This is a genomic window from Streptomyces sp. MNU76 (assembly GCF_020982545.1).
Lineage (GTDB): Bacteria > Actinomycetota > Actinomycetes > Streptomycetales > Streptomycetaceae > Streptomyces.
Genome location: NZ_JAJKLK010000008.1, coordinates 288,358 through 403,700, shown reverse-complemented (window position 1 = coordinate 403,700; position 115,343 = coordinate 288,358). Strand labels below are relative to the sequence as shown.

Sequence of the window (115,343 nt, the reverse complement as noted above, 5' to 3'; positions counted from 1 at the left end):
AGGGCACGGTCGGTCGCGTGGCCGTCGGGATCGGCGTGGACGGCGTAACTGCTGCTGATCCCGGCGCCGTTGATCTCGGCCCCCTGCTCGTAGAGGCGACGGACCGAGTCGCCCATCCCCTTCGGGCAGACGGCGATGACACCGTGGCCGGGCGGGAAGTCGCCGCCGGTCGCCCGGAGGTGGCCGAGGAGGAAGCCGTGGGAGAGGCCGATGGTGGCGCCGGGCTTCAGGGCGGCGAAGATCTCCCGGTGGTGGGCGGCGAGCGCCGCGTCGGCGATCAGCAGGATGACGAGGTCGCTCTCGGCGGTGACGGCGAGCCAGTCGCCCAGGGCCTGTCTGACAATCTCCGTCGTCGCCCGAAGGGCGGCCCCGCGGCGTCGTGGGGGTACCTCCCGGTCGAGCGCAGCCGAGACTGGGGGAGCGTGCTCTCGGCGTGCCGGGCGTGGAGCCTCGTACTGGATGTACTTGGCTCTGCGCCCGGTGCGGCGAGAGCGCGTGCATGGCGTCGCGGGGCAGACGGGAATTGTCAGACAGGCCCCAGGGTGCCGTCCGCCTCGGTGAACCCGTGGGCGTGGGCGTCGGCCGCGGAGGCGGAGCCGGGGCGCAGGCCGACGGAGACGGTGATGCCCGTGCCGGAGAGGGAGTCGCGCAGGTTGCGGGCCTGGGCCCGGCCCTGCGGTCCCCAGCCGACGACCCCGATGCGCCGGACCCCGGCGAAGGCCCGCGGCAACAGGGGGAAGAGGTGGCGGCCGCCACGCAGGACGGTCTCGGCACCGCCGGGCACGTCCATGGTTTCGGGGGCGAAGACGGTGGAGGTGGTCATGGTGGAGTTGTAGGGTCCCGGCGAGTGTTGCGACAAGCGCAACCTTCGCAGCGGGGCGTTGCGGAAAACGAAAGGCGCAGGTGGCGGTGTGCGGGACGACCATCGCGAGCTTCGGCTCTTCCTCCATCTGGCCGGGACGGTCAACTACGGGCTGGACGGGCTGCTCTCCTTCAACAACCGTCCGCTGCGTGCCGCCCTCCACCTCGGTCTGTGCCTGCTGGTGTGCGCGGGGCTCCACACGGCCTGGATCGTGGGTGACGCACTCGTCAACGGCGTGGAGACGCCGGGCTATGTCACCATCGTCATGGCCGTGACCGCCCTCGCCGGAGTACAGATGATCATGCTCGGGGTGATCGGGGAGTACACCGGCCGGATCTATTACGAGGTGAAGGGACGCCCGCGCTTCCTGGTGCAGGCGACCAACGCGGAACAGACGGAGGGGCTCGCCGCGTGCGGCACGACGAAGGACCTCATTCGCTGATGGGGACGGCGACGCGTACACCGCCGCACCCCGCGGCCCGCCCGGCACCCGAGCGTCGCACATCGGGACAGATCATGGCCTTCGCCCTGGTCGGAGTCGTCAACACCGGGGTCTATTACGGCCTTTATCTGTTGTTCCTCAATGCGCTTCCCTATCTCGCCGCGCATGTTCTCGCATTCACCCTGAGTATGACGAGCTCGTTTTTCCTCAACGCGCGGTTCACTTATCGCACCCGTCCGACCTGGCGTAAATTCCTGTTGTTCCCGCTGACCTACGCAACGAATTTCCTGCTCACGACGGCGGGTGTGTACGTGATCGTGGACGTGCTGCACGCGGGCAACAGGTTCGCGCCCCTGCTGGCGTCCGGGGCGGCGATCCCGGTGACGTTCCTGGTGTCCCGCACGATCATGCTGCGGGGTTCCGGGCCCGGCTGAGCCCCCTCAGGCCAGCGCTCCCAGCGGGTCGTCGAGCACCGGCTGCCACGCCAACTCGGCCGCTCCGACCAGGCTGTTGTGATCCAGGGTGCAGGCCAGGATCGGGGCGACCCCGCTCTGCCGTCCCCACAGACTGCGCTCGGCGACGACCGCCCGCAGCCGGTCGGGGTCGGCGTCGAGCAGGGCGCGGTGCATGCCGCCGAGGATGATGCGGTCGGGGTTGAGGATGTTGACGAGCCCGGCGAGCCCGAGGCCGAGGCGGTCGATGACGGCCTCGGCGGCCGTACGGACACCGGGGTCGCCGTACTGGGTGCGGATCAGTTCGTTCGCCTGTTGCAGCAGCGAACCCTCGGGGCCCGGATCGCGGCCCACGGCGGACAGGAAGGCACGCGGGTCGGCCTCGACGTCGAGGCAGCCTCGGCTGCCGCAGTGGCAGGGGCGGCCCTCGGGGTTGACGGTGAGGTGACCGACCTCCAGGGCCAGGCCCGAACTGCCCGTGTGCAGACGGCCGTCGAGGACCAGCGCGCCGCCGACGCCCCGGTGCCCGGTCGCCACGCACAGCAGATCGCGGGAACCGCGCCCGGCGCCGTGCCGGTGTTCGGCGAGGGCGGCGAGGTTGACGTCGTTCGCCGCGAACGCGGGTCCAGCGATCCCGGCCGCGCGGACCCGCTCGGCGAAGATCTGCCGGACCGGCGCCCCGGCCGGCCACGCAAGGTGCAGCGGGTTCAGGGCCAGCCCCGCCGGTTCGGCGACGGCCGACGGCACGGCCAGGCCCGACCCCACGCACCGGCGCCCGGTCTCCGCCAGCAGCTCGGCGCCCGCGTCGACGACCGAGCCGAGCACCTTCGCCGGGTCGGCGTCCACGATCTCGCAGGCGGGTGTGGTGGCGACGATCCGCCCGCCGAGCCCGACCAGCGCGGCGCGCCAGCCGTCGGAGTGCACCTGGGCGGCGAGCGCGACGGGTCCCTCCTCGGCGACTTCCAGGCGGTGGGAGGGCCGGCCCTGGGAGCCGGCTGCGGCCCCCGGGTGCGCGTCGACCCGGATCAGCCCCAACGCCTCCAGCTCGGCGGCCACGGCACCGGCGGTGGCCCGGGTGACGCCCAGTTCGGCGGTGAGCACGGCCCTCGTCGGGGCCCGCCCGGTGTGCACCAGCTCCAGCGCCGGACCGAGCGCGCCCCTGCCCCGGTCCAGGCGCGTCCGTGCCGTCGTCCCTTCGCCCGCCGCCTTGGGGGCCGCCTTCCCGTCCATGAGGGCGAGTCTCCCATGATCCGCTCGGCGTCGAACCCCGACCGGCGGGCCTCAGCCGTCGTCTAAGCCGCCGACCCGCAGGGTGATGTTCAGCCGCCCGACCAGCCCCAGCCCGGCCGGCGCGGTCCCCGCATACACCCGGGGCACCCCGTGGTGGGCGGACCGGGCCGGCCCGCCGAACACGAAGAGGTCACCGCTGCGCAGCTCCACGTCCGTGTAGGGCCGGGTCCGTGTCCGCGTGTTGCCGAAGCGGAAGAGACAGCTGTCACCGAGGCTCAGCGACACCACCGGCGCGTCCGACTTCTCGTCGGCGTCGCGGTGCATCCCCATGCGCGCGTCGCCGTCGTAGAAGTTGATCAGGGCGATGTCGTACGCGGCGGTCGCCGCCTCCGCTCCGAGGGTGTCCTCGACGGCGTGCCGGCCCAGCTCCCCCAGCCAGTCGGGGAACGGCTTCACGGGCGCGCCGTCGCCGTCGACGACGGTCCTGGCGTAGGCGTACGGGTACCAGTGCCGGCCGAGGCAGACCTGCCGGGCGGTCATCGTGCCGCCGCCCGGGGTGCGTACGGTGCGGAGCCCGGCGGGCGGGCGGGCCCACACGCGGCAGGCGTCCAGGAGGTGGCGCTGCTGTTCGGCGTCCAGCCAGTCGGGCACATGGACCGCGCCGGGCGCGATCTCCGTCCGGCTCCGGGGGAACAGCTCGGCGTCCATGCAACCATCGTCCCGCACGGCGGCCCGGTGCCGGCGGGGCCCTCGCCCCCACGGCTGCTCGGCGGCCGGGAGCGGGGCCGTGCTCGGTTAGCCTGGGCGCACGATGAGCGACCGTATGACCGTGCCCGAGGGCGAGTACGACCTGGCCCGCTTTCCCGAGGACCCCCGTGACCCGCTGCGCGCCTGGGACGCGTCCGACGCGTATCTGCTGCGCCACCTCGCGGAGAACGGGACGCGGCTGGACGGGACGGTCGTGGTCGTCGGGGACCGCTGGGGCGCGCTGACCACCGCGCTCGCCGCGCACCGGCCCACGCAGATCACCGACTCGTTCCTGGGCCGGCAGGCGACGCGGGCCAACCTGGAACGCAACGGCGTCGAGGCGGACGCCCTGCGGCTGCTCACCACCCGGGACACTCCGCCGGACCGCGTCGACGTGCTCCTCGTACGGGTCCCCAAGAGCCTCGCGCTCCTGGAGGACCAGCTGCACCGGCTCGCGCCCGCCGTGCACGAGGGCACGGTCGTGATCGGCACCGGGATGGTCAAGGAGATCCACACCTCGACGCTGAAGCTCTTCGAGCGGATCCTCGGCCCGACCCGCACCTCGCTCGCCCGGCAGAAGGCGCGGCTGATCCACTGCGCTCCGGACGCGGCGACGCTCAAGGCCCGGGGGGACGATCCGTGGCCGTACACCTACCGGCTGCCGGACGGAATCGGGGTGCTGGCCGGACGCACCGTCGTCAACCACGCGGGCGTGTTCTGTGCCGACCGGCTCGACATCGGCACCCGGTTCTTCCTGCGGCAGCTGCCGAAGGCGCCGAGCGGCGGGCGGGTCGTGGATCTGGGGTGCGGCAACGGGGTGGTCGGTACGGCGGTCGCGCTGGCCGATCCGGGCGCCGAGGTGGTGTTCGTCGACGAGTCCTACCAGGCGGTCGCTTCGGCGGAGGCAACGTACCGGGCGAATCTGCCGGGCGCCGACGGGAAGGGCGGCACAGCGGTGCGCGGTACGGCACCCGGTGCGGCCGAGGGAAGGGCCGGCGGGGCGTCCGAGTTCCTGGTCGGTGACGGCTTGGAGGGGTTCGCGCCGGGCAGTGTCGATCTGGTCCTGAACAACCCGCCGTTCCACTCGCACCAGGCGACGAGCGACGCCACGGCGCGGCGGATGTTCACCGGGGCGCGGCGGGCCCTGCGGCCCGGTGGTGAGCTCTGGGTGGTCGGGAACCGTCATCTGGGCTATCACGTGACGCTGCGGCGGATCTTCGGCAACAGCGAACTCGTCGCGAGCGACGCCAAGTTCGTGGTGCTCAGGGCGGTCAGGCGGACTTAGTACTCCAGCAGTACTTCGTGGCTTGACCTGGGGAAACGTCGAGCGGTGGGAGTGTAGCGGGCGGGGAGTCGTCACGGACGGCTTCTGCCCGCACGCCCCTCGAAGGAGTGCCCCCGATGGCAAGGTCGCCCCGGGCCTGGGAAGCCTCGGGTCGTGATCACCGAACAGGCAGCCGAGACCTGGGACCGCGACCTGGACCACCTCTTCACCACCATCGGGCGCCACTTCGGCCGTGTCGAACCACGCCGCCGCATGCGGGACTACGTGCGCGCACTGCTCGCCCCGGTGGCCCGAAAAAACAGCTGGCAACTTGCCGAACACGCCGGCCACGCCACCCCGGACGGACTGCAGCACCTGCTCTCCCGAGCCCGCTGGAACCCCGACGACATCCGCGACGACCTGCAGACCTACGTCGCCGAACACCTCGGCCGCCCCGACGGCGTGCTGATCATCGACGACACCGGGTTCCTGAAGAAGGGCACTACATCCGCCGGAGTCCAAAGGCAGTACTCCGGCACCGCCGGCCGCACCGAGAACTGCCAGATCGGCGTCTTCGCCGCCTACACCAGCACAGCCGGCCGCGCCCTGGTGGACCGGGAGCTCTACCTGCCCAAGTCCTGGACGGACGACCGTGACCGCTGCCGCGCCGCCAAGGTCCCCGACGAGCGGGAGTTCGCCACCAAGAACACCCTCGCGGCGACGATCGTCCGCAGGGCGCTGGCCTCGCCGCTGCCGGTCGCCTGGGTCACGGCGGACGCCGCCTACGGACAGGACAACCGCTTCCGCCGGATGCTGGAAACATCCGGCGTCGGCTACGTCCTCGCCGTCCCCAAGTCCCAGTTCTCCCTGGCCGGCCCACGCATCGACAAGGCCTTCGAGCAGGCCCCCGACCAGGCATGGGAACGCCGTTCCTGCGGGACGGGCGCGAAGGGACAGCGCGAATACGACTGGGCGGCCGTCCAGTTGCGCCCAGTGTCCGAGTACGACCACCAGGACGGCGTGTTGATCCGTCGACGGTGGGCGCTGGCACGGCGCAGCTTGAGTCGGCCGGACGAGATCGCCTACTACCTCGGCTACGCACCGCTGGATGTCGGCGTGGACGAACTGGTGCGCGTCGCCGGCGCCCGGTGGGCGATCGAAGAGTGTTTCCAGGCAGCGAAGAACGAGTGCGGCCTGGACGAGTACGAAGTCCGCCGCTACGTCGGCTGGTACCGGCACGTCACCTTGGCCATGCTCGCCCACACCTTCCTCGTTGCGATGAGCGCGCGAGCAGCCGAAAAAGGGGATCCACCGGTGAGGATGCCGTGGTCATCGAGCTCACCGTGGCAGAAGTGCGGCGACTCCTGGCAGCTCACACACCCCGAGACGTTCACACCCTCACTCACGTGTTGAGCTGGTCGCACTGGCGCCGACGACGCCAAGCGGTGGCCCGCCGCTGCCACTACCGACGTCGGGGGCACTCCTTCGAGGGGCGTGCGGGCAGAAGCCGTCCGTGACGACTTCCCGCCCGCTACACTCCCACCGCTCGACGTTTCCCCAGGTCAAGCCACGAAGTACTGCTGGAGTATTAGGGCCTGTGTGATGTCGTGATCAATCTTGCCGATCCGGATCCGTCTGGAAGGCGGATCCGGTAGGAAGACGATCGTGACGCGCAGGCAACTCACCGATGAACAGTGGCAGTTGATCGAGCCGTTTCTGCCGATAGGCGAGTACGGCCCGTACCCCGAGCGGCTGCGGGACCAGTTCGAGGGGGTGATCTGGAGCAGACGTCGACGACATCGCCGAGACCTGTCGCACCGCCCGCGGTGAACTGCGCACCACCTTGGAGGTGCTGCGCACACACGACGCCCGCGACGCTCGTGGCCCGCTGCCCGACCTGCACGGACTGGAAGGCCTCGCGCAGGCCGCCCGGATCTCCGGGGCCGAGGTGGATCTGAGGCTCACCACCGACGACGTGCCGCCCGCCGTCGGCGCGGCCGCCTACCGGATTGTGCAGGAGGCCCTCACCAACGCCGTACGGCACGGCGGCCGGCGGGACGTCGGCATCAGGATCGGGGTGTGTGCCGTGGAGGGCGCCCTGCGGGTCACCGTCACCGACGACGGGATCGGCACGGGCGGCGGCCCGCCCGGATTCGGGCTCGTCGGCATGCGCGAGCGGGCGCGCAGTGTGGGCGGAACGCTGGACGCCGGGACGCTTCCCGGTAAGGGTTTCGAGGTCAGTGCCGTACTGCCGCTGGGAGGGAACCCGTGACCATCCGCGTACTGCTCGCCGAGGCGCTGTCACGTTGGCTGAGCGGGTGGGATGATCTTCTGGTTGATCGTGTTGGAGGGGGCTGTTCCGTGGGGGCCGTGGCTCCGTCGTACAAGGGGCACCGATACCCGGTCGAGGTCATCTCCCGCTGCGTGTGGCTGTACCACCGCTTCCCCCTCAGCTTCCGCGAGCTCGAGGAGCTGATGCTCGAGCGCGGGATCGTCCTCTCCTACGAGACGGTGCGCCGCTGGTGCGCCAAGTTCGGGCAGCGGTACGCCGATTCGCTGCGCCGCCGCCGGCCCCGACCTGGTGACAAGTGGCACTTGGACGAGGTCTTCATCAAGATCAATGGAGAACAGAAGTATCTGTGGCGGGCGGTCGACCAGGACGGCAACGTCCTGGACATCCTGGTACAGAACCGCCGGGACAAAGCCGCGGCCAGGCACTTCTTGCGCAGGCTGATGAAGAAGACCCGCACGGTGCCGCGGGTGATCGTCACCGACAAGCTCCGCTCCTACGGCGCGGCCCACCGCGAGGTCATGCCCTCCGTCGAGCACCGCTCCCACAAGGGGCTGAACAACCGGGCGGAGAACAGCCACCAGCCAACAAGGCAGCGCGAACGAGCGATGAAAGGCTTCCGCAGCACCGGCGCAGCCCAGCGGTTCCTGGCCGCGTTCAGCGGCATCTCACCCCACTTCCGACCCCGACGCCACCGGCTGTCCGCACACCACTACCGAGCCGAGATGACCGTCCGCTTCACAATCTGGGAACAGATCACCGGCGCCGCCTACCCCTCCACCACGGCCTGAGCACAGCCCGAAACCGGGCTCCACCACGCCACGACGCACCATCAGACACCTACCCACCCAACAACGTGACAGCGCCAGCGAGCGTCATGGCCTTCCGGGATGCCGTGGTCCGGACGTGGGCGACGGCGCCGGCCGAGCACGTGACGCGGGAGCCGGGTCAGCCCGGCGTACGGATCCGCCTGTACACCGATCTCCGGCAGACGCTCCCCGGGCCCTCGGACGCGGAGGAGTCCGGGATGCAGTGAGGCTGGCTCCGTCGCTACGGGGGAAAGCGACGGAGCCAGCCTGGCTCTACGGTGCCACACCTGAGGACGGCGTGCTCGCCCCTGAGAAGCCGTATCTCTATCGATCACGAGGACGGTTCTGATCGAACGCGGTTCCTGGTCGGGTGATCTCGGTTGGGTAGATGCATGAGGACAGGGTTGAACGGTCGCGGTCGCTGTAAGGACACGGCCGGTCAGTGGTGTCGCAGTCAAGATCACCCTATGGCGTCGTCGTTCGTGGAAGCTCTGCAGCTTGCGACGCCGGGATCCTAGGTTGGGCCCGTGATCAACGCCACCGCCTCTTCGACCTCCGGTGTCCGCCTGCCCGGGCCTGCGAGGACGTCACCGTCCGTCCGCCCTGGTGCGCACGGCACGCCGCATCCTGCTGCCGGCTTGGAGTGGTGGTACCTCAATGGGCACCTGAGCGCGGACGATGGGCGCGCGCACCACTGGGCGGTGCTTCTCGTTCGGCACGAGGCGGTGGACAAAGATGTGCCGGAGCCGGGTTACGGTTACGTCGCCACCTGGGGCGGCGACATGGGGACGGGCGCGGGATCGTGGCTGACGCCTGGCGGGCTTCGAGTAGTCCGCGACTCGATCCTCGGTGACCAGGTGGGTGACCCGCGTGTTCGTGCAGCCTTGGCAGAGGTCCTCTCCGAAGGCGTGCCGCTGCCGGACCGGCTCCTAGAGGGTTCTGTCCGAAGTTCGGCCTCCGAATTGGACATCGTCCTGGGCGACCTCGCGGTGCTGCGTGCCGAGGGGGATGGCAGCTACCGTCTCCGCTTCCGCAGCGAAGGCCACCCGTGTCTTGATCTCCGGCTGGTGCCCTGCAAGCCGGCCGTCCCTCAGGTGAACGTTGACGGGCGGGTGCCCGGCCGGTTTTCCGACGGTGGGGACGAGATCACGACGCACGTCATCTCGCGGCTCGATGTGCAGGGAACGGTGACCACGGGGACAGGCGAGTTGGTCGCCATGCAGGGGCGTGCGTGGTTCGAGCACTCGTGGGGCGGTGCGTGGAATCGGGCCGAACGCTCTGTGGGTGTTGGGGACCGTTCATGGGAATGGGCGGGAATCCAGCTGGACAATGGCTGGGATATCAGCGCCATTCAGTTCCGCATCTGCGACCCCGCTACCAGTGCGCGTCACGGTGATGAGACCTCGACGGCCACGGTGACCGCGCCCGACGGGTCGTGGCGCCTGTCTGAGATGGTGTACGAACCCCTGCGGCACTGGACGTCGGCCGCCACGCTCAACACCTTCCCCACTGCTGCCCGTGTGCGCGTTCCCGAACTCGCGCTTGAGCTCGACGTCATCGGGCCCGCTGCCAGGGGGGAGATCCGCAGCATCGGCAGCCTCCTGAGCTGGTGGGAGAGCCCGGCGACGGTGACCGGGACCATGGACGGAGAACCGGTCCGTGGGCAGGCCTTCTTGGAAACCGTCCCGCCCAACACCATTACCGACTTCGAGCAGTACACGCGCCGCGCCTACGCCCTCGCCCGCGAGGAGGTTTCCGCCGTCTACCCCGCAGGCCCGGACGAGGACCTCGCCCCCCTCACCGGCACGGAATACGGGCCGGCCCTCGACACGTTCACTCGGCGGCGGCTGCACGCCACCCTCGTCCAGCCGGTACGTCACCTCCTGGACGTCCCCGGCCGGGCCTGGCGCCCCTACGCGGGCATCGCGGTCATGTGCCTGTTCGGCGTCGACCCCGAGCCCTACCGTCCGCTGGCGGCGGCCCCTGAACTTCTGCACACCGCCTCGATGATCATCGACGACATCCAGGACAACTCGCCGCTGCGCCGAGGCCGTACCGCCGTCCACGAGCTGATCGGAACGCCTGCCGCGATCACCGTCGGCACCACGGCCTACTTCGCCTTCGACCCGATCCTCGACCGCATCCCGCAGCACGACCCGGCCACGATGCTGCGCGTCCACCGCATCTACCTGCGTGGGCTGCGCGCGGGCCATGCCGGCCAGTCTCTCGACCTCGCCGGTCACCGGGAGGTCTTCGAGCAGGCCGTCGTCAGCGGAGACAACCGCCGTCTCCTTGAGCAGATCCGCATGGCGCACCGGCTCAAGACCGGCGTGCCGGTGGGGTGCGTCGCCGAGGCTGCCGCCGTGCTGGCCGGCGCCGACGAGGAGCAGATCCGCGCCGTCAGCCACTACTTCGCAGCGGTCGGGACTGTCTACCAGATCAGCGACGACGTCGCCGATCTCGATGGTGTCAGCACCGCCGAGGACCTCAGTCGGGGCCGCACGGCGAAGGTCCCCGCTGAGGACCTCCTCAACGGCGAAGTCACCTACCCCGTCGCCCATGCCATCGCCCTGCTCGATCTGCCCGACCGGCGCCGGCTGCGAGACGCCCTGTACCTCCGCACACCCGAGGGTGCCGCCCGCGCTGCCGAGTTCCTCGCCCACAGCGGGGCCCTGGAGGCATGCGCAGCCGAAACCAAGGACATGATCGACCAGGCCTGGACAGCCCTTGGGCCTCTGCTGCCACCCAGTCAGCACAAGGCGATGATCCGTGCCCTGGGCTGGTACGCCGCACAACGCGTCCCTGACCGCCCCGGACCCGCCCCCGAGCAACCGGCACACTGAGACGCCTGCGGGTGCATCCGCGCCCTGTCGAGCGGATCCACCCGACAGGGTCGACCGCGGTGCTCCGCCCTCCGATGCGTTCGGCCCGCCCGTGGAGCAGCGTGCTGGTCCCGTGGCGCTTGCACCGGGGCTGCCGGCTGCCCGGGCACTGAGCGCGGCGATCGCCCCGGCGGACACTCTTGCCGGCGACGGCGAGAGAGCCGCCTGCCGCGGGCCGGGTGGCTGCGACATGCTCGGCCGTGCCGAGGGGCCGCGCCGGGCGGGCTCCGCGAGGGCCTGCCGTGTGGTCCGCTCGGTGCGGGAGGCGGGCGCCGTCAGCGCATGAACTTGATCTTTCCCGCGGCGTGCAGAGTGGCCAGTCCCCTGGTCGCGCAGGAGGTGACGTCGCTGGTGGGGGTGGCGGAGCCGACGACTCTCCTGCCGGTGAGGACGCCGTGGGTGACGGTGCCGCCGAGGAGGGCGTCGCCTGGGTTGTAGCCGCTGATGGAGCGGCGGGTTGAGGTGATCGCCGAGGTGCCGGCCCGGTGGCCGGCACCGTCGCGCCAGGTGATGGTGGCCGTGCCGGTGATGTTCGATGCGCCGCTGCAGCTGGCCTGTCCGGAGCCCTTCATGGTCAGGGTCGCGCTGCGCAGACGCTGCTGGGAGCCGTTGGGGGAGGTGCAGGCCGTGAGCTTGAGGGTGCCGGTGATGTTCACGTGCCGTGGGCGCAAGGTGAGCTTCGGGGAGAACGTCACCGGCCGGTCGGCCGGGGTCGCGGCCCGGCAGGCCAGCGCCGCGGCACGTGGGGCTGCCACAGGAGTGCGGGTGGGAGCGGGAGCGGCGCCGGCCGGGGTGGTCAGGACGGCGGTGGCGACCAGCGAGGTCGCCACGCTTGCCGTCCGACGCATGAGGCGCGTGGTGGTCCAGGCGTTGCTGGGTCGAGGTGTCACAGAGAGGGTCCTTTTCGTGTGCCCGAGAGGGGGTTGGTGGCCGGGTCGGCGCCGCTGCGGGGCGCGGGGATGGGAAGGAGAGGGGAGTGCAGGCGGTGAAGGGCGGGCGGCAGCCACCAGTTGCGGTGGTCGAGCAGGCGCATCAGGGCCGGCACGAGGACGAGGCGGACGAGGGTGGCGTCCAGAAGCACGGCCGTGGCCACGAGGAAGCCCAGTTGCTGAAGGTCCTGCTGACGGGTGGTCATCAGCACGGCGAAGACGCAGGCCAGGGTGGCGGCCGCGGTGGTGATGGGGCGGGCGGTCTCGGCGAGGCCGTCCGCCACGGCCCGACGGCAGTCGCCGTGTGCGCGGTAGTGCTCGGTGATGCGGTGGACCAGAAAGATCTCGTAGTCCATGGACACACCGAACACGATGGTCAACGCCACCAGGGGAATGCCGAGATGAACGCTGTCCGCAGTGTGCCGTGTGGTCCAGGCGAGCAGGCCGAACGCCGCTGCCAGGGACAGCGCGTTCATGAACAGGGCCTTGAGGGGGATCAGCACGCTGCGGAAGGCGAGGAACATGAGCGCGAACGACGTGGCCAGCACGAGGGCGGCGACGTGCCACAAGGCGGCGTTCATCGCTGCCCGGAAGTCGGCCACCATGGCGGCCGGGCCCGTTGCGTAAAACTTCTGGCCGACAGGCAGGAATTGACGGGCAGCCGAGCGGATGGAGGCAGTCAGCTCGGCGGCGGCCGGGGCGTCGACGGGGACGCGGTCGGTGAGGGCCAGGACCGTCAGGTCGTGGCCGTTGTCCAGGGCGGCGACCGTGGAGATACGCGGATCGGCGCGCAGGCGGTCGGACAGTGCGCCGGTGTCCACCGGTCCCTGCTCCACAGTGTGAGGGAAGGCGAGGAAGGTGATGTTGGCCAGGCCGTCGGCTTCGATCTGCCGCATGCCTCGTCCGGCTTCGGTGTCCACCAGCGCGGTGCGGTCGATGCGCACGCCCAGCCTCAGGTCGCTCAGCGGGGTCGCGGCGATCAGCAGCACGGCACCGGCCGCGAGCAGGTAGCGCCAGGGGCGGCCCATCAGATGGTGCGCCCAGCGCACCCAGACCTTGGTGTCGTGGTCCGGGCGGTGCCTTCGGGGCAGGCGGCCGAACTCCAGCATCGGCTCGATGCACGGGAGCACGGCGGGGAGCAGGGTCGTGGCGGTGGCCGTGGCGACCAGGGTGGCCACGGCCACCGCCAGCCCCATCGTGCGGAAGACGTCCACCCCGACGACGAGCAGGGCCGCACTGGCCAGGACGACGGCACCCGCACACCAGGCGATCGCGTGGCCGGCTGTCCCTCTGGCCCGGGAGGAGGCTTCATACGGGCCGGCGCCCTGTTCCCGCGCATGGCGGTAGCGCAACAGGAACAGCAACGCGTAGTCCAAACCAAGGCCGAAGCCCACCGACGTGGCCACAGCCAGGGTCAGCGTGTCCACGTCCGACACCAGCGCGAATGCGAGCAGGGCCCCGGTACTCACCAGGACGGCGAGGCCCGCCGCCAAAAGCGGCACCAAGGCGGCGCCGAGCGATCCCAGGCCGGCCACCAGGAGCACCAACGCGAGGGGGACCGCCAGCACCTCGGCACGCTGCAGGGACCGCAGATCGGTGTGGACCAGGGCGTCGTAGACAGGTGCGGGACCCGTCACCGCGACACTGACGTGCCCCCGGGAGGCGGCAGCCGCAGCCGCATGCGCGGCTTCACGCACCGCCGGGATGCTCTCCTGCGCCGATCCGGGACCGCCGGCAAGCCCGACCAGAAGATAGGCGTGATGCGGATCAAGGCCCGGAAAGTCCGGCACCGCCATGATCCGGCCCACCCCTCCACCGAGGCCACAGCCCCGCCACCGCCTCCACGGACCGCTGGTACGGCTCGTCCACGCGAACACGCAGGGACGGCGAGCTGAAGGCCAGGACGAGACTGCCGTTACCCAACCCGGGCATATCGCGTTCGATCAAGGCGGCAGCCCGGGCCGATTCACTGTCCCCCACCTGCGGAACGCCCCCGCGCACATGGCCGACACCAACAGGCGAAACCAGCAAAGCCGCCACAGCCACAACCGCCCAAACCAGCCCGACCCACGCACGCCACGAAACCCGCACACCCACCTCCCGACCAGCCTCTCTCCCGCACGGCACGCCCGGACGGCCGTCGCACCGCTGCCCCAACTGGCTCATTCACCAAATATTTGAGCAAATCCTTATGAACTGCCCTTAACGGTCCGGCCCGTACACGTGAGGGCGACCGCACCCCCCATAGCCGTGCAGGGCCCGGACGTCGAAGGTCAGCGGCTCCCAGAAGGCGGATCAAGGAGTTCGCCGAGCGTGAAGCCGAGCAGCAAGCTGACCTGCCGCTCAAGTCCGGCAACCTGCGTCTCCACCGGTTCGCCTTTGCCCTGAACCGATCACCACTGGCGATGATGCAGGCGGTGCCATCCGCCATGCCCTGGCACGCCAGATCCACGACCGCATCCAGCCCGTCATCGCTCGCGCGGTCGGCGAAATCCGACAGCGCGGCCCGCACAGCGTCGACGCCCCCGCGTTCGAGGATGCTCCAGAACTCGTAGTCCATCGGGTGGTCAAACGATCAACCCAGTGATCGGGCACGGGGATCAGGTACTCAGAAGCCGTGCCTCTATTGATCATGGGGACACTTCTGATCGTAGAGATTCCACGGCCGGTTGATCTCGACCACCGATCATGGAACGCGCGGGTCGAACAGGTTTCTCGCCGCGCTGATCTCCCGGCGGCACGCGTATGAAGGCGGGGCCTCTCGGTAGCTCGGGGATGCGAATCGAACCGAGCAATGCCAGGAGGCCGTGGTGTCGTTGTCGTACGCGTCCAAGTCCGTCCAGTTCAACTCGGTTGTTCCATCGTGTGATTGCCTCGCGCACAGGTTCGGGAACGCGGCCGACCGCCCGGAGAGGGTGACGGTGTATCCGTCGGACATGACGGACGCAGAGTGGGCAGTGGTGCGGGACGCGATGCCGGTGCCGGCCTGGCTGGAGAGCCGGGGCGGGGCGGGCGGCCGGAGGGCTACTGCCACCGCGTGATGCTGGATGCGATCCGGTACGTCACCGACAACGGCCAATGCCGTTGCTTGAGAGGTGCACGTAGTTCCTCTCCCGGGCACGGTGACCGCCGGGGTGCTGGTTCGTTGACACGGACATGCATCCATGGATCGGGTTATCCGATGAAGTCCGGCTCGGGTTGCTAACCGAGTGGATCCTCCCTGAGCTGGTGGACGGGGTGTTGACCGCGTGTGGTCGGCTGGATGCCAAGCCCCGTCCCCTGTCGAGCCGGTTCATGGTCTACTTCGTGCTTGCTCTGGCGCTGTTCCAGCAGGACTCCTACGACGATGTCGCGGAGAACCTGGTCGGGGCCCTGGGCGAGATGGACCAGTCGGTCCCGAACAAGTCGTCGTTCACCAGGGCCCGGCAGCAGCTTGGGGCTGCACCGTTGGAGGGAGTGTTCCGCCGTGTGGCGGGGGCGATCGCTCCGCCCACCCTCGAGGCCGCGTTCTGGCGCGGGATGAGAGTTGCCGCGGTCGACGGGTTCTTGCTGGACGTGCCGGAGAACGATACGACCCGTGCCGCTTTTGGTGGGCAGGTGGACAGTGCCGGTCGGGCCATCGGGTTCCCGCAGGCCAGGGTGGTGACGCTGACCGAGACCGGTACGCACGCGACGATCGACGCGCGGATAGGCAGCTTCAAGGGCGGTGGTGGCGAGCCCGCGCTGGCGACAGAGATGGCCGGCAGTGCCGCCGGCATGCTGGTGATCATGGACCGGGCCTTCCCCGGTGTCGCACTGTGGAAGGCATATACGCAGGCCGGAGCGCACTTACTGATCAGAGCCCGCACCTTCGTCGCCGCGAAGCCCATGGAGGTCTTGCCTGACGGGACCTATCTGACCCGGATGAATCTCGCCGGGCAGCGGCGCTCCCATCCGGGCGGGGTAACAGTCAGGGTGATCGATTACCAGGTCGACGGGGGCGAGACAACCAGGCTGCTGACCGACTTGCTCGATCCCGAGTCCTGGCCTGCCGAGGAACTGGCAGCCCTGTATCACGAGCGCTGGGAGGTCGAATCCGCCTACCGGCAGCTGAAGACCTTTCAGCGGGGAAAGACCGAGGTGCTGCGGTCGGTGTCGCCGGAACTGGTGCGGCAGGAGATCTGGGCCCACCTGACTGTCCATCACTGCCTGAACCGGATCATCATGCGGCTGGCCGACGGCGAGGGCCTGGACCCCGACCGGATCTCGTTCGTCAAGGTCCTCAAGCACACACGACGCAGCATCGTTCTCCAGGCAGGTCAATCAACCCGCCGTCTACGGCAGTTCATGAAGCGGATGGCCACGAAAGTCGTGCGCAAGCTCGACAACGGGCTACGGCGACTACGCGCAGCGGACCGCTATACCCGCCATCCGGTCTCGCAGTACATCGTGCGCAAGAAAGGCCAGGTCAGGCGAGGTACACGAGGGTTCCGGAGAAAGTCATCACCCTTACGCCCGCGATACTTCAGTAGGTCAAGCAACGGCATTGCGACAACGGCATCAAGTGGCGCTCCATGCCCGCCGACCTCCCTGCCTGGGACCGGGTGTACGCCTTCTTCCGCAGGTGGCGGGAGCACGGCCTGGTCAAGGAGTTCCACGACCGGCTGCGCGGCCGGGCCCGCGAGGCCCGAGGGCCGAGATCAGGAGCCGACCGCTGCGGTCATCGACTCCCAGTCGGTCAAGGGCGCCGCCTCGGTGCCCGCCGCCACGCGCGGTTATGACGGCGGCAAGAAGATCAACGGAAGGCGCCGACACGTCATCACGGACTGCCTGGGCCTGCTGCTGGTGGTGCTGGTGTGTGCCGCCGACGTCACCGACCGCCAGGCCGCCCGCGTCATGCTGCCCCGCCTGCGAACCCGGTTCCGCAAGATCACGCTGGTGTGGGCCGACGGCGGCGCTGTCACGTTGTTGGGTGGGTAGGTGTCTGATGGTGCGTCGTGGCGTGGTGGAGCCCGGTTTCGGGCTGTGCTCGGGCCGTGGTGGAGGGGTAGGCGGCGCTGGTGATCTGTTCCCAGATGGCGAAGCGGACGGTCATCTCGGCTCGGTAGTGGTGTGCGGACAGCCGGTGGCGTCGGGGGCGGAAGTGGGGTGAGATGCCGCTGAACGCGGCCAGGAACCGCTGGGCTGCGCCGGTGCTGCGGAAGCCTTTCATCGCTCGTTCGCGCTGCCTTGTTGGCTGGTGGCTGTTCTCCGCCCGGTTGTTCAGCCCCTTGTGGGAGCGGTGCTCGACGGAGGGCATGACCTCGCGGTGGGCCGCGCCGTAGGAGCGGAGCTTGTCGGTGACGATCACCCGCGGCACCGCACCCGTGTTCTTCAGCAGGCGGCGCAAGAAGTGCCTGGCCGCGGCTTTGTCCCGGCGGCTCTGTACCAGGATGTCCAGGACGTTGCCGTCCTGGTCGACCACCCGCCACAGATACTTCTGTTCCCCATTGATCTTGATGAAGACCTCGTCCAAGTGCCACTTGTCACCAGGTCGGGGCCGGCGGCGGCGCAGCGAATCGGCGTACCGCTGCCCGAACTTGGCGCACCAGCGGCGCACCGTCTCGTACGAGACGACGATCCCCCGCTCGAGCATCAGCTCCTCGACCTCGCGGAAGCTGAGGGGGAAGCGGTGGTACAGCCACACGCAGTGGGAGATGACCTCGACCGGGTATCGGTGCCCCTTGTACGACGGAGCCACGGCCCCCACGGAACAGCCCCCTCCAACACGATCAACCAGAAGATCATCCCACCCGCTCAGCCAACGTGACAGCGCCTGGGATTCAACCTCATACCCGTGATCAGCCTGTGGCTGAACGAGGTCCGAGCGGGCCGTGACGTCAAGAAGGTGACAAGTTTCCTTGACATTCACTGGTGTGACAAGGAAACTTGTCACCGTGCGAAACCATGTGCGGGAGTACCGACTCGAGCGACGGATCTCTCAGGCCGAGCTGGCTGAGGCCGTGGGTGTGTCGCGGCAGACCATCAACGCCATCGAGACCGGGCGCTATCTCCCCTCGCTCCCGCTCGCGTTCGCGCTGGCCGGCTTCTTCGGCACGGTCATCGAGCAGCTGTTCACACCGAGCGAAGGTGACGCGTAATGATGGACGTAGATCCCGTGACGGCGTGGCGGGCCGACATGGCCTGGTACCTGGGCATCGCCGTCGCGTCAGGGCTGGCTTTCGGATTAGGCCAGGGGCTGGTGGCCGGGTTGCTGGCCGGTACGAGCATGCTGGTCTTCGCCCTTGCCCTGGCGCTGGGCCGCCGCCGCATTGACGCCATCCGGGCCGTCGGGGGCGCCGGCGACGAGCGCAACCGCGCTCTGTACATGCGCTCGTTGTCGGTAGCCGGTGGCGTTCTCGGCCTGGTCGTCACCGGGTGGTACCTGGTCAGTGTGGCCCGGGGTGAGCCCGACGGGACACTGCTCGCCCTCACCGTGCTGTTCGCGGGCGTGTTCGTCGGCGCTGGCGTGGTCAGCTCGTGGCGGGGGTGACGCCAGCCGAGGTGCCGCGGGCCGGCACGCCCGACCGCCGACGGCGCCGTCGTCTCGCCTGGGCGCTGGTGGCCACGGCGCCGCTGGTGGCCGAGTTCGCCTCGGGCAACTTGCCAGTCATCTACGTATGGCTGCTGGTGATCTACGCGCCCCTGTACGGCGGCGCCGCCGTGTTCATCCGCGACTTGGGCCGTCGCTCCGCGCGGCCCTGGCCGGTCATCTTCACTCTGGGCTTGGCCTACGGCGTGGTCGAGGAGTCGTTCATCAGCTTCTCGCTGTTCAACCCCGACTATGCTGACCTGCGGCTGCTCGACTTCGGGTGGATCCCGGCGCTCGGTATCGGGTCGTGGTGGACGACGTTCGTCGTACTGCTCCACGCCGTGTGGAGCATCTGCGTGCCCATCGCTCTGGTGGAGGCCCTGGGCGGCGACCTCGCCGATCGGCCCTGGCTCACCCCCCGCGGCCTTGCCTGGGCCGTGCTGGCCATCGGCCTGGGCGGAGCGGCGACGGCCGGTATCACCTTGTCCGAGGACGACTTCGTGCCGTCGTCCGCACACCTGGCCGGCGCCGCGGTGGCGGTGACGGCACTTTTCGCGCTCGCCGGGTGGCTGGCTCGCACGCCGCGCCGTCCGTCCCGAGCCGCAGGTGACGGCGCTGCCCCTCCCGCGGCGCCACCCGAGCTCGCTGCCTCCGGTCGGCCCGTGGTTCCCGCCGGGGCGGCGCCCACGCCTCAACGGGCCGCCGCAGCTGCGGTGAGCGCCACGCTCCTCTTCGTCGCTGGCGCCGCCCAGGTCGGGCCCGCGCCGGCGGTGGTGACGGTCTACCTGGTCCTCGTCGCCTGGGGCGTGACAGCGGTCAGACGATGGTCGGCCCGCCCCGGCTGGTCGCCACGCCACCGCCTCGCCCTGGCCGCCGGCGCACTGGTGCCCCACCTGGCTTTCGCCGTGGCGCAGCGGTCGCTGGTCGAGGTCCCACTGTGGCTGGACCTGCTCGGCAACCTGATCTTCATCTCCGGCACAACCACCCTGGTGATGGCCGGCTGGCGGGCCGTCGGTCGCTCCGCCACCCCTTGACACTGGCCCAAGCGGCCCTGCTGGTGTGGTCAAACACCATCATTGGGGCCCACTCATGGTCGATGTTCCTCTCATGAGAACCATCTGACCCTCTGTCACCATCCTCCGCATCTCGGGGGAACCTCAGGTCAAGAACCGTACGTACACATGAAGGAGTGAAGGCGCTGTCACGTTGGCTGAGCGGGTGGGATGATCTTCTGGTTGATCGTGTTGGAGGGGGCTGTTCCGTGGGGGCCGTGGCTCCGTCGTACAAGGGGCACCGATACCCGGTCGAGGTCATCTCCCACTGCGTGTGGCTGTACCACCGCTTCCCCCTCAGCTTCCGCGAGGTCGAGGAGCTGATGCTCGAGCGGGGGATCGTCGTCTCGTACGAGACGGTGCGCCGCTGGTGCGCCAAGTTCGGGCAGCGGTACGCCGATTCGCTGCGCCGCCGCCGGCCCCGACCTGGTGACAAGTGGCACTTGGACGAGGTCTTCATCAAGATCAATGGGGAACAGAAGTATCTGTGGCGGGCGGTCGACCAGGACGGCAACGTCCTGGACATCCTGGTACAGAGCCGCCGGGACAAAGCCGCGGCCAGGCACTTCTTGCGCAGGCTGATGAAGAAGACCCGCACGGTGCCGCGGGTGATCGTCACCGACAAGCTCCGCTCCTACGGCGCGGCCCACCGCGAGGTCATGCCCTCCGTCGAGCACCGCTCCCACAAGGGGCTGAACAACCGGGCGGAGAACAGCCACCAGCCAACAAGGCAGCGCGAACGAGCGATGAAAGGCTTCCGCAGCACCGGCGCAGCCCAGCGGTTCCTGGCCGCGTTCAGCGGCATCTCACCCCACTTCCGCCCCCGACGCCACCGGCTGTCCGCACACCACTACCGAGCCGAGATGACCGTCCGCTTCGCCATCTGGGAACAGATCACCAGCGCCGCCTACCCCTCCACCACGGCCCGAGCACAGCCCGAAACCGGGCTCCACCACGCCACGACGCACCATCAGACACCTACCCACCCAACAACGTGACAGCGCCCGTGCCTGGACTGGCACGGCCCCCGTGTGGAGGCCGCCACGCGAACGCTCGAAGGCACCCGATTCGCTCACGACGACTCGAGGTGAGAGGCGTCGGCGATTTCACTACTGTCTCAAAACTCTATTGCCCTGTGCTGGCTCCTGTCACCAGACTCGCACGGTTGCACGACAGCACTGCAGCTCAGCACGACAGTTCCTGCCGGACCGGGGCACGAGGAGTAGTAGTTGAGCACTGGCGACGCATGGGCGTACGACGGCCGGCGCTACCGGATGTACAGATTCCCTTCCGATGTCCAGCAAGAACTCAACGAACTCAACCGGGCTGACAACTGGCATGTCTTCGTCGCCTGGGCCGAGGACGCGTTCTGGATGGTGCTCTGTGTCCTTTCCTGCGTCTACGGCTCCTACTGGCTGTATCCGCTCGCCGTCCTCGTCATCGGGGCCCGGCAGCGAGGGCTGTCCACCCTGCTGCACGACTGCGCGCACGGTGTGGGCGTCGCCGACAAGCGGCTCCAGATGTTCGCCGGAACACTGCTGACCGCGTATCCGATCTTCCAGCAGCACTACGCCTACAAGGTCTCCCACGTCTTCACCCACCACCCCAAGCTCGGTAGCCCGGACGGCGACCCCGATCTGCGGTTCTTCATCGAGCAGGGCGCGTATCGGCAGTCGGCCACGGCCGACTACGTGCGGCGGGTCGTCATCTTCCCACTGCTGGGCACGCAGACCTGGGCCTATCTGCGCTATCTCGTGCGCAACCGCTACCGCGTCCTCAAGGGCGTCGAGAAGCGAGCCGAGGTCTCCTCGCCCGTGCAGCGGCGCAAGCGGGCGATGGACCGGGCTGGGTTCTGGCTGTTCTGGGCTCTTGTCGTCGGGCTCGCCTGGTACGGCGGGTGGCTGCTGGGGCTTCTTCTGTTCTGGGTGGTTCCGTACCTCACGAGCTTCCAAATCCTCGGCTGGTACATCGAACTCTCCGAGCACACACCGCTGGTGCGCGACTCGAACATCGATCTGTACATGACGCGCAACCGCAAGAGCCGCAGCTGGGAGAAGTTCCTGACCGGCATTCACAACGACAACTACCACCTGGAGCACCACCTGGACCCCCGCACCCCGTTCTGGAACCTGCACAAGACGCGCAAGATTCGGCTTCGGGACCCGAACTACGCCGCCGTCGACCAGGCGCTCGGCGGGCTGTTCCACCGCGGGCCCGAGGGGCAGCCCAGCACCATGTCGGCGATCGTCCGCTCCATGACGCCCAACCAAGAAGCCACGCCCGAGAACCGGATCCAAGAGGGGCGCGATGTCGCAGCCTGACCACAAGGCTCTCGCAGCCAAGGAGTTCACCAGGCCCGAGTCGGCCGTCGTACACGGCGGCTCGCAGGCACGGCTGGGCATCACCCCACCCATGGTGACCCCGATCTTCCAGACCGCCGCGTACGAGCTGCCCAGCACGGCTGTCGCCGCGGGCATCTTCGACCTGATCCAGGACGGGCAGGCTTACACCCGGCTCAACAACCCGACCTGCGACGTGCTCGAAGAGCGCATGGCCGCGGTCGACGGCGCGGCCGCCGCGCTTGCCGTCGCCTCCGGGCAGGCCGCCGTCAGCCTCGCCCTGCTCAACATCTGCCAGGCCGGCGACAACATCGTCAGCTCCAACGAGCTCTACGGCGGTACCTGGAACCTGCTGGCGAACACCTTCGCCCGCTTCGGGATCGAGACGCGGTTCGTCAGCCCCGAGAACCCGGCGAACTTCGCCGCCGCGACCGACGAGCGCACCCGCTGCTACTTCGGCGAGACCCTGCCCAACCCCCGCCTGCGGCTCTTCCCCATCGAGGAGGTCGCCCAGGTCGCCGAGTCCCACGGCCTGCCGCTGGTCCTCGACAACACGATGCTGCCGTATGTCCTGCGCCCCATCGAGCTCGGCGCGCACATCCTGGCGTACTCCGCCACCAAGTACATCGGAGGACACGGCTCCAGCCTCGGCGGGCTGATCGTCGACGGCGGAACCTTCGACTGGGAGCGGCACGCCGACCGCCATCCGCTGATGACCACGCCCGACCCGGCGCACGGCGACGTCGTGTGGACGCGTACCGGCAAGGAGCTCAGCGGCGCGCTCGGCCGCAGCAGCTATCTGCTGAAGGCCCGCGAGACGCTGCTGCGCGACCTCGGGCCCTGCCTGAGCCCATTCAACGCCTTCCTGCTGCTCCAGGGGCTGGAGACGCTTCCGCTGCGGATGCGGGTGCACGGCGAGAACTCCGCCAAGGTGGCCGCCTTCCTGCACGGCCATCCGCTCGTCGACCAGGTCATCCACCCCGCCCTCGTCGGCGGCGAAGAGGGCGAGCGTGTACGCCGCTATCTCCGCGGCAACACCGGCCCGCTGGTGCAGTTCGAGGTCAAGGGCGGCCGGGAAGCCGGCAGCCGGTTCATCGAGGCGCTCCGGCTGATCTCGCACGTCACCAACATCGGAGACGTGCGGTCCATGGCCACCCACCCCGCCTCCACCACCCACGCCCAACTCCCCGAGGCGGAGCAGATCGCCGCCGGCGTCACACAGGGGTCGATCCGGCTCGCAGTCGGCGTGGAACACATCGACGACCTGCTCGCCGACCTCGACCAAGCGCTGAAGGCGATATGAGCGCACCGGACACGAGCACGCCCTTGGTCGCGCTCGCCTGCGTCACCGAGGACATCGACGGCGTCCCGCACGCGGCGGTCCGTCAGGTCTACGTGTCGGCGCTGGAGGACGTCTCCGGCTGCGCGGTCGCCCTGGTGCAGGGGCCCGCCGCCTGGCTGCCGTCGGTGCTCGACCGCTTCGACGGGATCGTTCTGGGCGGCCACGAGTCCAATGTGGCGCCAGAGCGGTACGGCAGCCCGCCCGAGCCTGGCCCGCGCGCACCCGAGCGGGACGAGCTGGCCCTGGCGCTGCTCCCCCTGGCGATCGGCGCCGGCCTGCCCATCCTCGGCGTCTGCCGCGGGCTCCAGGAGCTGAACGTGGCGTACGGCGGGACTCTGCGGGACATCGGCTCGCTGCCGATCGGCGCGGGGCACCGCGAGGATCTGAGCCTGTCCCGAGACGAGCAGTACCTTCCCGCGCACGACATCGCGGTGACCCCCGGCGGTCTGCTGCGCGAGATCGTCGGGCAGGACACCGTACGGGTCAACTCCTTGCACCAGCAGGCGATCGACCGTCTCGCGCCGGGACTCAGGCTCGAGGCGGCGACCGCCGACGGCGTCGTCGAGGCGGTCTCGGTGGCGGACGCCCCCTCCCTCGCCCTCGCCGTGCAGTGGCATCCCGAGTGGTATGCCTCCTCCGACCCGGTCTCCAAGTCGCTGTTCACCGCGTTCGGAGCGGCCGCCACCCAACGTTCCCGGAGGCGCAGATGACGAATGCTTCTCGGCGCCCGGAGCGCCTGGTGCTCTTCGGCGCGGACCGGCCGCTGCGCCTGGAATCCGGCCGGACCCTCACCGATGTGCCCGTGGCCTTCGAACGGTACGGCCCGCCCGACCCCACAGGCACGGACACGGTCTTCGTCTGTCATGCCCTGACCGGCGACGCGCATGTGACCCGCCACCATCCGGACGACGCTCCGGGCTGGTGGGAGTCGATGGTGGGGCCGGGCCGGCCGATCGACACGGACCGGTTCCAGGTGATCTGCGCCAATGTGCTCGGCGGCTGCTCGGGCACCCTGGGACCGGCTCCGCTCGCCGACCGCGCGACGTGGGCGCCGTTCCCGCAGATCACCGTCGCCGACATGGTCGCCGTCCACCGCGAGCTGCTGCGCCGGCTCGGCGTCGGACGGCTGCACGCGGTCGTCGGCGGCTCCCTGGGCGGCATGCAGGCGCTGGAGTGGCTGCTGCGCCATCCGAGGGATGCTCAGCGGTACGGACTGATCGCCACCTCCGCCCTGCTGTCCACCGACAACCTCGCATTCAACGCCATCGGACGCGCCGCGATCCGCAGCGACCCACGGTTCCAAGGCGGCGCCTATCGAGCCGGCGAGGGGCCGGACGCGGGACTGGGCATCGCCCGCATGATCGGCCATCTCACCTACATGTCCGGGGACTCCTTACAGGCGAAGTTCGACCGCGACCTCGCTCCGCCGCCGCACGGAGCCCGCACGGAGGGGATCGCCGCATGGGGGCCGTTCTCAGTGGAACGCTATCTGGAGCGTCAGGCGGACAAACTCGTCGCGCGCTTCGACGCGAACAGCTACCTCTGTCTGACCAGTGCCATGGACCTGTTCGACGCCTTCGCGACGCCGTACGAGGAGGTCGCCGAGGCGGAGCCCGACGTGTACCTCTTCAGCTTCGAGTCGGACCGGCTGTACGGCGTCGAGCACAGCCGCCACATCATGGAGCAGCTGGACAAGGCGGGCGTCAGCTGTGCGCACTTCCACGAGGAGACCTCGCGGGGAGGTCACGACGCCTTCCTGATGGACGTGCCCGGGTACCTGGACGAGGTGGCACGATGGCTCGCCGCGCCCTCGCGCCGCAGAGCCCCCGCGCCCGGCGCACTCAGCGTTCCCTCCAACACCCGCACCCAGCAGCCCAGGAGCTCCCATGACGTCGATGCGTGACAGCCCCGGCGCCGCGGTAGGCGGCACGTCAGGCCGGACATCACGCGGAATCGGCGCGATCATCCAGCGACCGCTGATTCCCGACCGGCCCACGCGCCGGCTGTCGCAGCTGGTCTTCGGGCTCGTCCTGTACGGCGTCAGCGACGCGATGGTGATCCAGTCCGGGCTAGGTGTCGAGCCGTGGGATGCGCTGAGCCAGGGCCTGTCCCGGACCGTCGGTCTGGGCATCGGCATGTGGACCAACATCATCGGTGCCCTGGTGCTGCTGCTGTGGATCCCGCTCCGCAACAAGCCCGGTCTGGGCACCGTGCTCAATGTGCTGCTGGTCGGCACGGTCATGGACCTCTTCATGGCCTGGACGCCCGTGCCCGAGGCGATATGGCTGCGCTGGACCGTCCTGATCGCCGGCGTCGTACTCAACGGCGTCGCCACCGGTGCGTACATCGGCGCCGGCCTCGGGCCGGGGCCCCGCGACGGGCTGATGACCGGGTGGGCGGCCCGCGGCCACCCCATCCGGGTTGTCCGCTGGGTGATCGAACTGACCGTGCTGGCCATCGGGTTCCTGCTCGGCGCGACGCTCGGCATCGGCACGCTCATCTACGCCGTCGCCATCGGGCCGCTCGCGCAGATCTTCATCCCGATGCTCAATGTGAAGAGCCGGACGCCGGACGGGGACGCCGCAACGTAGGCGCGAGAACATCCGCGAGGTGCAACCCTGGCATGCCGTCACTGCGGTCGACGAGCCGAATCCCATCGCGGATGCCGCACCTTCTTGCGCCCCTTCACCCACGGCCACAACCGCCGACTCTCTCGATGCCGGGCCGCTCGATGAACCAGTGAGTGATGAGCCTCTGTCAATCCCCTCGTTTCGTAGAGACCTCTTCTATGCGGCCTGGCACCTCTGGCCGCTCTGGTTGCGTGCTTCGATGATGATCCGTTCGAACTCTTCCGGCGGCAGGCCGCCGGCCGCGCTGTGCCTGCGCCTGGGGTTGTAGAACCCGGTGATCCAGGTCGCGATCCTCAGCCGCGCCTCGGTGCGGGTCGCGAAGCGATGCCGGTGGATGTACTCCACCTTGATCAGCGAGTTGAACGACTCCGCGGCGGCGTTGTCCAGCGCCGACCCCACCCGCCCCATGGACTGCACCACGCCCAACCGGTCGCACAGGCCGTTGTACGCCTCGGACGTATATTCCGCCCCGCGATCGCTGTGAAAGATCGTCCCGTCCCTGCGACCGCCCCGCGTCGCTGCGGCCATCTGCAAGGACGCGCCGACCAGGGCCGCATCGTGGTGCTCGCCCATCGCGTACCCGAGGCAGCGGCGCGAGAACGCGTCCAGGACCGTGGCCAGGTAGACCTTGCCCTCAGCGGTCTCGATCTCCGTCATGTCGCCGTACCACAGCACATCCGGCGCCACCGCTTCGAACCGGCGGTGCACCAGGTCAGGGGCGGCCTTCCGCTTGCCCTGCCGGGTCAACGACCGCCGCCGCGGGGGCTTGCGACCCTGGAGCCCGAGCTCGGCCATGATCTTGGCGACCGTGTTCTCCGAGACCTGCCAGCCCTCCGCCCACAGATCGAGCGTGATCCTCGGCGAGCCGTAGGTCCGGCCCGACTCCCGGAAGAAGTACACGATCCTCTCCTCCAGCCTCGCGCGTCTGACCTCGCGGTTCGTCGGTTCGTCCGGCCGGCGGCGCCATTTGTAGAACCACGCCTCGCTCACCCCGGCCACCCGGCAGGCCACCCGGTGCGGGACGCCGTACTCGGCCCTCTGGTTACCGATGAAGGCGACCAGCGCCTCCGGAGCGTTCTCGGTCACTTCACCCAGAGGACCATGCATCGCTTGAGGACATCACGCTCCATCTCCAGCTCCCGGATGCGCTTGTTCTTCTCGCTCATCTCACGCCGCAGCCGCTCCAGTTCCACGCGCTCGGCCTCGCGCACCCGCCCGCTGGCCGCGGTCTGCGCGGGCCGGTCCGACGACGCCGTTCCGTTACGGCGCCAGCGCGAGACCCAGCTGTGGAGGGTGCCGGGGTTGATGCCGAGTTCCTCGGCTACCTCCGGGACCGGCTTCCCAGTCTCGATCACGATGCGAACGGCGCCCTCACGGAACTCGGCGTCGTACGGCTGTTTCTTGGACCCCATGAACCCCAACTTCCCCTGCAATCACGGGCTCCACGCTATGAGGGGAGGGCCACCTCAGCAGGGTGTTCCGGCTGACGGGCGCCCCGAAGGCGCCGAACCGGCGGGGTGAGACCGGGTGCCTGCTCGGCAAAGGTCTTGTGCGGACAAGGAGTCTTCCATGCAGACGAACCGGCGCACTCGTAGTGCCACCACAACGAACTCGCCGGCCGTCGGTAGATCACGGCGAAACCGCAGGTAGGAGCCGTGTTTTCCACTCACCCAGCGATCGCATCCCGGACAGACACCTCAGGCGCTTAACGTGTCAAGCCGCGACGGCGAGTTCGACGGGGAACGCAGTCTGTTCGTCGAATAGCTCGTGGCGTTGGAGGCAGTGGTAGAGCTGTCCGAGCATGCGATCGAAGAGGTTTCGCTGAGCCGCTGCGTGCCAGTCACCATGGTCGTCACGGCGCCTGCGGTAGTGCGCCTTGGCGCCAGAAGAGGCGCTGATGGCAGAGAAGGCCCAGAGGTAGCCGGCATGGGTGAGACGGTCATTCTTCACCCAGCGCCTGGTGACGCTGGACTTCTTGCCGGACGCCCTGGTGATAGGTGATGCGCCGGCATAGGCCTTCAACCCACGGGCGTCCGAGAAGCGCTGCCGGTCGTCACCGATCTCGGCCAGCACCCGGACGCCGAGGCCGGGGAAACTGAGGGTGACCTCAGCATCCGGGTGCTGAGGAAATGCTTCTGCCACCGCCTCTTCGAGGTCGGTGGCAGCTTTGCAGGCGGCTTCAAGCTGAATGAGCAGGGCGAGCATCTGCTTGCCGAGAGCGTCTTCGACGAGGGGCAGCTGATGAGCCCAGTCGCCTCGGAGGACCTCGTGGAGGCGGTCGGCTTCCGCTTCGATGCCGCGCTGGCGGCCGGCCCGCTTGAGGGCCGACTGGAGTTGCGCACGGGTCAGCCTTGCGGCTCGCGTCGGCGTGGGAGCGAGGCGGAGGAGTTCGTGTGCCTCAGGCCGGCAAAGGCCCTTCTTCCAGGTCTCCACGACTGCCAGGGCAGCCGGGTAGTACTCACGCAGCAAGGAGCGGAGCTGGTTGGCGATCTGCTGGCGATTCCAGACGGCGTCCTGCTGGGCACGTGCAAGAACTGCGACGGCGCGGGCCAGGTCACTGTCTTGTGGCAGCGGCCGGTGGGCGTGCATGTCGGTGCGCAAGATGTTCGCCAGGACCAGGGCGTCGCCGGGATCGGACTTTTTGCGGGAAACGGAGTGCCGATCGCGGTAGCGGGAAGCGGCCATCGGATTGATGGCGAACACTTGCCGCTTACCGGTCCGCAGCACGGCCACAAGCAGTCCGCGGGAGGTTTCGATCGCGACCGGGATCGGGTTGTCCTCACAGTCGCCGTAGTCGGCGAGCAGGTCCAGAAGGATCTTGTAGCCAGCCGCGTCGTCGGTGATGTGCCGCTTGGCGAGCAGCTGGCCGCTGTCGTCGACCAGGGCGACGTCGTGTGTGCGCTCGGCCCAGTCGATACCGCAGTAGATCAAGTTTGTCCCCTCCGCCATGCTCTTCCTGATCGTTCGCGAGCTCACGCGCGCCACGCAGCGACCTAATCCCAGGACTCAGCCCCTCACGGCCGGTCCGCCACCTCAGTAGCTGTTCGTGGCACCAGCTCGCCCCGCGGGCCTCGGTCTTCGCGGGAGCTCAGTGCTCGGGCGTCGTAAGAGGTCACCGTGGAGTGGGCTCGCATCACCAACACCAACGAGTGATGCTCGAAGTGGTGTTGACGCTCGTTGACGCTGGGCGTCGCCGTTCTTTCGGTAGGCATCGCAGGCCGGGAGGGACGTCAAGCGTCCGCCCAGCGCCAGCGGGCGCCAACACCCTTCGGGCTCGCTTTGAGCTGAGCCTCCGGCGTACGTCCAGCGTTCCGGGGGCTTCCATCGGTTCGTGGTGGCGGCCAATGCGGGCCGAGATGTGCCCCGTCTGTCCGAAGGCCTCATGGGCCGAGCCGCCCGCTTGCATCCACTCGGCACCGCACGGGCCGCCACCACTCGAACGCTCCGTCGCGGATGTCGCCCCCAACGGACCGCTCTTAATTCCGGATTAGGCCGCCCGGTTTGCCGTGGACCGGGCTTCCAGCCGGACAACCGTGTCGGTCACCTCGACCGACTCCACGGACACACCTTCCACCGAGGAGAACATCAACTCTTCGAGCTGCAGCCGTACTCCGTTCGCAGAGCAGCACTGTTGGCCACAGCACACCCGACCCGGACGATTTTCGGGCGACCTCCAACGACCTCACGGGGAGTCAACAGTCACGCTGCGTACCTTGTGCTTGCCCGCCGACGCGTCAACGTCCGGCGGGCCCTCAGCCGTCACCGACGGTGCTACCCGGCCGCACCACCCGCCACCGCAACGGCTTGCGTCACCGCGTCACATCCTCAGTGTCAGGCGTAACGGTTCAGGTCGTGGAAGAAACCGGGGACAGGGGTCACCAGGCCACGGTGGGTCGCCTCGCTGTAGACGTGCGCACCCACGGCCAGGTCGAGCACGCCGAGTCCGAACGGCGAGAAGACCACCGGGCGATCGGCGCGGATCTCGGCCTTGCCCTCCAGCACGTCGTAGAGGGTGCCGTCGATGAACGAACGGTCTCCCGTGGCCTGTTCGGCGAGGTGGGGTGAGGTCTGCGCCTTCAGGCAGTGTTCGACGTCGTCCACGATGTTGGTGGCGGACAGGATGATCTCCGGCGAGAGGTCCCGCAGGGAGATGTGGAGCACTGTCGGATTGTGCGCGAACCAGTCCACGTCCTTGATGTGGGGTTCCGCCGCCGTGGTGGCGAAGATGATCAGCTCGGAGGCGCGGACGGCCGTCTCGGCGTCGTCCAGGACGTTCACGGTGCCGCCGTGTCCCGTGCCCGAGACGTAGTCGGCGAAACTGCGGGCGTATTCCGGGGCGTGGTCGTAGATGTTGATGGTATCGAAGTCCCAGCCGGTGCCGGACAGATACTGGTGGATGTAGCGGGCGATCAGGCCGGTGCCGACGAAGGTGACGCGGCGCGGGCGCTCCCGGCCGGTGTGCAGCCGGTCCGCGGCCAGCGCGGCGGACGCCGCGGTGCGCGTGGCGCTGATGATGGAACTCTCCAGGCACGCGAACGGGTAACCGGTGTCGTGGTCGTTGAGGATCAGGACAGCAGAGGCCCGGGGCAGCCCCGAGGCGATGTTGGCCGGGAAGCTGGAGATCCACTTGATGCCGTCCACTGCGAACTCGGCGCCCAGGGACGCGGGCAGCGCGATGATGCGGGAGTCCGGCCGGTCCGGGAAGCGAAGGAAGTAGCTGGGCGGGTTGACGGTCTGCTCCCGGCCGTGGGCCGTATATGCCCGGGCGATGAGGTCGACGATGTCCTGCTCACGGCCGACGAGGACGTCGTGCACGGTGGCTCCGCTGACGACGGAGAAAGGAGGGACAGTGGACAAGGCGGAGCTCCTCGAATGAACGGAAAACGAATGGGGTGGTCAGGGCCGGTTCTCAGCCGTTGGCGGTCGGCTCCTGCTCGGCGCTCTTGGGTGTGCCGTCCTCGGCCCGCACGCGGCCCTCCCACAGCGCCAGGGCGACGGTTGCTGCCAGCGTGGCGCAGAACAGGCCGCTCTGGTACGGCAGCCGATGCAGGGCCAAGGCCAGCACGCCGCCCATCAGGCCGGCAGCCACGGCGCGCTTGCTGGTGAAGCAGGAGACGACCAGGCCGATGTACGTGGCGTAGATCGCGAAGTCGAGTCCCAGGCCGTCGATGCGTGTGACGTCCTTGCCGAACACGTAGCCGACCAGAGTGCTGGAGAGCCAGCCGACGTACATCAGGACCGACGCGGCCAGGACGTACCAGTGCTGCTGGCCGCGCCGGTCGTCGGTGGCGTTCTCGTACCGCTTGGCGGCCAGCACGTAGATCGCGTCGATCATGCCGTAGGCCAGCACGGCCCGCCACAGCGTCGGCAGATGCCGGACCTTCGCCGACAGGGCCGCCGAGTAGAACACGTGCCGCATGTTCACGACCAGGCAGGTCGCGACGACGAGGAACCAAGCCGTGCCGGACGCCATGAGGCCTGTGGCGATCATCTGGGCGGAGCCGCCGTTGACGAGGGCGCTCAACAGCATGGTGTCGAGCAGACTGAGGTCCGCCTGCTGTCCGACAGCGCCGAACAGCAGCCCGAAGGGCAGGGCACCGAGTGCGAGGGGGGTCGCGTCGCGGAGTCCGGTGCGGATCTCCCGCCCGCGGCTCACCGGCCGGGCGGGTGTGGAGGATGTGCTCATCGTGGACTCCGTCACAGCAGGAACTTGGCCAGGGCGAACGCGGCGACGGCGGAGGCGAAGACGAGGAAGAAGTTGTCCTTCTTGAAGACGCCCACTCCGAACCCGACCAGCGCGCCCACCAGATAGGGCGAGAGCCAGCCGGGGCCGTCGTCCGGGGACGGGGCGAGGATGACGGACGGCACGATGATCGCCATCAGGACGGCGGGCATCACGTAGGGCAGGGCCCGCTCGATGCCGCCCGGCAGCTGCTCCGGCTTGAGCGGTCCGAAGAAGCAGAACCGCAGGGCGAACGTCACGGCGCCCATGAGCACGATGGTCACGGTGGTCACGAGGTCATATCCCCAGACCTGCGCGGAGGGCGGCGGCGATCCGCTCGGGATGGGTCGCGTTGAGGTAGTGGCCGCCGTCGGCGCCGACCTCGACCCGTACGGCGTCACTGAACAGCTCCCAGTTGCGTGCCGTCTCCTTGTGGCCCTGCGCCAGTGGGTCGTCCTCGGCCAGCAGGACGGTGAGCGGGCAATCGAGGCGGCTCGCGGGCAGCGTGGACAGGGCTTGGTGCAAGGCGCGCGTGGCCTGGGCCGTGTCGTACTGGAAGGCGCGGGCCAGGTCCGTTCGCTCCTTGGCCCCGAGGCCGGCGATGTCCTGCAGGCCGGTGTTGTCCACCAGCCAGGTCAGGATCTCCTCCTCCGACATGTCGACCACCTCGTTCGAGGCGTGCGCGGAGGGGTCCACGGACTTGAGTAGCTTGGCGATCACGAGCAGTCCTCGCACGTCCACTCGGCGCTCGCGCAGCCGGGGCACGGTGGCGAGGCCGAGCGCGGATCCGGCGCAGTGGCCCAGCAGCAGGACGGGGGTGTCGACCGAGCGCTGTATCTCCTCGGCGAGTTGCTCCGCGAGCTGTTCCACTGGGACGGGAGCGAAACTGTCGTGTCGGGTACGTCCGGGCAGTTCCACGCCGAGCACGCGGACCGGCATTCCCGCCTGGCCGAATTCCCTGGCGAGGGCGACGTAGCTGACCGCGCTGCCTCCCGCGAAGGGAACACACACCACGGTCGCCCGCGGCCGGTCGCCCGCGCCGCCCGCGGCCGCGGTGAGGTCGACCAGGAGGTCGCGCTGGGTGCCGGTCTGCCGCACGAGCCCTCGTGCCAGATGCCGTGCCGTGGGCTGGGCCAGCAGGTCCCGCAGCGAGATACGGCCTTCGGTGGCCGCCGCGACCTTCATCGCGGCCAGTGAGTGGCCACCGATCTCGAAGAAGTTGTCGGTGACGCCGACGGTCTTCGGGTCATGGCCCAGCACCTCGGCGAACAGGTCCCGTACCAGCCGCTCGTCCTCGTCCGCCGGGGGCACGACGTCGGTGCGGCTGACGGCGGCCAGGTCGTGGCGGGCAAGGGCCTTGCGGTCGACCTTGCCGTTCCCGGTGAGCGGGAACTCCGCCATGCGCACCAGGATCTCGGGGTGCATGTAGGCGGGCAGCGAAGCCGACAGACCGGCGTGGAACGTGGGCAGGTCGGGCTCCGCCGTACCGCAGTAGAACGCCACGAGCCGCTTCTCGCCGCGTAGTTCTCGGGCCAGGGTGACGGCACCGTCCACTCCGGGCAGCCGTTCCAGGGCGCTGTCGATCTCGGACAGCTCGATGCGGTGGCCGCGCACCTTGACCTGGTGGTCGACGCGGCCCGCGCAGTCCAGGTTGCCGTCGGGCAGCCAGCGCCCCACGTCGCCAGTGCGGTACATGACCTGCGACCGGTCATCGAGGGTGTTGGCGACGAAGACCGCGGCGGTGCGCTCCTCGTCGTTGACGTAGCCGAGTCCCACACCCGCGCCGGTTACACAGATCTCGCCGTAACCGCCGATGGGACGCGGCGTGTCATCGGAGCCCACGACATGGATGCCGGTGTTGACGACCGGCCGTCCGACAGGGGTCCGGGTGTCCTGCACCGGGTGCTCGATGACGTGGTGCGTGACGTCGTCGGATGCCTCCGTGGGGCCGTAGGCGTTGACGAGCGGGACGTCGTAGTGCGCGAACCAGCGGCGTGTCAGGCCGGGCGGCAGGGGCTCGCCCGTCACCATGTTGAACCGCAGGTCGGGCAGGCCGGCCGGGCGCTGCTCGACCTCGGTGAGCAGCGCGTCCATGTAGGAGGGAACGACTTCGAGGATGGTGATGCCGTCCTCGCGCAGAGCCGCGAGGAACGCACCCGCCTCGACGATCTCGTCCTGCCCGTAGATCACGGTGCTGCCGCCGCACATCCAGGCGACGAGCAATTGCCACACCGAGATGTCGAAGCACTGGGTGGCGATCTGCGCCACCCGGTCGGACTTGGCGAGCTTGAGGTCGAGTTCCTTGGCCAGCAGGTGGTTCAGCATGCCCGAGTGGCGGATCGTCGCGCCCTTAGGCTCCCCGGTGGAACCGGAGGTGAAGATGATGTACGCGACATCGTCCGGACCCGGCCGGGTGGCGGGCGCGGCCGGAGCGACCGAGGCGGCCTGCTCATAGGCGAGGACCTCGATGCCGTCGAGCCTTTCGTCCAGCACGCTCCGCAGGCGGGCGGCATCCTCGTCGGCTGCGACGACATGGCGGCAGCCACTGCGGCGGAGCACGGAGGCGATGCGGTCGGCGGGGTAGGCGCGCTCCTGCGGCAGGTACACGACGCCGCTCTTCAGCAGGGCGAGGACGGTCACCGCCCAGGCCATGCCACGCGGCAGCATGGTCGTCACCACGTCACCGGCGCGCACACCCCGACTGGCGAGGAAGGCGCAGAATCGGTCTGACTCCTCGTCCAGTTGGGCATACGTCAGGCCCCGCTCACCATGCCGCACGGCGATGGCGTCGGGATGGCGCCGGACCGACGCGGCGAACGCGTCGACGAAGGTGCCCTCGGGCAACTCCATCCGGGGCCCACCACTGAACCCCCGCAGCAGGGCCTGTTCCTCAGCGCTCATCAGCGAGGTCGCGCCGAGCGGCTGGTCAGGCTCGCTCGCCAGCAGGGTGAGGGCCTGGGTGTAGTAGCTTCCCATGCGTGCTGTCTGAGCCGCGTCGAGGACGTCCGGGTGGTAGTGGATGCTCAGCAGCACCTCGTCGGAGACCGCGTCCTGGGAGAACTCGGCACGGAAGGGGAACTCCGTCTGCGCATTGACGACAGAGCGGACCAGAGCAAACCCGTCCCGCTCTCCCAGGCTCTTCAGCACGTGGAAGTGAGTGAAGTTGAAGACCGTCTCGAAAAGCATCTCCCGACTGCCGACCGCGCGCTTGATCTCCGCCATGGGGAAGCGGCGGTGCGGCAGCATGTCGCTCTCCGCCTCGTACGCCGAACGCGCCAGGTCGGCCCAGGTGCCGTCGTCGGGCAGACGCAGCCGAAACGGCACGGTGTTGAGGAACAGGCCGGGGACGGTCTCGCCGCCCTCCGTCTCCGGGCGTCCGGAGTGCTCGTAGCCGGTCAGGACGTCGTTCGTGCCGGCGACGAAACCGAGCACCGCGATGTGCGCGGCGAGCAGCAGCGACTTGACCGGAAGGCGCAGCTGGTGGGCACGCTCGATCAACCGCGCGGACAGCCCCTCGGGGAGGCCGACGTCATGGATGACGACCTCGGGAAGGTCCTCGCCCGGTGGGGTCTGGGCCCGGTGGCGCGGCAGCTGGGTGCTCTGCGCGTCCGTCATCAGGTCCAGCCAGAAGGCGCGCTGCTCGCCGGAGTCCAGTGCCTGTCGCTCCAGAGAGATGAAGTCGCGGTAGGACACGTCGTACGTGGGAGCCTCGGGCTCGCGGCCGTCGAGCAGGGCGAAGTAGGCGGTGAAGAGGTCGCGGTGGATGGTGTTGACGCTCCAGCCGTCGAGGGCGGCGTCGTGGTAGCTGAGTGAGTACTGGAACTCCTCGGGTCCCAGCAGGTGCAGGTGAACGCGGACCAGGTCGGGGGTACCGTCGCCGAAGCCGGCGCGCAACTCCTCCCGCGAGAAGTCTTCCAGGGCTGCCTGGCGTTCGCCGGCGGACAGCGTGCGCAGGTCGTGCACGGTGAGCGGGGACGGGACCTCGGCGTGCACGACCTGAATCGGCTCGCTGAATCCGTGCAGGTGGAACGAGGTGCGGAACACCGCATGACGGCCCGCGACATGCGCGACGGCCCGCTCGAACAGGCCGACGTCGACGCTCTCGCCGACGGGGTAGCTGAGGATGTCGTGGTAGAGGCCTTCGACATCGCTGCGGGCGGCCTCGTAGATCAGGCCGATCTGCAGCTGGGACATCGGGTAGGCGTCGACCGAGCCCGGTGGCAGGGCCGCACGGTCCGCCGGGGTGAGCAGCGCGAACGGCTCGACGGGGACCGGGGCCTCGTTTCCGGCCCCGGAGGCTTCCCCGGTCTCGGCGACGCCGGCGAGTTCACCCACGGTCGGGTGGGCGAACAGGTCCTGGAAGGAGAACCGCAGACCGGCGGCACGAGCCCGGGCCAGGACACCGATGAACTTGATCGAGTCGCCGCCGAGGGCGAAGAAGTTGTCGTGGACGCCGACCGTCTCCACGCCGAGGACCTCGCTCCAGATGACGGCGAGTGCCTGCTCGGTGGAGGTGCGCGGCGCCACGACGGGAGCCGCGGCGTCCGAGCCGGTGGCCGTGGTCGTGGGCCGCGGCAGCGCCTTGAGATCGCGCTTGCCGTTGTGGTTGGTCGGGATGGCGTCGACCTCGACGATGTGCTGCGGAACCATGTAGGACGGCAGTTCCGCGGCGAGGTGCCGGCGCAGCGCGTCAGTGCCGAAGCCGGCTGAGGCGACCACGTAGGCGGCAAGGGACTTTTCCCCTGAGGTGTCCTCCACCGCGGTCACGGCGCAGGTGGTGACTCCCGGGCAGACGCCCGCGACATGCTCGATCTCGCCCAGCTCAATGCGGTATCCGCGAATCTTGACCTGCGTGTCGATGCGGCCGAGGTATTCGATCGTCCCGTCGGACAGCCGACGTGCCAGGTCACCCGTGCGGTAGATACGGCTGGCCGGCTCGAACGGATGGAGTGGGAAACGCTCCTCGGTCAGCTCGGGTGCGTTGAGGTAGCCGCGCGCCAGACCCACTCCGGCGATGCACAGCTCGCCCGGGGTGCCCAGCGGGGCGTGTGCCCCGTCGCGTGTAAGAACGTAGAGGCGGATGTTGTCGATGGGGCGCCCGATGGGAATCGACCGGGTGCTGTCTACCGTGTCGCACGGCTGGTGGGTGACATCGACGGCAGCCTCGGTGGGGCCGTACAGGTTCACCAGCCGGGCATGGGCGCCGATGACCTTCTGGAACAGTTCGGCGTGCGCGACGGCGAGCGCCTCACCGCTGGCGAAGACCCGGCGCACGGTGCTCAGCGGGCCCTCGGTGCCGGTCGCCGAGACGTACTGGAGGAACGCGTTGAGCATGGGAGGCACGAAGTGCAGCGTGGTCACACCGGCCGTGACGATGCGCTCCACGATCCGCTCCGGGTTCTTCTCCTCGCCGCCCGGCAGGGTGACCACGGAGGCGCCCGCGAGGGACCACCAGAAGATCTCCCACACGGAGACGTCGAAGGTGAAGGGCGTCTTGTGCAGGACGACGTCGTCGCCGCCCAACGGGTAGGCCCGCTGCATCCACCAGAGGCGGTTCACGATGGCGCGGTGTTCGACCATGACGCCCTTCGGCCTGCCCGTGGAGCCGGACGTGTAGATGACGTACGCCAAGTCATCGGGCCCGCTCAGAGGTTCGAGATCGCGCGGGTCGAGGGTGTCGTCGTAGGCGGCCGTCACCTCGACCGTCCCGCGGTCGGCGACGACCTCGCGGGTCTCGTCCGTGGTCACCACCAGGGCGGTTCCGCTGTGGTCGAGGATGTAGTCCACGCGGTTGCGCGGCAGGGTGGGATCGACCGGCAGATAGGCGCCGCCGGCCTTGAGGATCGCGTAGATTGCGACCAGCATGTCCTTGGAGCGCGGCAGGCACACGCCCACGACGGTGCCGGCCTGTACGCCGCGAGAGCGCAGCACACGGGCGAGGCGGTTGGCAGCCGCGTTCAGCTCGCCGTAGGTCGTGGCGTCGTCGGCGACGGCGATCGCCGACGGGTCGCCGGAGGACCGTTTCTCCAGGAAGCTGTGCAGCGTCCGGGTGTGAGGGAACGGCGCCTCGGTATCGTTGAACTCGCCGGTGATCGCGGCGATTTCGGCCTCGTCGGCGGCGAGGTGTGCCGCGAGAGGGGCTGCGGGGTCGGCGAGCAACACGGCGTACAGCTGGGCGTAGGTGTCGGCGAGCCGCTGGGCGGTGCCGGAGGTGAACAGCCGGGGGTCGAAGTGGACGGCGACCGTGTCGGCCCGCACATCGAACAGGACCGGGCAACCTGCCTGTTCGGCATGGTCCGGCGTGAGCTGGGAGTCCAGCGTCAGCATCATGTCGCTCGGCTGCTGCTGCTCGTGCCGCAGGAGCGCCTGCACGGGGATGTCGAGGTGCTCGGCCGCCTCCAGGTAGCGCGCCCGAAGCGCGGTGAGCAGGCCGCGGCCGGTCTGATCGGCCGCGACCGGAACCGAGAGCGGAACGGCTGTGCCGGCGACCGGAACGAAGACGGTCACGTCCTGCCGGTCGGTGGCGCGGGCGGCCAGCAGCGCGAGCACTGCGCCGGCCAGCACCCGCTGCAGCATCGGGTCGCCGCTGGTGAGCTTGTCGGCCGCCGCGACCGCCGAAGGGGGGATCGCTGCCTGCACCTGCCGGCCGGCCTCGGGATTCCGGCGCAGATGGTCCCGGACCAGAACGGTCGGCTCGGTCCACGCATGCCGCTGTGCCCGCCAGTACGCAGCCTGCTCGGGGTGGGCGCGCAGCGCCTGCTGAAGTGCAATGACGTTACTCATGTAGCGGTCCCTAGAAAGCGAAGTCGGTGGCAGGTGCGGTGAGCACGGCCGTCGGCGGCTCGGCGGACCTGGTTGCCGGCGGGAATACGGGAAGGCCGGGACGGTGCAGCACCTCGTCGAGGGCGGCCACGATCTGCTCCAGCAGGGACTCCGCCGACTGCCGCGTGAACAGAGCGGTTGAGTACTCGAGTTCGAGGCGCAGCCCCTGCGGGCGCTGGTATGCCTGCAGGTTGAGGTCGAAGCGGCTGGTGCCGGGATGCAACAGCGAGACCGTGACGCGACGCCCGTGCTTGCGGAAGACGTGGAAGTCGATGTTCTGGAGCGCGAAGAAGGCGTCGAAGAGCGCGTTGCGGCTCAGATCCCGCTGGGGCGCCACCTGCTCCACCAGCCGGTCGAACGGATAGGCCTGGTGGGTCAGCCCGCTGCGGTGCTCACGGCCGGCCTGGGCCAGCAGGTCACCCAGTGTCGCGCTGTCGTCGATCTGCAGGCGCAGCGCAACCGTGTTGACGAACATGCCGATCACACGGTCCAGGTCGGGATGCACCCGCCCGCTCATCGGACAACCGACGACAAGTTCCCGTTGCCCGCTGAGCCGGGCCAGTACGGTGGCGTAGGCGATCAGCAGGACGGAGAAGTCGGTGACCGAGTGAGCGGCGGCGCAACGACGCACTGCGTCCTGACACGCCGTCCCCAGCTCGCGTCGCACCACGGCACCCCGGGTGCTGCGGATGGCGGGACGCGGGTGGTCCGTCGGCAGGTCCAGGGGCGGCGGTGCGTCCCGGAACCGCTCCAGCCAGTACGCACCGTCCCGCGCGAACCGACCGGTCTCCAGCTCTCCGTCCAGCCACCGGCCGGCCACGGCGTAGGTGGCGGCCGGTTCCTCGGGCCGGACGCCGACGTAGAGGTCGAGGAGTTCGTCGACCAGGAGCGCGAGCGACACCCCGTCGAAGACGATGTGGTGAACGTCCAGATAAATGCGGTCGTCACCGTCCTCGTCCTGCACGAGCAGAGCCCGTAGCAGCGGGCCGTTCCCCAGGTCGAAGGGGCGGACGAACCGGGCGACGACGTCCTCGTCCGTCCGCGCCCCGGAACGGGACAGGACCTCGAGCGGCACGTTCACCGCGCCCTGGACGACCTGCCGCACCTGGGGCCCGCCCTGAGCGTCCACCTCGGTGACGAAGTGCGTCCGCAGAGCGTCATGACGCCCCGCCAGCTGCCGCAGGGCGGTCCGCAGCCGCTCGGGGTCCAGGTGCCCGCTCACGTCCAGACGCGCCGGGACGTTGTACGCGAGCGACTCCTCGTCGAGCTGCCACAGGGCGTACAGGCCACGCTGCTGAGGATGCAGGGGCAGGTCACCGCCGGCCGGTATCTCCGCGATGGCAGCGAAGGACTGAGGCTCGCCCTCCGCCACGCTGCGCGTCATGCCGCGCAGCGTGCGCGTGGCGAACAGCTCCTGGAAGCTCAGCGCCACACCCAGCACGCGCCCGATCCTGCCGATGAGGGCTCCGGCTGTGATGGATGTCCCGCCCAGCTCGAAGAAGTCGCTGTCCGGGCCGATCAGCTCGGGTTCGCGGTGCAGCACCTCCGCCCAGAGAGCGGCCAGCTTCTCCTCCTCGGGGCTCAGCCGCCCGGTGAAGGGGCGTACGGAGGTAGCCGGAGCGGGCAGCCGGGTGATGTCCACCTTGCCGTTGGCATTGAGCGGCAACCGGGGGATCCGCACGATCCGCTCTGGGCACATGTACGAGGGGAGACGGCGCCGCAGCTCGCTGAGCACGATGTCCTCGTCGCCCTCTTGGTCCGTGACGGCGTAGCTGATCAGCTTCTTTCCCGTTGCGGAGTCCTGGACGGCGGTGTACGCGTCGCGCACGCCCGGGACGTCCAGGAGTGCGCTGTTGACCTCTTTCACCTCAACCCGGTGGCCGCGGATCTTCACCTGGTCGTCGCTGCGGCCGTGGAACGACAGCACGCCCGTGGAGTCCGCGCTGACCAGGTCGCCGGTGCGGTAGTAGCGCTCGCCGTCGAGCGTGAGGAAACTCTTCACCGTCGCCTCGGGGTTGTGCAGGTAGCCGCGCGCGAGCCCCAGGCCCCCGGTGAACAGCTCGCCGATCTGTCCGGTCGGCACCGGACGCAGCTCGCTGTCGAGAACACGAGTGGTGGTCCCGGCGATCGGGCGGCCGATCGGAATGGCCGACTCGTAGGAGCGCTCGACAGGAAAGACGGTCGTGAAGGTGGTGTTCTCGGTGGGGCCGTAGCCGTTGAGCAGCCGCAGGTCCGGGCAGGCCTCGAGCACCCGGTTCACGTGGGGACAGGAAAGGGCGTCGCCCCCCACCAGGAGCGTGCCGAGGCCCTCGAACAGCAGGACGTCCTCGTCGACGAGCTGGTTGAACAGCGGTGCGGTCAGCCAGAGGACCGTCGCCTGCGCCTGCTTCAGGGCCCGCTTCAGACGCTGCGGGACGACCAGTGTCTCCTGGTCGACGATGTGCAGGACGGCCCCGTTCAAGAGCGCGCCCCAGATCTCGAAGGTCGAGGCGTCGAACTCCAGGGCTCCGGTCAGCAGGAAACGCTCGTCCGGTGAGAACCCGAAGTAGTCGGTGTCCTTGACCAGGCGCACCACCCCCCGGTGTTCCACCATGACGCCCTTGGGGCGCCCGGTGCTGCCTGAGGTGTACATCACGTACGCCAGGGCGTCCGCGGGGACGGCCTGCGGCAGTTCGCTGTCCGCCGGCGCGGCGTCGTCGGCGAACAGCTCCGGGAGCGTGCGCAGGACGGTGCCCTCCGGGAGTGCCCGGCGCATGGTCTCGGCGGTCTCGGGGGCACACACCACCAGGGGTGTACGCGCGTCGCCGAGCACACGACTGAGCCGCTCGGCGGGGAAGGCAGGATTCACGGGGAGGTAGGCGCCGCCTGCCAGGACGATCCCGAGCATGCAGACCACAGCGTCCGCGGACCGCGGAAACGCCATGCCGACAAGGGTCTCGGGGCCGACCCCGAGCCCTCGCAGCCGACCGGCCACACGACGTGCCTCTTCGCGCAGTTCCCGGTAGGTCAGCCGGTCGTCGCCGAAGACGACCGCTGTACTGTCCGGCGACTCCTGTGCCTGCTTCTCGAACAGTCCTATGATGTTGTGAGGCTCAGCCATCAGATGACCCCCTGGCCGTCTGCCACCGGTACCGCCACCCGGCGGCGAGTGATCTGCGCGGTACCGCCACCCAGGTCGAACCGGTCCTTGACCCATTCGTCGTCGTAGATGGAATCCAGGTATCGTTCACCGAAATCCGGGGAAATTGCGACGACCGGCATATCGGCCCGTTCCATGGATATTCGATGCATCATTCCCGCGAGTACGGTTCCCGTAGATCCGCCGAAGAGATAACCGCGCGCCGCCATGGTCCGGCACATGCGGATGGTGTCCTCTTCCGGAACCATGATGATCTCGTCTATGACGCTTTCATCGACGATCTCCGGGCGGCGGCCCGTTCCGAGTCCCGGAATATGTCTAGGGCCGGGCGGTCCGCCGAACGTCACGGAACCGGTGCTGTCGACGCCGATGATTTTGGCCGGATGCCCGACCTGCTTGAGATAACGTGCGCACCCGGTGAGCGTGCCGGTCGTGCCCGCTCCGATGAACACCATCTCCGCGTCGGGGCAGGCATTCGCGATCGACGGGCCGGTGGTCTTGTAGTGAGCGAGCCAATTGCTGTCATTGGCGTACTGGTTGAGCCAAAGTACGTCCGGTTCGCGTGCGCAGAGGTCGGCGACATACCGCAGGCGGGCCCCGAGCAGGCCTTCGACAGGATCTGGCTCGTCAATGACGACGACATTGGCCCCGTACACCCGCATGAGGCGGAGGTTGCGTTCGTTGCAGCGGTTGTCGGTGACGCAGGTGAAGTCGTAACCACGATCGGCAGAGATCATGGCGAGTGCCACACCGAGGCTGCCCGAGGACGACTCGACGATGCGGCCGCCCGGCTGCAGAAGTGCGGACCGCTCCGCGGAATCAACCATCTCAGCCGCAGCCTTGACCTTCACGGAACCTGTGAGGTTGAGGCCCTCGCATTTCAGACGCACACGTCGACCAAGGGACTGCGAAAGGTCGAGGTAGATACCGTCCGGAATGTATTCCGACGGGGAAGCTATTAAATGAACGCCAGCGGAAGTTTGGGTAATTCGATCCCTTGGCGCCCCATGGGTTATTCCTGTCATCACTTTCCGATTCAACCGCACTGCGGACGCCACACCGACCTACCGAGAGGTCACGGCCGCACGCGGAACGGAGGGCACTCGTGCGGCAGAGACCAGAAAACTGTAGCCGGGCGATCCTGTGAGGCGCGCACCCGAATGGCTTGAAACATTCATAGGGAACCTATGGTCGACTACCCCATAGGCGTCGCATCAGGAGCATTCAGATGAGAGAAATAAAACCGACATGCCGCCAATGTCCCATCACTGGGCGTGACCAAGGGGGCACGCGAGGTTGGGAACCCCCCTTGGGAATGGGATTCTTTCGAGGATGGGCAGTACTCCTACCCGCGCGCCGCGGGATGCACCCTTACTGAAACCCTGCGCGTTCGCGACGCTCCGACAGCGCGCTTTTCTGACCGGTTTCCGAGGGTAGCGACTGTGCAACCGCGGGTAACGTCCGCTCCCGGCGGACGGGCGAGGTGCTGCCGTCCGGTCGACTCCCTGCTGCGCCAGATCGGGCGGCGGCGGGTTCCCGCCTGCGGGCGAGGATGTCCGTGACCGACTCGGTCACGTGGACCCGGTGCCCGTACGAGCGGGCGACGACGTCCTGCGGTACCCGTCCGGCGCCGGGTCGGCCGGTCCGGGCAGCCCGCCGGGACCGGCTCCTGGAACCGGTTCTCCGAGGGCCGGCTCGGTGCTCTCGCCGAGGAAGCCGCCCGACTGGTGCTGCCACAGCTTTGGCGTAGGAACCGCTCGCCGTGAGCAGCTCCTCGTGGGTGCCCTGCTTGACGACGCTTCCTCGGTCGAGGACGACGAGACGGTCCATGCCGGCGACGGTGCTCAGACGGTGGGCCACCACGAGGGCCGTACGTCCCGGGCATGGCAGGATGGCCTCGAACTGCGGGGAGTTACCGCGCTGCCCGACGGTGACCACAATCCGCCCGCAGCCATCGAGACAGTCCGGGATGTGACGCACCAACAGTCGCCGGACCCACACGCTGTTCCTGTAGCTCCTGGGACTCATCGCTAGTAGGACTCCGTTAGGTTGCTCTGGCTCTTGTGCTTGGGCTGGTGGTGGGCGTTCTGGGCAGGGGGCGGTGGCAGGTGGTGCAGGTGCCGGTCCAGCAGTTCAGCAGGTCCTGGATGGTGTCGAGGATCTGGTAGAGGGTGAGTCCGCTGTATCGGCTTTGGGGGCCAGGCGTTGCTCGGTGAGGAAGGCGTGGGCGGCGGTGACCAGGGTGACGTGGTGATGCCACCCGGTCCAGGAACGTCCCTCGAAGTGGTCCAGGCCGAGGCCGTGCTTGAGTTCCCGGTAGTCGTGCTCGATGCGCCAGCGGATCTTGGCGAGGCGGACCAGTTCGGCCAGGGGGGTGCCGGCGGGAAGGCTGGACAGCCAGTAGTCGGTGGGTGCTTCGGCGTCGGCGGGCCATTCGGCCAGCAGCGTCACCTCGGGCAGGACGCCGTCCCAGTGGCCGTACCCGGCGGTGGCGGCGGCCTGGGCCAGGCGGCGGGAGCGGATGCCGGCCGGCCGCACCCGCAGCGCCAGAAAGCGTGAGCGCATCGGCCCGCGGGAGCCTTCCCGCCAGGTCACCTCGGTGAAAGGCGCTGTCACGTTGGCTGAGCGGGTGGGATGATCTTCTGGTTGATCGTGTTGGAGGGGGCTGTTCCGTGGGGGCCGTGGCTCCGTCGTACAAGGGGCACCGATACCCGGTCGAGGTCATCTCCCGCTGCGTGTGGCTGTACCACCGCTTCCCCCTCAGCTTCCGCGAGCTCGAGGAGCTGATGCTCGAGCGCGGGATCGTCCTCTCCTACGAGACGGTGCGCCGCTGGTGCGCCAAGTTCGGGCAGCGGTACGCCGATTCGCTGCGCCGCCGCCGGCCCCGACCTGGTGACAAGTGGCACTTGGACGAGGTCTTCATCAAGATCAATGGAGAACAGAAGTATCTGTGGCGGGCGGTCGACCAGGACGGCAACGTCCTGGACATCCTGGTACAGAACCGCCGGGACAAAGCCGCGGCCAAATACTTCTTCCGCCGCCTGCTGAAGAACACGGGTGCGGTGCCGCGGGTGATCGTCACCGACAAGCTCCGCTCCTACGGCGCGGCCCACCGCGAGGTCATGCCCTCCGTCGAGCACCGCTCCCACAAGGGGCTGAACAACCGGGCGGAGAACAGCCACCAGCCAACAAGGCAGCGCGAACGAGCGATGAAAGGCTTCCGCAGCACCGGCGCAGCCCAGCGGTTCCTGGCCGCGTTCAGCGGCATCTCACCCCACTTCCGCCCCCGACGCCACCGGCTGTCCGCACACCACTACCGAGCCGAGATGACCGTCCGCTTCGCCATCTGGGAACAGATCACCAGCGCCGCCTACCCCTCCACCACGGCCTGAGCACAGCCCGGAACCGGGCTCCACCACGCCACGACGCACCATCAGACACCTACCCACCCAACAACGTGACAGCGCCCTGGCGGGGCATCGCCACACGCTTCGACAAGACGCCCGAAAGCTATCTCGCCGGTCTCGAACTCCGTGCCTCGATGATCTGGATCGGAGATCTCTTGCAAGCAGCCGATTGATCACAACATCACACAGGCCCTAGCGACACCCGCCGTGAGGGTGGCCCCGCGCAGGGCGCGCGGCGAAGCGCCCAGTTCTCGGCGGCAGGCCTTGTTGAAGGCCTGGAGGTCGGGGATGCCGACGGAGGCGGCCACGGCGGGAATGGAGAGGGTCGTGGCGCGCAGCAGATGGTGGGCGCGTTCGAGTCTGCGGCGGCGGATGTAGGCGACGACGGTGCCGCCGGTCTCGGCGTGGAACAGCCGGGTCAGGTGGTTGTGGGAGACGCCGGCCACGCGTGCCACCTCCGGGATGGTGAGCGGAGCGGCCAGGTGGGCCTCGATGTGGGCGATGGCGGTGGTGACCGCCGGGTGCGGTCCGGGAGCGGCCGCGACGGGCGGGGTCAGCTGGGCCACCCGCCACAGGGCGGTCCACAGTTCGGCCCGGGTGCGGTCCGGCTCGCTCGGCGCGGCGGCCACCGCCTGGAGCAACAGGTCGGTGAGCGCGGGGAGTTCGGCGCCGGCGTCCTGGACGACCGGCACCGTGCGGGGCGGTCCGGACGGGGCGATGCGCAGATGGGCGAAGAGGTGTTCGGAGCGGCCCCGGTAGCGGTAGCGGACGGTGGTGTCGGGCGGGACGAGGCTGACCCGGCCGGGGCGGATGGTGTGGGTGGTGCCGTCGACGGTCAGTTCGGCCTCGTACTGGTAGAGGTGCAGCTGCCACAGCTCCGGCAGCCGGAACACGTCCGTGCGGCTCGCGACGCCGTGCACGCCGACACCGGTGAGGGCGACGTCCGGTGGCTCACCGAGGTGGATCTCCGTCTCCCGCATGACCGGAAACGTATCAGTGACGGGCGTCACACTTCGCTCCCGGGGAGGGGTGCTTCGCGAGACGGTCACATTCCCACGCGGGACGGACGCGTACGGGCCCTGCTATGCGGGCGGAAGCGTCTCCTCCGTCCGCAGGACGCCGATCAGCCGGCCGACCGTGTCCGCCATCGCCGTCCGGCCCGCCGCGAGGTACGTGCGCGGGTCCACCGCGTCGGGGCGGGCGGCGAGGTGGTCCCGGATCGCGCCGGTCAGGGCGATGTTGAGCGCGGTGCCGATGTTGACCTTGGCGATGCCGCCCGCCACGGCCGCGCGCAGTTCGCCGTCCGGGACTCCGGAGGAGCCGTGCAGGACGAGGGGGACGTCGAGGGCGGCGGCCAGCCGTTTCAGCAGGACGTGGTCGAGGGTCGCGGTGCGGGTGGTCATCGCGTGGGAGCTGCCGATGGCGACGGCGAGCGCGTCCACACCGGAGTCCGCCACGAAGGCCCGCGCCTCCTCGGGGTCGGTACGGGCGCCGGGCGCGTGCGCGTCGAGCGGCGGGGCGCCGTTCTTGCCCCCGACCTGCCCCAACTCGGCCTCGATCCAGAGCCCTTGGCCGTGCGCCCACTGAACGGCGGCGTGGGTCGCGGCGAGGTTGTCCAGGTAGGGCAGGCGGGAGGCGTCGTACATCACGGAGCTGAAGCCGGCGTCGGCCACCCGGCGCAGCAGATCCTCGCTCCGGATGTGGTCGAGGTGGAGCGCGACGGGCACGGCCGCCCGCTCGGCGGCCGCGGACGCGGCGCGGGCCAGCGGCAGCAGGTCCCCGTCGTGGTACTTGACGGCGTTCTCGCTGACCTGGAGGACCACGGGCGCGGCGACGGACTCGGCGCCCGCGACGATCGCCTCGACGTGTTCCAGGGTGATGGCGTTGAACGCGGCCACGGCGGAGTGCGCGGCGGCCGCCTCGGTGATCAGCGCACCGGTCGTCGTCAGGGGCACGGCTCCTCCTGGTTCAGCGGTCGTTCGCGTCGAGGATCACCGAACGCGTCAGGTGGCGCGGACGGTCGGGGTCGAGGCCGCGGGCGGCGGCCACGGCGACGGCGAGCCGCTGGGCGCGGACCAGTTCGGCGAGCGGATCCAGCCCGCCGGCCACCCAGGTCGCGCCGGTCTCCCGCACCTGCGTGGCCAGGCCGTCGGGCGCCTCGCCGAACATCCAGGTCACCGTGGAGCGGGTGGTGACGCTGATGGGGCCGTGCCGGTACTCCATCGCCGGGTAGGCCTCGCTCCACGCCAGGGCGGCCTCGCGCATCTTCAGGGCGGCCTCGTGGGCGAGGCCCACGGTCCAGCCCCGGCCGAGGAAGGTGAACTGGGCGCTGTCGACAAGCCCTTCGGGCAGCGGCGCCTCCAGCGCGGCACGCGCGTCGGCGACGGCGGCATCGGGGTGCAGGCCGAGGTGGGCGCGCAGGAGGGTGAGGGTGGTGGTGGCGAAGCGGGTCTGGACCACGGACTTCTCGTCGGCGAAGTCCAGCACGACCAGGTCGTCCGCGGCCGTCATGACGGGGGTGTCCGGGTCGGCGGTGACCGCCGTGGTGCGGGTACGGCCGCGCAGCGCGCCCAGCAGGTCCAGCACCTCGGTGGTGGTGCCCGAGCGGGTGAGGGCGACGACGCGGTCGTAGGCCCGCCCGTGGGGGAACTCCGAGGCCGGAAAGGCGTCGGTCTCGCCCTGCCCGGCCCGCTCGCGCAAGCCGGCGGCGGCCCGCGCCATGAAGTACGAGGTTCCGCAGCCGACGAGCGCCACCCGCTCCCCCGGTGCCGGCAGGGCCCCGGCGTGTCCGGGGGCGTCGGCGGCGACGCGGGCCCAGCACTCGGGCTGACTGTGCAGCTCGTCCTCTACATGGGTCATGCGGGAACCCTCCCCTGGATACGCGGGGCTCATGCTTATTTCTGCACGATAGAGTCATCTTTCGAGCATCTTCAAGCACGAGGAGACGGATGTCCCGCGCCGAACGCTGGCAGACACTGCTCGAACTGCTCGTCGAACGGGGGCGGCTGGACGTCGAGGAGGCGGCCGCCGAGCTGGGGGTGTCCGCCGCGACCATCCGGCGTGACCTCGACGGGCTCGCCGAGCAGCAGATGCTCGTGCGCACCCGGGGCGGGGCGGTCGTGCACGGCGTCTCGTACGAGCTGCCGCTGCGCTACAAGACGGCCCGGCGTGCCACCGAGAAGCAGCGCATCGCGAAGGCGGTGGCGGATCTCGTCGCGCCCGGCGAGGCGGTGGGGCTGACCGGTGGCACGACGACCACGGAGGTGGCGCGGGCCCTGGCCGTGCGGGGCGATCTGGCGTCCGGCGCGCCCGCGCTGACCGTCGTCACGAACGCGCTCAACATCGCCAGCGAGTTGGCGGTGCGCCCCCAGTTCAAGATCGTGGTGACGGGCGGGGTGGCCCGCGCCCAGTCGTACGAGCTCGTGGGCCCGCTCGCCGACGGGGTGCTGGACCGGATCACCCTGGACATGGCCGTGCTCGGTGTCGTCGCCCTCGACGTGTCCCATGGTGCGGCCGCGCACGACGAGGCGGAGGCCGCCGTCAACCGGCTGCTGTGCGAGCGTGCCGAGCGGGTCGTCGTCGCGGCCGACTCCAGCAAGCTGGGCCGGCGGGCCTTCGCCTGGATCTGTGCGACGGAGGCCGTGGACACGCTGGTCACGGACTCGGCCGCCGCGCCCGCGACGGTGCGCCGCTTCGAGGAGGCCGGGATACGGGTCGTCACCGTCTGAGACCCTCACCGTCTGAGACCCTCACCGTCTGAGACCCTCACCGTCTGAGACCGTCACCGTCTGAGGGCCGTCGTGTCCGAGGGCCGCCGCTCTCTCCCCGGCACGGCGTCGGGTCAGTCCTGGAGCCAGGGGGCCGGCATGCCGCCGCGCTTGAGGGTGGTGAGGACCAGGGAGACGTCGATGGACGCCACGTCGGGGAGCCACGGGGAGCGGGTGACGAAGGCGTGGAGGGCGTCCTCGTCGGGGAAGGCGGTGAGGACGAGGAGTTGACGCGCGCCGGTGGCGAAACTCGCGTAGCGGACGTGGGCGGACCCGGCGAGTGCCGTCGTCACGGTGTCGACCCGGGCCGGGGGCGTGCGGACCCAGAGGACGGCCTCGACGGGCAGCCCGAGCACCGCGGGCTCGATCACGGCCCGGATGCGGACCTTGCCCTCGCGCCGCAGCGCGCCGAGGCGTCGTCTCGCGGTGGCCTCCGACACGCCCGAGACGCGCGCGAGTTCGTCGTAGGTGCGGCGCCCGTCGTCGGCGAGGGCATGGAGCAACAGACGGTCGGCGCGGGAGAGTTCGGGGGGTGTCTCACTGGTCGGCAGGGGATCGGTGACCGGCCCTGACGCGCCGTCGGCGCCGGCGTCACCCCTCAGGGCGGCGATCTCGGCCTCGGTGAGCAGGCCCGCGTGCCACTCACGGATGGTGCGGGCATGCCGCAGCACGGCGAGGGTCCGGATCTCCACCACCCCCGGCAGACCGGCGAGTTCGTCGAGCACCAGTCCCGCCAGCCGTTCACGGGGCCACCGTAGTTCCGCGAGGCAGTCCAGGGTTCCGGTGAGCACGTGGGCGAAGACGCAGTCGGACCTGCGGGCCAGCGCGGTGGCGGTGATCCGGGCCCGGCCGGGGGCGCAGCGCACACCGACCACCACACTGCGGCCGCGCATCGGCAGCGCGCCGATCCGTACGAGGCCGGACTCCAGCAGCCGGGTGCCACGGCGGACGACGGTGCGTTCGGGCTCGCCGAGGGCCGCCGCGATGCGGTGCCAGGCTGCCCGGCCGTCGATCTGCAGCGCGCTGATGATGCGCCGGTCCAGTGAATCCGTCACGGGGCCGGTCCGCGGTGCGTCCATCGGCCCCAGACTATGGCGGATTCCGTCAACTCCGCAGGGGTTCTTGTTCCCTTCCGTCGCCGTGGCCCAGCCTGCCAGGAAGTGGAATCGCTCGGTCCCGCGCGGTCTCCCCGCCCCGCGGGCCACGCCCCGTGCCCCTCGGCCCGCACGGGCCACGCGCACCGTGACTCCCGTGACTCCCCGATCTACGGAGATGGTCGACGTGACCGTGCCTCCCGGCAGTCCCCCACGTTCCCCGGCCGCCGACGCCGCCCCGCAGGTGCCGCCGCGTCCCGGCGGCTCCCGCCGGGGTCGGTCGGCGCTCCTGGGTCCCGGGCTGGTGCTGGCGGCCGCCAGTGTGGGCGCCGGGGACATGGTGACCTCGCTCGCGGGCGCGGCCGGGTACGGGATGGCGCTGATGTGGGCCATCGTCATCGGGGTCGTCCTGAAGTACGCGCTCACCGAGGCGGTCGGCCGGCTGTACCTGGCCACCGGGCAGACCGTGATCGCGGGCCTGCGGTCGGCCGCCCGCTGGCTCCCGGCGGCGTTCATGCTCTTCGTCCTGGTCATCGCGCTGCTCTACGGGGCGGCGCTCGGCTCGGTGGCGTCCTTGGCGCTGTCCACGCTGTTCCCCGTGCTGCCCGTCCGGTCCGTGGCCGTCGCCATCGCGCTCTCGGCGGCGGCGCTCGTGTACGTCGGGCGGTACGCGCTGTTCGAGCGGGTGATGAGTGTCTTCCTGCTCGCCAAGTTCCTCGGCATGGCCGTCCTGGCAGTGCTCACCCTCGCGACCGCCGACGATCTGTCCGGCCTGCTCGGCACGCTGCGGCCGAGGCTGCCGGAGGGCGACGTGGTGACGGTGCTGGCGCTCATCGGCGGCGTGGGCGGGACGGCCGGGATCGCCTCGTACAGCTACTGGGTGCGGGAGAAGGGCTGGGCGGACCGGAGCCGACTGCGGCTGATGCGTACGGACTCGGCGGTGAGTTACGGCGTCACCCTGCTGTTCGTGCTGTGCACGACGGTGGTGGGCACGGGCCTGCTGTACGGCACGGGCGGCAGCATCACCGGCAACGACGGGCTGGCCGCGCTCGCCGATCCGCTCGGCGCCGATCTGGGGTCGGTGGCCCGGGTGCTGTTCCTGGGCACGTTCTTCCTGGTGACGCTGAGCGCGCTGGTCGGCGGCTTCAACGGCCTGTGCTATCTGCTCGCCGACTCGCTGCGCACGCTGCGGGGCGTCCCGGACGCCGAGGCGGAACCGCACATCGCGCAGCACGGCCGTCCGTTCCGGCTGTTCGTCCTCTACTGCGCCGTCACCTCGGTCGCCGTCATCTTCCTGGGGCGGCCGGTGCCCCTGGTGCTCACCTACGCCGCGGTCGGCTCGCTGATCCTGCCGCTGCTCTCCGGCGCGCTGCTGGTGCTCCTCAACCGCCGGAGCATGGAGCCGGCGCTGCGCAACCGGACCGTCTCGAACACGCTGCTGGGCGGCTCCTTCGTGCTCTTCGGAGTGCTCGCGGTCGTCCAGCTCAAGGAGTCCCTGGGAGGGGCGTGAACCACCTCGTGCGTCAACTCGTCGACCACCCCGCCAAGTACCCCGTGAACCCGACGGGCGACACGGACCCGTCGGACGACCTGTGCTTCCGGACCGCGTACGAACTCGCCGTCGCGCTGGCGCGCCGGGAGATCTCGGCGCGGGAGGTGGTGACCGCGCATCTGGAACGCGTCGAGCGGGTCGATCCGACGGTGAACGCGATCGTGACACTCGTGGCCGACCGGGCGCTGGAGCAGGCGACCCGGGCGGACGACCGGATGGCGGCCGGAGAGCCGGTCGGCCCGCTGCACGGGCTGCCCGTCGCGCACAAGGACCTGCACGACACGGCGGGCATCCGCACGACGTCCGGTTCGCCGGTCTTCGCCGAGCGGGTGCCCGACCGTGACCACCTGGTCGTCGAGCGGCTGCGGAAGGCGGGCGCGATCACGCTCGGCAAGACCAACGTCCCCGAACTGGGCCTGGGTTCGCACACCGTCAATCCCGTCTTCGGGGCCACCCGCAACCCCTACGACCTCTCCCGCAGCGCGGGCGGCAGCAGTGGTGGGGCGGGCGCGGCCCTGGCGTGCGGGATGCAGCCCATCGCCGACGGCAGCGACACCGGCGGCTCGCTGCGCAATCCCGCCTCCTTCAACAACGTCGTCGGACTGCGCCCGTCGCCGGGGCGGGTGCCGTCCTGGCCCGACAAAGCGCCCTGGGGACAGCTGTCGGTGAAGGGGCCGATGGCCCGGACCGTGGCGGACGTCGCGCTGACCCTGTCCGTGCTGGCGGGCCCGGATCCCCGCGATCCGCGCTCCCTGCAGACGCCGGGCTCCACCTTCGCCTGGCAACTCGACGGGAATCTGCGGGGGTTGCGGATCGCCTTCTCGCCCGATCTCGGTGGGGCCGTGCCCGTCGATCCGGAGGTACGGGAGGCGCTGCGGCCGGCGCCCGAGGTGTTCGCCGCGCTGGGCTGCGAGGTGGAGGAGGCCTGCCCGGACCTGCGCGGCGCGGACGAGGTGTTCCTCACCCAGCGCGCCTGGCAGATGGAGCTCTCCTACGGGAAGCTGCTCGACGAGCACCGCGACCTGCTGGCCCCGGACGTCGTCTGGAACATCGAGGAGGGCCGCAGGCTCGGCGGCCCCGACCTCGGACGGGCCCAGACACTGCACGGCGCGCTCTTCCACCGGGTCCGCGAGTTCTTCGAGCGGTACGACCTGCTGTTGCTGCCGGTCAGCCAGGTCGCGCCCTTCGACATCGGGCTGGCGTACCCGCCGGTCGTGGACGGCACCCCGATGGAGACCTATCTCGACTGGATGCGCTCGGCGTACCTGATCTCCGTGACGGGCTGTCCGGCCCTGTCCGTCCCGGCCGGGTTCACCCCCGGCGGGCTGCCGGTCGGGCTGCAGATCGTGGGCCCGCACCGGCGGGACTGGTCGGTGCTGAAGGCCGGGTACGCCTTCGAGCGGGCGACGCGGGTCGGGGAGCGGCGGCCTCCGGTGGTGACGGCCGCCGACTGAGTGCCGGGCCGCCGCCGTCAGTGCGTGTGCTCGGCCGGAGGTTCCTCGACCGCGTCCGGCGCGGCCGAGGAACCTCCGGCCTCGACCGTGAACGCCGCCGTGTGGACCTTGCCGTCGTGCTTGAAGTCCAGGAAGAGCCGGTAGCTGCCCGTGCTGGGGGCGGTGGCCGTGAAGGAGATGTCCGGGCCGGGTGCGGTCGTGCCGTCGCCGGGCTCGCCGTTCGGGTGGACGTGCAGGTAGGCGAGGTCACCGGAGCGCAGGGCCACCAGGTGGCCGTACGCGCCGAGGTAGGGCTGCAGATCGGTGACGGGCCTGCCGTCGCGGGAGACCTTCAGTTCCAGTTCGCTCGCGGCGCCCGGGCGCAGGCCACCGGCCAGTTCGACCTCGTAGCCGTTGACCTCGGTGGTGTCGGCCGGTGCCGGGAGCTTGCTCGGCTTGTACGTCCCCGAGGCGGCGAGGTCGGCGCCGAGAGTGAGGTTCTCGGCGTCCTCGCCGGCCGGGGTGAAGTCGGCGAAGACACGGTAGTCACCGGCCTCGGGCAGGTCCACGGGGGTGCTCCAGGTGCCGTCGGCGGCACGGGTGGGGTGCAGATGGCGATAGGTGACCAGGTCGCGCGAGGCGAGGATCAGGTGGAGTTCCTTGTCGTGCTCGCGCTGGTACGCGGTGACGGCGCGGCCCTTCGCGTCCCTGATCACGAAGCGCAGGTCGGAGCGGTCTTGGGCGGTGACGCTCGGGGTGCGCAGGTCGAGGCTGTAGCCGCCCTCGGAGATCTGCAGTCCGCCGGCCGGGGCGGCCGCGTGCGGGCCGGCGCCCTCTCCGGGCTCCGGTGACTTCTCGGTGTGGCCGTCGTGACGCGCGGGCTCTTTCCTCGCCGTGTCCGAGACGACGGGTTCGACGCCCTTGCCCACGCCGTAGGCGGCGCCGAACGTCGCGGCCAGCGCGGCGGCGAACGCGGTGATCCTCAGTCCGGTGTTCATGGCCGTCTCCTCCGAGGTCCAGGTCTTCACACAGCTCACCATACCCCTAGGGGGTATAGAGTCAAGTGCCGGGAACCACTTGCCCCCAATACCCCATAGGGGTATACAGGGACAGTGCGCAAGGATACCCCCACCCCGTATCCGAGAAGACCGCCACCCATCACGTACGAGGGAGCAGCCATGACCGTCACCACCACTGGTACCGGGACCGCCGCGGAGGTGGAGCTCACCATCGGCGGCATGACCTGCGCCTCCTGTGCCGCGCGCGTCGAGAAGAAGCTGAACCGGATGGACGGCGTCACCGCGACGGTCAACTACGCCACCGAGAAGGCGAAGGTCAGCTATCCGGACGACATCTCGGTGCGGGACCTGATCGCCACCGTGGAGGCGACCGGCTACACGGCACGGGAACCCGCGCCGCCCGCCCGGGCCGAGCCGGGCCGCACCGACGGCGGGGACGGCACCGGCGAGGCGGCGGACGACGAGCTGCGGCCGCTGCGGCAGCGCCTGGTCACCGCGGTGACCCTGGCCGTCCCCGTGGTCGCGATGGCGATGGTCCCCGCGTGGCAGTTCGAGTACTGGCAGTGGCTGTCCCTGACGCTGGCGGCTCCCGTGGTGACGTACGCCGGGTGGCCCTTCCACCGTGCCGCCTGGAAGAACGCCCGGCACGGGGCCGCCACCATGGACACCCTGATCTCCGTCGGCACCCTGGCCGCCTTCGGCTGGTCGCTGTGGGCGCTGTTCTTCGGAACGGCCGGCACACCGGGCATGACGCATCCCTTCGAGCTGACCATCGTCCGGGGCGACGGCGCCGGCTCGATCTATCTGGAGGCGGCCGCCGGGGTGACCGCCTTCATCCTCGCCGGGCGCTACTTCGAGGCCCGCTCCAAGCGGAAGGCGGGCGCGGCCCTGCGGGCACTGCTGGAGCTGGGCGCGAAGGACGTCACCGTGCTCACTCCCGACGACGGCGAACGGACTGTGCCCGTCGCCGAGTTGCATGTGGGCGACCGCTTCCTGGTACGGCCGGGCGAGAAGATCGCCACCGACGGGACCGTCGTCGAGGGCTCGTCCGCCGTGGACGCCTCCATGCTGACCGGCGAGTCCGTGCCCGTGGAGGTCGCGGTCGGCGACACGGTCACCGGCGCCACCGTGAACGCGGGCGGGCGTCTGGTCGTCGAGGCCACCAGGATCGGCTCCGACACCCAACTGGCCCGGATGGCGAAGCTGGTGGAGGACGCGCAGAACGGGAAGGCCTCGGCCCAGCGGCTCGCGGACCGCATCTCCGCCGTGTTCGTGCCGATCGTGATCGCCCTCGCCCTGGGCACCCTCGGCTTCTGGCTCGGCAACGGCGCCGGACTCACGGCGGCGTTCACCGCGGCGGTCGCCGTCCTGATCATCGCCTGCCCGTGCGCCCTGGGGCTCGCCACACCGACGGCGCTGCTGGTCGGCACCGGGCGCGGGGCGCAGCTGGGCATCCTGATCAAGGGCCCGGAGGTGCTGGAGTCCACCCGCAGGGTCGACACGGTCGTCCTCGACAAGACCGGCACCGTCACCACCGGCCGGATGACCCTGCTGGCCGTGCACCCCGCCGGCGGCACCGACGAGGCCGAGGTACTGCGTCTGGCGGGCGCGTTGGAGCACGCCTCCGAGCACCCGGTCGCCCGTGCCGTCGCCGAGGGCGCCCTGGCCCGCCTCGGCTCGCTGCCCACACCGGAGGACTTCGCCAACGTGCCCGGCCTCGGGGTGCAGGGCGTCGTCGACGGCCACGCGGTGCTCGTCGGCCGTGAACGGCTGCTCGCCGACTGGGCCATGGAACTGCCGACGGACCTGCGGCGGGACAAGGACCGGGCCGAGGCCGCCGGCCGCACCGTCGTCGTGGTCGCCTGGGACGGCGAGGCCCGCGCGGTCCTCGAAGTGGCCGACGCGGTGAAGGAGACCAGCGCCGAGGCCATCGCACGACTGCGCGGCCTCGGCCTCACCCCGATCCTGCTGACCGGGGACAACCGGGCCGTGGCCGAGTCCGTCGCCCGTGAGGTCAAGATCGCGCCCGAGGACGTGATCGCGGAGGTGCTGCCGCAGGACAAGGTCGCGGTCGTCAAGCGCCTTCAGGGCGAGGGCCGTTCGGTCGCCATGGTCGGTGACGGTGTCAACGACGCGGCCGCGCTCGCCCAGGCCGACCTGGGGCTGGCGCTGGGCACGGGCACGGACGCCGCGATCGAGGCCGGCGACCTGACCCTCGTACGGGGCGACCTGCGCGCGGCGGCCGACGCCATCCGCCTCGCCCGCCGGACCCTCGGCACGATCCGGTCCAACCTGTTCTGGGCGTTCGCCTACAACGTGGCGGCCCTGCCGCTCGCGGCGGCCGGTCTCCTCAACCCGATGATCGCGGGGGCGGCCATGGCCTTCTCCTCGGTCTTCGTCGTCGGCAACTCCCTTCGCCTGCGGACCTTCCGGGCGGCCGACTGAATCAACCGGCCCGGGCCGTGGGGCCGTTCCCCGCCGGGCGTGACCTCGCCGAATTCGCGACCTTCGCCAATTCACCGAGGTCACGCCCGGACGGGGTCGCCGAGCGATTCAAGGCGACGCCCGCGCCCCTTCGACGAAATCGCCGCCGAATTGCCGGTTCCGGTTCAACCGGGCGGCAAATCGCGGAACTGTGCCGTGAATCACAACGGTCAGGGCCGGGAGATCGCGCTCGAATGCCACGCCCTTGCCGAATTCCGCTCCGGGGCCGCGAAAAGCCGTCAGGACCGCTGATCGAATTCGACGCTAGCGATCACTGAGGGTGACGACAGCCGAAGCGGGCGAGGGAGGCGTCACGGCCGCGTGTTCGCCCGCACGGCGCACAGCCCACGGCGCACAGCCCACCGCAGCGGCATGCGGCATGCGGCATGCGAGGGCTGCCCCTGATGGGGCGGGCCCCGCCCTCGGAGTCGCGGGACGACCGCCCCGGGTCACCCCGCCCGCGGGCCGTCGGGCGTGGCTCGGTGAGTGAGGGGTTCACGCAGGCCGAGGTGTTCGGGCAGCGTCGTCCCCGTGTACGCGGTGCGGTAGACGCCGCGTTTGGTGGCGTAGCGGTTGGCGGGCCGTTCCAGGCCCAGGTGGGTGCGCAGGGAGACACCGGGCAGCGGTCGGACCGCGTGCCGCCGTTCGAACAGGTGCGGGAGCACGAGCCGGGAGAGTTCGGGCAGGTCCTCGTCCAGTACGAGCGGGTGCAGCCGTACGCCGTCGACGACCCCCCGCAGCCGGTCCAGCAGTGCGGCCAGTCCGGCGGCGGAGCCGATGTGGCGCAGGCGGCCCCGGTCGGTCCAGGGCGCGTGCTGTTCGAGGTCGGTGACGCGCTCCTCGGCCGTGGCGTGAGCGGTGTCCAGGGCGACCTCGATCTCGGCGAAGGTCCGGGGGGTCCCGGCAGCGGCGGCGGCCGTGGCGACGGCGGCGAGGTCGCGGCCCGTGACGAGGGCGACGTCGAGTTGCTCGGCGGGCACCGGGCCGGGGTGGCCGATCACGACGACCTGGCCCTGCGGGGGTCGCGGCACGATCGCGGGTCCCTTGACCGAGAAGGTGCCGCCGGCGGAGTCGACGTAGTGGAGGCGGTCGCGGTCGAGGTAGCGGCTGGCGGCCACGGACCGGATGACCGCGTCGTCCTCCCAGCAGTCCCAGAGCGCCCGCACCACCTCGATGCCGTCGCGTGTCCCCCGGGCCAGGGCGGCGGCCCCGTCGACGAGGGGACGGCCCCAGGCGCGTGCCGCCTCCGGCCGCCGCTCCTCGCTCACGACCCATCCGGCGCGTCCGACGGAGACGTGGTCGAGGGACGCCAACTGGCTGGAAACATGGAACGGTTCGGCGTACGTGAGGGGGGACGACGGGCGCGACGCCTACGACGGCGGTACCAGTTCAGGGCGCCGCCACCTTGTCCACGGGGAACCGCTTCCGGGCGCCGCCCCCCTGCCCACGCCCCACCGACTCAGGGCGCCGCCCCGCCCCGCGGACCACCTTGCCCCGCCCTCGGCCCCCACTTAGCCTGGTTTTGTGCCGCGAATAAACAAAACCCGATCGCACAACGCCGTGCCGGGCCACCACGCCGGACCCTCACACCTGCGAACCCTCCGTATCGCCATCACCGCCTTCTTCGCCCTCGACGGCTTCGTCTTCGCCGGCTGGGTGGTCAGAATCCCCGCGATCAAGGAGCAGACCGGCGCCTCGCCCGGCGCCCTGGGGCTCGCCCTCCTGGGCGTGTCCGCCGGAGCGGTGATCACGATGATGCTCACCGGCCGCCTCTGCCGCCGCTTCGGCAGCCACCCGGTGACGGTCGCCTGCGCCGTACTGCTGTCCCTCAGCGTGGCCCTGCCCCCACTCACCCACTCGGCGGTCGCCCTGGGCACGGTGCTCCTGGTGTTCGGCGCGGCCTTCGGCGGGATCAACGTCGCCTTCAACAGCGCCGCCGTCGACCTGGTGGCCGCGCTGGGGCGGCCCGTCATGCCCGGTTTCCACGCCGCGTTCAGCCTCGGCGGCATGGTCGGGGCCGGGCTCGGCAGCCTCGTCGCGGGCTCGCTCTCCCCCACCCGCCATCTGCTCGGCATCACCGTGATCGGCCTCCTGGTGACCGCCGTCGCCGCGCCCGCCCTGCTGCGCCACGAACCCCCGCACCCCTCGAACACACTCCCGGCCTGCCCGCCCGGGAGACCGGCCCGCGGGTCCCCGGCCGCCTGGACGGCCGTACGCGCGCGCTGGTGGTCGTCCTCGGCCTGGTCGCCGGCTGCACGGCCTACGGCGAGGGGGCGCTGGCCGACTGGGGCGCCCTGCACCTGGAGGCGGACCTGGACGCCTCACCCGGTGTCGCGGCGATCGGTTACTCGTGTTTCGCGCTCGCCATGACCGTCGGCCGACTCACCGGAACCACCCTGCTCGAACGGCTGGGCAGGACCACCGTGCTCGTGGCCGGCGGGGCCACCGCGACGGCCGGCATGCTGCTCGGCTCCCTCGCCCCGTCGGTCTGGGCGACCCTCCTCGGCTTCGCGGTCACCGGTCTCGGCCTCGCCAACATCTTCCCGGTGGCCATCGAACGGGCCGGCGCGCTGGCCGGTCCGGGCGGTGTCGCGACCGCCTCCACGCTCGGCTACCTCGGCATGCTCCTCGGCCCGCCCGCGATCGGTTTCATGGCCGAGTGGTTCTCGCTGCCCACCGCACTCACCAGCGTCGCTGTACTCGCCGCGTTCGCCTCCGTCATCGCCTTCGCCACGCGCCACTCGGCCGCGAATTGACCACTCACCGTTGCCTCTTGACCCCTCGCGGTGCATGAAGTCAGCCCTCCGAGAGGATGAGGCAACCATTCAGTCGTTCGATTCGTATAACTCCCTGGAGACACTGCGACCCGGCCGAACAGAGGGAGGCCGGAGCGTCACCATCCGCTTTCCGGATGGTCCCGAACAAGGAGAAACGATGCGACTGTTCGTGCTCAACTACGCTCGCTCCACTGAGCAGTTGGAGTTCAGCGCTCCGTACACCTACGACTCCGGGCTGCAGTTGAACGTGCTCGCCGATGGGCGGATAGCCGCTCACGACCAGGGTCTTATGCGGGAATTGGGGGCGACGACGTCCACCGCGGGTTCGAAGACCCATTTCGACGACTGAACGCGGACCGGCGACGATGACGGTGCTGATCCTCACCAGCGAACAGGATGTGACGGCGGACCTGGTGGTGGCACAACTGAACAGGACCGGCGTCCCGGTGGTCCGGCTCGACCCCGCCGACCTCCCGGGCGGGGTGGCCCTCTCCGGCGAGTATGTGCACGGCGCCTTCCGCGGACATCTGTCCGCCGGCGGACGCCTGGTGAGCATGAGCGGGCTGCGCTCCATCTGGCTGCGCAGGCCGGGCGTCCCGGCCAGCCGGGTCGGCGAGCCGTCCGCCTGGCTGACCGAGGAGTCCTCGCAGGCCCTGTACGGCATGCTGCGCGGCACGGGGGTCCGCTGGATGAACGACCCGGACGCGGCCCGGCGGGCCCGCCACAAGCCGTGGCAGCTGCGGCACGCCCAGCGCTGCGGCCTCCCCGTCCCGGCCACGCTCATCACCACGTTCCCGCAGGCCGCCCGCGACTTCGCCGAACGCTTCCCGGACCTGGTGGTCAAGCCGGTCTCCGGCACCCACCCGCAGGAGCCGGCCCGCACGGTCCCCACGAGTCGGGTCGCGCCCGGCACCGACTTCACCGCCGTGGCGTTCGGACCGACACTGCTGCAGCGCCGGATCGCCAAGGCGGCGGACATCAGGCTCACCGTCGTCGGCGACCGCATGCTGGCCGCCCGCAAGGCGGTCGCCCCGGACGCGCATCCCGACGAGGTCGACGTCCGCTTCGCGGCCTCCACCGCGCCCTGGCGGCCGGTGGAGGTCCCGGCGCGCACCGCCGCCGCCGCGCGCGCCTATCTGCGGGACGCCGAACTCGCCTACGGTGCCTTCGACTTCGCTGAGGACGCGGACGGGATCTGGTGGTTCCTGGAGTGCAATCAGTCCGGCCAGTTCGGGTTCGTGGAGATGGACACCGGCCAGCCGATCGCCCACAGCGTCGCCGAGTGGCTGGCCGAGGAGGACCCGGGGGCGAGGACACGCCACCAGGGGCGCATCCGCGCGACTCCTTGACCCCACCGGCGACTCAGACGCGCCCCGAGCGCCGGCCCGACCGGGGCTTGCGCTCAGCCCGGTGACGGCCACGCGGGGCCAGGCATGCGCGTCGGCCCGGGCGTGCCATCGGCCGGGCATCGCCTCGGCCCTGTCAGGCACGCAGGCGTGAGCTTTGCGTCGCCCCGGGCCACACACGTCGGCTCGGCAACTGCGTCGCCCCTGGCAGGCACGCAGGCTTGGGCATCGCGTCAGCCAAGGCACACACGTCGGCTCGGCATGTGCGTCGGCCCGGAACAAGCGCTTCGGCCCCGGCGGGCACGTCGGCCCGAGCACGTACATCGGCCCGGAACAGGCGCTGCGCGCGCGGTTCGTCCGCCAGACTCCTCCCATGGAGACCGCTGAGCACATCAGAGCCCTGGACGAGGAAGGCCGACTGCTCGCCACGGCCGCCCGCAAGGCCGGTACGGACGCCGAGGTCCCGACCTGTCCGTCGTGGCGGGTACGGGACCTGGTACGCCACACGGGAGCCGTGCACCGCTGGGCCACGGCCTTCGTCGCCGAGGGACAACCCACGCCCCGCCCCCTCCCCGACGGGCCGGGAGAACTGGACGGTGACGCACTGCTGACCTGGTTCGAGGACGGCCACCGACGTCTCCTCGACACCCTGCGCGCCGCCCCGCCGACCTCGACTGCTGGAGCTTTCTGCCCGCCCCTCCCCCTGGCCTTCTGGCACGCCGCCAGGCCCACGAGACGGCCGTGCACCGCGCCGACGCGGAGTCCGCCCTCGGCGCCCACCTCACCGAGGCCGTCCTGGACCCCGCCCCGAACCCCACCGCGCCCCCTCCGGGAACCCGCCGCCGTCCCCGCGGCGACCGTCGCCGACCCTCACCTCCGACTTCGCCGTCGACTTCGCGGTCGACGGCATCGACGAACTGCTGCTCTGCTTCCACGCCCGCCCCAAGAGCCGGGTGCGCACCGAAACACCACGTGTCCTACGGGTGCGCGCGACCGACACGGACGCCGCCTGGACCGTACGGCTGTCGTCCGAACCACCGGCGGCGGAACGCGTGGACGTCTCACACGCCCCGGACGCCGACTGCGCGATCACGGGCCCGGCGTCCCGGCTCTACCTGGCTCTGTGGAACCGGCTCCCCCTCCCCTCCGTCACCGGCGACCCCGCACTCGCCGAGCTGTGGCGGGAGACCTCGGGCATCGTCTGAAACCGAACCGGCGGCCGCGCCGACCTTCTTGTCCGGTACGCCCGCCGCCCCCACACTCGGTCCATGGGGAGACGGACGCAGGCCGAGCGGGACGCGATGACGACGGAGATCGGCTTCGCCCTCTTCGCGGGGGCGGTGATGGCGGGCGCGGCCTATTTCGGGGTGACCGAGTTCCTGCCGGACGTCGTCGGCTCCCTGCGCGGCCGGGAGGACCTGCTCCGTCACCTCTCGGCCGCCGCCACCGTCGTGGTTTTCGTCGCGGTCGTCACGATCGTGCTGACCCGCTTCAGGCACGCCCTCCGGACGGACCGGCGGGCTCCCGCACCGCCCGACGGACCGGGCGAGGCGCGGCCCAGCCGACCCGGCCGCACCAACCCGAACTCGTAGTCCCCGTAAGCCAGGACGACGATCCGGGCGCGGTCACGGGCGCCCAGTCGCCGCCCGCCCAATCGGTGATCACGTCTGCTCCGGGCGGAGCACACCGGCCAGCCCCACATGGCGGGCGAGCCCGCGCGCCGCGTGCCGGAAGAACACCTCGCGGTCCTCGACCACCTTGTTGAACTGCCCGAACACCTCGAAGTTGACCAGCCCGAACAACTGGGCCCACGCCCCGACCAGCACCGCGAGCGCCTCCGGCGGCAGATCGGGAGCGAAGTCCTCGGCCATCCGCACCGCCTCGGGCCGCAGCTCGGCGGGCAGCTCCCGCAACGCCATCGCGTCGGCCAGATGGGCGTCCCGCAGGATCCGGATGAGCACCTGCCCCGTCCGGGAGGCGGCCGGCACCGTCGTCTCGGGCGCGCTGTACCCGGGCACCGGCGAGCCGTAGATCAACGCGTACTCGTGCGGCCGCGCCAGCGCCCACACCCGCACCCCCTCGCACACGGCGACCCACTGCCCGGCCGGGCTCTCCCCGGCGGCCTTCGCGTGCGCGGCCTCGGCGGCCTCGCCCAGGGACTCGTACGCGTCGATGATCAGCGCGGTGAGCAGCTCGTCACGGCTCGGGAAGTAGCGGTACAACGCGGAGGAGACCATGCCGAGTTCGCGTGCGACGGCCCGCAGCGACAGCTTGGCGGCACCCTCCGCCGCGAGCTGTCTGCGGGCCTCGTCCTTGATGGCGGCGGTTACCTCGATCCGGGCACGGGCGCGAACCCCTCGTGCGGTGCTCATGAAGAGGAGTGTGCCACAGATTCAGAGCACTGCACACAAACAAGAGCAGTGCTCTTGCTACGGAGCACCGATCTCGTGCACACTGCCCTCAAGTGAGAGCAGTGCTCTCCGGACGCATCGCCCGGAGACCCGCTCGCCCGCCCACGGGAGGAACCCCATGTCGTCGTCGCCCCACTACATCAAGGCCAACCGCGTCGACCGCGCGCTCAACGGCTTCATCGGCTGGCTCGCCCGCCACGGCGTCAGCCTCCTCGGCACGGCCGAACTCTCCGTGCGCGGCCGCAGGAGCGGCGAGTGGCGTCGGCTTCCGGTCAACCCGTTGCCGTACGAGGGCGGCCCCTACCTCGTCTCGGCACGCGGCCACTCGGAGTGGGTGCGCAACATGCGGGCGGCGGGCGGCGGACGGCTCCAGGTGGGCCGCCGGGTGCGGGAGTTCACGGCGGTCGAGCTGTCCGACGAGGAGAAGCCCGCCGTGCTGCGCTCCTACCTGAAGAAGTGGGGCTGGGAAGTGGGCCGGTTCTTCGGTGACGTCGACGCCGACTCCACCGACGCGGAACTGCTCGCCGCCGCGCCGAAGCACCCCGTCTTCCGGATCACCGTCCAGCGGTGACCGGCCGGGGTGCCGGTGGCGACACGGGCGACGGCCTGGTCCTACTTGTCGAACGCGGTCAGCGCGCGCTGGGCGATCGGGTGGCTGCGGACGATCTCCCCCAGGGAGGTCGACCCGCGCGTGATGTCGACGAACGCCCGCCACGCGGGCCGGAATCCGGTGAGGGCCGCGTGGAAGAGCCCCGGCCGCCGCTCGAAGGCGATCAGCAGCCGCTTGCCGACGCTCATCTCGACACCGAGCCCGGCCTTCACGGCGAACGCGTAGTTCAGGGCCTGGCGGCGGGTGTCCACCGCGTCGTGGGCCTCGGCGATCCGCACCGCCCACTCACCGGCCAGCCGCCCCGAGCGCAGCGCGAAGGAGATGCCCTCCCGGGTCCACGGCTCCAACAGCCCCGCCGCGTCCCCGCAGACCAGCACCCGGCCCCGCGACAGCGGCGAATCGTCGGCCCGGCAGCGCGTCAAGTGCCCGGAGGAGACGCTCGGTTCGAAGCCGGCGAGGCCGAGCCGCCCGATGAAGTCCTCCAGGTACCGCTTGGTGGCGGCGCCTTCACCGCGCGCGGAGATCACCCCGACGGTCAGGGTGTCGCCCTTGGGAAAGACCCACCCGTAACTGCCGGGCATCGGGCCCCAGTCGATGAGGACTCGCCCCTTCCAGTCCTCGGCGACCGTCTCCGGAACGGGGATCTCCGCCTCCAGGCCGAGGTCGACCTGGTCGAGCTTCACCCCGACATGTGCCCCTATGCGGCTGGCGCTTCCGTCCGCGCCGACGACGGCCCGCGCGAGCAGCGTCTCGCCGCCCTGGAGGACGACGGCGACGGTACGCCGGTCGGGCACCGCCGAGCCGTGCTGCTCGACACGGGTGACCGTGACGCCCGTCCGCAGCTCGGCGCCCGCCTTCTGGGCGTGCTCGACGAGCTGCTGGTCGAACTCGGGCCGGTTGATCAGCCCGAAGAGCATCTGTTTCGACTTGCGTGTGCGGGCGTAGCGGCCGTCGAGGGAGAAGGTGACCGCGTGCACCCGGTCCTTGAAGGGCAGTTCGAAGCCGGGCGGCAGCGCGTCGCGCGAGGGGCCGATGATGCCGCCGCCGCACGTCTTGTAGCGCGGCAGCTCCGCCTTCTCCAGCAACAGGACGCTGCGTCCCCCGACCGCCGCCGCGTAGGCGGCCGAAGCCCCTGCGGGGCCCGCGCCCACCACGACGACGTCCCACACCCGCTGCACGTCGTCCGCCGAAGAGTTCTCGCTGCTCACGATGGTCTACTGCTCCCGATCCAGCCGCCTGCCGCACCTGTCCCCCGCATCCTACGGCGGGTGACGCCCCAGGCCGCTGTGGGAGGATCGGCAGCGCATGCGCCCTACACCGACACACCGGGCAGGAGCGTGTGCGGCCCCGTACCCATAAGGACAACGTCGCACCCACCAGGAGCGTGCCCATGCCGTCGAACCCGGTCGCCGAGACCGTCGCCTCGCTGATTCCCCGGGCGAAGCAGGAGCTCGCCGAACTGGTGGCCTTCAAGTCGGTGGCGGACTTCGACCAGTTCCCGAGGAGCGAGAGCGAGGGCGCCGCGCGCTGGGTCGCCGACGCGCTGCGCGCCGAGGGCTTCCAGGACGTCGCCCTGCTGGACACCCCCGACGGCACCCAGTCCGTGTACGGCTGCCTCCCGGGACCCGAGGGCGCGAGGACGGTGCTCCTCTACGCCCACTACGACGTGCAGCCGCCGCTCGACGAGGCCGCCTGGGTGTCGCCGCCGTTCGAGCTGACCGAGCGCGACGGCCGCTGGTACGGGCGGGGCGCCGCCGACTGCAAGGGCGGTGTGATCATGCACCTGCTGGCACTGCGGGCCCTGAAGGCCGACGGCGGGGTGCCGGTCACGGTCAAGGTGATCGTCGAGGGCTCCGAGGAGATGGGCACCGGCGGCCTCCAGCAGTACGCCGAGGCGCACCCCGAACTGCTCGCCGCCGACACCGTCGTGATCGGGGACGCGGGCAACTTCCGGGTGGGCCTGCCGACGGTCACCACCTCCCTGCGCGGCATGATCCTCATGCGGGTGCGCGTCGACGCCCTCGAAGGCAACCTGCACTCTGGGCAGTTCGGCGGCGCCGCCCCCGACGCGCTGGCCGCGCTGATCCGCGTCCTGGACTCCCTGCGCGCCGAGGACGGCACGACGACCGTCGACGGACTCGCGGGCGACGGGACGTGGGACGGCCTGCAGTACACCGACGCGCAGTTCCGCGAGGACGCCAAGGTGCTCGACGGTGTGGAGCTGGTCGGTACCGACACCGTCGCCGACCGGATCTGGGCCCGCCCCGCCGCCACCGTGCTGGGCATCGACGCCCCGCCCGTGGTCGGCGCGACCCCGTCGATCCAGGCGAGCGCCCGCGCCCTGATCGGGCTGCGCGTCCCGCCGGGCGTGGACGTCCAGCGGGCGATCAAGCTGCTCGAAGCGCATCTGGTGGCCCACACCCCGTGGAGCGCCCGGGTCGCTTGCGAACTCATCGGCCACGGCCAGGCGTTCCGCGCCGACACCGCCAGCCCGGCGTACGAGGCGATGGCGGCGGCGATGGCCGTCGCCCACCCGGGTCAGGAGATGCAGTACGCCGGGCACGGCGGTTCCATCCCCCTCTGCAACGCCCTCGCCGCCCTCTACCCCGACGCCGAGATCCTCCTCATCGGCCTCAGCGAACCGGAGGCCCGGATCCACGCGGTCAACGAGAGCGTGTCCCCTGAGGAGTTGGAGCGCATGTCGGTGACGGAGGCCCTGTTCCTGCGGAACTACGCAGCCAACTGAGCGAGCCCGCGCCCCGAAAGGGGCGCGGGGAACTGCGCGAGCAACCACGATCCACCCGCACCCGCCCGACCACCGACACCCGACCCGAAACGGCGGCGGCGCGAACAGCCCCCTACACCGGAACCCCTGCCTCCAGGTACAGCGCAGCGCCCCGCTCCCGAGCCCGCAACGCCCACCGCAGCCGCTCGTAGCGCACCGGCGGCAGCAGATCCGCGGCCTGTTCCTCCGTGACGAACCGCCAGTCACGCAGCTCGGTCCCCGGCAGCACGGGCCGCTGCGGCCCACTGACGTCCAGCCGCCCGCCGTCGAACAGCAGCCGCAGCCCTCCGTACCTCGGTGCCACCGGCGCCTCCCAGTCGACGACCAGCAGCCGGGGCACCTCGTCGAGCCGTATCCCGGTCTCCTCCAGCACCTCCCGCACCCCCGCCCTGGCCGGTGCCTCCCCCGCCTCCACCACCTCCGGGAACTCCCACCCGGGCTTGTAGGTCGGATCGACGAGCAGCACCCGGTCCTGCTCGTCGAACAACAGAACCCCCGCGGCGACCGTCTCGGCGGTCGGCTCGGGGGTCTGCACGATGTCGCACACGGGTACGCCGTCGGTGGCCACGGCGTCGGCGATGCGCCGCGCGGTCTCGTACGGGGTGAGGGTACCGGTGTCGACGAGATGGGCGTCCGAGGTGAGCCAGCCGCTCAGCGCGGCGCGGTACGGCGCGATGTGGTCGTACGCCCATTGACGCAGCCGCATCTCGCCGTCGGGGAGGTCGGGCGGGATCTCCCGCCCGGCTATTCGCTCCCGCAGTATCGTTTCGGCCGGGGCCAGGAGCAGATGCCGTACGGGGATGCGGCGAGAGGCGAGGCCGCCGAAGATCTCGTCGCGGTACTCCTGGCGGAGCAGGGTCATGGGGACCACGAGGGTGCCGCCCAGCTCGGCGAGCAGTGCGGCGGCGGTCTCGACCACCAGCCGGCGCCAGCTCGGCAGGTCCTGGAAGTCGCCGACCTCGGCGAGGCGTTTGGCCGGCAGCATGTGCGTCAGGGCGCCGCCGATGACCTCGGGGTCGAAGAGCGTGCTGTTCGGGATCAGTTCGATCAGTTCCCGTGCGGTGGTGGTCTTCCCCGCACCGAACGCACCGTTGATCCAGACGATCACGGTTCCCCCTCTTCTGTTGACCCCCTGAGGCTTGCCCTCCACTCCGCCACGGAAACCAGCCGCTGATGAGGAGCCGGAATACGACGACGGCGGGCCCCGCCGAAGCGGGCCCGCCGTGCGCGGTGCGTGGGGAGGCGGACGGAGGATCCGCCTCCCGCCACCAGGACGTCAGCCCTGCTTGCCGTCCTTGCCCTCCTGGCCCAGGCCTCCCAGGGCGTCGTCGTCGACCGCCAGGCTGTCGCTGGAGACCGTCTTGCCGACCTCGCCGAGCGTGTCCTCGACGTCCAGTTTGCTCAGTGCGTCGGTCTTGCCGAGCGTGTCGGCGGCTTCGAGACCGTGCGACGGCGTGACGGCCGCGACGACGAAACCGGTCGCGAGGGAGGCGATGGCGAGCATGCTGCGCTTCTTCATGCCCCGCTCAACTGCGGAAGCCCCCGAGGGGTCACGCCCCGTTTCCGCGTTTCGTTCTCGCCCCGATCACTCCGTCCCGGATCCCGGCCCGCTCCGTCGTCCGGTCAGCGCCGCCGCGGCCGCGCCGACCAGGCCGGCGTCGGTCCCCATCACGGCGGGCGCGATCGTCAGGCCCTGGACGAAGGAGAGGGTGGCGTAGTTCTTGAGAGCGGTGCGGAGAGGGGCGAAGAGGACGTCACCGGCGTTCGCGACGCCGCCGCCGATGACCGCGAGATCGATCTCGACGAGGGTGGCGGTGGCCGCGATCCCGGCGGCGAGGGCCTGCGCGGCCCGTTCGAACGAGGCCACGGCGACCGGGTCGCCGGCCCGCGCCGCGGCGGCGACCGCGGCGGCGGAGGTGTCATCGTCGGGCCCGGGCCGCCAGCCGTTCTCCAGGGCGCGCCGGGCGATGTTGGGCCCGCTGGCGATGCGCTCGACGCAGCCGCGGGCGCCGCACGGGCACACGTCACCGTCGAGGTCGACGCTGATGTGGCCGATGTGGCCGGCGTTCCCGGTGGGGCCCGTGTGCAGTTTCCCGCCGAGGACGAGGCCGCCGCCGACGCCCGTCGACACGACCATGCACAGCGCGTTGTCGTGGCCGCGCGCCGCGCCCTGCCAGTGCTCGGCCGCCGTGATGGCGGCGCCGTCGCCGATCAGTTCGACGGGCAGCCCGCCGGTGACGCCCCGGACCCGCTCGACGAGGGGGAAGCCGCGCCAGCCGTGGATGTTCACGGGGCTCACCGTTCCCGCGGAGGCGTCCACCGGTCCCGCGCTGCCGATCCCCACCACCGTCGCCCCGCTCCACCGCGGATCGGCCGCCAGGTCGCCGAACACCTCCTCGACGGCCCGCATCACGGTGTCGCCGTCCTCCCGCGAGGGAGTCGGGCGCTGCGCGCGCACCAGGATCCGGCCGTGGCCGTCCACCAGCGCCCCGGCGATCTTGGTGCCGCCTATGTCGAGCGCGGCCACGAGGTCGGTCTGCATCAGTGTCAGTTCTCCCGCTGCGAGTCTCCTACCGGGCGCCCGAATCCAGCGACACCCGGATCTCCGGCCGGAAAACCGGCAGCACGACGCTCGCCTGGTGGGGGGCGCCGGCCAGAGAATGCGATAGACAGTCTCCCCCGGCTGTGACAACGTTGTCCAGGCTCTATGCTCGACGGCACATCCACAACAGCCGCACTATTTCGACACGGCACCACCGATCGCACGCACCCCGCACCACCGGCCGCACCCGCAGCAGCACCCGCGACCGCCCCCGTGGACGACAGGACAGGACAAGCACCCCGTGCCCGAGACCGCAGCCGGCATCAGCCGCCGCCCCGAGAACCGCTACGGCAACCGTCCCACGATGAAGGACGTCGCGGCCCGGGCCGGGGTGGGTCTGAAGACGGTCTCCCGGGTGGTGAACGGCGAGCCGGGCGTCACCCCGGACACCGAGCGCAGGGTCCAGGAGGCCATCGAGGCGCTCGGCTTCCGGCGCAACGACAGCGCCCGGGTGCTGCGCAAGGGCCGCACGGCCAGCATCGGCCTGGTTCTGGAGGATCTCGCCGACCCGTTCTACGGCCCGCTCAGCCGGGCGGTGGAGGAGGTGTCCCGCGCCCACGGCTCGCTACTGATCAACGGGTCCAGCGCGGAGGACCCGGGCCGCGAGCAGGAGTTGGCGCTGGCGCTGTGCGCCCGCCGGGTGGACGGGCTCGTGATCATTCCGGCCGGTGACGACCACCGGTACCTGGAACCTGAGATCAGGGCGGGAGTCGCCACGGTGTTCGTGGACCGCCCGGCCGGGCGGATCGACGCCGACGTGGTGCTCTCGGACAGCTTCGGCGGGGCCCGTGACGGGGTCACCCATCTCATCGCCCACGGCCACCGCCGGATCGGCTTCATCGGCGACATGCCCCGCATCCACACCGCCGCCGAGCGGCTGCGCGGCTACCGGGCGGCCATGGAGGACGCCGGCATACCCGTCGAGGACGCGTGGATGTCGCTGGGCGTCACCGATCCCGAGCGGGTCCGCAGGGCGGCCGAGGACATGCTGTCGGGCCCCTCGCCCGTGACGGCGGTCTTCGCGGGCAACAACCGGGTGACGGTCACGGTCGTCCGGGTCCTCGCCGAGCACACCCGTCAGGTCGCCCTCGTGGGCTTCGACGACTTCGAGCTGGCCGATCTGCTCCGGCCGGGCATCACCGTCGTCGCCCAGGATCCCTCCCGGCTCGGCCGCACCGCCGCCGAACGCCTCTTCCAGCAGTTGGACGGCTCCCTCGTCGCCCCCGAGCGCATCGAGCTGCCGACCCGGCTGATCGCCCGCGGCTCGGGCGAACTCCCGCCCGCGGACTGACCCTTGGACGCCCCCGACCCTCGTACGCTCGAAGCGCTCGGCCTCGCCGTGGCGCCGCGCGAGGACCCGCTGAGCTATCCCGGCGCGCGGCCGGCCGAGTCCGCGCTCCTGGACGGCAACCGGATGCTGCCGCTGGACACGCTGGTCTTCGAGGACCGGCTGCCGGTGCTCTGCGTCGGCTCGAACGCCTGTCCGGCGCAGCTCGTCCACAAGATGGCGGAGCGCGGGGTCGCGTGCCGGATCCCCATGGTCAAGGCCCGGGTCACGGGCATCGGGATCGGGGTCTCCGCCCATGTGAGCCTGCTCGGCTACCTCTCGGCATCGCCGTTCCACTCCCCCGGCTCGACCGCCGACCTGTTCCTCACCTGGCTCGACGAGGCCCAGCTCGCCGTCGTCGACGCCAGCGAGGGCGTCGACTCGCCGACCGGCAATTTCCAGCGGGCCGCCCTGCCGACCGCCGACTTCCGGGTCGAGCTGGAGTCGGGCCAGGTCCTCGACCACGCCTGGATCTACGTCAACCGGTGGGGCGTGCTGCGCGACGGCGGCCCGGACCCCCGCCCCCATCCCGGCCGTCAGCGCCCGCTGCTCACCGAACTCCTCGCCGCCTCGGCCGAGTTGCGCGAGCTGTTCGGCACCACACCCGACGAGTTCGCCGCCCGGGCGCGCGGCAACCGGGAACTGTGCGTCCGGGGCAGGGAGTTGTTCGCCGAGCAGAGGTGGACGACGGTGTCGGGCCTGGAACAGTACGTACGGCCGCACCCGGGGGCCCGGGGGCGGCCGTGACGGCGGGTACCGGCCTCAGCAGACCGGGAGGCCGGGCACCGGGGCGTCGTTGTCGCCGCCCTGGATGTAGACGTCGCTGACCCAGACATCGGTGTTGCCGCTGTCGTCGTCGGTCTTGGCCCACCAGACGTTGGTCCACTCGCCGGAGGTCTCGCGGCGGCCCAGGTTCGACTGGCAGTAGAAGTAGTTGGTGCCCTGCCTGAGGATGCCGACCTCGGTTCCGGCGGCCGTGTAGGACTTGGCGGTGGTCCAGACGGTGCAGTTGTACTTGCCGCCGCCGATGGAGTGGCAGACCGGTTCCTCGGTGGTCCCGCCGCCGGTGGTGCCCCCGGTCGTGCCGCCGCCGGTGGTGCCGCCCGAGGTGTCGGAGCCTCCCGTGCCACCGCCCGTGGTGCCGCCGCTCGCGTTCTTCGTCGGCGACGCGGACGCCTCCGGCGCCTTGCCGTCGTCCGTCTCGGCGTCGTCGTTCTTCTCGTCCGGGCTCGCGGACTCCTTGGCGTCCTTCTCCTTCGCGGCCGAGTCGTCGGTGAGGTCGACCGTGGCCCGGCTGCGGCCCGGGGAAGGGGTGCCGCTGCTCGTCGCGTCGACGGACGTCCGGGCGCCTGTCTCCTTGCCGTCGTCCCCGTTCAGCAGGGTGACCGTGACGCCCGTGGCCGCGAGCACCACGGTGACGGCCACGGCGGCGAGCAGGGCGCGGCCCTTGCGCGGACGGCCTCCGGTCGAGGAGACGGTGGTGACGGGGCCCGAGGGGGCGCGGGCGGGCCCACGGCGGGCTCCCGACGGCCGGGGATGCCCCGGTGCCGGGCCCGGCGAGCGGCTGGGGAGGTCCGAAGCCGGGGGTCGGCGCGGGCGCGCCGAATCCCGCGCCCGTCCCGGCCGCCGGGGTCTCCGCCGTCGGCGGCCCGAACCCGGGCGGCACCGAGGGGACACTGTGCTGGGTCTCCGCTCTCGGCTGCGGCGCGGGCCCGGTGGCCCCGGTCGTCGAGGGGTCGAGCGGGCCGCCGGAGGCCACCGCCTCCAGCAGTGCGCGGGCCGCGTCGGCGTCCGGGCGGAACTCCGGCCGCTTGTCCATGAGTTGCCGCAGCACCGGCCCGAGCGGCCCGGCCCGCCGGGGTTCGGGCAGCGCGTCGCTCACGATCGCGGTGAGCGTCGACCAGGTGGACGTACGCCGGAACGGGGAGGAGCCCTCCACGGCCGCGTACAGGGTGGCGCCGAGCGCCCAGACGTCGGAGGCGGGGCCGGGGTCGTTGCCCTGGGCGCGTTCGGGGGCCAGATAGTCGAGGGAGCCGACGAGTTCGCCGCTGCGGGTGAGGTGGGTGGCGGAGCCGTCGCCCGGGTTCTCCATGGTGGCGATGCCGAAGTCGGTGAGGACGACGCGGCCCGAGCGGTCCAGGAGGATGTTGCCGGGTTTGACGTCGCGGTGCAGCACGCCGACCCGGTGGGCGGCGGCGAGGGCGTCCATGACCTTGGCGCCGATGGCGGCGGCCTCGCGTGGGTCGAGCAGGCCCCGGTCGTTCAGGACGTCGTCGAGTGACGGCCCGTCGACCAGTTCCATGACGATCAGCGGGCGGCCGTCGACCTCGGCCACGTCGTGCACGGCGACGACTCCGGGGTGCCGGACGCGGGCGGCGGCCCGGGCCTCGCGCTGCATCCGCAGCCCCAGGTCGGCCAGTTCGGGCGCGCCCGCGTCCGTGTAGGTGCGCAGCTCCTTGAGGGCGACCTCGCGGTGGAGCACCTCGTCCACGGCCCGCCAGACGACGCCCATGCCGCCGCGTCCGAGCTGCTCCACGACCCGGTACCGCCCGGCGAGGATCCGCCCGGCACCGTCCGTCTGTTCGTTCGCCCCCGAAGACACCCGCGCCTCGTTCCTGTGACACACCGATGAATGGCGTAAGCCTAAGCGGTGGTCGGGGGCGCTCCTGACCGTCGGCGGCGGCTGTCACAGGACCGCTACGCACCCCGCCGCCGACCCACCCGTCCGTACCGGCCCGTACCGGTTCCTAGTGCCGCAACAGGCAACGTTCGCCCCGTCGCGACGCCCGGCACGCTCCCCCAGTCTCGGCTGGCGCTCGACCGGGAGGTACCCCACCGCCGCACCGGGCACAAGCCCAAGTACGTCCGGTACGAGGGCGTGCGCCCGGCACGCCGAGAGCACGCACCGGACACCGCGGGCACCGCACAGGACTTTCGAAACACCCCCTAGTGGCCGGAGACGGTCAGGTCCGCCCCCCTCGGCGCGGCGAAGCCCTCAAGGTCGGGGCGGGTCAGGCCGGTCGCGCGGGAGACCTCGTCGAGGTCGAGGGCGCCGCAGTCCAGGCCGCGCAGCAGATAGCCGCTGAGCGCCTTGGCGGTCGCGGGCTCGTCCATCACGTCGCCGCCCGCGCGGTTGGCGTAGCGCGAGAGGCGGGCGGCGGCCTGCGCGTACCCCTCCCGGTAGAAGGCGATGACGGCCGCGTAGCGGGTCGGGATGTGGCCCGGGTGCATGTCCCAGCCCTGGTAGTAGGCGCGGGCCAGGGCGCGGCGGGTGAGGCCGTAGTGCAGTCGCCAGGCGTCGTGGACCTGCGCGGTCGGGCCGACGGGCAGGACGTTCGTCGAGCCGTCCGAGACGCGTACGCCGGTGCCGGCGGCCGCGACCTGCATGATCGCCTTGGCGTGGTCGGCGGCCGGGTGGTCGCTGGCCTGGTGGGCGGCGGAGACGCCGAGGCAGGCGCTGTAGTCGAAGGTGCCGTAGTGCAGCCCGGTGGCGCGGCCCTCGGCGGCTCCGATCATCCGGGCGACGGTGGCGGTGCCGTCGGCGGCGAGGATGGACTGGCTGGTCTCGATCTGGATCTCGAAGCCGATCCGGCCGGGTTCCAGGCCGCGTGCCTTCTCGAAGGCCTCCAGCAGCCGGACCATGGCGGTGACCTGCTCGGCGTACGTCACCTTGGGCAGGGTCAGGACCAGTCCGTCGGGCAGGCCGCCGGCCTCCAGCAGGCCCGTGAGGAAGATGTCGAGGGTGCGGATCCCCCGGTCGCGGACCGGCGCCTCCATGCACTTCATGCGGATGCCCATGTACGGGGCGGCCGTGCCGTCGGCGTACGCGCGGGCGATCAGCCGGGCGGCGCGGGCGGCGGCCTCGTCCTCCTCGGCGTCGGGGCGGGCCCCGTAGCCGTCCTCGAAGTCGACCCGGAGGTCCTCGATCGGTTCGCGCTCCAGCTTGGCGCGGACTCGGTCGTACACGGGTTCGGCGAGGTCGTCGCCGAGGCCGAGGACGGCGGCGAAGGACGCCGCGTCGGGGGCGTGCTCGTCGAGGGCGGCGAGGGCCCGGTCGCCCCAGGTGCGCGGGGTGTCGGCGGCGAAGACGTCGCCGGGGACGTAGACGGTGTGCACGGGCTGGCGGGTGCCGGGGTCGCCCGGGTAGCGGCGCTCCAGCTCCGCGTCGACGGGGGCGAGGGAGGCGCTGATCTCCTCGCTGACGGCGCCCGCGAGACTCGTCGCCACGTTCTCCTGTCGGCCCTGCCCCATTCCACAACCCTCCATTTTTCCGTACTACGGAATAGATAGTCCGCATGACGAAGCTAACTGTCGATCTTCGCCTCGGTCAACACCCTCTCGACGTGGGATTCCCCATGCTCTTCGCCTGGTCACCACCGATCCGGCCTCTTCATCCGTATCCATAGGCAAGCTTCATGGTGACTCGCAAGGGGAGGACATCGCGTGCCGAAAGAGGTCGGAGTGACGCGCCGCCAGGGACTCAGGTCCGCGGCGGCCGCCGCCATCGCCGTGCCACTGCTGACGACGGCGGGCTCGTCACAACCGGCGTCCGCCGGTGAGTACGCGGGGGCGCTGAACGTCATGACGTTCAACGTGCGCTTCGCGACCGTCGTCGACAGCACACCGCGCTGGGCCGTCCGCCGGCCGGTGATGCGGGAGCTGCTGCGTCGCGAGCGACCGCACGTCATCGGCACCCAGGAAGGGCTCTACCAGCAGCTGCGCATGATCGAGAAGGATCTCGGCGGGCCCTACGACTGGATCGGCACCGGCCGAGGGGGCGGCAGCAAGGACGAGTTCATGGCGATCTTCTACGACACCCGCAGACTCGACCCGATCGAGTTCGACCACTTCTGGCTGTCGGACACCCCGTACACGATCGCCTCCAACACCTGGGGCGCGGACTGGCTGCGCATGGTGACCTGGGTGAAATTCGCCGATCTCGCCGACGGAGGCCGGGAGTTCTACGTCCTGAACACCCATCTGGACAGCGTCAGCCAGTACGCCCGGGAGCGTTCGGCGGGGCTGATCGGCGAGACGATGGCCGGGTGGGACCGCTCGGCGCCTGTCGTCGTCACCGGCGATTTCAACGCCGCCGCCCACGACAACCGGGTCTACGACCTGATGCTGGGCAACGGTCTCGTGGACGCCTGGGACGCGGCCGCCTCACGCACCGAGGCGTACGGGACGTACCACGGCTACCGGGAGCCCAGGCCCGGGGGCAGACGCATCGACTGGATCCTCACCTCGCCCGGGGTGACGACGCACTGGGCGGCGATGAACACCTTCTCGAGGGGCGGGACGTACCCGAGCGACCATCTGCCCGTGCAGGCCTCGCTGACCCTGGGATGAGCCGAGGCCCCCACGACCGCGCGAACGGTCGTGGGGGCCTCGGCGAGACCGGTGAGGCTCAGCCCTTGCGGGCCTTGATCTCCTCGGTGAGCTGGGGGACGACGTCGAAGAGGTCGCCGACCACGCCGTAGTCGACGAGGTCGAAGATCGGGGCCTCGGCGTCCTTGTTGACGGCCACGATGGTCTTGGAGGTCTGCATGCCGGCGCGGTGCTGGATGGCACCGGAGATGCCGTTGGCGATGTACAGCTGAGGGGAGACCGACTTGCCGGTCTGGCCGACCTGGTTGGTGTGCGGGTACCAGCCGGCGTCCACCGCGGCGCGGGAGGCGCCGACGGCCGCACCGAGGGAGTCGGCGAGGGCCTCGATGATGGCGAAGTTCTCGGTGCCGTTGACGCCACGGCCGCCGGAGACCACGATCGCGGCCTCGGTCAGCTCCGGGCGGCCGGTCGACTCGCGCGGGGTACGGCCGGTGACCTTGGTGCCGGTGGCCAGCGCGCCGAAGGTGACGTCCAGGGCCTCGACCGCGCCCGCGGCCGGGGCGGCCTCCACGGCGGCGGAGTTGGGCTTGACCGTGATGACCGGGGTGCCCTTGGAGACACGGGACTTGGTGGTGAAGGAGGCGGCGAACACCGACTGCGTGGCCACCGGGCCCTCGTCGGACGCCTCCAGGTCGACGGCGTCGGTGATGATGCCCGAGCCGATACGCAGCGCGAGACGGGCGGCGATCTCCTTGCCCTCGGCGGAGGAGGAGACCAGCACGGCGGCCGGGGAGACGGCGGCGACGGCGGCCTGCAGCGCGTCGACCTTGGGAACGACCAGGTAGTCGGCGTACTCGGCGGCGTCGTGGGTGAGGACCCGAGCCGCGCCGTGCTCGGCGAGGGCGGCGGCGGTGTCGGCGGCACCGGCACCGAGCGCGACGGCGACGGGCTCGCCGATCCGGCGGGCCAGGGTCAGCAGCTCCAGGGTGGGCTTGCGGACGGCACCGTCCACGTGATCGACGTAGACGAGAACTTCAGCCATGGGATTGCTCTCCTGCTTGCGAAAGGGTGAGGGGGCGGTCGGCGACTGCGGGCCTCAGATGAACTTCTGGCCCGCGAGGAACTCGGCGAGCTGCTTGCCGCCCTCGCCCTCGTCCTTGACGATCGTGCCGGCGGTACGCGCCGGGCGTGCGGCCGCGGAGTCGACAGCCGTCCAGGCGCCCTCCAGACCGACTTCCTCGGCCTCGATGTCGAGGTCGGACAGGTCCCAGGACTGAACCGGCTTCTTCTTCGCCGCCATGATGCCCTTGAAGGAGGGGTAACGCGCCTCGCCCGACTGGTCGGTGACCGACACGACCGCCGGCAGGGAGGCCTCCAGCTGCTCGGAGGCGGCGTCGCCGTCACGGCGGCCCTTGACCGTACCGCTGGGGCCACCCTCGACGGAGACCTCGGAGAGCAGTGTGACCTGCGGAACACCCAGACGCTCCGCGAGCAGCGCCGGGACGACACCCATCGTGCCGTCGGTGGAGGCCATGCCGGAGATCACCAGGTCGTAGCCGGCCTTCTCGATCGCCTTCGCCAGCACCAGCGAGGTGCCGATGGCGTCTGTGCCGTGCACATCGTCGTCCTCGACGTGGATCGCCTTGTCCGCACCCATCGACAGCGCCTTGCGCAGCGCGTCCTTGGCGTCCTCCGGACCCACGGTCAGCACGGTGATCTCGGCGTCGTCGGCCTCGTCGGCGATCTGGAGGGCCTGCTCGACCGCGTACTCGTCCAGCTCGGAGAGCAGACCGTCCACGTCGTCACGGTCGACGGTCAGGTCATCGGCGAAGTGCCGGTCGCCAGTGGCGTCGGGCACGTACTTCACAGTGACAACGATCCTCAAGCTCACGCCGGCTCTCCTACTGCATCGTCATTTCTGGGCTGCCTTCTTCCAGGCAGCATAGGCGCCTGAAGCGGCCGATCCCGATCGGGGCGACCTGCGCTCCGGTCGAAATATTACTCGCCAGTACGACGTCTACGTTCCCGCATTGCGTGCCCGCTAAGCAAGCGCTTTGAACTGTGAGTTAGGCAACCCTGCGTAATCGTGTGGGAATCAGTCTCGCAGACCGTTGAAGCGCCCCTGGTGATACAACAGCGGCCGACCGGCTCCCGAGGGGTCCCCCACGACCACCTCGGCGAGGACGATGCGGTGCTCGCCGGCCGGGACCCGCGCCACCACCCGGCAGACCAGCCAGGCGAGCACGTCGTCGAGGACGGGAACTTGCTCCGGGCCGCTACGCCATCCGGTGGGCGCCCCGAACCGGTCGGCGCCGCTGCGGGCGAAGGTCGCCGCCAGCTCCCGCTGGTGCTCCCCGAGTATGTGCACGCCGATGTGCTCCGCCTCGGAGATCACCGGCCAGCTGGAGGCGCCGGTGCCGATCCCGAACGAGAGCAGCGGGGGCTCGGCGGAGACCGAGCTGAGCGAGGTGGCGGTGAAGCCGACGGGTCCGGCGGCACCCTGGGCGGTGATCACCGCCACACCGGCGGCATGGCGCCGGAAGACGGAGCGCAGGAGGTCGGGGGAGGCGAGCCGGGGCGAACCGAGGCCGGAGGTGGCCGTCATGGAGGTGTCCTTCTGCTGGAGTCGACGGGCTGGTCCGCGAAGAGCTCAGGTTCCCGGACAGCGCGAACTCGCCGTGCGGACGAGGTCCACATGGACACGCTCGAAGAGAAGGATTTCCCGTGGCATACGGTCAGGCTGACGAGGGGTGACGCGTACAGTCAAGTACGTTCCGGTGTGCGGTGTCACACGGCCTCGCCCAGCGCGGCGATCACATCCGCCTTGCGCGGCCGCCCGGTCGCCCTGCGCACGATCCGGCCATCGGCGTCGAGCACGAGCACGGTCGGCGTCTTGAGGATGTCGAACCGGCGCACGAGGTCCAGGTGTTCCTCGGCGTCGATCTCCACGTGGGCGACGCCCGGCACCATCGCGGCCACGTCGGCGAGGACCCTGCGGGTCGCCCGGCAGGGGGCGCAGAAGGCGCTGGAGAACTGCACCAGCGTGGCCCGTTCCCCGAGCCCCTCCCCCAACTCCGCCGCGCCGAGCCGCTTGTCGCCGTCCCGCCCGCGCACCCTGACTCTCCCGCTCCGCCGCCGATGCAGCACTCCGTAGGCGCTCGCCGCCGCGAGCACCAGTCCACACACCACAAGTCCGGTCACAGCGTGCTTCAGCGTTCACGAGACTGCAAAGATTCCCACCTCCCCACGGAGATTGGCCTGCGGAATGCTTGACGCATGGACATCGATGCGAGGGGACCCCGCTTCGGGGCCGCCGTGACGACCGTGGTGCTGGCGGTCGTGCTGATCACCGGCAGCGCATGGCTGCTGGCCTGGCAGACGTTCGCGTTCGCACTGGGCGCGGCGGGCGGGGTGGGGCGTTCGCCGTACGGCCAGGTCTTCCGCGCGCTCGTCCGACCACGTCTCGGGCCGCCGACGGAGTTCGAGGCGCCGGAGCCGCCGCGGTTCGCTCAGGGAGTCGGGCTGGTCTTCGCGCTGGTGGGCCTGGTCGGGTTCACGGTCGGGCCCGGGTGGCTGGGACTGGCGGCGACCGGCGCGGCGCTCGCCGCGGCCTTCCTGAACGCGGTGTTCGGGTACTGCCTGGGGTGCGAGATGTACCTGCTGGCCCGACGGGTGACCGTACGCGCGCGGTGACGTCCTGGTGAACGACCGGCGGTCGATCGTGTGTCCGACGTGACGAGAATCTCGCCCGCGGCCGGCACCAGGACTGGCTACTCGTGCGTTCTTGGGGCACGATCTGCGAGATGCCGTAAACCTACGGCTGCGTAACTTCCCGCCGGGAGCCCTCTTCCCAGGCAGAGAGAAGGGTCCACTCCGCCCATGGCAGAGCTCGTCTACCGTCCCGCGGTCGGTCTCGCCCACACCCTGTTCAAGGTCTGGGACCTGAAGATCGACTGCAAGGGGTCGGAGAACATCCCGCGCCAGGGCGGCGCCGTGCTGGTGAGCAATCACATCAGCTACCTGGACTTCATCTTCGACGGCCTGGCGGCGCTCCCGCAGAAGCGTCTGGTGCGCTTCATGGCCAAGGAGTCGGTGTTCCGGCACAAGATCTCCGGTCCGCTGATGCGCAACATGCGGCACATTCCGGTCGACCGCAAGCAGGGTGAGGCGGCCTACGCGCACGCGCTGGACTCGCTGCGCTCCGGCGAGATCATCGGCGTCTTCCCCGAGGCCACCATCTCCCAGTCGTTCACGCTGAAGAGCTTCAAGTCGGGTGCCGCCCGGCTGGCCCAGGAGGCGGGTGTCCCGCTGATCCCCATGGCCGTGTGGGGCACCCAGCGGCTGTGGACCAAGGGCCACCCGCGCAACTTCAAGCGCAGCCACATCCCGATCACCATCCGGGTGGGCGAGGCGATAGAGGCCTCCAAGGACAAGTACGCGGGCGCCATCACCCGCCAACTCCGCGAGCGGGTGCAGGAGTTGCTGGAGGCGGCGCAGCGCGCCTACCCGGTCCGCCCCAAGGGCCCGGACGACACCTGGTGGATGCCCGCCCACCTCGGCGGCACGGCCCCGACCCCGGAGCAGGTCCGCGAGGCCGAGGCCCGCTGACCCGGCCCTACAGGACCACGGGGAGCGTCCTCCACAGGTGCGCCCGGTCCCGGGCCGCCCGGAGGGCGCCGAGCACGGCCGGGTGCGGCGCGGCGTGGAGGATCGGGTCGTCCGACTCGCCCGCCGCCGTATCAGGTACGAAGGCCAGGCGCTCCCCGTCCAGCGAGAACCGCGCGTCCACGCCGGGTTTGTTGCCCCGGGGGTCCTGGCGGTGCCAGGCGCCGTGGAAGCGGACGGCGACCAGGCCGTGGACGACGTGTCCCTCGCCGTCGTCGTGCGCCAGCCGCTGGTAGCAGAGCGCGGTCGGGATGTCCTCGGCACGCAGCAGCGCGGCCAGGGCGTGGGCCTTGGCGTAACAGATCCCGGTGCGCTGGTCGAGGACGTCGGACGCCCGCCAGGTCACACGCGGATCGTCGGCGTCCTGGGAGTGCGGGATGCCGTCGCGGACGTACCCGAACGCGACACGCGCATAGTCATACGAGTCCGTCGCTTCCTTGGCCAGTCGCGCGGCGGTCTGCCGCACCCGTGGATGGTGATGGTCGATGACCTCGTCGGCAGCCAGATAGGCGGAAAGGTCAGGGTTCTGCTGGATCAGCTCCATGCCCGCAGAGCATAGAAAAACGATCACCCGTGAGTCAATGACTTTTCGGGTGACCGTATATCTATGCATTCCCTCATGTGGCCGTCAGCGCGCCATCTCCTCCTTCAGCGCTGCCACGAACCCGTCCACGTCCTCCTCGGTCGTGTCGTAGGAGCACATCCAGCGGACGTCTCCGGCCGCCTCGTCCCAGAAGTAGAAGCGGTGGCGCTTCTGCAGGCGTTCGCTCACGTCGTGCGGAAGGCGGGCGAAGACGGCGTTGGCCTGCACGGGGTACAGGATCTCGACGCCGTGGACCGCGCGGACACCCTCGGCGAGCCGCTGGGCCATCTCGTTGGAGTGGCGGGCGTTGCGCAGCCACAGGTCCTTCGCCAGCAGGGCCTCCAACTGCACCGACACGAAGCGCATCTTGGACGCGAGTTGCATGGAGAGCTTGCGCAGGTGCTTCATCCTGCGGACGGCGTCCTGGTTGATCACGACGACCGCCTCGCCGAACATCGCGCCGTTCTTGGTGCCGCCCAGGGAGAGCAGGTCCACGCCGACCGCGTTGGTGAACGTCCGCATCGGCACGTCCAGGGAGGCGGCGGCGTTCGCTATCCGCGAGCCGTCCAGGTGCACCTTCATGCCGTGCGCGTGGGCGTGGTCGCAGATCGCGCGGATCTCCTCGGGCGTGTAGAGGGTGCCGAGTTCGGTGCTCTGGGTGATCGAGACGACCTGCGGCATGGCGCGGTGCTCGTCGTCCCAGCCGTATGCCTGCCGGTCGATCAGCTCGGGGGTGAGCTTGCCGTCGGGCGTGGGCACGGTGAGCAGTTTCAGGCCGCCGACCCGCTCGGGCGCCCCGCACTCGTCGACGTGGATGTGCGCGCTCTCGGCGCAGATCACCGCGCCCCAGCGGTCGGTGACGGCCTGGAGCGCGACGACGTTGGCGCCGGTGCCGTTGAAGACGGGAAACGCCTCCGCGGTGGCGCCGAAGTGACTGCGGACGATCCGCTGCAGGTTCTCGGTGTAGTCGTCCTCTCCGTAGGAGACCTGGTGCCCGCCGTTGGCCAGGGCCAGGGCGGCGAGCACCTCGGGGTGGACGCCCGCGTAGTTGTCGCTGGCGAAGCCGCGGACCTCCGGGTCGTGATGGCGTCGGGCGTCGGTTTTCGGAGGGTTCACGGCTTGTCGGTCAGCCACAGACGGTTTCCGTTCACTTCGGCGGCGGGCTTGTCCCAGACCCCGGCGATGGCCTCGGCCAGATCCTTGACGTCGGTGAAGCCCGCGAACTTCGCGTTGGGGCGGTCGGCGCGCATCGCGTCGTGCACCAACGCCTTCACGACCAGGATGGCAGCCGCGGAGGTCGGCCCGTCCGGCCCGCCCGCCTTGCGGAAGTAGTCGGCCGTGGCGAGTGTCCACGCCTCGGCGGCGGCCTTGGCGGCGGCGTACGCGGCGTTGCCGGCGGTGGGCTTGCTGGCGCCTGCCGCGCTGATCAGGACGTACCGGCCGCGCTCGCTGCGCTGGAGGGCCTCGTGGAAGGCGAGGGAGGTGTGCTGCACGGTGCGGATCAGCAGCATCTCCAGGAAGTCCCAGTCGTCGAGGCTGGTCCTGGTGAAGGTCTCGCTGCCGCGCCAGCCGCCGACGAGGTGGACGAGGCCGTCGACCCGGCCGAAGTCCTTCTCGATGCGGGTGGCCCAGTCGCGGGTCGACTGCAGGTCGAGGAGATCGACCGTGTCGCCGACGACGGTGGCGCCGCCGTGCGCGTAGCGGGCCGCGTCCACGGCCTCCGAGAGCCGCTCGGGGTCGTTGTCCGAGCCGACGACGATCGCTCCCGCGTCGGCCAGCCGCAGCAGGGCCGCCCGGCCGGCGGGTCCGCCCGCGCCGGCCACCGCGATCACCGCGCCGCTCAGTGCACCGTTACCGTTCTGCATGGTCTTCGCCTCCTGGGCAGCGACTGTGACGCCTGCGAGCCGGGCGGTCACGCGGCGACCCGCTCGGTGTCCGCCGCGGTGATGCCCTTGGTGGAGGCGATCACGGTCTTCAGCTTCTTGGCGAGCGCCTCATAGAACATGCTGAGCGGAAACTCGTCCGGAAGCACGTCGTCGACGAGTTTCCGCGGCGGCTGCGTCACATCCAGGGCGTCCGGGCCCTTGGCCCAGCGGGAGCCGGGGTGCGGGGCGAGGTAGGTGGAGACCAGCTCGTACCCGGCGAACCAGTGGACGAGCTTCGGGCGGTCGATGCCGTCGCGGTAGAGCTGCTCGATGTCGGCGCAGAGCTGGTTGGTGACCTGCGGGGCGCGCTGCCAGTCGATGTGCAGCTTGTTGTCGGTCCAGCGGACGACGTCGTGCTTGTGCAGGTAGGCGAAGAGGAGCTGGCCGCCGAGGCCGTCGTAGTTGCGGACGCGCTCACCGGTGACCGGGAAGCGGAACATCCGGTCGAAGAGGACCGCGAACTGCACGTCACGGGCCTGCGCGACGCCTTCGGCCTCCAGCTTCACGGCCTCCTTGAAGGCGGTCAGGTCGCAGCGCAGCTCCTCCAGGCCGTACATCCAGAACGGCTGGCGCTGCTTGATCATGAACGGGTCGAAGGGCAGGTCGCCGTGGCTGTGGGTGCGGTCGTGGACCATGTCCCACAGGACGAATGCCTCCTCGCAGCGGGTCTGGTCGTGGACCATCGCGGCGATGTCCTCGGGCAGCTCCAGGCCGAGAATGTCGACGGCGGCGTCGGTCACCCGACGGAACCGCGCGGCCTCGCGGTCGCAGAAGATGCCACCCCAGGAGAATCGTTCCGGCGCCTCGCGCACGGCGATGGTCTCCGGGAAGAGCACGGCGGAGTTGGTGTCGTAGCCCGCCGTGAAGTCCTCGAACTTGATGCCACAGAACAGCGGGTTGTCGTACCGGGTGCGCTCCAGCTCGGCCAGCCACTCGGGCCAGACCATGCGCAGCACGACCGCTTCGAGGTTGCGGTCGGGGTTGCCGTTCTGCGTGTACATCGGGAAGACGACCAGGTGCTGGAGGCCGTCCGCACGGTTCGCGGCGGGCTGGAAGGCGAGCAGCGAGTCGAGGAAGTCGGGCACCTCGAAGCCCTGGTCGGCCCAGCGCCGCAGGTCTCCGACGAGGGCCCGGTGGTAGGCGGCGTCGTGCGGCAGCAGCGGGGACAGCGCCTCGACGGCCCCGACGACGTCCCGCACGGCCTGCTCGGCGGCGCCCCGGTCGGGGGCCCGCTCGGCGTCGAAGTCGATCGAACCATCCTTGGACTGCCATGGCCGGATCCGCTCCACGGCATCCTTGAGCACGGGCCAGGCCGGGTGCTTCACCACCCTACCGACCGAAGGAACAACGCCCTCCGCACCCATCTGCACAAGAATTTCCGTCATGACCCATCCTTCACGGGAGAACCTTTCGTAGTGACACCGTACGTAGCGAGGGTTCCTCACCGCAAGACCGATCTTGAGCGTCCCAGCCGGAAATCTTCCCGCCACTCTCGGCACCTAACCGCTGAATCTCCTGTCACACGCGTCGTAGATCACACTTCGTGCGTCCCGACCTCCGGGCCCGCGGCACTCGAGGTCAACGTCCACCGGACTCGCCCACGCAGGGATGACCCGGTCGGTGCGGACCAGGTGCGGAAACGGTCCTGTTCCCCGGCCGACACGGGGTGACACGACCCGAAAGGGCCCGTGCACATGCGGATGCATCGCACGGCGGGAGGACTACGCTGCGCCCCAGCCGCGTGCCGCCCCTCCCCGGTCACGCGGGCCGAGCCGCCGTCGACGGAAGCGAGTCCACCTTGAACTTCCTCACCATCGGTCACCGCGGAGTCATGGGTGTCGAACCCGAGAACACCCTCCGTTCCTTCGTGGCCGCCGATCGCGCGGGCCTCGACGTCATCGAACTCGATCTGCATCTGAGCAAGGACGGCGCCCTCGTCGTCATGCACGACGCGGATGTGGACCGGACGACGGACGGCACGGGCCCGATCGCCGACAAGACCCTCGCCGAGCTGCGCGCCCTGGACGCGGGGCGCGGCGAGCGTGTGCCGACCTTCGAGGAGGTGCTGGACGCGGTGCGGGCGCCGCTCCAGGCCGAGATCAAGGACACGGCGGCGGCCCGCGCCCTCGCCGAGGTCATGCACCGGCGCGACCTGGTGGGACGGGTCGAGGTGCTGTCCTTCCACGACGAGGCGGTCGCCGAGATCGCCCGTCTCGTGCCGGGCGTACGCACCGCGCTGGTCGCCAGCCGCTACGGCACCGACGTCGTGGACCGGGCGGTGGCGGTGGGCGCCGCCACCCTGGTGCTCAACATCCGGCGGCTGACGCTGGAGGTCGTGGAGAAGGCCCGCAAGGCCAACCTGCGGATCATCGGCTGGGTGGTGAACACCCAGGACCATCTGCGCCTGGTCCGCGCCCTCCAGCTGGACGGCGCCACGACCGACTACCCGGACATCAAACGCACGGGCCGCTTCACGGCCTGACCGCTACCGAACACGTCTGCGTTCACGCAGGCGAGGACGTCAGACCAGCTCCTTGACCAGGAGCTCGAACCGCAGGTCGGCGCGGCGCGGAATGCCGAAGCGCTCGTCGCCGTACGGGAACGGGGTCGTCCGTCCCGTGCGGCGGTAGCCCCGCCGCTCGTACCAGGCGATGAGGTCGTCCCGTAGGGAGATCACGGTCATGTGCATCTCGCGCACCCCTCAGGTCTCGCGCGCGATCCGCTCGGCCTCGGCGATGATCACCTTGCCGAGGCCGGCACCCTGGAGGGCCGGGCTCACCGCGAACATCCCGAAGTAGGCGTGCGCGCCGCGGTGTTCGAGCTGGCAGCAGGCGACGACCGTGCCGTCCCGCTCGACGGTGAGCAACCGGCTGTCCGGTGCCTCGACGACCGCCAGGACACCCTCGAGATCGGTCCGCTGCCCGTCGAGGATGTCCGCCTCCGTGGTCCACCCGGCCCGGCTGGAGTCCCCTCGGTACGCCGACTCGATCAGCGCGACGAGGACGTCCACGTCGGCGTCGGTGGCGTCACGGAAGGTCAGGTCGGTGGCGGCGGTGTCCATGGGGTGCTCCTGGTGGACGTCTGCGGGGCTCGAACACGCAAGAGGGTATCGACAGCCGCGCCCCGACAGGGGCGCGGGGAACGGCGCGAGAAGCCCCACCCGCCCGCACCCGAGGACACGGCCACAGCGCCTACGCTCGACTCATGATCCACGTACTCAGCAGCCGCACCCTCCTGCGCCCCACCGACCCCGAACGCTCCCGCGTCTTCTACGGCGAGCAGCTCGGGCTCCCCGTGTACCGAGAGTTCGGTACGGGCGAGCACCGGGGCGTCGTGTACTTCCTCGGCGGCGGTTTCCTGGAGGTGGCGGGCCGCTCGCCGACACCGCCGTCACCCGCGCTGAAGCTGTGGCTGCAGGTCGCGGACGTGACGGCGGCGCACACGGAGCTGCTGGCGGCCGGGGTGGAGGTGCGCCGAGAGCCGGTGAAGGAGCCTTGGGGGCTGATCGAGATGTGGATCGCCGACCCGGACGGGACCGAGATCGTACTGGTGGAGATCCCCGTGGACCATCCGTTGCGCTACCGCCCGGGGATCTGAGGGGGCACACTCCTGTGGCCGGGGCCGGGACGCGGGCATAGCGTGCTGGAGGGGGACGCGCGTGCCGCGCCCGATTCCCTTCGGAGGACACCATGGAGCTCGAGCGGCCGGTGACCGGTGGGCCCTGCTGGACCGAGCTGGGGACCAGCGACCTGGAGGCGGCCGAGCGGTTCTACACCGAGCTGTTCGGCTGGCGCCCCGAGACCGATCCGCGCCAGGAGGCCGGCGGCTACACGGTGGCCCACCTCGGGGACGTGGCGGTGGCCGCCCTCGCGCCGCTGTACCAGGAGCCGCAGCCGGTGGCCTGGAACGTGTCGTTCGCGGTGCGCGACGCGGACGCGGCGGTGGTGGCCGTGCGGGCGGCCGGCGGGGCCGTCGTGCTGGAGCCCATGGACGTCTTCGACCTCGGGCGGTTCGCCGTGGTGTTCGATCCGGGCGGCGCGGCCTTCCAGCTCTGGCAGGCGCGGAGCTTCCCCGGCGCAGGACTGTTCAACGCGCCCGGCGCACTCGGCTGGGTCGAGCTGCTGACCCGTGCGCCGGAGCGCGCGAAGTCCTTCTACGCTGTGGTGTTCGGCTGGAACGTGAGCACCGGCGGGGACTACCCCCGGTGGGACATCGACGGCGCCGGCTTCGGCGGCATGATCACGATGGACGACAAGTTCCCGCCCGAGGTCCCCTCGCACTGGCTGCCGTACTTCACCGTCGAGGACGTCGAGGACACCGCCCGGATCGCCACCGAGGCGGGCGGCACCCTCCTCATGGAGCCCACCACGGTGCCGGAGGGGCCGCGGATCGCGGTGCTGCGGGATCCCCAGGGGGCCGTGTTCGGGGTCCGCAGGGCGGAAGCCGAGGGGTGACCCCGCGTCGGCTCAGGCGCGCGGCAGCCCCAGTCGGCCCTCCAGCTGGATCAGCAACTCACCCAGCAGTACGGCCAGTTCGCGGCGGTCGCCCGTGTCCACCCCCGAGAGCACGGTCTCCTCGTACGCCAGTTGCTCCGGAATGACACTGTCCACGAGGTCCCGGCCGGTGTCGGTGAGACGGACGTGGGCGACGCGCCGGTCACGGGAGTCGCCCCGCCGCTCGACGAGGCCGCGCTCGGTGAGCAGCTTCAGGCGCTTGGTGACGGCGGCGCCGGAGGCGAAGGTCTCGCGGGCGATCTCACTGGGCGTCAGTTCGTGGCCCGTGCGGCGCAGCGTGCCGAGGACGTCGAACTCGGGGCGGGTGAGCCCGGCGTGACGCAGTGGCGCGTCCTCGGCCTGCTGGAGGAGGGCGGCACACCGGTTGACGCGGCCGATGATCTCCATCGGGGCGGTGTCGAGACCGGGGTGCACCGTCTGCCACTGGCGCACCACCTTGGCGACCGTGTCCCCGAGAGCCGCGCCGCTCCCCGCCCCGCCCGCCCGTTGCCTGCCGTCATGCCCGTGCGCCCTCCGCTTCCCGGAACCCGTGCTGTCGTACCGTCGCCGCGAGCGTACGGTGTCCGGCCCGCTCGACGTGTGTCACCCGCTCCGCCGGCAGGGCGCGTTGCCACCATTCGCCGCTCGCGATGTCGGAGACGGCGCGCAGTTCGACCAGGGCCGCGGCCAGGGCGCGGCGTGCGGCGGGCAGGGCGCCGGGGGCGGCGTCCGCGTCGACGGCCGTGCGGAGGGTGTGCGCGCGGGCGCGCTCCACGGCGGCGAGGGCGTGGGCGACCCGGTGGCCGGAGCGCCGGTCGGTGACGACGACCGCCGCGAGGAAGCCGACCGTCACGCCGACGAGGGTGTCCAGGAGCCGGTCGGTGATCAGCTCGCCGGGGTCCGCGAAGCGGACGAACTCGGTGACGAGGAGGGCCATCGGGGTGACGCAGACCGTGCCGAGCCAGTAGTTGCGGCTGATCAGGGCCTCGGCGCCGAAGCCGAGCGCGAGGCAGCACAGGACGAGCGCCGCCGGGCCGAGGTGGGCGAGAGGGACGAGTGCGGCGAAGGCCAGTACCCCGGCGAGGTTGCCGACGACGCGCTGGACGCCCCGGCTCCAGGTGAGGGTGAGGTTCGCCTGGTAGAGCGAGGCGGCGGTGACGAGGGCCCAGTAGGGGCGGCCGACCCCGAGCGCGAGGGAGGCGTACCCGGCGAGGGCGCAACCGAGCGCCGTGCGGACCGCGAGGGGGGCGAGCGGGCCGAGCACGCTCCACGGCGCCGGACGGCGGCCCCGCTGTCCGGGCCGCGTGTCGAGCGGCTCGTCGGCCGCCTCCGCCGGGGCGGCGGCCCGCCCTAGGTGCGCGACAGTGCGAGGTCGCGGCGCGAGTGCGCGCAGCCGGTCGGGGTCTGCCTCGGCGGGCGCGGCGAGTGCGATGTCGGCGCGGGCCAGGAGGGTCGCGAGGGCGCGCCGCGGCTCGGTGCGGGCGCCGGCGGCGAGCAGGGTCTGCCAGGCGGTGTGCACGGCGGCCGCGGCGGCCGTGCGGGACCCGGGTCGCTCGGGTTCCTCGACGTGGGCGGCCACCGCGTTCAGCGCCTGGGCGGTGGCGCGGCACTCCGGGCCGTAGGGGCGCACCAGGCCGGGGGCCATGCACACGAGCCAGGCCCAGGCGCCCGCGACGGAGGCCACGGCGAGGTGGCCGGGGACCTGGGCGAGGCTCTGGGGCGCGAAGAGGGCCGCCGAGGTGACGAAGGTGAAGATGACGTTGGCGGGCGGTCCGATCCGGCTCGCGTCGCACAGGGCCTTCTGCGCGGCGGCGAGAAGCGCGCCCACGGTCACCAGCGCCACCGCGTTCGTGGTGAGCGAGGCGGTGACGAGGGCGACCGCGAGTCCGGCGATCATGCCGAGCACGACCCGGGCGAGGGCCGGGGCGCGGTCCGCGTAGGGGCGGTGGTGGGCGTAGAGCGCGCACAGGGAGCCGGCCATCGCGTACATGGCCAGGTCGAGGCGGCCGAGCGTCAGCAGCGTCAGGTTCGGCGGTGCCATCGCGACGACCACGCTGAGCGCGGGCTTGAACCAGATCTCGGAGGGGCGGTTCAACCGGAGGGCACCGGAGAGCGGGAGCCGGCGGGCACGGGATGGTCGGACGCTGCGCATACCCCCAACCTTAGCTGGTGTTTTACTCGTGAAATATATATCGGGCTGTGGTGCTCGTCTCGCGCTTCTCGGTGGCGCCCGCCTGCCGTGGCGCACTCCCGCGCGCTCCCCCACGTACACCCTTGCGCTCGTATGCGCGCCATCGGGCCCGGGCATGCCCTGACCGACTGTCCGACCTCACTCTCGGCCCGACCTACGTCGTCGAACGGGGAGGTACGTGGTGCACGGACCGGTTTCGGCCGGCTGGCTGCTGGTCGCGCTGTGCGCGGTGACCGGGGGGTACTGCCTGCTGCGGATGCGCAGCGCCGTGGAGGAGCAGCGGCGTGCCGCCGGCGGCGAAGCGCTCATGGGGTTCGGCATGGCGGCGATGGCCGTGCCCGCCGCGGCCCTGACTCCGCCGCGCTGGGCGTGGCTCTGCTACGCACTCGCGTTCGGCGCGGCCGCGGTGCGCGCGCTGTGGGCGGCCCGCGGGAACGCGCACCATCTGCACCATCTGGTGGGCGCGCTGGCGATGGTCTACATGGCGGCGATCATGGCCGCCGCGCCGGGCGGCGGTCACGGTGGCACGGGACCGCCCCTGGTGACGGGGGCACTGTTGGTGTACTTCGCCGGGTACGTGGTGCGGGCGGGGCTCCGGCTCGTGCCCGTACCGGCCGCCCCGGGGGCGCCGATTCGGGCCGGGGCGACCGGCTGGGGCGACCGGCCTGAGCTGGCGCGGGCCTGCCGGCTCTCCATGGGCATCGGGATGTTCGCCATGCTGCTGACGGTCTGAACCGCCGCGAGGCCATGGCCGTCGTGGTCTGCGTCACTTCGACGGCCCGGCCCGTGTCGCCGCGCGCCAGCCCGCTCATGGGCTGCGCCCCATGATGGTCCCCGCGGCGTTGTTGCTGCTCGGCGCCCTGACCGCCGTCGTCGCCCCGCGACTGCTGGCCCGCGCCGACTGGTCGGACCGTGAACCGGTGGTCGCCCTGTGGGTGTGGCTGGGGGTGCCCCCTCTGGGGGAGCGTGGTGGCGGCCGTACTGCTGTGCTGTGCGCTGTCGATGGCGCTGAGCGCGGCGGCGGCCTGGACGGTGGTGCGCGGGCGGGTGTTCGCGCCGGCGCCGCAGGGGGCGTGGAGGCGTACGCGCTGGACAGCGGGGGCTCCTGGGCCGTGGCCACCGCCGTGGTGCTGGCCTGCGGCGGGCTGTGGACGGGCACGATGCTGGTCCGCGAGATCCTGCGGGACCGGCGGCAGCGTCGGCGCCGCCATGCCGAACTCCGCCTGCGCGCCCCGCTGTTGCCCGGCGAGGAGCCGGACGGCGACCGGCTGGTCGAGGGCGAGCGGCCGGACGCCTGGTGGCTGCCCGGCCCCACGCCCCGACTGGTCATCACCACGGCCGCGTTGCGTCGCCTGGAGGGACCGCAGGTGGACGCGGTGGTCGCCCATGAACAGGGGCACGCGCGGGCCCGACACCACTGGCTGCTGCACTGTTCGGCGGCGCTCGCGGGCGGGTTCCCCCGGGTTCCGGTGTTCGCCGCGTTCCGCGACGAGATGCACCGGCTGGTCGAACTCGCCGCCGACGACACCGCCTCCCGTCGCCACGGCCGCCTCACCATCGCCCTCGCTCTCGTGGGCCTGAACGAGGACCGCGGGGTGTTCGGGCCCTGTCCGACCCCCGAGGACCATGTGCCGCAGCGGGTCGACCGGTTGCTCGCGCCCCCGGAGCGGCTCGCCCCGGTGCACCGGCTGCGCCTGACCGCGTCCGCCGCCCTCGTCCCGGTCGTTCCCGTGCCGGTGGCTTTCGTCCCCGCATTGCGGGCACTCGTCAGGTCGTGATTTGGCAAAGAAGGGACCAAGACCGACCCAAGGACAACGCGCGGCGCGACGACTTTGCTCCGGTCGCACGGCGTGACAGTGATCTCACGCCTCGGCCTTGGCCCAGGCCCCCGGGAGTCGGCCAGGATCGCTGTATGCACACCCCCACCGTCGACTCGCCGCCCCACCGGCCGTCGACCCACCGCACCGTCCGCGCCACCGCCGGGTTCGCGGCGTCCTCCGTCGTGCTGCTCGTCCTGGTCGCGATCTCGTGGGCGCCGCTCATGTCGCTGGACGAGAGCGTCGCGAACACCACGCACGGATGGGCCGTCGACGAACCCGGCGTCACCCACGCGTTCCGCATCCTGACGGACTGGGTCTGGGACCCGGTGACGATGCGTCTGCTGGCGGCGGCCGCCGCGATCTGGCTGGTGTGGCGCCACCGGGAGTGGTGGCTCGCCCTCTGGCTGGCGGCCGCCTGCGCGTCGGGCACGGCGCTCCAGCAGGGGCTGAAGGCTGCCGTCGGCCGGGAACGGCCCGCGTGGCCCGACCCCGTCGACTCCGCCCACTACGCCGCGTATCCCTCGGGCCACGCCATGACGGCCGTGGTCGTCCTCGGACTGCTGGTGTGGCTGCTGCATCTGTACGGCGCCGGTCGCGCCGTCGTGCGTACGGCCGTGGTGGTGAGCGTCGTCTCCGTCGTGGGCGTCGGGCTGACCCGGATCTGGCTGGGCGTGCACTGGGCGTCGGACGTGCTGGCCGGCTGGCTGCTGGGCGGCCTGACGATCGCGCTGGCGGTGGTCGCGTACGAGAAGTGGGGCGTGCCGAGGCGTACTTGACCGGGTGCGCACGGTCACGAAGGATCGACGGCATGACGGTCAAGGGAGTGTTGTTCGACTTCTCCGGGACGCTCTTCCGCGTGGAGTCCACCGATTCCTGGCTCCGCGCGGCCCTCGCCGGCTCCTCGCTCACCCTGCCCGAGGCCGAGTTGGTCCGGACGGCACAGGCGCTGGAGCGTGCGGGCGCCCTGCCGGGCGGTGCGGCCCCGGAGGAGGCGCCGACCGGCGACCTGGCCGGCCTGTGGGCGCTGCGGGACCGCAGCGCCGAGGAGCACCGGGCCGCGTACACCGGCCTCTCCCGTCGGGTGGCGCTCCCGGCCCTCGCGCTCCACGACGCGCTGTACGACCGCCATATGACACCGTCGGCGTGGAGCCCCTACCCGGACGCCGCCGAGGTGCTCGCGGCCCTGCGGCGGCGCGGGGTCGCCGTCGGTGTGGTGAGCAACATCGGCTGGGACCTGCGGCCGGTGTTCCGCGCGCACGGCCTCGACGCGTATGTCGACGTCTACGCGCTGTCGTACGAGCACGGTGTGCAGAAGCCGGACCCGAGGCTGTTCGCGCTCGCCTGCGCGGAGCTCGGTGTCGACGCGCGGGACACCCTCATGGTCGGTGACGACCGGCGGGCCGACGGCGGGGCGGCGGCGCTGGGGTGCGGGGTGCACTTCGTGGACCATCTGCCGATCGCCGGGCGGCCGGACGGACTGCGGCCCGTGCTGGAGCTGCTGGACTGAGGTGCCGTCGGTCGGCTCACCGTGAGGGGCCGTCCGCCCGTGTCCGGCGCGCTCCGCACGGGCTGTTCGTCGCCGCCGGACGTCCGTCCCGGACCGTCCCCCGTGCGGCCCGGGACGAACAACGGCCGGGCGGGCGCACACAGGGGCGCCGCCCGGAGGCGCTGAGTATAGTTCGCCGATCGTCCGCCGGCTCGGGAGTTACAGGATGTCCTCGCAGGGCGCCCCGGTCAATGCGGGCGCCGGGAGCGCGGTGTCCCGCCGGTCCCCGAAGGGCCCGGCGGGACGGGTTACTTGACCGCGGTGGCGGTCCCGGTGCCGCTGCCTCCTACCAGTTGAAGCCGAAGTAGTCCGGCTGCGTCTGGACGTTGAGCTCACGCATGGGGACCCACTTCGCCGGGTCCGTGCGCCTGTCGTTGATCTTCAGGACGTCGAAGCCCTTCACCATGTCGTTCGAGTAGATGTAGCCGTTGTAGTAGTACGCCGACCAGGAGCCGCCGCCCACCAGGGTGGTGGTGGAGATCGGACCGCGTTCGAAGTACGCGATCTCCTTGGGCTTGGAGGAGTCGGTGAAGTCCCAGACGGAGACACCGCCCTGGTACCACGCCTGGACCATGATGTCCTTGCCCGGGACCGGGATCAGCGAGCCGTTGTGGGCGACGCAGTTCTCGGTGTCGGCCTGGTGGCGGGGGATCTTGTAGTAGCTCTTGAAGACGAGCTTGCGCTTGTCGCCCTTGCCGACGATGTCGTAGATGCCGTCGGCACCGCGGTTCGGGCCGATCGCCTCGTTGCAGGTGGCCGCGCCGCCGCCGCCCAACTCGTCGGTGAAGACGACCTTGTTCGCCTTCTGGTTGAAGCTGGCCGAGTGCCAGAACGCGAAGTTCACGTTGTCCTGGACCTGGTCGATGACCTTCGGGTTCTCCGGGTCCTTGATGGAGAACAGAATGCCGTCGCCCATGCACGCGCCGGCGGCGAGGTCCTTCGACGGCAGCACCGTGATGTCGTGGCAGCCGGTGGTCTTGGAGACGCCGGGGTTCGTGGGTGAACCCGGGTTGCCGCCGCCGTCCGGGCCCTCACCGGGGAACAGCACCGGGAAGCCCACCACGGCCGCCTTCTCCGGGGACTTGCGCGGCACCTTGATGACGGAGATGCCGTCGTGCGGGGGCTGGCAGTCGGGGAACGCGGCGTTCGGGGAGTACGAGGAGACGTAGACGTAGATGTTCCTGCGCTCGGGCACCAGGGTGTGGGTGTGCGAGCCGCAGGGCGTCTCCACGGCGGCGACGTACTTCGGGTTCGCCTTGTCGCTGATGTCGAAGATCTTCATGCCCTCCCACGACGACTTCTCCGTCGCGGGCTGCGTGGTGCTGTTGCAGGAGTTGTCGCTGCGCGAGGAGTCCGTGGACAGGAACAGCAGGTTCCCGGAGACGGAGATGTCGTTCTGCGCACCCGGGCAGAGGACCTGGGCGACCGTCTTGGGCGCCTTCGGGTTGCTGATGTCTAAGATGCGGAAGCCGTCGTAGTTGCCGGCGTAGGCGTACTTGCCCTGGAAGGCGAGATCCGAGTTGGTGCCCGGCAGCGCGTCCTTGGGGATGTTGGTCAGGTGCTGGATGTTGCTGGAGTGGACGATCTCGTCCTGGCCGGGGATCTCGCCGGCGGCTATCGCCTCCCGCGCCTCGGCGGCATCGCTCTTGGAGACCTTCTCCCGCACGGCGGGCGAGTCCCCGGGGTCAGGGGTCGCGGCCGCCGGACCGGCGGTGAGCAACGCGGCCAGGAGGCCGGCCGCAGTCGCGGCGACTCCCAGACGTCTGCGCCGCGTCCGAAGGTTGTTCAACAGGGTCACTGTGTCCTCCCTTGTGGCCGTTCGCAGTTGAACGGTTCGAGCACCTCCGCAGTATCGTCTTCATCATGCACAGATCAACAGACGGCAATGCATTTGTAACGAACAAATTTGATCACCTGCACGCGAAAGCGTGTTAGGAACGTTCGTCAACACTCACGAGGTGTACGCCCGTTGCTGTGTCCCAGGAGGTCACTGTGCTCGTTCGCCGCACATTCCGCGCGCCGCTGGTCACGGCCTCGCTGACGGTCGCTCTGCTGGTGCTCGCGGGCTGCGACTCGGGGACCGAGGCGGCCCCCGACGGCGGCTCGGGCGGGTCGAGCGGACCGGCGGTGATCGCGCCCGGAAAACCCGGTGAGGCCGCTCGAACCCTCTCGCCGGAAGACGTCGAGAAGCAGCGGGCGGAGGACGACTCCCCGAATTCCGCGGACTTCGACTACGCCCGCATGATGATCCAGCACCATGCCCAGGCGCTGGAGATGACCGAACTCGCCCCCGGCCACGCGAAGTCGACCCAGGTGAAGCGGATCGCCGAGCGCATCTCGGCCGCCCAGAGGCCCGAGATCGAGGCCATGGAGGGGTGGCTGCAGGCCAACGGCGACGACGGGCAGGACACTTCGCACGACCACGACACGATGCCCGGCATGGCGACCGAGGACCAGCTGAAGCAGCTCGGCACGCTCGACGGGAAGAAGTTCGACCAGTTGTTCCTGAAACTGATGATCACCCATCACGAGGGGGCGATCACCATGGCCACGGATGTGAAGGCGCAGGGCAACAACATCCTGATCGAGGAGATGGCCGACGACGTCATCGCCCAGCAGACCACGGAGATCAGCCGGATGCGCGACCTGACGCAGTGACCGGCCGCCCTCCCCCCGGCCCCCGGCCCCACACTCAGCGGCGGGCGTGACGGGGGCCGAGCAGGCCCTCGTCACGCGCCCCGGCGATCAGCCGCAGCGCCCTGCGGCGACTGTGCCCGGTCGCGCACATCACCGCGAGGACCGGGTCGTAGCCGCACCGCTGCGCGGCGAGATACTCCTCGGCCACCAGCCGCCGCCCCTCCACACCGCGCGGCCACGCGGGCCGGGCCCGCCGCCCGGGCCCGTACGGGGTCCGCGGCGGCTCCTCCTCGACGAGGTCCGGCACCGTGCCGCACGCCTCGAACAGCGGACCCTCGATCCAGTCGGCGAGCTCCGCGAGGTCGTCCAGGGACAGCGGTGGCTGGGCGCGTACGTCCTCCAGCGACAGCCGGCCTCCGCAGACCACGGCGAGAACCTCGACCCCGGCACCGTCCGGGAACGAGAGCCGGGCGTTGAACCAGGCCGTGGCGCCGTCGTGCTCCTGCACTTCCCACGCGGGCCGCACGGACACCGCGCCGTCCTGCCAGTGGCGGTCGGAGAGATTCAGAAAGGATGCTTCCAGCACCCACGCAACGTAAACGCATGATCACATTCTCTGCGCACAGCCACGCGTGCCGAGAACGCACGGCACCCCGACGGCGCAGCACCCCGCCCTCGCTTCCCACCCCTCCCCGGCGGGCCCGGCGGTGGGATCCTTGAGGCATCAGCGCATCTCCTCGCGCAAGGAGTTCCGCCGTGCTGCGCGTCGCCGTCGTCGGTTCGGGGCCGAGCGGGTGCTACACCGCCCAGAGCCTCGTCCAGCAGGACCCGGGGGTGCACGTCCATGTGCTGGACCGGCTGCCGTGCCCGTACGGCCTGGTGCGCTACGGGGTGGCCCCGGACCACGAGAAGATCAAGTCGCTGCAGAACAATCTGCGGACCGTGCTGGAGCACGAGCGGGTGCGGTTCCTCGGCGGCGTCCGGGTGGGCGCGGACGGGGTGCCCGTCGCCCGGCTGCGGGAGCTGTACCACGCGGTCGTGTACTGCGTGGGTGCCGCGACGGACAGACGGCTCGGCATCCCGGGCGAGGACCTGCGCGGCTGCTGGTCGGCGACGGAGTTCGTCTCCTGGTACAGCGCGCACCCGGACGCGGTGGCCGACGGCTTCCTCGCCGGGGCACGCACCGCCGTCGTCATCGGGGTGGGCAACGTGGCGGTGGACGTCACGCGGATGCTCGCGCGCGGGGCGACCGAGCTGACGCCCACCGACATGCCGCAGGCCGCCCTGGACTCCCTCGCCGCCGGCACGGTCACCCGCGTGCACATGGTGGGCCGCCGGGGCCCCTCCCAGGCCCGGTTCACCACCAAGGAGCTGCGCGAGCTGAGCACCCTCCCGGACTCCCGGGTGACCGTCGACCCGGCCGAACTGGAGCTGGACCCCGGCTATGTCGACCCCTCCTCCCTGCCCGCCCCGCAGCGCCGCAACGTCGAGGTGCTGCGCGGCTGGGCCACCGCGCCCGCCCCGGCCGGCCGCCACGGCATCCGACTGCGCTTCTTCCTGCGGCCCGTCGAGATCCTCTCCGACGGGGACCGCGTCCGCGGCGTACGCCTGGAGCGCACGGAGCCCGACGGCCACGGCGGGGTGAGCGGCACCGGACGGTACGAGGTGATCGAGGCCCAGCTGGTCCTCCGCTCGGTCGGCTACCGGGGTGTCCCGGTCGACGGCCTCCCCTTCGACCCGGTCCACGGCACGGTCCCGCACGCCGCCGGACGCGTGCTCCGCGACGGGGTGCCCTCACCGGGCGAGTACGTGGCCGGCTGGATCAAGCGCGGCCCCACCGGAGTGATCGGCACCAACCGACCCTGCGCGAAGGAGACGGCGAGCTCACTGCTGGAGGACGCGCCGGAGCTGGCGGCCAGGAGCCTGCCGGACGACCCGGTGGCGCTGCTCCGGGCAGCGGGCCCCGACCCGGTCGAGTGGTCCGGCTGGCAGTCGATAGAGAGGGCCGAGGCGGCCTTGGGGGCCTCCCTGGGCAGAGGCGTGGTGAAGATCCCCGACTGGGAGTCCCTGTTGACGGCAGCGCGTGGTGGTGGCGCCGTGCCCTGAGGGGCGGGTTCGGGCGGCGTCCGTTCGTGGGTTCAGTCGGCCGCGAGGCGGGCAGCCTCCCGGGCGGCGGCGTCGACGAGGGTGTCGAGGAGCCCCGGGAAGAGGCCGTCGAGGTCGTCCCGGCGCAGACCGTTCATCTTGGCCGTGCCCCGGTAGACCTGCCGGATCACCCCGCTCTCGCGCAGCACCCGGAAGTGGTGGGTGGTCGTGGACTTGGTGACGGGCAGGTCGAAGTACGAGCACGAGAGCTCGTCGCCGTCGGCGGCGAGTTCGCGCACGATGCGCAGCCGCATGGGGTCGGAGAGCGCGTGCAGCACGGACTCCAGCCGGATCTCCGCACGAGCCGGGTGCGGGAGGTCGCGGCTGCTGACGGCGGGCGAGGTCACGGCGGCTCCACTGCATCGGGCCTTCAGGTCGAATCTATTGTACGAGACCTGTCGTAGTTTGACATCCGTCGTACTACGATGACTATCGTACGAGCCGTACACCGTCCGTTCCGTGACGGCATCCCGTGACGATTGGAGTCGCCGTGAGCGCGCTCTTCGAGCCCTACCGCCTGCGTGAGCTGACCATCTCGAACCGGGTGTGGATGCCCCCGATGTGCCAGTACTCGGCCGCGCCCGAGGGCCCCCTGGCGGGCGCCCCGAACGACTGGCACTTCGCGCACTACGCGGCGCGCGCCACCGGCGGCGCGGGCCTGATCATCGTCGAGGCGACCGCCGTCTCCCCCGAGGGCCGCATCTCGCCGTACGACCTCGGCCTCTGGAACGACACCCAGGTCGAGGCGTTCCGCCGGATCACCGGGTTCCTGAAGGGGCAGGGTGCGGTGCCGGCCGTGCAGCTCGCGCACGCGGGGCGCAAGGCCTCGACCGATCAGCCGTGGCGGGGCGGGGCACCGGTCGGCGCGGACGCGCACGGCTGGCAGCCGGTCGCGCCCAGCGCGCTGGCCTTCGACGAACGCCACCCGGTGCCGGACGAGTTGACGTTCCATCAGATCCAGGACGTCGTCGGGCAGTTCGCGGAGGCGGCCCGCAGGGCACTGGCCGCCGGGTTCGAGGTCGTCGAGATCCACGGCGCCCACGGCTATCTGATCAACGAGTTCCTCTCCCCGCACTCCAACCGGCGCACCGACTCCTACGGCGGCTCGTGGGAGAACCGGACCCGTCTCGCGCTCGAAGTCGTCGACGCGGTACGGGAGGTGTGGCCGACGGAGAAGCCGCTGTTCTTCCGGGTCTCCGCCACCGAGTGGCTGGAGGAGGGCGGCTGGACCGCCGACGACACGGTCCGGCTGGCCGCCGAGCTGAAGGCGCACGGCGTGGACCTGTTGGACGTCTCCTCGGGCGGCAACGCCCCCGGGGTCCACATCCCCGTCGGCCCCGGCTACCAGGTGCCCTTCGCCGCCCGGGTCAGGAACGAGAGCGCGCTGCCCGTCGCCGCGGTCGGTCTGATCACGGAGGCCGAGCAGGCCGAGAAGATCCTCGCCAACGGCGAGGCCGACGCGGTCCTGCTCGGCCGGGAACTGCTCCGCAGCCCCTCCTGGGCCCGGCAGGCGGCCCGTGAACTCGGGGGCGAGGTGCGTGTCCCCGAGCAGTACCACCGTTCGGTCTAGGCCGGGCACCGGTACGGGTGCGCGCCCGGACCACCGGTGCGGGTGCCTCGCGTGCCGGTCAGCCCCGCCGGAACAGCCGGGCCGGGACCGCCTCGGCCAGGAGCCGGTAGCCCTCCGGGTTGAGGTGCAGCCAGTCGCCGTCGTGCAGGCCGGGCAGGAGGCGGCTCGGCTCGGCGGGGTCGCGGACCGCGCGGTCGAAGTCGAGGACGGCGTCGAAGCGGCCGCTGCCGCGGATCCAGGCGTTGACGGTCTGCCGTGCGGCCTCGCGGTGCCCGGCGGCGTCGTCGTAGGGGGTGTTGCCGCCGAAGGGCAGCAGGGTGGCGCCGTACACACGGATGCCCTGTGCGTGGGCGCGGACGATGATCTGCTCGTAGCCGGCGATGAGGTCGGCGGCGACGCGCTGCTGGGCGGCGGGGGTGGCCTCGGCGGTGCCAAGGTCGTTGACGCCCTCGAAGACGATGAGCTGTCCGACCGCGCTGTGGGCCAGGACGTCGCGGTCCAGGCGGGCGAGGGCGTTTGGCCCGAGCCCGTCGTTGAGGACGCGGTTGCCACCCGCCGCCTGGTTCACCACGGCGATGTGCCGGGTGCCGGGCTGCCGCTGCAGCCGGTCGAAGAGCTGGTCCGGCCAGCGGTTGTTGCCGTTGGTGGTGGAGCCCCGGCCGTCGGTGAGCGAGTCACCGAGGACGGCGACGGCGGTCGCGGCGGGCCGGGACAGCACCTCGACGTCGCTGAGCAGGTACCAGTGGTCGGTCGGGGTCGCGCCGGACAGGTCCGCGTCCTCGGCGTGGTCGCCGTGCACGAGGTACGAGGTGGTGCGGGAGCCGGGGTGCGAGGTGAGGGCGAGAGATGCCTGCCCCTCGGCGAGGTACGCCGTCACGGTGAGATTGGTGCCGGGCCTCAGCGCGAAGTCCAGCGGGTCCGAGACCACTTGGGCGCCGACCGGCACGGTCGTGGACCTCCGCCCGCTGAACGTCACCGGCCGGGAGGTGCCGGGTTCGATGGCGCCGACCCCCGCCCGCCCGTCCAGCGGAAGGGCCACCCGTACGGCGGTCAGGGGCAGCGCGCTGCCGCCGAAGGCGTTGGAGAAGCGCAGCCGGAGGCGGTCACCGCCGGTGGTGACGCGCACGGTCTGCCGCAGGGTGGTGTCGACCAGCACGGCCCGGTCCCCGGTGAACGGCGCGGGCGGCATGTTGTGCGGCTCGGTGAGCTGCGGCATCGCGGACCAGGTGTTCACCCAGTGCCGGGCGCTTGTCGCCGTGTCACCGGTTCCGGTCCCGTCGGCTCGGTGCGGGCTCCTGACCAGGGCGACCACGGCCGACGAGGCCACCACGAGGGCCAGGGCGAGGACACAGACGGCGAGCACGGCGGCGAACGGCGCCCTGCCGGCCGGCCGAACGGGCTGAGGGCTGTCGATCGGGTGCAAGGACGGTGCCTCTCTGCGAAAGGGGCGGAAGCGGGCAGGGGCCGGGGGCCAGGTTGAATCGGGAGGGAACCGGGGCTACCAGGTCGAATCGGGCGGACCGGGGGCCGAAACGTCGGACACGTGGTCCGGGCGCACGCATGGCCGGTGTGCGCCCGGAGGGCGGTGAGGGGTCCGCCCCGGAGCGGGGAGAACCCCGGCCGACGGCGCTTCGGGGCGGGTCCACCCGGTGCGCCACCGCCCCGAGCCGAGCCCTCCCCGCGCGCGTCAACCCGCCACGCCCGCACGCGTCAACCCGTCGTGCACGCCGTCCCGTTGAGCGTGTACGCCGAGGGAACCGCGCTGTTTCCGGTGTGCGTGGCCTGGTAGCCGATGCTGACGCTCGCTCCGGGTGCGATCGCGGCGTTGTACGTGGCGTTCGTCGCCGTCACCGCGCCGCTCGCCGGGCTGTACGTCGCGCCCCAGCCGTTGGTGACGGTCTGTCCGGAGGCCAGGGTGAATCCCAGCTTCCAGCCGTTGACCGCCGTCGTACCGGTGTTGGTGACGGTCACCGAGGCGGTCAGCCCGTTGCTCCACGCGTCGGTGGTGACGGTCACCTTGCAGGGGCCGGCCGGAGGCTGGGGCGCGGGGCCGGAGCCGCCCAGGCCGAAGAAGGTGAGCACGCGCTCGCCCATGCCCCAGGCGTAGACGTTGTGGCCGGCGCCCTGGAGGCTGATGGCCTCGACGGGGGCGCGGTCACCGGTGCCGCCGTAGCGGGTGCGGGTCCAGTTGGACTGGGGCGAGTCGGTGGCGGCCGGTGCCTGGCCGACACCGTGCACATTGGTCCACTGCTTGATCTGCTCGCCGAAGTTGGGGTAGCGCAGCACGTCGTCCGTGGTGCCGTGCCAGACCTGCATACGCGGCCGGGGCCCGGTGTAGCCGGGGTAGGCACCGCGGACGAGGTCGCCCCACGCCTGCGGGGTGCGGACGACGGTGCCGTTCGCGCAGTCGCTGTTCCACTCGGAGCCGTTGGTGGTGGCGAAGCAGGCGAAGGGCACGCCCGCGAAGGCGGCGCCGGCGGCGAACACGTCGGGGTAGTCGCCGAGGAGGACGTTGGTCATCATCGCGCCGGAGGAGATACCGGTGGCGAAGATCCGGTCGGTGTCGGCGCCGTAGGTGCGGACGGTCCAGTCGACCATGGACTTGATGCCCACGGGGTCACTGCCGCCGCCCCGGGTCAGCGCCTGCGGGGAGGCCACGTCGAAGCACTTGCTGCTCCGGGTGACGGACGGGTACACGACGATGAACCCGTAGCGGTCGGCCAGCGAGGCGTACTCGGTGCCGTTGTACATCGCCGGTCCCGAGCCGGTGCAGTAGTGCACGGCGACCACGATCGCCGGCTTCGCGGTCACGTTCTGCGGCACGTACAGGTACATCTGCAGGTTGCTGGGGTTGGTGCCGAAGCCGGTGATCTCGGCGAGTGCGGCCCGGGGGGCGGCCTCGGTTCCCGTGTCCGCGGCGGCGGCCGCGGGGGCGGTCAGGAGCGTGGCGGCGAGCAGCGCCGTCAGCGCTCCCAGCAGCGCGACGAACATCGGACGCCGTGGTCCGCGGGTGCGGTGGCGGGGGGTGGGGGTCACGTCGTTGTGCCTTCCCGTGAGGTCGGCGGGAAGGGCATCGTGACATGGACATGGAAGCCATGGAAGCGCTCCCACCCGTCGAAAGAATTCGCTTCCATCACCCCACGGATCCGCCGGCCGCACCCGTCCGGCCCGGGCGACCGCCTCCCACCTGGGTCGACCCTATGTCTTTTGCGCAAAGCGTTGACCAGAAAGCGCTTGCCCTCTACTTTCCGTTCAGCGATGTGAACCAATCACGGCACAGCTCCCCGGCATTGGCACGTCACGATCAGAGCAGCGAACTTCATTCATGTACATGACCATCAGCTCTCCCCTGAAGGGACGCACCCGCATGCGTACCGTCCCCCCACGTACACACGCGCAAAGATCGGCGCTGGCGGCCGCGGCCGCCGCGCTGGCGACGACCGCCGTGCTCGCCCTGCCGCAGGCGGCGGGCGCGGCGGAGACCTCGCCCATCGGCTTCGGCGCCGGGACCACCGGCGGCGGCGGCGCCTCCGCGGTCACGGTCTCCACGCTCGCCGCGTTCCAGAGCGCCGTCACCGGCAACGCGGCGAAGGTCGTCCGGGTGAACGGCCTGATCTCGCTCAGCGGCCAGGTCGACATCGGCTCCAACACGACGGTGCTGGGCGTGGGTTCGTCCTCCGGGTTCACCGGCGGCGGCCTGCGCATCAAGGAGGAGACCAATGTCGTCGTCCGCAACCTGAACATCAGCAAGCCGGTGGCGCCCGCCGACGGGATCACCGTCCAGGAGTCCACGAGGGTGTGGATCGACCACAACTCCTTCTCGGCGGACCGCAGTCACGACAAGGACCACTACGACGGCCTGCTGGACATCAACCACGGTTCCGACAACGTGACGGTGTCGTGGAACACCTTCAAGGAGCACTTCAAGGGCTCGCTCGTCGGGCACAGCGACAACAACGCCTCCGAGGACACCGGCCGCCTGAGGGTGACGTACCACCACAACCACTTCAGCAACGTGTACTCGCGCATCCCGAGCCTGCGCTTCGGCACCGGGCACTTCTACAACAACTACGTGAACGGCGCCGAGACCGCCTGCCACTCGCGCATGGGTGCCCAGATGCTCGTGGAGAACAACGTCTTCCGCAACACGGGAGTCGCGGTCACCACGAACCGCAGCAGTGACGTGGACGGCTACGCGAATCTGCGCGGCAACGACCTCGGTGGGGCCGCCACCGAGATCTCCCGGGTGGGGAGCTTCACCACCCCGCCCTACGGCTACAGCGCCGAGCCCGCCTCCTCCGTCGTCGCCGCGGTGACGTCGGGAGCGGGCGCCGGAAAACTCTGAGAACCCGCCAACCCCCATCCGCTCGGACCACAGAAGGAATCGGGACATGACTTCTGCAGCACGTCCGCGTGCCCGCACGCGCGCGCTGACCGGCACGTTCGCCGCGTTCAGCCTCTCGTTTGGCATGATCATGACCAGTGGGGCCACTCCGGCGAACGCCGCCACCTGGCCGTCCGCCAACGGCAGTCAGCCGGTGTCCTCCACCATCTCGGTGTCGGGCACCCGGGACGGCGGCATGGTCCGCTACTACGGCAGCGGCGCCCTGGCCGGCGACGGCCAGGAGGAGGGCCAGGACCCGATCTTCAAGCTCGCGGCCGGCGCGACGCTGAAGAATGTCATCATCGGCGCGCCCGGCGCCGACGGCATCCACTGCGAGGGCAACTGCACCCTGCAGAACGTCTGGTGGGAGGACGTCGGCGAGGACGCGGCGACCTTCCGCGGCGGCTCCACCTACACGGTGACCGGAGGCGGCGCCAGGAAGGCGGCCGACAAGGTCTTCCAGCACAACGGGCCCGGCACCCTGAACATCTCCAACTTCGCGGTCAGCGAGTTCAAGACGCTGTACCGCTCCTGCGGCGACTGTTCGACGCAGTACACCCGCCAGGTGAACCTCAGCAACATCGAGGTGACCGGGACGGGCTCCACGGCGCGCCTGGTCGGCATCAACGTCAACCGGGGCGACGTGGCGACCCTGCGGGGCATCACGATCCTCAACGACAGCGGCCGCAAGGTCATCCCCTGCCAGAAGTACAACAACAACACCGCTGTCGGCACCGGCCCCGACAGCACCAACTGCAAGTACTCCACCTCGGACATCACCTACCGGTGACGGCTCTCGTCACCCACCGGTGAGTCCCCCCGGCGGCCGGACGGAGCCACCCCCACGGGCCTCGTCCGGCCGTCGGCCTCGCGCGGGACGATCGCCGTCACGTCCACGCCCCGCCCGCGCTCACGCTCACGCTCACCAGATCTTGCGCTCCCAGAGCGGACCGATCCGCTCCCACTCCACGTCCCACTGGTCCATCCGCCGCCGTTCCATCCAGCCGCGCACCAGTCGGCCGCCCACGAAGGGCAGGGCCGCCACGAACAGACCCGCGAAACCGCCCACCAGCGCGGCGCGGAACCGGGCCTGGGACTCACTGGCGGGCTTGGTGACCAGCAGCCCCTCGGCGTCCGTCCAGACGGTGACCGGCTCTCCCATCAGGCCGGCGGGGTCGACCCGGGCCTGGCCCTCGTGCTCGGAACCGTCCGGCGCGGTCCAGCGGACCTTCGCCCACACCTTCTCCGCGGCCGTGCCGCTCTGGCCGGACGGCTCGGGCGCGTCCTCCGTGAGGACCGCGCCGACCGGGCGCCACTCGGCGCGCTGCCGGGCGAGGCCGGACTCCACGGAGTCGGCGGCCAGGAGGCCCGCGGCCACCCCGCCGAACAGTGTCAGCGCCCAGGCGGTCAGCACGACCCAGGACTCCAGCCGGTCGCTGCGCCGTCTGAGCGGGTTGCGCCGCCATCGCCACAGCCACACCTTCGGACCACGGAATGCCACCATCGGGGGCACCCTCCCTCGCACACGCAGGACTGCCGGACCGCTCTCCCATACGGCGGCGGCTCCCGGCCCGCTCATGCGATGTGGGTCACCCCCGTCGGCCCCGATCGGCGCGGGCCGCCCGTCCGGCCCCTCCCACGCCCGCTGACCTGCGGCGGAGCCATTTCGAGGGGTGACTGTCAGTGGCGGGGTGCAGACTGGCCGATGACTGGGGACGACGATGTCCGGGAGGTGGCCGGGATGGCCGAGGTACTGCTCACCGTGGGCACACGCAAGGGGTTGTTCATCGGACGGCGGCGGGGGGCCGCCTGGGAGTTCGACGAAACGCCGTACTTCAACGCGCAGGCGATCTACGCGGTCGCCATCGACACCCGCTCCCGGACCCCGCGGCTGCTGGTCGGCGGCGACAGCGCCCACTGGGGACCCTCCGTCTTCCACTCCGACGACCTCGGCCGCACCTGGACCGAACCCACCCGGCCCGCGGTCAAGTTCCCCAAGGACACCGGCGCCTCGCTGGAGCGGGTCTGGCAGCTGCACCCCTCGGCGGCCGAACCGGACGTGGTGTACGCGGGCACGGAACCGGCCGCGTTGTACCGCTCGGAGGACAGGGGCGAGACCTTCGAGCTGGTACGGCCGCTGTGGGAGCACCCGACGCGCGACAGGTGGGCCCCGGGCGGCGGGGGCGAGGGACTGCACACGATCCTCACCGACCGGCGCGATCCGCGCGCGCTGACCGTGGCCGTCTCCGCCGCCGGTGTGTTCCGCACCGAGGACGGCGGGGCCAGTTGGTCCCCCTCCAACTCCGGTGTCTCGGCGGTGTTCCTGCCGGACCCGGACCCGGAGTTCGGCCAGTGCGTGCACAAGGTGACCCGGGACGCGGTGACCCCCGACCGGCTGTACCTCCAGAACCACTGGGGCGTGTACCGCAGTGACGACGCGGGTGCGCACTGGGAGGACATCGGCGCGGGTCTGCCCTCCACGTTCGGTTTCGCCGCGGTGGCCCATCCGCACCGCGGGGACACCGCCTACGTCTTCCCGATCAACGCCGACGCGGACCGTGTTCCGGCCGACCACCGCTGCCGGGTCTTCCGCACGGCGGACGCGGGCAAGAGCTGGGAGCCGCTGGCGGCGGGCCTGCCGACGGCGGACCACTACGGCACGGTGCTGCGCGACGCGATGTGCACGGACGACGCCGACCCGGCGGGCGTGTACTTCGGCAACCGCAACGGCGAGGTGTACGCGTCGGCCGACGACGGCGACAGCTGGCTGCAGTTGGCGTCACATCTGCCGGACGTGCTGTGCGTGCGCGCGGCGGTCGTCGGCTGAGCGGCCGGGGAGGGGTGTCGGCGGCGTCCACGAGTAGCCCCTGCCGTCCGTCAAGTCGCCCTGCGGACAGTCTCGTTTGGCACCGTAACGGTCATCTTCGATCGCTCGGCGACCGCCGGTTGATCGTCATGGCCGTTACGGCAGTAGGGTGACGCCGTGGCACCACGACCGTTGAACGAAATCGTCGAAGAGGGCTGGGCGGAGGCCCTGGAACCGGTGGCCGGAAGGATCGCCGGGATGGGCGACTTCCTGCGCGCGGAGATCGCCGCCGGCCGGACCTACCTCCCGGCCGGACCGAACGTCCTGCGGGCCTTCCAACAGCCCTTCGACGACGTCCGCGTCCTCATCGTCGGGCAGGACCCCTATCCGACCCCGGGACACGCGGTGGGGCTCTCCTTCTCGGTCGCGCCGGACGTGCGGCCGCTGCCGGGCAGCCTGCTCAACATCTACCGGGAACTCACCACCGACCTGGGGCACGGGCAGCCGTCCAACGGTGATCTGACGCCCTGGACCCGGCAGGGCGTGCTGCTGCTCAACAGAGCGCTGACCACCGCCCCGCGCAAGCCGGCCGCGCATCGGGGCAAGGGCTGGGAGGAGGTCACCGAGCAGGCGATACGGGCGCTGGCCGCGCGCGGGCGTCCCCTGGTGTCAATCCTCTGGGGTCGTGACGCCCGTAACCTCCGCCCGCTCCTCGGCGACCTCCCGTCCATCGAGTCCGCCCACCCCTCCCCCATGTCCGCCGACCGTGGCTTCTTCGGCTCCCGGCCCTTCAGCCGCGCCAACGACCACCTGGTCCGCCAGGGCGGCGCTCCCGTGGACTGGCGTCTGCCGTGACCGGCGACCCCGCGCCCTCCCGGCCCCCGGAGGACCAGGCACCGGTCGTGCTCGCGGTGGACTCCGGGGGCTCCGGACTGCGGGCGGTGCTGGCCCGGGGCACCGAGATGCTCGGGGAGCCGGCGGTGTGCGGGGAGGCGGTGCGGACCGGCGCGGGCGGTGTCGACGCAGGCCATCTGCTGGAGCTGCTGCTGCCGATGGCGGGGCGGTTGCTCGCCGACGCCGGGTGCGCGCGTCCGGTGGCGGTGGCCGTCGGAGCCACCGGATTCGCGTCGCTCGGCGAGCGGCTGCGCGCCGAGCTGCCGTCGGCGCTGACGCGCGAGTGGGGGGTGCGTCGGGTCGCGCTGATGGCCGACGCGGTCACCGCCTACACCGGCGCCCTCGGGGCACGGCCGGGCGCGGTGATCGCCGCCGGTACGGGACTGATCGCGATCGGTACGGATCTGACCGCGTGGCGTCGGGCGGACGGCTGGGGCCATCTCCTCGGAGACTGCGGCGGCGGCGCGTGGATCGGGCGGGCCGGGCTGGAGGCGGCGATGCGGGCGCACGACGGACGGGACGGCGGTTCGGCCCGGCTGCTGGCGCGCGCGGAGGATGTGTTCGGCCCGCCGGCCGGGATTCCCGGCCGGATCTACCCGAGGGCCGACCGTCCGGCGGTCCTCGCGTCGTTCGCGCCCGAGGTGGCCGCCTGCGCCGGGGACGACCCGGTCGCGGCCGCGGTCCTGCGCGAGGCGGCCCGGCACATGGCCGACGCCGCGGCCGCCGTCTGCCCGGCCTCCGGCGGGCCCCGAGTGGCCCTGACCGGCGGTCTGTTCAAGCTGGGCGCCCCGCTCCTGGTCCCGTTGGAGGCGGAGTTGGCCGCGCGGCTGCCGCACGCGCCGCTGGTGCCGGCGGAGGGGGATCCGCTCCTCGGTGCCGTGCGTATCGCGTCGGCGTTGGCGGTCGACGGGCCCGGGTTGCCGTACGACGAGCGGATGTTGTACGTGATGGCCGAAAAATAGTACCTGAAACAGGGAGTAATTCAGCCTGTCGGACAAGCGTGGTCGGGTCACCCAAGTGCACCGCTCAGCAGATAAATGCGGTATCGATCGGTCCTGATCGGCACGTAACTCATCAGACAAATCAGGACGGATACCGCTCACCTGCACCCTCCCCGAACAGGGGAGCCCAAGAAGCCAGTAACATGCGGCGCCATGAGCTCCCCCACTGGGCCCGCGTCCGGCCTGCCTGTACGAATGCCGCGACCCCGCCAGCCCGGGCGGCACCGCCGTCCCGAGCCGCTGGCGGCTCCCGAGGGCGCGCCCGCGCTCGTCCTCGCGGTGCCGGGCACGCCCAGCGCCGCCACGCGCAGCCTCGCCGAGGAGGTCGTGAGTATCGCGCGCTCCGAGCTGCCCGGCCTCGACGCCCGCATCGGTTACGTCGACGGTGGCGCCGACGAGTTCCCCACGCTGCAGTCGGTGCTCACGCATGCCGCGGAGGAGCGCACCGCCCGCTACGAGCAGGCGCGCGCCGCCGGCCTGGACGTCAAGGAGCCGGACGGCCCCGTCGCCGTCGTCGTGCCCCTGCTGGCCGGTCCGGACAGTGCCACGCTCCGCCAGGTCCGCCAGGCGGTCATGGAGAGCCGTATCGCGGCCGAGCTGACCGACGTCCTCGGCCCGCACCCGCTGCTCGCCGAGGCGCTGCACGTGCGCCTGTCCGAGGCGGGACTGGCACGTGCCGACCGGGCCCGGCTGTTCACCGTCGCCACCGCCGCGGACGGCATCGTCCTCGCCACCGTGGGCGGCGAGGAGGCCGTGCAGGCCGCCGGGATCACGGGCATGCTGCTGGCCGCGCGGCTCGCCGTGCCGGTGATGGCCGCCGCGCTCGACCAGGAGGGCTCCATCACCTCCGTGGCCGAGCAGCTGCGTTCCTCGGGCTCGCAGCAGCTGGCGCTCGCCCCGTACCTGATAGGGCCGGAGATCGACGCCGGTCTGATCGAGGCGGCCGCGAAGGAGGCGGGGTGCTCCGCCGCCGAGGCGCTCGGCCCCTACCCGGCGATCGGCAAGCTGGCGCTCGGCAAGTACACGACGGCGCTCGGCATCGCGCCGCAGCAGCCGCAGGGCATGCCGGTCCGCTGAGTCCGGCGCGCCCGGACCGTGACCCGTACGGCCGAGGGCCCGCTCCTCTCGCAGGAGCGGGCCCTCGGCCGTACGCGTACCGCGCGCGACTTCGCGGAGGACGGCCTCGGTGGGCCGCGGGATCCCGCCGTGCTAGAGGGTTCCCAGGACGACGCAGGAGGCCGCGGGCACCTCGATCGAGCCGGCCCGCACCGGCAGGCCGGTGTGCGGGTCGACCGTGAACCAGGTGACGTCGCCGGAGCGCTCGTTGGCTACGTACAGCGTGCCTGCCGCGTAGGCGAGGGCACGGGGCCAGTGACCGCCGCAGTCCACGGTCGTGACCAGGCGCAGTCCGTCGCCCTCGACCGCGAGCACGGAGAGCACGTCCGTGCCGCGGGTGGCCGTCCACACGAAGCGGCCGTCGGGGGACACGGCGAGTCCCGAGGGGTACGCGTCGCCCTCCGGGGCGTGCGAGAGCACCGAGGTCTCCCCCAGCGGCTCCAGCGGGCCGTCAGGGGCGTTCCAGCGGCACACGGTGACCGTGGGCGACAGTTCGTTCAGCACATAGACGTACGATCCGCCCGGTCCGCCCGGGTGGAGGGCGAGGTGGCGCGGCCCCGAGTCCGGCCGCAGCGCCGTCTCGTGGTGCGCGACGGGGACGCCGTCCCGCAGCGCGCACACCCGCACCGAGTCCGTGCCGAGGTCCACGGCGAGGAACCGGCGGCCGGACGGCTCGGGCACCACCTGGTGGGCGCGCGGCTTCCGTCGGCCGCGGAGTCCGGTGCCGGCCCCGGTGTGCCGGAGGGTCCCGGAGGCGGGGGCCGCGAGGGTGCCGTCGGGGCGCAGCCGGACGGCCGTGACACTGCCGGAGCCGTGGTCGGCGGTCAGGACGTGACCGCCGAACAGGGAGAGATGGGTGGGGCCGTCCCCGACCGCCACCGGGGGCCCGGTCAACTCGGGCTTGTCGCCCGTCACCCGATAGGCGGCCACCGCTCCCTCGGACCGCTCGCTGACCGCGTAGAGAGTGCGCCCGTCCGGGGCGAGGGTGAGGTAGCTCGGGTCGCGGACGTCGTCCGCGCCGCCCACGACGGTGAGCGCGCCGCTGTCGTCGTCGACCTCGGCGACGAGGACGCCGGGGCCTCCCGCCGATGTGAACGACCCGATGTACGCCCGCCGTCGCGGCCCGGTCGCCGGGCCCACGTCCATCGAGCCGCCGTCCGCGCCCACTTCCGTCGTCACTGCCGTCCCCTCCCGCTCGTCCGGTGTGCGGGGTGACCCTAGCAGTAGGTCTAGACCAAAGTCCTCGGGGTGGCGTGCGAGCTGCCGCGTGCGCCCCGGGATCGCCCTCGGCCCCGCCGTGGGCGACGCCCACGGCGCGCGGGGGTCGCCCCTGCCCGTACCCGCCTCGGGGCTGCGCCCCCTTCGGCGTCGCTCGCTTCCGGCGTCGCTCGCTTTCGGTTCGTCCGCGGGCCGGTGGGGCTTCTCGCGCAGTTCCCCGCGCCCCTTTGCAGGGGCGCGGGGGAATTGGTGAAGGTCGGTCGGTCAGGGGGCGGCCGGGCGTGAGGCCGCGGCCGCTCCGAGCGGCATCGCCAGGTCCGACAGTGCCCTCTCCAGGTTGTGCAGGTGCACCAGAGCGGTCCCGGCCTCCGCGGGGGAGAGCGCCGCCTTCGGCCGGTGCGCGGACGCGTGTCCACCGGGGGTGGTCAGGGCCTCCACCGCGGCCTTCACCCTCCAGCAGGCGGCGATCAGGCCCGCCTCGCGCGTACCGGCCGGGTCGGCGGTGGCGGAGACCAGGGCACGCACCTCGCCCACACAGTCGTCGAGGAGCCGGAGGGCCGCGCGGGCGCGCGCCTTGCGGGCGCGGAAGGGGTTCAAGGGATGGACCAGCGGAGCGAGCGCCATCCGCGCCCGACCGAACAGCAGTTCCAGTTCGGCGGCGTGGGGAGCCGGGTCGGCCCCGGGGACGCCCTCCAGCCGTGCGGCGGTGGCGACCGCGGCGGCGTGCACACAGTGCAGGGCCCGCTGGATCCAGGCGTCGTTGGTCGCGTGCGTCGTGACCGGCAGGACGAGGACCACGGCCAGCATGGCGCACACCGCGCCCACCCCCGTCTCGACGAGACGCAGCGCGAGCAGACCCGCGTCCAGCACACCGAGCAGGCCGTAGAGGAGGCTGACCATGACGGTGACGGCCAGCATCATCCAGGAGTACGAGACAGCCGCCGTGTAGAAGATCCCGAAGACGCAGAGCGCGACGAGCGCGGCCGACGGCACGGGCGCCCCGTCCAGCGGGACGGCGACGAGCAGACCGACGGCGACGCCGATCACGGTTCCGAGGACGCGGCGGAAGCCTCGGACCAGGGTCTCGCCGCGGGAGGCGGTGTTGACGAAGATCCACCAGGCGGTGCCGACGGCCCAGTACCAGCGGTCCTCGGAGAGGAACTGTCCGACGAGCAGGGCGCAGCCGCAGGCGACCGCGGCCTGGCACGCCTGCCGGGTGGTCGGGCGCGCCAGCCCCGTTCCGGGCGGCCCGGCGGGGACCGCGACGGGCGGGAGGGCACGCTCGACAGGCCACAGCACGAAGCGCACCACGCCCGCGACGAGCAGCGCGAGGGTCATGGCGGCGTACAGCCCGGGCAGGTCCCCGGGGACGGTGTGCAGGAACTGCGCCACGAAGTAGCTCATGAACGCGAAGATCCCGAGCGCCTGGCCGCGCGGCCCCCAGCGGCGGGCGTAGACACCGCACAGGACGGTGGCCACGAACGCCGCGTCCCGGGCGGCCGTGACGTCGTGCAGGACGGCGGCCAGGGCGAGGACGGGATACCCGGCCGCCGGCAGGAGCGCGGTGGTGATCCGCTGGGCGGGGACGCTCGCGTCGGTGACGGTGAACAGGGCGAGCAGGGCCGCGAGGCCCCCGGTGATCGACGCGGGGAGCGGGAGACCGCACAGTTCGGACGCGGCGACGGCGGCGCCCACGCCGATGACGGCACGCAGTGCGTTCCGCAGCCGCAGGAGCCCCGGATCGGGAGCCGTGAACATCCTCTTCATGACCGTGTGCCGCCCCCTTGCCGTGGTGCCCGCCCCGCCCGCGACAGGGCCGGGGTCTCCGGCGGACGGCGGGCACGGCGAAGGCGCCGCGCTCCGGATCCGGCCTCGTCGCCGCTCCGGCACCGCACGGCGCCCTGAGTTACGTGGATACAGCAGAGGTACCATCCCAGGCCGCCATGGCTCAACAGAGCCTCCCGGGGGTGAGCCATTGGTACAGTCCGGGAGGGGTGTGGTCGGCAGCCGATGGGCCAACGGATCAACCGCATCGAGCCGTGGACCTGCGGGTGTGGTGGTCCGGGCGGGGTCCGGTTCGCTGGGCCATCGGTACAGTTCTCATGATCACCGTACGACCGGGGAGGCTGGCGGGCCATGGCCGTGGACGAACTCGACACCCGCATCCTGCGGCTGCTGCTGGAGCAGCCGCGCACCAGCGTGCGGGAGTACGCCCGCGTCCTCGGCATCGCCCGGGGCACGCTCCAGGCCCGTCTCGACCGGCTGGAACGGGACGGTGTGATCACCGGCACGGGTCCCTCGCTCTCCCCCGCCGCGCTCGGCCACCCGGTGCTGGCCTTCGTGCACATCGAGGTCACCCAGGGGCACCTGGACGACGTGGGTGACGCGCTGGCGGCCGTGCCGGAGATCATCGAGGCGTTCTCGATCACGGGCGGCGGTGATCTCCTGACCCGGGTGGTGGCGCGAGACAACGCGCATCTGGAGGACGTCATCCAGGCACTGATCAGTCTGCCGGGTGTGGTGCGCACCCGTACAGAGGTGGCCCTGCGGGAGCGGGTGCCGTACCGGCTGTCGCCGTTGGTGGAGTCGATCGGCTCGGCGGGGGGCCGGTCGGCCCGCAACTGATCGATGACATCGTGGCGTTCATGAGCACTACCCGTGGCGCTTCGGTCTCGCCGTAGGCCCGGCGACCATCGCGGCGAGCATGCGGGACGCTCTCGCGCTCGGCGCGGGGTCGTTCGTGGTCCCCGGCCTCGGTGTCGAACCCGTAGCCGACGGCCCGGCCGCCGTACGGGAGTTGCACCGGATCGCCGAGGACTTCGCAGCCGCGGTCCTCGTCAGAGTTGGGTGAGGGCCAGGTCGAGCATGTCGGCGAAGTAGTCGGCCGCGGTGGTGTCGATGCACAGCGGTGGCTTGATCTTGAGGATGTTGAGGTGGTCCCCGGTGGGCTGGACGATCACGCCGAGGTCGAGCATGCGGTCGCAGAGTTCGGCGGTCTCCTCCGTGGCGGGTTCCAGGCCGACGCGGTCCCGGACGAGTTCGAGGCCGAGGTAGAGGCCCGAGCCGTGGACGGCGCCGATGATGCCGTGACGGTCGGCCAGTGCCTCGAGCCGGCTCTTCAGATGGCCGCCGACACGCGCCGCGTTGCCCTGGAGGTCCTCGTCGCGCAGGGTGTCCAGAACGGTGAGGCCCACGATGCTGGAGACGGGGCTGCCGCCCGTGGAGGAGAAGAAGTAGCCCTGGTCGCGATAGCGGTCCGCGACCGCCCTGGACGTGATGACGGCGCCGAGGGGGTGCCCGTTGCCCATGGCCTTGGCGACACAGACGATGTCGGGGACGGCCTGCTGCTGCTCGAAGCCCCAGAACCAGTGTCCCAGGCGGCCGTATCCGACCTGCACCTCGTCGGCGACGGCCAGGCCGCCGTGACGGCGTACCGCCGCGTACACCTGGGCGAGATAGCCCTCGGGCAGGGCGACTCCACCGGCGTTGCCGTAGAAGGTCTCGCCGATCAACGCTCCCGCCGGGCGGCCGGCGGCGGCCAGTTCGTCGATCACCGCGACGGCCTCGGGCGCGTAGCGCGCGGCATCCGGTCCGCGGTGGCGGCCGCGGTAGGAGTTGGGCGAGTCCACGGTGTGCACCCAGCTCGGGCGGGTGGCCAGGGCGTTCGGGTTGTCCTGGAGCGAGGTGGAGACCGCGTCGGAGGCGTACGTCCAGCCGTGGTACGCCTCGCGCAGCGCGACGACGTCGGGCCTTCCGGAGGCCCCGATGGCCAGGCGAAGGCCCAGATCCACCGCCTCCGAACCGGAGTTGACGAGGAACACCGTGTCCAGGGGATCGGGGAGGAGGGCGGCGAGGCGCTCGCTGAACTCCACCACGGAGGCGTAGTGGAAGCGCGAGTTGGTGTTGAGCCGCCGCAACTGCCGGGAGACCGCCCGCTCGACGCGGGGGTGGGCGTGGCCGAGCGGGGTGACGTTGTTGACGATGTCGAGGTAGGACCGGCCGTCGGCGGACAGCAGATGGTGGCGCCAACCACGTTCGATACGCGGGGGGTCGGCGTAGTAGTGCTCCTGGACGGTGGCGAACGCGGCGTCACGCCGGTCGAGCAGGTCCCTCTCGCGCGTACGGTCGGATTCGACGGCGAGGCCGAGGAGTGGAGCGGGGTCGGCGGTGAGCGCGAGCCAGGCGGCGGCGTACTCGGGACGGACCAGGCGCGGTGCGGCGGGGCCGTCGGGGTCGCGCAGCGCGATGTGGAGGGAGGCACCGGAGCAGAGGTGGGTGATGTCCTCGCCCGCCCGCACCGTCGCACCGGTGGTGACCACGGGCTGGATCTCGCGGGAGAAGGACAGCGACAGCGCCTGCGCACCGTAGGTGAGTTCCACGTGGCCGGGCGCCGCGGCGAGGACCTTCCCCGCGGCGGGCGCCTGGACCACGGCGTCCCGGCCGAGCCAGAGGTCGATCCCGGTGGGCACCGTGGCGGGGGACTCCGCCGACAGCGCCGGTGTCCCGGTGAGTCGCGCGTGGGCGTACCGGGTGGCGACGGCGTCCGCTCCGTCCGTGAGCGCGGAGGTCACCAGCCGGGCCTCGGTGCCGGGGTCGATCCAGGCTCCGTGGTCCATGGAATCGGCTTCGGCGGACAGGTCGAGGAGGGTGATGTCTTCGGCGGCGAGGTCCCGCAGGAGAGGGTGCGCCGGGACGTCGGCCTGCGCGGGCCGGGCAGGCACGTCGGCCATGCCCGTCGCGTCCCGGATGAGGTGGATCATCACCGGCAGGGGCAGCCGGGTGGCCTGCGCGAATATGCGCCATTCGTGGTCGAGCGCGTCCTTGGCGTAGGAGTTGTCCTCGTCGACGGTGGCCTGGTGCCGCCCGCTGACCACCAGCACGGCGGCGCGCAGGACCACGAGCGG

The 115,343-nt window shown here is 71.1% G+C and carries 94 protein-coding genes and 16 pseudogenes (2 of these 110 only partly in view); 57 read left to right on the top strand and 53 right to left on the bottom strand.

Annotated features, from left to right (window positions below; all coding sequences use genetic code 11):
• Both E4N62_RS22045 and E4N62_RS48105 read right to left on the bottom strand, forming a co-directional pair.
• Positions 1-329: pseudogene (locus E4N62_RS22045) on the bottom strand (ketol-acid reductoisomerase); its annotated part reaches 847 nt to the left of the window's first position; the annotation flags it as partial.
• Between the two features lie 212 nt (positions 330-541).
• A pseudogene (locus E4N62_RS48105) lies at positions 542-823 on the bottom strand (ketol-acid reductoisomerase); the annotation flags it as partial.
• 127 nt (positions 824-950) lie between these two features.
• Between E4N62_RS48105 and E4N62_RS22035 the strand changes: the two are divergent.
• Together E4N62_RS22035 and E4N62_RS22030 are read left to right on the top strand one after the other, a co-directional pair.
• Positions 951-1,304: pseudogene (locus E4N62_RS22035) on the top strand (glycosyltransferase); the annotation flags it as partial.
• A gap of 74 nt (positions 1,305-1,378) precedes the next feature.
• On the top strand, positions 1,379-1,738 hold the full coding sequence (locus E4N62_RS22030) for a GtrA family protein (protein WP_230216929.1): 360 nt from the start codon (positions 1,379-1,381) through the stop codon (positions 1,736-1,738).
• 6 nt (positions 1,739-1,744) lie between these two features.
• Here E4N62_RS22030 and E4N62_RS22025 read toward each other — a convergent pair whose 3' ends face one another.
• Positions 1,745-2,986 carry an ROK family protein gene (locus E4N62_RS22025; RefSeq protein WP_230216927.1) on the bottom strand — a complete coding sequence of 414 codons (1,242 nt, stop codon included), beginning with the start codon at positions 2,984-2,986 and terminating at the stop codon, positions 1,745-1,747.
• Positions 2,987-3,037: 51 nt separating this feature from the next.
• A complete protein-coding gene (locus tag E4N62_RS22020; protein WP_230216925.1) occupies positions 3,038-3,694 on the bottom strand; it encodes an alpha-ketoglutarate-dependent dioxygenase AlkB in 657 nt (218 codons plus the stop codon).
• A 103-nt stretch (positions 3,695-3,797) separates the two neighbouring features.
• On the opposite strand from E4N62_RS22020, the gene E4N62_RS22015 reads away from it, so the two are divergent.
• The 7 genes and pseudogenes from E4N62_RS22015 (at position 3,798) to E4N62_RS21985 (ending at position 10,939) form a co-directional block, all read left to right on the top strand.
• Positions 3,798-5,018: a methyltransferase gene (locus tag E4N62_RS22015; RefSeq protein WP_230216923.1), complete on the top strand. Its 1,221-nt coding sequence runs from the start codon at positions 3,798-3,800 to the stop codon at positions 5,016-5,018.
• A gap of 156 nt (positions 5,019-5,174) precedes the next feature.
• Positions 5,175-6,410 carry an IS701 family transposase gene (locus E4N62_RS22010; RefSeq protein ID WP_374117040.1) on the top strand — a complete coding sequence of 412 codons (1,236 nt, stop codon included), beginning with the start codon at positions 5,175-5,177 and terminating at the stop codon, positions 6,408-6,410.
• A 252-nt stretch (positions 6,411-6,662) separates the two neighbouring features.
• Positions 6,663-6,788, top strand: a pseudogene (locus tag E4N62_RS22005) (IS5/IS1182 family transposase); the annotation flags it as partial.
• Positions 6,787-7,269 (top strand): annotated as a pseudogene (locus E4N62_RS22000) (sensor histidine kinase); the annotation flags it as partial. The pseudogenes E4N62_RS22005 and E4N62_RS22000, both read left to right, overlap by 2 nt.
• Before the next feature lie 89 nt (positions 7,270-7,358).
• Positions 7,359-8,078, top strand: a complete 720-nt coding sequence (locus E4N62_RS21995; protein WP_230216921.1) for an IS6 family transposase — start codon at positions 7,359-7,361, stop codon at positions 8,076-8,078.
• Between the two features lie 65 nt (positions 8,079-8,143).
• Positions 8,144-8,323 carry a DUF6207 family protein gene (locus E4N62_RS21990; protein ID WP_230216919.1) on the top strand — a complete coding sequence of 60 codons (180 nt, stop codon included), beginning with the start codon at positions 8,144-8,146 and terminating at the stop codon, positions 8,321-8,323.
• Positions 8,324-8,878: 555 nt separating this feature from the next.
• Positions 8,879-10,939, top strand: a complete 2,061-nt coding sequence (locus tag E4N62_RS21985) for a polyprenyl synthetase family protein (RefSeq protein WP_374117039.1) — start codon at positions 8,879-8,881, stop codon at positions 10,937-10,939.
• A gap of 314 nt (positions 10,940-11,253) precedes the next feature.
• On the opposite strand, the gene E4N62_RS21980 is transcribed toward E4N62_RS21985, so the two are convergent.
• Both E4N62_RS21980 and E4N62_RS21975 read right to left on the bottom strand, forming a co-directional pair.
• Positions 11,254-11,826 carry a hypothetical protein gene (locus tag E4N62_RS21980; RefSeq protein ID WP_230216915.1) on the bottom strand — a complete coding sequence of 191 codons (573 nt, stop codon included), beginning with the start codon at positions 11,824-11,826 and terminating at the stop codon, positions 11,254-11,256.
• Between the two features lie 38 nt (positions 11,827-11,864).
• On the bottom strand, positions 11,865-13,703 hold the full coding sequence (locus E4N62_RS21975; RefSeq protein WP_230216913.1) for an MMPL family transporter: 1,839 nt from the start codon (positions 13,701-13,703) through the stop codon (positions 11,865-11,867).
• Positions 13,704-15,063: 1,360 nt separating this feature from the next.
• On the opposite strand from E4N62_RS21975, the pseudogene E4N62_RS21970 reads away from it, so the two are divergent.
• The 3 genes and pseudogenes from E4N62_RS21970 to E4N62_RS49550 form a co-directional block, all read left to right on the top strand.
• Positions 15,064-16,092: pseudogene (locus tag E4N62_RS21970) on the top strand (IS4 family transposase); the annotation flags it as partial.
• Between the two features lie 368 nt (positions 16,093-16,460).
• Positions 16,461-16,667, top strand: coding sequence for a hypothetical protein (locus E4N62_RS49555; RefSeq protein ID WP_374117038.1), 207 nt, complete (start codon positions 16,461-16,463; stop codon positions 16,665-16,667).
• On the top strand, positions 16,642-16,866 hold the full coding sequence (locus tag E4N62_RS49550) for a transposase (RefSeq protein ID WP_374117037.1): 225 nt from the start codon (positions 16,642-16,644) through the stop codon (positions 16,864-16,866). Before E4N62_RS49555 ends, E4N62_RS49550 begins: the two co-directional genes overlap by 26 nt.
• Here E4N62_RS49550 and E4N62_RS21960 read toward each other — a convergent pair.
• Complete coding sequence (locus E4N62_RS21960; RefSeq protein ID WP_230216911.1) at positions 16,847-17,635, bottom strand: IS6 family transposase; 789 nt, start codon at positions 17,633-17,635, stop codon at positions 16,847-16,849. The two genes, E4N62_RS49550 and E4N62_RS21960, sit on opposite strands and share 20 nt — an antisense overlap.
• A 187-nt stretch (positions 17,636-17,822) precedes the next feature.
• Between E4N62_RS21960 and E4N62_RS21955 the strand changes: the two genes are divergently transcribed.
• The 9 genes from E4N62_RS21955 (at position 17,823) to E4N62_RS21915 (ending at position 25,781) form a co-directional block, all read left to right on the top strand.
• Entirely contained in the window at positions 17,823-18,026 is a 204-nt protein-coding gene (locus E4N62_RS21955; protein WP_230216909.1) for a helix-turn-helix transcriptional regulator, read from the top strand.
• Complete coding sequence (locus tag E4N62_RS21950; protein ID WP_230216907.1) at positions 18,026-18,418, top strand: hypothetical protein; 393 nt, start codon at positions 18,026-18,028, stop codon at positions 18,416-18,418. The genes E4N62_RS21955 and E4N62_RS21950 overlap by 1 nt, the downstream gene beginning before the upstream one ends.
• A complete protein-coding gene (locus tag E4N62_RS21945; RefSeq protein ID WP_230216905.1) occupies positions 18,415-19,491 on the top strand; it encodes a hypothetical protein in 1,077 nt (358 codons plus the stop codon). Before E4N62_RS21950 ends, E4N62_RS21945 begins: the two co-directional genes overlap by 4 nt.
• Before the next feature lie 227 nt (positions 19,492-19,718).
• Complete coding sequence (locus E4N62_RS21940; protein ID WP_230216903.1) at positions 19,719-20,507, top strand: IS6 family transposase; 789 nt, start codon at positions 19,719-19,721, stop codon at positions 20,505-20,507.
• A gap of 231 nt (positions 20,508-20,738) precedes the next feature.
• The gene (locus E4N62_RS21935) at positions 20,739-21,830 is read left to right on the top strand and encodes a fatty acid desaturase family protein (RefSeq protein ID WP_230216901.1); all 1,092 of its coding nucleotides are present in this window, start codon (positions 20,739-20,741) and stop codon (positions 21,828-21,830) included.
• Positions 21,817-23,151: an O-acetylhomoserine aminocarboxypropyltransferase/cysteine synthase family protein gene (locus E4N62_RS21930; RefSeq protein WP_230216899.1), complete on the top strand. Its 1,335-nt coding sequence runs from the start codon at positions 21,817-21,819 to the stop codon at positions 23,149-23,151. Before E4N62_RS21935 ends, E4N62_RS21930 begins: the two co-directional genes overlap by 14 nt.
• A complete protein-coding gene (locus E4N62_RS21925) occupies positions 23,148-23,900 on the top strand; it encodes a gamma-glutamyl-gamma-aminobutyrate hydrolase family protein (protein WP_230216897.1) in 753 nt (250 codons plus the stop codon). The genes E4N62_RS21930 and E4N62_RS21925 overlap by 4 nt, the downstream gene beginning before the upstream one ends.
• Positions 23,897-25,093, top strand: coding sequence for a homoserine O-acetyltransferase (locus tag E4N62_RS21920; RefSeq protein WP_230216895.1), 1,197 nt, complete (start codon positions 23,897-23,899; stop codon positions 25,091-25,093). The genes E4N62_RS21925 and E4N62_RS21920 overlap by 4 nt, the downstream gene beginning before the upstream one ends.
• Positions 25,077-25,781 (top strand): YitT family protein, encoded by a 705-nt coding sequence (locus tag E4N62_RS21915; protein ID WP_230216892.1) that lies wholly within the window; start codon positions 25,077-25,079, stop codon positions 25,779-25,781. Before E4N62_RS21920 ends, E4N62_RS21915 begins: the two co-directional genes overlap by 17 nt.
• A gap of 195 nt (positions 25,782-25,976) precedes the next feature.
• On the opposite strand, the gene E4N62_RS21910 is transcribed toward E4N62_RS21915, so the two are convergent.
• The 12 genes and pseudogenes from E4N62_RS21910 to E4N62_RS21860 form a co-directional block, all read right to left on the bottom strand.
• Complete coding sequence (locus tag E4N62_RS21910; RefSeq protein ID WP_230216265.1) at positions 25,977-26,906, bottom strand: IS3 family transposase; 930 nt, start codon at positions 26,904-26,906, stop codon at positions 25,977-25,979.
• A complete protein-coding gene (locus E4N62_RS21905) occupies positions 26,903-27,232 on the bottom strand; it encodes a transposase (RefSeq protein WP_230216267.1) in 330 nt (109 codons plus the stop codon). Before E4N62_RS21905 ends, E4N62_RS21910 begins: the two co-directional genes overlap by 4 nt.
• Before the next feature lie 54 nt (positions 27,233-27,286).
• A pseudogene (locus E4N62_RS49545) lies at positions 27,287-27,502 on the bottom strand (hypothetical protein); the annotation flags it as partial.
• 31 nt (positions 27,503-27,533) lie between these two features.
• Positions 27,534-28,769 (bottom strand): IS110 family transposase, encoded by a 1,236-nt coding sequence (locus E4N62_RS21900; RefSeq protein WP_230216890.1) that lies wholly within the window; start codon positions 28,767-28,769, stop codon positions 27,534-27,536.
• Positions 28,770-29,651: 882 nt separating this feature from the next.
• Complete coding sequence (gene sbnB, locus E4N62_RS21895) at positions 29,652-30,677, bottom strand: 2,3-diaminopropionate biosynthesis protein SbnB (RefSeq protein WP_230216888.1); 1,026 nt, start codon at positions 30,675-30,677, stop codon at positions 29,652-29,654.
• A gap of 52 nt (positions 30,678-30,729) precedes the next feature.
• Positions 30,730-31,506, bottom strand: a complete 777-nt coding sequence (locus tag E4N62_RS21890; RefSeq protein ID WP_230216886.1) for an AzlC family ABC transporter permease — start codon at positions 31,504-31,506, stop codon at positions 30,730-30,732.
• A gap of 11 nt (positions 31,507-31,517) precedes the next feature.
• Positions 31,518-31,835: an AzlD domain-containing protein gene (locus tag E4N62_RS21885; protein ID WP_230216884.1), complete on the bottom strand. Its 318-nt coding sequence runs from the start codon at positions 31,833-31,835 to the stop codon at positions 31,518-31,520.
• A 4-nt stretch (positions 31,836-31,839) separates the two neighbouring features.
• Complete coding sequence (locus tag E4N62_RS21880; RefSeq protein ID WP_230216882.1) at positions 31,840-38,325, bottom strand: non-ribosomal peptide synthetase; 6,486 nt, start codon at positions 38,323-38,325, stop codon at positions 31,840-31,842.
• 10 nt (positions 38,326-38,335) lie between these two features.
• Positions 38,336-41,464: a non-ribosomal peptide synthetase gene (locus E4N62_RS21875; protein ID WP_230216880.1), complete on the bottom strand. Its 3,129-nt coding sequence runs from the start codon at positions 41,462-41,464 to the stop codon at positions 38,336-38,338.
• Positions 41,464-42,528, bottom strand: a complete 1,065-nt coding sequence (gene sbnA, locus E4N62_RS21870) for a 2,3-diaminopropionate biosynthesis protein SbnA (protein WP_230217088.1) — start codon at positions 42,526-42,528, stop codon at positions 41,464-41,466. Before sbnA ends, E4N62_RS21875 begins: the two co-directional genes overlap by 1 nt.
• Positions 42,529-43,074: 546 nt before the next feature.
• Positions 43,075-43,381 (bottom strand): annotated as a pseudogene (locus tag E4N62_RS21865) (ABC transporter ATP-binding protein); the annotation flags it as partial.
• A 255-nt stretch (positions 43,382-43,636) separates the two neighbouring features.
• Positions 43,637-44,110, bottom strand: a pseudogene (locus tag E4N62_RS21860) (transposase); the annotation flags it as partial.
• 65 nt (positions 44,111-44,175) lie between these two features.
• On the opposite strand from E4N62_RS21860, the gene E4N62_RS21855 reads away from it, so the two are divergent.
• Both E4N62_RS21855 and E4N62_RS49540 read left to right on the top strand, forming a co-directional pair.
• The gene (locus tag E4N62_RS21855) at positions 44,176-44,895 is read left to right on the top strand and encodes an IS6 family transposase (protein ID WP_230216878.1); all 720 of its coding nucleotides are present in this window, start codon (positions 44,176-44,178) and stop codon (positions 44,893-44,895) included.
• A gap of 5 nt (positions 44,896-44,900) precedes the next feature.
• Positions 44,901-45,083 (top strand): annotated as a pseudogene (locus E4N62_RS49540) (hypothetical protein); the annotation flags it as partial.
• Here E4N62_RS49540 and E4N62_RS21850 read toward each other — a convergent pair.
• The 3 genes from E4N62_RS21850 to E4N62_RS21840 form a co-directional block, all read right to left on the bottom strand.
• On the bottom strand, positions 45,084-45,890 hold the full coding sequence (locus E4N62_RS21850) for an AraC family transcriptional regulator (RefSeq protein ID WP_230216876.1): 807 nt from the start codon (positions 45,888-45,890) through the stop codon (positions 45,084-45,086).
• Positions 45,891-45,992: 102 nt separating this feature from the next.
• A complete protein-coding gene (locus E4N62_RS21845; protein ID WP_230216874.1) occupies positions 45,993-46,865 on the bottom strand; it encodes a class II fructose-bisphosphate aldolase in 873 nt (290 codons plus the stop codon).
• Between the two features lie 13 nt (positions 46,866-46,878).
• On the bottom strand, positions 46,879-47,769 hold the full coding sequence (locus tag E4N62_RS21840) for an SIS domain-containing protein (protein ID WP_230216872.1): 891 nt from the start codon (positions 47,767-47,769) through the stop codon (positions 46,879-46,881).
• A gap of 89 nt (positions 47,770-47,858) precedes the next feature.
• Here E4N62_RS21840 and E4N62_RS21835 point away from each other — a divergent pair, with 89 nt between their 5' ends.
• Positions 47,859-48,638: a DeoR/GlpR family DNA-binding transcription regulator gene (locus E4N62_RS21835; protein WP_230216870.1), complete on the top strand. Its 780-nt coding sequence runs from the start codon at positions 47,859-47,861 to the stop codon at positions 48,636-48,638.
• A gap of 113 nt (positions 48,639-48,751) precedes the next feature.
• Here the strand turns inward: E4N62_RS21835 and E4N62_RS21830 are convergent, their stop codons facing one another.
• Positions 48,752-49,732 (bottom strand): Lrp/AsnC family transcriptional regulator, encoded by a 981-nt coding sequence (locus E4N62_RS21830; RefSeq protein WP_230216868.1) that lies wholly within the window; start codon positions 49,730-49,732, stop codon positions 48,752-48,754.
• 196 nt (positions 49,733-49,928) lie between these two features.
• Between E4N62_RS21830 and E4N62_RS21825 the strand changes: the two genes are divergently transcribed.
• On the top strand, positions 49,929-51,281 hold the full coding sequence (locus E4N62_RS21825) for an Nramp family divalent metal transporter (RefSeq protein WP_230216866.1): 1,353 nt from the start codon (positions 49,929-49,931) through the stop codon (positions 51,279-51,281).
• Entirely contained in the window at positions 51,278-52,777 is a 1,500-nt protein-coding gene (locus E4N62_RS21820) for an amidase (protein ID WP_230216864.1), read from the top strand. Before E4N62_RS21825 ends, E4N62_RS21820 begins: the two co-directional genes overlap by 4 nt.
• A gap of 17 nt (positions 52,778-52,794) precedes the next feature.
• Here E4N62_RS21820 and E4N62_RS21815 read toward each other — a convergent pair whose 3' ends face one another.
• Complete coding sequence (locus E4N62_RS21815; protein WP_230217087.1) at positions 52,795-53,754, bottom strand: hypothetical protein; 960 nt, start codon at positions 53,752-53,754, stop codon at positions 52,795-52,797.
• A gap of 180 nt (positions 53,755-53,934) precedes the next feature.
• Here E4N62_RS21815 and E4N62_RS21810 point away from each other — a divergent pair, with 180 nt between their 5' ends.
• On the top strand, positions 53,935-56,220 hold the full coding sequence (locus tag E4N62_RS21810) for a cation-translocating P-type ATPase (RefSeq protein WP_230216862.1): 2,286 nt from the start codon (positions 53,935-53,937) through the stop codon (positions 56,218-56,220).
• Between the two features lie 602 nt (positions 56,221-56,822).
• Here the strand turns inward: E4N62_RS21810 and E4N62_RS21805 are convergent.
• Positions 56,823-57,642: pseudogene (locus tag E4N62_RS21805) on the bottom strand (LLM class flavin-dependent oxidoreductase); the annotation flags it as partial.
• 177 nt (positions 57,643-57,819) lie between these two features.
• On the opposite strand from E4N62_RS21805, the pseudogene E4N62_RS21800 reads away from it, so the two are divergent.
• The 5 genes and pseudogenes from E4N62_RS21800 to E4N62_RS21780 all read left to right on the top strand — a co-directional run bounded on the left by E4N62_RS21800 (position 57,820) and on the right by E4N62_RS21780 (position 61,974).
• Positions 57,820-59,015: pseudogene (locus tag E4N62_RS21800) on the top strand (MFS transporter).
• Between the two features lie 178 nt (positions 59,016-59,193).
• On the top strand, positions 59,194-59,385 hold the full coding sequence (tgmA, locus tag E4N62_RS21795) for a putative ATP-grasp-modified RiPP (RefSeq protein ID WP_184898055.1): 192 nt from the start codon (positions 59,194-59,196) through the stop codon (positions 59,383-59,385).
• A 16-nt stretch (positions 59,386-59,401) separates the two neighbouring features.
• The gene (gene tgmB / locus E4N62_RS21790; protein ID WP_230216860.1) at positions 59,402-60,385 is read left to right on the top strand and encodes an ATP-grasp ribosomal peptide maturase; all 984 of its coding nucleotides are present in this window, start codon (positions 59,402-59,404) and stop codon (positions 60,383-60,385) included.
• Between the two features lie 370 nt (positions 60,386-60,755).
• Positions 60,756-61,587, top strand: a pseudogene (locus tag E4N62_RS21785) (maleylpyruvate isomerase family mycothiol-dependent enzyme).
• A 63-nt stretch (positions 61,588-61,650) separates the two neighbouring features.
• On the top strand, positions 61,651-61,974 hold the full coding sequence (locus E4N62_RS21780; protein ID WP_230216858.1) for a DUF6332 family protein: 324 nt from the start codon (positions 61,651-61,653) through the stop codon (positions 61,972-61,974).
• 69 nt (positions 61,975-62,043) lie between these two features.
• Here the strand turns inward: E4N62_RS21780 and E4N62_RS21775 are convergent, their stop codons facing one another.
• Positions 62,044-62,754, bottom strand: a complete 711-nt coding sequence (locus tag E4N62_RS21775; RefSeq protein ID WP_230216855.1) for a TetR/AcrR family transcriptional regulator — start codon at positions 62,752-62,754, stop codon at positions 62,044-62,046.
• 157 nt (positions 62,755-62,911) lie between these two features.
• Here E4N62_RS21775 and E4N62_RS21770 point away from each other — a divergent pair, with 157 nt between their 5' ends.
• Positions 62,912-63,364, top strand: coding sequence for a nitroreductase family deazaflavin-dependent oxidoreductase (locus E4N62_RS21770; protein WP_230216853.1), 453 nt, complete (start codon positions 62,912-62,914; stop codon positions 63,362-63,364).
• 41 nt (positions 63,365-63,405) lie between these two features.
• Here the strand turns inward: E4N62_RS21770 and E4N62_RS21765 are convergent, their stop codons facing one another.
• Positions 63,406-64,611, bottom strand: a complete 1,206-nt coding sequence (locus E4N62_RS21765; protein WP_230216851.1) for a geranylgeranyl reductase family protein — start codon at positions 64,609-64,611, stop codon at positions 63,406-63,408.
• 182 nt (positions 64,612-64,793) lie between these two features.
• Here E4N62_RS21765 and E4N62_RS21760 point away from each other — a divergent pair, with 182 nt between their 5' ends.
• Entirely contained in the window at positions 64,794-66,149 is a 1,356-nt protein-coding gene (locus tag E4N62_RS21760; protein WP_230216849.1) for a dipeptidase, read from the top strand.
• Between the two features lie 112 nt (positions 66,150-66,261).
• Here E4N62_RS21760 and E4N62_RS21755 read toward each other — a convergent pair whose 3' ends face one another.
• The 3 genes from E4N62_RS21755 to E4N62_RS21745 form a co-directional block, all read right to left on the bottom strand.
• On the bottom strand, positions 66,262-67,296 hold the full coding sequence (locus E4N62_RS21755) for an NUDIX hydrolase (RefSeq protein WP_230216847.1): 1,035 nt from the start codon (positions 67,294-67,296) through the stop codon (positions 66,262-66,264).
• A gap of 168 nt (positions 67,297-67,464) precedes the next feature.
• Complete coding sequence (locus tag E4N62_RS21750; protein ID WP_230216845.1) at positions 67,465-67,707, bottom strand: hypothetical protein; 243 nt, start codon at positions 67,705-67,707, stop codon at positions 67,465-67,467.
• 66 nt (positions 67,708-67,773) lie between these two features.
• Positions 67,774-68,730: an ROK family protein gene (locus E4N62_RS21745; protein ID WP_230216843.1), complete on the bottom strand. Its 957-nt coding sequence runs from the start codon at positions 68,728-68,730 to the stop codon at positions 67,774-67,776.
• A 301-nt stretch (positions 68,731-69,031) separates the two neighbouring features.
• On the opposite strand from E4N62_RS21745, the gene E4N62_RS21740 reads away from it, so the two are divergent.
• The gene (locus tag E4N62_RS21740) at positions 69,032-70,081 is read left to right on the top strand and encodes a LacI family DNA-binding transcriptional regulator (RefSeq protein ID WP_230216841.1); all 1,050 of its coding nucleotides are present in this window, start codon (positions 69,032-69,034) and stop codon (positions 70,079-70,081) included.
• 3 nt (positions 70,082-70,084) lie between these two features.
• Positions 70,085-70,864 (top strand): hypothetical protein, encoded by a 780-nt coding sequence (locus E4N62_RS21735; protein WP_230216839.1) that lies wholly within the window; start codon positions 70,085-70,087, stop codon positions 70,862-70,864.
• 15 nt (positions 70,865-70,879) lie between these two features.
• On the opposite strand, the gene E4N62_RS48805 is transcribed toward E4N62_RS21735, so the two are convergent.
• The 3 genes and pseudogenes from E4N62_RS48805 to E4N62_RS21720 form a co-directional block, all read right to left on the bottom strand.
• The gene (locus tag E4N62_RS48805; protein WP_230217094.1) at positions 70,880-71,542 is read right to left on the bottom strand and encodes a hypothetical protein; all 663 of its coding nucleotides are present in this window, start codon (positions 71,540-71,542) and stop codon (positions 70,880-70,882) included.
• Between the two features lie 418 nt (positions 71,543-71,960).
• Positions 71,961-72,629: pseudogene (locus tag E4N62_RS48800) on the bottom strand (serine/threonine-protein kinase); the annotation flags it as partial.
• A gap of 434 nt (positions 72,630-73,063) precedes the next feature.
• On the bottom strand, positions 73,064-74,368 hold the full coding sequence (locus E4N62_RS21720; protein WP_230216837.1) for an aldolase/citrate lyase family protein: 1,305 nt from the start codon (positions 74,366-74,368) through the stop codon (positions 73,064-73,066).
• Between the two features lie 192 nt (positions 74,369-74,560).
• Between E4N62_RS21720 and E4N62_RS21715 the strand changes: the two genes are divergently transcribed.
• Positions 74,561-75,466 carry an endonuclease/exonuclease/phosphatase family protein gene (locus E4N62_RS21715; RefSeq protein ID WP_230216835.1) on the top strand — a complete coding sequence of 302 codons (906 nt, stop codon included), beginning with the start codon at positions 74,561-74,563 and terminating at the stop codon, positions 75,464-75,466.
• Positions 75,467-75,524: 58 nt separating this feature from the next.
• Here E4N62_RS21715 and E4N62_RS21710 read toward each other — a convergent pair whose 3' ends face one another.
• The 4 genes from E4N62_RS21710 to E4N62_RS21695 all read right to left on the bottom strand — a co-directional run bounded on the left by E4N62_RS21710 (position 75,525) and on the right by E4N62_RS21695 (position 78,646).
• Positions 75,525-76,487, bottom strand: coding sequence for an electron transfer flavoprotein subunit alpha/FixB family protein (locus E4N62_RS21710; RefSeq protein WP_184898024.1), 963 nt, complete (start codon positions 76,485-76,487; stop codon positions 75,525-75,527).
• A gap of 54 nt (positions 76,488-76,541) precedes the next feature.
• The gene (locus E4N62_RS21705) at positions 76,542-77,336 is read right to left on the bottom strand and encodes an electron transfer flavoprotein subunit beta/FixA family protein (RefSeq protein WP_230216833.1); all 795 of its coding nucleotides are present in this window, start codon (positions 77,334-77,336) and stop codon (positions 76,542-76,544) included.
• 204 nt (positions 77,337-77,540) lie between these two features.
• A complete protein-coding gene (locus E4N62_RS21700) occupies positions 77,541-78,050 on the bottom strand; it encodes a flavin reductase family protein (protein ID WP_230216830.1) in 510 nt (169 codons plus the stop codon).
• Between the two features lie 182 nt (positions 78,051-78,232).
• Positions 78,233-78,646, bottom strand: coding sequence for a thioredoxin family protein (locus tag E4N62_RS21695; RefSeq protein WP_230216828.1), 414 nt, complete (start codon positions 78,644-78,646; stop codon positions 78,233-78,235).
• A 75-nt stretch (positions 78,647-78,721) separates the two neighbouring features.
• Between E4N62_RS21695 and E4N62_RS21690 the strand changes: the two genes are divergently transcribed.
• Together E4N62_RS21690 and E4N62_RS21685 are read left to right on the top strand one after the other, a co-directional pair.
• A complete protein-coding gene (locus tag E4N62_RS21690; RefSeq protein WP_230216826.1) occupies positions 78,722-79,138 on the top strand; it encodes a DUF4395 domain-containing protein in 417 nt (138 codons plus the stop codon).
• Between the two features lie 186 nt (positions 79,139-79,324).
• Positions 79,325-80,053 carry a 1-acyl-sn-glycerol-3-phosphate acyltransferase gene (locus E4N62_RS21685; RefSeq protein WP_230216824.1) on the top strand — a complete coding sequence of 243 codons (729 nt, stop codon included), beginning with the start codon at positions 79,325-79,327 and terminating at the stop codon, positions 80,051-80,053.
• Between the two features lie 7 nt (positions 80,054-80,060).
• Here the strand turns inward: E4N62_RS21685 and E4N62_RS21680 are convergent, their stop codons facing one another.
• The 4 genes from E4N62_RS21680 to E4N62_RS21665 form a co-directional block, all read right to left on the bottom strand.
• Positions 80,061-80,654, bottom strand: coding sequence for a transglutaminase domain-containing protein (locus E4N62_RS21680; protein ID WP_230216822.1), 594 nt, complete (start codon positions 80,652-80,654; stop codon positions 80,061-80,063).
• Positions 80,655-80,738: 84 nt separating this feature from the next.
• Complete coding sequence (locus E4N62_RS21675) at positions 80,739-81,809, bottom strand: low specificity L-threonine aldolase (RefSeq protein WP_230216820.1); 1,071 nt, start codon at positions 81,807-81,809, stop codon at positions 80,739-80,741.
• Entirely contained in the window at positions 81,806-82,558 is a 753-nt protein-coding gene (locus tag E4N62_RS21670) for an SDR family NAD(P)-dependent oxidoreductase (RefSeq protein WP_184898010.1), read from the bottom strand. Before E4N62_RS21670 ends, E4N62_RS21675 begins: the two co-directional genes overlap by 4 nt.
• A 47-nt stretch (positions 82,559-82,605) precedes the next feature.
• Positions 82,606-84,003, bottom strand: coding sequence for a DUF6421 family protein (locus tag E4N62_RS21665; protein ID WP_230216818.1), 1,398 nt, complete (start codon positions 84,001-84,003; stop codon positions 82,606-82,608).
• A 413-nt stretch (positions 84,004-84,416) separates the two neighbouring features.
• Here E4N62_RS21665 and E4N62_RS21660 point away from each other — a divergent pair, with 413 nt between their 5' ends.
• Entirely contained in the window at positions 84,417-85,100 is a 684-nt protein-coding gene (locus E4N62_RS21660) for a glycerophosphodiester phosphodiesterase family protein (protein ID WP_184898867.1), read from the top strand.
• 39 nt (positions 85,101-85,139) lie between these two features.
• Here the strand turns inward: E4N62_RS21660 and E4N62_RS21655 are convergent.
• Positions 85,140-85,679: pseudogene (locus E4N62_RS21655) on the bottom strand (GNAT family N-acetyltransferase).
• A 143-nt stretch (positions 85,680-85,822) separates the two neighbouring features.
• Between E4N62_RS21655 and E4N62_RS21650 the strand changes: the two are divergent.
• On the top strand, positions 85,823-86,215 hold the full coding sequence (locus E4N62_RS21650; RefSeq protein ID WP_230216816.1) for a VOC family protein: 393 nt from the start codon (positions 85,823-85,825) through the stop codon (positions 86,213-86,215).
• A gap of 92 nt (positions 86,216-86,307) precedes the next feature.
• Positions 86,308-87,072, top strand: a complete 765-nt coding sequence (locus E4N62_RS21645; RefSeq protein WP_230216814.1) for a VOC family protein — start codon at positions 86,308-86,310, stop codon at positions 87,070-87,072.
• Between the two features lie 12 nt (positions 87,073-87,084).
• Here the strand turns inward: E4N62_RS21645 and E4N62_RS21640 are convergent, their stop codons facing one another.
• Together E4N62_RS21640 and E4N62_RS21635 are read right to left on the bottom strand one after the other, a co-directional pair.
• Complete coding sequence (locus E4N62_RS21640) at positions 87,085-87,567, bottom strand: MarR family winged helix-turn-helix transcriptional regulator (protein WP_230216811.1); 483 nt, start codon at positions 87,565-87,567, stop codon at positions 87,085-87,087.
• A gap of 61 nt (positions 87,568-87,628) precedes the next feature.
• A complete protein-coding gene (locus E4N62_RS21635) occupies positions 87,629-89,263 on the bottom strand; it encodes an FUSC family protein (protein WP_230216809.1) in 1,635 nt (544 codons plus the stop codon).
• Between the two features lie 220 nt (positions 89,264-89,483).
• On the opposite strand from E4N62_RS21635, the gene E4N62_RS21630 reads away from it, so the two are divergent.
• The 4 genes and pseudogenes from E4N62_RS21630 (at position 89,484) to E4N62_RS21615 (ending at position 92,629) form a co-directional block, all read left to right on the top strand.
• On the top strand, positions 89,484-90,035 hold the full coding sequence (locus E4N62_RS21630; protein ID WP_230216806.1) for a DUF5134 domain-containing protein: 552 nt from the start codon (positions 89,484-89,486) through the stop codon (positions 90,033-90,035).
• A 91-nt stretch (positions 90,036-90,126) separates the two neighbouring features.
• Positions 90,127-91,080, top strand: a pseudogene (locus tag E4N62_RS21625) (M56 family metallopeptidase).
• 134 nt (positions 91,081-91,214) lie between these two features.
• Entirely contained in the window at positions 91,215-91,898 is a 684-nt protein-coding gene (locus E4N62_RS21620; RefSeq protein WP_230216804.1) for a phosphatase PAP2 family protein, read from the top strand.
• A gap of 32 nt (positions 91,899-91,930) precedes the next feature.
• Positions 91,931-92,629: an HAD family hydrolase gene (locus tag E4N62_RS21615; RefSeq protein WP_230216802.1), complete on the top strand. Its 699-nt coding sequence runs from the start codon at positions 91,931-91,933 to the stop codon at positions 92,627-92,629.
• 325 nt (positions 92,630-92,954) lie between these two features.
• Here E4N62_RS21615 and E4N62_RS21610 read toward each other — a convergent pair whose 3' ends face one another.
• Positions 92,955-94,466, bottom strand: a complete 1,512-nt coding sequence (locus E4N62_RS21610) for an LVIVD repeat-containing protein (RefSeq protein WP_230216800.1) — start codon at positions 94,464-94,466, stop codon at positions 92,955-92,957.
• A 194-nt stretch (positions 94,467-94,660) separates the two neighbouring features.
• On the opposite strand from E4N62_RS21610, the gene E4N62_RS21605 reads away from it, so the two are divergent.
• A complete protein-coding gene (locus tag E4N62_RS21605) occupies positions 94,661-95,326 on the top strand; it encodes a DUF305 domain-containing protein (protein WP_230216798.1) in 666 nt (221 codons plus the stop codon).
• 34 nt (positions 95,327-95,360) lie between these two features.
• On the opposite strand, the gene E4N62_RS21600 is transcribed toward E4N62_RS21605, so the two are convergent.
• On the bottom strand, positions 95,361-95,837 hold the full coding sequence (locus E4N62_RS21600) for a DUF6214 family protein (protein WP_230217086.1): 477 nt from the start codon (positions 95,835-95,837) through the stop codon (positions 95,361-95,363).
• Between the two features lie 224 nt (positions 95,838-96,061).
• Between E4N62_RS21600 and E4N62_RS21595 the strand changes: the two genes are divergently transcribed.
• On the top strand, positions 96,062-97,411 hold the full coding sequence (locus E4N62_RS21595; protein ID WP_230216796.1) for an FAD-dependent oxidoreductase: 1,350 nt from the start codon (positions 96,062-96,064) through the stop codon (positions 97,409-97,411).
• A gap of 32 nt (positions 97,412-97,443) precedes the next feature.
• Here E4N62_RS21595 and E4N62_RS21590 read toward each other — a convergent pair whose 3' ends face one another.
• Positions 97,444-97,797, bottom strand: a complete 354-nt coding sequence (locus E4N62_RS21590) for a helix-turn-helix transcriptional regulator (protein ID WP_184897983.1) — start codon at positions 97,795-97,797, stop codon at positions 97,444-97,446.
• A gap of 143 nt (positions 97,798-97,940) precedes the next feature.
• Here E4N62_RS21590 and E4N62_RS21585 point away from each other — a divergent pair, with 143 nt between their 5' ends.
• On the top strand, positions 97,941-99,020 hold the full coding sequence (locus E4N62_RS21585) for an NADH:flavin oxidoreductase/NADH oxidase (RefSeq protein WP_230216794.1): 1,080 nt from the start codon (positions 97,941-97,943) through the stop codon (positions 99,018-99,020).
• Between the two features lie 58 nt (positions 99,021-99,078).
• Here E4N62_RS21585 and E4N62_RS21580 read toward each other — a convergent pair whose 3' ends face one another.
• Together E4N62_RS21580 and E4N62_RS21575 are read right to left on the bottom strand one after the other, a co-directional pair.
• Positions 99,079-100,383, bottom strand: coding sequence for an SGNH/GDSL hydrolase family protein (locus tag E4N62_RS21580; RefSeq protein ID WP_230217084.1), 1,305 nt, complete (start codon positions 100,381-100,383; stop codon positions 99,079-99,081).
• A gap of 347 nt (positions 100,384-100,730) precedes the next feature.
• A complete protein-coding gene (locus tag E4N62_RS21575) occupies positions 100,731-102,011 on the bottom strand; it encodes a PHB depolymerase family esterase (protein WP_230217082.1) in 1,281 nt (426 codons plus the stop codon).
• 376 nt (positions 102,012-102,387) lie between these two features.
• On the opposite strand from E4N62_RS21575, the gene E4N62_RS21570 reads away from it, so the two are divergent.
• Complete coding sequence (locus E4N62_RS21570) at positions 102,388-103,365, top strand: polysaccharide lyase family 1 protein (protein WP_230216792.1); 978 nt, start codon at positions 102,388-102,390, stop codon at positions 103,363-103,365.
• 46 nt (positions 103,366-103,411) lie between these two features.
• Entirely contained in the window at positions 103,412-104,194 is a 783-nt protein-coding gene (locus tag E4N62_RS21565; RefSeq protein ID WP_230216790.1) for a pectate lyase, read from the top strand.
• Between the two features lie 132 nt (positions 104,195-104,326).
• Here the strand turns inward: E4N62_RS21565 and E4N62_RS21560 are convergent, their stop codons facing one another.
• Complete coding sequence (locus E4N62_RS21560; RefSeq protein ID WP_230216788.1) at positions 104,327-104,908, bottom strand: hypothetical protein; 582 nt, start codon at positions 104,906-104,908, stop codon at positions 104,327-104,329.
• A gap of 237 nt (positions 104,909-105,145) precedes the next feature.
• On the opposite strand from E4N62_RS21560, the gene E4N62_RS21555 reads away from it, so the two are divergent.
• From E4N62_RS21555 to E4N62_RS21540, 4 genes are all read left to right on the top strand, one after another.
• The gene (locus E4N62_RS21555) at positions 105,146-106,231 is read left to right on the top strand and encodes a sialidase family protein (RefSeq protein ID WP_230217080.1); all 1,086 of its coding nucleotides are present in this window, start codon (positions 105,146-105,148) and stop codon (positions 106,229-106,231) included.
• A 156-nt stretch (positions 106,232-106,387) separates the two neighbouring features.
• Positions 106,388-107,065 (top strand): uracil-DNA glycosylase, encoded by a 678-nt coding sequence (locus tag E4N62_RS21550; protein ID WP_230216786.1) that lies wholly within the window; start codon positions 106,388-106,390, stop codon positions 107,063-107,065.
• Positions 107,062-108,066, top strand: coding sequence for an N-acetylglucosamine kinase (locus E4N62_RS21545; RefSeq protein ID WP_374117029.1), 1,005 nt, complete (start codon positions 107,062-107,064; stop codon positions 108,064-108,066). Before E4N62_RS21550 ends, E4N62_RS21545 begins: the two co-directional genes overlap by 4 nt.
• Positions 108,067-108,258: 192 nt before the next feature.
• Positions 108,259-109,182, top strand: coding sequence for a sirohydrochlorin chelatase (locus E4N62_RS21540; RefSeq protein ID WP_230216784.1), 924 nt, complete (start codon positions 108,259-108,261; stop codon positions 109,180-109,182).
• A gap of 132 nt (positions 109,183-109,314) precedes the next feature.
• On the opposite strand, the gene E4N62_RS21535 is transcribed toward E4N62_RS21540, so the two are convergent.
• Together E4N62_RS21535 and E4N62_RS21530 are read right to left on the bottom strand one after the other, a co-directional pair.
• On the bottom strand, positions 109,315-110,367 hold the full coding sequence (locus E4N62_RS21535) for a lactonase family protein (RefSeq protein WP_230217076.1): 1,053 nt from the start codon (positions 110,365-110,367) through the stop codon (positions 109,315-109,317).
• Positions 110,368-110,703: 336 nt separating this feature from the next.
• On the bottom strand, positions 110,704-112,197 hold the full coding sequence (locus tag E4N62_RS21530; protein ID WP_230217074.1) for an FUSC family protein: 1,494 nt from the start codon (positions 112,195-112,197) through the stop codon (positions 110,704-110,706).
• A 378-nt stretch (positions 112,198-112,575) separates the two neighbouring features.
• Here E4N62_RS21530 and E4N62_RS21525 point away from each other — a divergent pair, with 378 nt between their 5' ends.
• Positions 112,576-113,064 (top strand): Lrp/AsnC family transcriptional regulator, encoded by a 489-nt coding sequence (locus E4N62_RS21525; protein WP_230216782.1) that lies wholly within the window; start codon positions 112,576-112,578, stop codon positions 113,062-113,064.
• 79 nt (positions 113,065-113,143) lie between these two features.
• Entirely contained in the window at positions 113,144-113,290 is a 147-nt protein-coding gene (locus E4N62_RS21520) for a hypothetical protein (RefSeq protein ID WP_230216780.1), read from the top strand.
• Here the strand turns inward: E4N62_RS21520 and E4N62_RS21515 are convergent.
• On the bottom strand, positions 113,277-115,343 hold the 3' portion of the coding sequence (locus E4N62_RS21515; protein ID WP_230216778.1) for an aminotransferase. 891 nt of this gene lie beyond the right edge of the window; the window shows 2,067 of its 2,958 coding nt (coding positions 892-2,958); its start codon lies beyond the right edge, outside the window — the gene reads right to left on this strand; the stop codon is at positions 113,277-113,279. The genes E4N62_RS21520 and E4N62_RS21515 overlap by 14 nt on opposite strands.

Excerpts from the sequence above, each read along its gene's own strand:
- E4N62_RS22030 (WP_230216929.1), top strand. The coding sequence starts at position 1,379 with ATGGCCTTCGCCCTGGTCGGAGTCGTCAACACCGGGGTCTATTACGGC.
- E4N62_RS22025 (WP_230216927.1), bottom strand. The coding sequence starts at position 2,986 with ATGGACGGGAAGGCGGCCCCCAAGGCGGCGGGCGAAGGGACGACGGCA.
- E4N62_RS22020 (WP_230216925.1), bottom strand. The coding sequence starts at position 3,694 with ATGGACGCCGAGCTGTTCCCCCGGAGCCGGACGGAGATCGCGCCCGGC.
- E4N62_RS22015 (WP_230216923.1), top strand. The coding sequence starts at position 3,798 with ATGAGCGACCGTATGACCGTGCCCGAGGGCGAGTACGACCTGGCCCGC.
- E4N62_RS21985 (WP_374117039.1), top strand. The coding sequence starts at position 8,879 with ATGGGGACGGGCGCGGGATCGTGGCTGACGCCTGGCGGGCTTCGAGTA.
- E4N62_RS21980 (WP_230216915.1), bottom strand. The coding sequence starts at position 11,826 with ATGCGTCGGACGGCAAGCGTGGCGACCTCGCTGGTCGCCACCGCCGTC.
- E4N62_RS21975 (WP_230216913.1), bottom strand. The coding sequence starts at position 13,703 with ATGGCGGTGCCGGACTTTCCGGGCCTTGATCCGCATCACGCCTATCTT.
- E4N62_RS49555 (WP_374117038.1), top strand. The coding sequence starts at position 16,461 with ATGCCCGCCGACCTCCCTGCCTGGGACCGGGTGTACGCCTTCTTCCGC.
- E4N62_RS21950 (WP_230216907.1), top strand. The coding sequence starts at position 18,026 with ATGATGGACGTAGATCCCGTGACGGCGTGGCGGGCCGACATGGCCTGG.
- E4N62_RS21930 (WP_230216899.1), top strand. The coding sequence starts at position 21,817 with ATGTCGCAGCCTGACCACAAGGCTCTCGCAGCCAAGGAGTTCACCAGG.
- E4N62_RS21925 (WP_230216897.1), top strand. The coding sequence starts at position 23,148 with ATGAGCGCACCGGACACGAGCACGCCCTTGGTCGCGCTCGCCTGCGTC.
- E4N62_RS21920 (WP_230216895.1), top strand. The coding sequence starts at position 23,897 with ATGACGAATGCTTCTCGGCGCCCGGAGCGCCTGGTGCTCTTCGGCGCG.
- E4N62_RS21915 (WP_230216892.1), top strand. The coding sequence starts at position 25,077 with ATGACGTCGATGCGTGACAGCCCCGGCGCCGCGGTAGGCGGCACGTCA.
- E4N62_RS21905 (WP_230216267.1), bottom strand. The coding sequence starts at position 27,232 with ATGGGGTCCAAGAAACAGCCGTACGACGCCGAGTTCCGTGAGGGCGCC.
- E4N62_RS21900 (WP_230216890.1), bottom strand. The coding sequence starts at position 28,769 with ATGGCGGAGGGGACAAACTTGATCTACTGCGGTATCGACTGGGCCGAG.
- E4N62_RS21890 (WP_230216886.1), bottom strand. The coding sequence starts at position 31,506 with ATGAGCACATCCTCCACACCCGCCCGGCCGGTGAGCCGCGGGCGGGAG.
- E4N62_RS21880 (WP_230216882.1), bottom strand. The coding sequence starts at position 38,325 with ATGAGTAACGTCATTGCACTTCAGCAGGCGCTGCGCGCCCACCCCGAG.
- E4N62_RS21875 (WP_230216880.1), bottom strand. The coding sequence starts at position 41,464 with ATGGCTGAGCCTCACAACATCATAGGACTGTTCGAGAAGCAGGCACAG.
- sbnA (WP_230217088.1), bottom strand. The coding sequence starts at position 42,528 with ATGACAGGAATAACCCATGGGGCGCCAAGGGATCGAATTACCCAAACT.
- E4N62_RS21850 (WP_230216876.1), bottom strand. The coding sequence starts at position 45,890 with ATGCGGGAGACGGAGATCCACCTCGGTGAGCCACCGGACGTCGCCCTC.
- E4N62_RS21840 (WP_230216872.1), bottom strand. The coding sequence starts at position 47,769 with ATGACCCATGTAGAGGACGAGCTGCACAGTCAGCCCGAGTGCTGGGCC.
- E4N62_RS21835 (WP_230216870.1), top strand. The coding sequence starts at position 47,859 with ATGTCCCGCGCCGAACGCTGGCAGACACTGCTCGAACTGCTCGTCGAA.
- E4N62_RS21815 (WP_230217087.1), bottom strand. The coding sequence starts at position 53,754 with ATGAACACCGGACTGAGGATCACCGCGTTCGCCGCCGCGCTGGCCGCG.
- E4N62_RS21810 (WP_230216862.1), top strand. The coding sequence starts at position 53,935 with ATGACCGTCACCACCACTGGTACCGGGACCGCCGCGGAGGTGGAGCTC.
- tgmA (WP_184898055.1), top strand. The coding sequence starts at position 59,194 with ATGCGACTGTTCGTGCTCAACTACGCTCGCTCCACTGAGCAGTTGGAG.
- tgmB (WP_230216860.1), top strand. The coding sequence starts at position 59,402 with ATGACGGTGCTGATCCTCACCAGCGAACAGGATGTGACGGCGGACCTG.
- E4N62_RS21780 (WP_230216858.1), top strand. The coding sequence starts at position 61,651 with ATGGGGAGACGGACGCAGGCCGAGCGGGACGCGATGACGACGGAGATC.
- E4N62_RS21775 (WP_230216855.1), bottom strand. The coding sequence starts at position 62,754 with ATGAGCACCGCACGAGGGGTTCGCGCCCGTGCCCGGATCGAGGTAACC.
- E4N62_RS21770 (WP_230216853.1), top strand. The coding sequence starts at position 62,912 with ATGTCGTCGTCGCCCCACTACATCAAGGCCAACCGCGTCGACCGCGCG.
- E4N62_RS21760 (WP_230216849.1), top strand. The coding sequence starts at position 64,794 with ATGCCGTCGAACCCGGTCGCCGAGACCGTCGCCTCGCTGATTCCCCGG.
- E4N62_RS21750 (WP_230216845.1), bottom strand. The coding sequence starts at position 67,707 with ATGAAGAAGCGCAGCATGCTCGCCATCGCCTCCCTCGCGACCGGTTTC.
- E4N62_RS21745 (WP_230216843.1), bottom strand. The coding sequence starts at position 68,730 with ATGCAGACCGACCTCGTGGCCGCGCTCGACATAGGCGGCACCAAGATC.
- E4N62_RS21720 (WP_230216837.1), bottom strand. The coding sequence starts at position 74,368 with ATGGGGCAGGGCCGACAGGAGAACGTGGCGACGAGTCTCGCGGGCGCC.
- E4N62_RS21710 (WP_184898024.1), bottom strand. The coding sequence starts at position 76,487 with ATGGCTGAAGTTCTCGTCTACGTCGATCACGTGGACGGTGCCGTCCGC.
- E4N62_RS21700 (WP_230216830.1), bottom strand. The coding sequence starts at position 78,050 with ATGACGGCCACCTCCGGCCTCGGTTCGCCCCGGCTCGCCTCCCCCGAC.
- E4N62_RS21690 (WP_230216826.1), top strand. The coding sequence starts at position 78,722 with ATGGACATCGATGCGAGGGGACCCCGCTTCGGGGCCGCCGTGACGACC.
- E4N62_RS21685 (WP_230216824.1), top strand. The coding sequence starts at position 79,325 with ATGGCAGAGCTCGTCTACCGTCCCGCGGTCGGTCTCGCCCACACCCTG.
- E4N62_RS21680 (WP_230216822.1), bottom strand. The coding sequence starts at position 80,654 with ATGGAGCTGATCCAGCAGAACCCTGACCTTTCCGCCTATCTGGCTGCC.
- E4N62_RS21670 (WP_184898010.1), bottom strand. The coding sequence starts at position 82,558 with ATGCAGAACGGTAACGGTGCACTGAGCGGCGCGGTGATCGCGGTGGCC.
- E4N62_RS21665 (WP_230216818.1), bottom strand. The coding sequence starts at position 84,003 with ATGACGGAAATTCTTGTGCAGATGGGTGCGGAGGGCGTTGTTCCTTCG.
- E4N62_RS21650 (WP_230216816.1), top strand. The coding sequence starts at position 85,823 with ATGATCCACGTACTCAGCAGCCGCACCCTCCTGCGCCCCACCGACCCC.
- E4N62_RS21645 (WP_230216814.1), top strand. The coding sequence starts at position 86,308 with ATGGAGCTCGAGCGGCCGGTGACCGGTGGGCCCTGCTGGACCGAGCTG.
- E4N62_RS21635 (WP_230216809.1), bottom strand. The coding sequence starts at position 89,263 with ATGCGCAGCGTCCGACCATCCCGTGCCCGCCGGCTCCCGCTCTCCGGT.
- E4N62_RS21620 (WP_230216804.1), top strand. The coding sequence starts at position 91,215 with ATGCACACCCCCACCGTCGACTCGCCGCCCCACCGGCCGTCGACCCAC.
- E4N62_RS21615 (WP_230216802.1), top strand. The coding sequence starts at position 91,931 with ATGACGGTCAAGGGAGTGTTGTTCGACTTCTCCGGGACGCTCTTCCGC.
- E4N62_RS21575 (WP_230217082.1), bottom strand. The coding sequence starts at position 102,011 with ATGTTCGTCGCGCTGCTGGGAGCGCTGACGGCGCTGCTCGCCGCCACG.
- E4N62_RS21570 (WP_230216792.1), top strand. The coding sequence starts at position 102,388 with ATGCGTACCGTCCCCCCACGTACACACGCGCAAAGATCGGCGCTGGCG.
- E4N62_RS21565 (WP_230216790.1), top strand. The coding sequence starts at position 103,412 with ATGACTTCTGCAGCACGTCCGCGTGCCCGCACGCGCGCGCTGACCGGC.
- E4N62_RS21560 (WP_230216788.1), bottom strand. The coding sequence starts at position 104,908 with ATGGTGGCATTCCGTGGTCCGAAGGTGTGGCTGTGGCGATGGCGGCGC.
- E4N62_RS21555 (WP_230217080.1), top strand. The coding sequence starts at position 105,146 with ATGGCCGAGGTACTGCTCACCGTGGGCACACGCAAGGGGTTGTTCATC.
- E4N62_RS21540 (WP_230216784.1), top strand. The coding sequence starts at position 108,259 with ATGAGCTCCCCCACTGGGCCCGCGTCCGGCCTGCCTGTACGAATGCCG.
- E4N62_RS21535 (WP_230217076.1), bottom strand. The coding sequence starts at position 110,367 with ATGGACGTGGGCCCGGCGACCGGGCCGCGACGGCGGGCGTACATCGGG.
- E4N62_RS21530 (WP_230217074.1), bottom strand. The coding sequence starts at position 112,197 with ATGTTCACGGCTCCCGATCCGGGGCTCCTGCGGCTGCGGAACGCACTG.
- E4N62_RS21525 (WP_230216782.1), top strand. The coding sequence starts at position 112,576 with ATGGCCGTGGACGAACTCGACACCCGCATCCTGCGGCTGCTGCTGGAG.
- E4N62_RS21520 (WP_230216780.1), top strand. The coding sequence starts at position 113,144 with ATGCGGGACGCTCTCGCGCTCGGCGCGGGGTCGTTCGTGGTCCCCGGC.